Source organism: Paralcaligenes sp. KSB-10 (assembly GCF_021266465.1).
Taxonomy (GTDB): Bacteria; Pseudomonadota; Gammaproteobacteria; order Burkholderiales; family Burkholderiaceae_B.
Genome location: NZ_CP089848.1, coordinates 2,347,213 through 2,459,217, shown reverse-complemented (window position 1 = coordinate 2,459,217; position 112,005 = coordinate 2,347,213). Strand labels below are relative to the sequence as shown.

The following is a 112,005-nucleotide window of genomic DNA, read 5'->3' as shown; positions in this document are numbered from 1 at the left end:
GTCGGTACCAGTTAATTCGCTTACGGACTCGTTTGCGGTGGCTCCCCAGCTATCCCCCGAGGATATGCCGGCAGTGGCGGCAGCGGGTTTTAAGAGTGTCATTATCAATCGGCCCGATTTCGAAGGCGGCCCCGATCAGCCCAAGGCGGCCGATGTCATGAAAGCGGCCCAGGCGGCAGGCTTGCAGGTGGAGTATCAGCCCGTGGTCAGTGGGGCCATGACGGCCGACGATGTTGCGCGTTTTGCCGAGTTGCTCGATGTGCTGCCCGCGCCTGTGTTGGCGTATTGCCGCACCGGCACCCGTTGTACGCACTTGTATCATGCCGCAAATCGGGCCTGATGCACCGCTTGCAAATTCCGGCCGCCGCTAGATCTAGCATAAACCCTGTGCCGGCACGCTTTATTTTTGTGCGGCTTATGGTTTAAGCTAGGGTTAATCCGTCAACCAGGAGCAAACACCATGTTCAAGAAAATACTGATTCCCACCGATGGTTCGGCGCTGTCAGCACAAGCTGCGAACAAAGGCGTGTGCTTTGCCCGTCAGATCGGGGCCGAGGTTGTGGCGCTATATGTTACGCAGCCTTTTGCCGCGACGGTGGGTTTTGATGGCATGGCGGCAGCCTATGCCATTACCGATGAAGACTACGAAAAAACCGCGGCCGATCAGGCCAAGAAGTACTTGAAGTCGGTTCTCGACCGGGCCGACACCGCCGGAGTCAAGGCTTCCGGTAAAGCGGTATCCAATTTCAATGTCGCCGACGGCCTGGTCCAGGCCGCTGAAGAAGAGAAGTGCGACCTTATTTTCATAGGCAGCCATGGCCGCAGCGGCTTGTCGCGGCTGCTGTTGGGCAGTGTGACGGTCAAAGTGCTGGGCCTGGCGAAAACCGCCGTGCTGGTCTATCGCGTCAAAGAGAACGATTAATCGGCGAAGGCAGGGCGGCCCTTGTGGCCGCCCGCGCTGAACACAAAGCCCACCGGATTCCGGTGGGCTTTGTGTTTCCTGCCGGTTGCTGTCCTAGCGTGCCGGCATTATTCAGGCGCATTTCGCCCTATTTAAACAGCGCTGCGGCCTTGAGCAGGGTTTCCCAGACGCCGATTACCAGCGGTATGCCGACGTACAGCCAGAAAATGACCAGCAGAACGGGAGAAGTGGTGTTGTTTTGATTCATGTCGTGTCTCCGGCGTCATTTAGTGGCAAGAGCGGGTTGCATATTCAGTTGCTCGCCGGTCATGTGGTGATGCGGAGCGACCGGGCGCACGAAGAAATTGCAAATGAAACCGATGATCAGCAGGATAGCCATGAGGTGCATGGTATCTGTGTAGGCCTGGGACGGAGGGACGCCGTGATTGACCTGGTATTGGCGAATATAGTTCACCAGAACGGGGCCGAAGATACCCCCCGCGGCCCAGGCTGTCAGCAAGCGGCCGTGAATGCCTCCTACATAGCGGGTGCCGAACAAGTCAGCCAGGTAGGCCGGGACCGTCGAGAAGCCGCCGCCATACATCGAAATGATGATCACGTAAAACAGCACGAACAGGGCAACGTTGCCCGCCGCTCCCATGCCCGGGACCAGGAAGTACAGTACGGCTCCCAATGCCAGGAAAATATAGTAGGTATTTTTGCGGCCCACGTAGTCGGATGCCGACGACCAGAAAAAACGCCCCAGCATGTTGAACAGGGAAAGCAGGCCCACGAAGCCTGCCGCGGCAGCGGGGGTGACTTGCCCCTTGAAGCTTTCCTGGATCATGACCGAGGCCTGGCCGATGACGCCGATCCCCGCCGTGACGTTCAGGCAAAGAGCCCACCAGACCAGCCAGAACTGCGGTGTCTTGAGCGCCTGATCGATGTGGACATGATTCTGGCTGATCATCGCATTCTGTTTGGCCGGAGGCGTCCAGCCGGCCGGTTTCCAGCCAGGGGCCGGGATGCGGATGGCCAGTGCGCCGATGTTCATGGAGATGAAGTACAAAATGCCCAGGACGATAAAGGTTTGGGCGACTCCCACCGATGTGGCGCTGTGGAAGTGGCTCATGAGTCCGACCGAAAGCGGGGACGCGATGAACGCACCGCCGCCGAAGCCCATGATGGCCATGCCGGTGGCCATGCCGCGCTTGTCGGGAAACCATTTGATCAGAGTCGATACCGGCGATACATAGCCGACGCCCAGACCTATGCCGCCCAGGACTCCATAGCCCAGATAGACCATCCATATCTGATGCAGGTAGATGCCCAGGGACGCGACCATGAAGCCGCCGCCAAAGCAGCAGGCCGCGGCGAACATGGCCTTGCGGGGGCCTACATCCTCGAGCCATTTACCGGCAAATGCGGCGGAAAGCCCGAGAAAGGTAATGGCAAGGCTGAAGATCCAGCCCAGGGTGGCCAGGCTCCAGTCATCGGGCGCCGATTTGGTAATGCCGATAAGGCGCGTCATGGGGTTGTTGAAGACCGAAAATGCATAGGCCTGTCCGATGCACAAATGGACGGCCAGGGCGGCGGGGGGAATCATCCAGCGGTTGAAACCAGGCCCTGCGGTAATACGTTCCTTGCTAAAAAAGCCATGATCTGATGGGCTGTCGCTCATGTTGTCTCCTTGTTGGTGGCTTTGTTCTGGTAAGTAAAGCGTAAATCGGTTGGGTAAAAATCGTTGGTTGTATGCATGTTGCGGTTGGTGGGGAGTCTGAGTTTTGCGGTACAGGCGTGTGCCGCATCGAGCCAGACTGAAAACTCGGAAAGCGGCTGTTGAAGCATTATGTTTGGCTCGATGTCTTGGGGGTCAGGCGCTGCCGGTTCTGGACGACCGCCTCGAGTACCATGGCGCTCAGTCCGACATCGCTCGATTGCCCATCTGGATGGGCATCCAGGAAGTCCAGCAAGTCAATGCGCATGCGGGGCTCCCAGAATTTCTGAATATGATTGGCGATGCCTTCGAGGCCCTCTGTGTGATCGGGCATGGCTTCGAAGAAATTGCCGATGCTGTTGGCCATGCGGATCAGATGATTGATGTTCAAAAGAGATCTCCCTCGTGACTAAGGTATTCGGGATGGCTATAGATGGTGAATTGCTGTTCGCGGGCGAAGCCGGCCAGCATGATATTGAGTTCGCTGGCGATACGTATGGCGTAGGAGGTGGGGGCGGACACGGCTATCAGGGCCGACATGCCCGCGGCCGCGGCTTTCTGCACCATTTCGAAGCTGGCCCGGCTGGAGATGACGGCCATGCCGTCGGTGGTGGCGATGCCGTGGCGCAGCAAGTGCCCGATCAGCTTGTCGAGCGCATTGTGCCGTCCCACATCTTCGCGGATGTGCCCGACGACCCCATCGAGGCCGGCCCAGCCGGCGGCATGGGTTGCGCCGGTAGCCAGGTGCAGCGGCTGCAGTGTGCGCAGGTGTCTGGCGGCGCTGGAGATGGCCGTGCGGGTGATCGGAGCTCGGCGTGGCGCGACAGGCGGCAGCTCGCGCCGTACTTCGTCCAGGCTTTCGATGCCGCACAAGCCGCAGCCGGTGCTGCCGGCCAGGCTGCGCCGCCGCAATTTGAGCTGGTTCAGGCACGAGCTGGCAATGGTCATTTGAATGACAAGGCCGTTGCTGCGCTCGACGATTTCGATGTCGCGCATGTCTTGCGCTCCGCGTATGATGCCCTCGGTGAACGAAAAACCGTAGGCCAGGTCTTCGAGATTGCAGGGTGTCGCCAGCAAGGCGGCATGGCTGATCCCGTTGTATTCGAGGGCGACGGCCGTTTCGTCGGCGATCTGGTCCATTTCGCTGCGCATTCCGGTTGGCGCATGGGTGCGCAAGACCAGGTGCGAACGCTGCCCTTCCTGTGGGGGGAGGGCAGGTTCGTGCAGGAGGATATCGACCGGTTTCATTCGGGCTGACCTATATCGGAGCGGTTTCGCCCTGGGCGCGTTCGCGTTCGCTCAGCAACTTCTGCTGTATGTCGTTAAAGCGCGTCCATTTGGCCTGCCATTCGGACGGCTCGGTGACACGCCTGGCCTGTACCGCGGTGACTTTGTACTCGGGACAGCCAGTGGCCCAGTCCGAGCTGTCGGTCGTCACGACATTGGCCCCCGATTCAGGGAAGTGGAATGTGGTGTAGACCACACCGGGCTGCACGCGTTCGGTGACATTGGCGCGCAGGACCGTTTCGCCGGAGCGGCTCTGGACGGCAACCCAGTCGCCTTCCTTTATGCCCCGGTCTTCGGCATCTTGCGGATGTATCTCGAGCAGGTCTTCGCTGTGCCAGGCCACGTTCGGAGTGCGGCGTGTCTGGGCGCCCACGTTGTATTGCGACAAAATACGGCCGGTGGTAAGCAGCAAGGGGAATTTTCGCGTGCTGCGTTCCTCGCTGGGCACGTATTTTGTGATGATGAATTTGCCTTTGCCGCGTACGAACTCGCCGACGTGCATGATCGGCGTGCCCTCGGGGGCCTGTTCATTGCAGGGCCACTGCACGCTGCCGCCCAGTTCGTCGATCTTCTTGAATGAGACGCCGGCGAACGTTGGTGTGAGGCGTGCGATTTCGTCCATGATTTCGCTGGCATGGGTGTAGTTCATGGGGTAGCCCAGGGCGTTGGACAGCAGGCAGGTGATTTCCCAGTCTGCGTAGCCGGCCTTGGGCTCCACGATTTTGCGTACGCGTGACATGCGGCGCTCGGCATTGGTGAATGTGCCGTCTTTTTCCATGAATGACGAGCCTGGCAGGAAAACGTGGGCGTACTTGGCCGTTTCGTTCAGGAACATGTCCTGGATGATGATGCATTCCATCGAGGCCAGCGCCTTGGCCACATGCTGCGTGTCCGGATCGGACTGGACGATGTCTTCGCCCTGGCAGTACAGGCCTTTGAAGGTGCCGTCTATGGCCGCGTCGAACATATTGGGGATGCGCAGGCCCGGTTCGGCCTGCAGGATCACGTTCCAGTCGTGTTCGAAATCGCCGCGCACCGCGTCGTCGGAAATATGCCGATAGCCCGGCAGCTCGTGCGGGAAGGATCCCATGTCGCAGGAACCCTGCACGTTGTTCTGGCCGCGCAGCGGATTGACGCCCACGCCTTCACGCCCCATGTTGCCGGTGGCCATGGCCAGATTGGCGATGGCCATCACGGTAGTCGAACCCTGGCTGTGCTCGGTGACGCCCAGGCCGTAGTAGATGGAGCCATTGCCATGGGTGGCGTAAAGGCGCGCCGCGCCGCGCAGATCGGCGGCGGGAACGCCGGTGACCGCTTCCATGGCTTCGGGCGAATTTTCGGGCAGGGACACGAAATCGCGCCATTCCTGGAAGGCCTTGGTTTCGCAGCGGGCCGCCACAAAGGCTTCATCGATCAGGCCTTCGGTGGCAATGACATGTGCCATCGACGAGAGCAGGGCTGTGTTGGTGCCGGGGCGGACCTGCAGGTGATAGTCGGCCTTGACGTGCGGCGCGCTGACGAACTCGATGGCGCGGGGGTCGATGACGATGAGCTTGGCGCCTTGGCGCAAGCGGCGTTTGAGGCGCGATGCAAATACCGGATGGGCGGCGCTGGGGTTGGCGCCCATGATAATGGCCACGTCGGTGTGCATGACGGAATCGAAGGTTTGGGTGCCTGCCGATTCGCCTATGGTTGATTTCAGGCCATAGCCGGTGGGCGAATGGCACACGCGCGCACAGGTATCGACGTTATTGGTGCCGAAGCCGGCGCGTACCAGTTTTTGCACCAGCCAGGTTTCTTCGTTGGTGCAGCGCGACGACGTAATGCCGCCGATCGAGTCGCGGCCGTATTTGCCCTGTATGCGTTTCAGTTCCGATGCGGCGTAGGCGATGGCTTCTTCCCAGCTCACTTCGCGCCAAGGATCGGCAATATTGCCGCGTATCATGGGGGTGGTGATGCGATCCTTGTGGGTGGTGTAGCCCCAGGCAAAACGGCCCTTGACACAGGAGTGCCCGCGATTGGCCTTGCCATCTTTCCAGGGAACCATGCGCACCACTTCCTGGCCTTTCATTTCGGCCTTGAAGGCGCAGCCCACGCCGCAATACGCGCAAGTGGTAATGACGGAGTGCTCGGCCTGGCCCATCATGATGACGGACTTTTCGGTCAGCGAAGAGGTGGGGCAGGCCTGCACGCAGGCGCCGCAAGAGACGCAGTCGCTGTCCAGGAAGGAGTTTTTCTGCCCGGCAACGATGCGCGATTCGAAGCCGCGGCCGTCCACCGTCAGGGCAAAGGTGCCTTGCGTTTCGTCGCAGGCGCGTACGCAGCGATTGCACACTATGCACTTGGAAGGATCGTAGGCAAAGTAGGGGTTGGATTCGTCGACCTGGTCATCGCGATGGTTGGCGCCTTCGTAGCCGTAGCGCACATTGCGCAGGCCCACCACGCCGGCCATGTCCTGCAGTTCGCAGTCGCCGTTGGCGGGACAGGTCAGGCAATCGAGCGGATGATCGGAGATGTAAAGCTCCATGACGCCGCGGCGCAGGTCGTGCAGCTTGGGGGTTTCGGTATACACGACCATGCCGGGTTCGACCGGTGTGGTGCACGAAGCCGGGTAGCCGCGGCGGCCCTTGATTTCCACCAGGCAGAGGCGGCAGGAACCGAAGGCTTCGAGGCTGTCGGTGGCGCACAGCTTGGGAATATTGATGCCGGTTTCCGCGGCGGCCCGCATGATGGAGGTTCCGGCGGGCACCTCGACATCCTGCCCATCGATGGTCAGACGGACGGTTTCGGCACTGGTTCTGGCGGGTGTGCCGAAATCGCGGTCGCGCTTGACAACAGTTTCTAACATGATGTGCTCCGGGATCAGGCGACTTTCTGAGTCGATGTGGGTGTGGCGGAAAGGCCGAAGTCTTCCGGGAAATGGTCGAGCGCCGACAGAACCGGGTAAGGAGTCATGCCGCCCAGCGCGCATAAAGACCCGCCCAGCATGGTGTCGCATAAATCGCGCAGCAGATGGACTTGCTGTTCACGCTGATCGTTGTTGATGATTTTGTCGATGACCTCGGTGCCGCGCACGGCACCGATACGACAGGGCGTGCATTTGCCGCAGGATTCGATGGCACAGAAATCCATGGCGTAGCGGGCCATTTTCGCCATGTCGACGCTATCGTCGAAGGCGACCAGGCCGCCATGCCCAAGCATCGCGGAAATGCCTATATAGGCTTCGTAATCCAGCGGCACATCCCACTGCGATTCAGGCAGGTAAGCGCCCAGCGGGCCACCCACCTGTACCGCGCGCAAGGAGCGGCCCGAGGCGCTGCCGCCGCCGAAATCGTAGAGCAGCTCGCGCAGGCTGACGCCGAAGGCTTTTTCGACCAGGCCGCCTTGTTTGATATTGCCGGCCAGCTGGAAAGGCAGGGTGCCGCGCGAGCGGCCCATGCCATAGTCGCGGTAAAACGCGGCGCCGCGTGCCAGGATGATGGGCACCGACGCCAGGGAAATGACATTATTGATGGCGGTGGGCTTGCCGAACAGACCGCTGACGGCCGGCAAGGGCGGCTTGGCGCGCACGACGGCACGCTTGCCTTCCAGGCTTTCGAGCAGCGATGTCTCTTCGCCGCAAATATAGGCGCCGGCGGCCTTGCGGACTTCGAGATCGAATGCGCGGCCGCTGCCCTGGATGTTGCTGCCCAGCCAGTTTGCCTGGCGCGCCAGGGCAATCGCCGCATTGAGCGCCACAATGGCATGGGGATATTCGGACCGGACATAGATGTAGCCGTAGGTGGCCTGAACGGCCAGGCCCGCAATGGCCATGCCTTCGATCAGGGCGTAGGGATCGCCTTCCATCAGCATGCGGTCGGAGAACGTTCCGGAATCGCCTTCGTCCGCATTGCAGACTATGTATTTTTGCTCGGCTGCCGTGGCCAGCACGGTTTTCCATTTGATTCCCGTTGGAAAGGCCGCGCCTCCGCGGCCGCGCAGGCCCGAGTTGACGACTTCGTCGACAATGGCGGCCGGTTCAATGGCCAGCGCGCGTTTCAGCCCGGCAAATCCGCCATGGGCCTGATAGTCGTCCAGGCTGAGCGGGTCGGTAATGCCGACGCGGGCAAATGTGAGTCGTTCCTGGTTTTTAAGGTAGGGAATTTCTTCGGTCAGCCCATGAGCGAGGGCATGGTGCTTGCCTTCGAGCCAGCGGGCGTCGAACAGGCCGGCGACATCGCTTGCCTCGACCGGGCCGTAGGCATGTCGCCCTTGCGGTGTTTCGATTTCGACCAGGGTTTCAAGCCACAGCAGGCCGCGCGAACCGTTGCGCACGATTTGAACGGAGATTTGGCGGCGCGCCGCCTCCTGTGCAATGGCCTGGGCCACGGCGTCGGCGCCGACAGCCAGCGCGGTGGTATCCCTGGGAACGAAAATCCTGATGGGCTGGGCCATGTCTTATACCCCCTTGTCGCGCAGCAACTGGTCGAGCTTGGCCGGTGTCATGCGGGCGTAAGGCTGGCCGTCGACCATGACTGAGGGCGATTGCGCGCACAGGCCTAGACAGTAAACCGGTTCGAGAGTGACCTGGCCATCGCTGCTTGTGGCGTGAAAGTCACAACCCAGCTGCTGCCGGGCATGTTCGGCGAGGTGTTCGCCGCCCATGGCCTGGCAGGCCTCGGCGCGGCATATTTCAAGCACCACCTTGCCAGCAGGCTTGTCGCGCAGGTGCGCATAAAAACTGATCACGCCGTGAATCTCGGCGCGCGAGAGCTGCAGGGCCTCGGCGAGCACGGGAACGGCCTTGGCCGGGATGTAGCCCAGCGTGTCCTGGATGGCGTGCAGGATGGGCAGGAGATTGCCCGGCTGCCCCTGGTAATGTTGCAGGGCCTGCTGGGCGACCTGCTGCACGGTTTGATCGGACGGTACCGTTTCGGGACGGCTGGGAGGGGTATGCATGACGCTATCCTCGTTATGGGTTTGTCTCGGGCAAGGCTTGTATTGCTTCTTATTATGCATATAATTGCATATTGAATTGAATTGCTTCCAGGCTAATCTACTAGGCATATTCAGTTTTTTCAATAGGCAAGTAATGACATATAAATTCAAAGCACGCCTGAATTCCGAGTGGGTGCTTGAGAAACCCACAGGTGCAATAGTGGCTTTGGGCGAGGTGTTGCGATTGCTGGCCGCCATCGACGCAGTCGGGCATATCGCCGGTGCATGCAAGGCCTGCGGAGTGTCGTATCGCCATGCCTGGGGGGTCTTGCGCAACGCCGAAAAAGAATTCGGTGCCGAGCTGCTCGATACCAATCGCCGGCAGGGCACCAAGCTGACCCCGTTCGGCCAGCGTTTGTTGTGGGCCAACCGGCGTGTCGACGCGCGTTTGATGCCTACGCTCGAAAGCATGGCCTCGGAATTGCAGGAGGAACTGGAACGCCTGTATCCCGAAAGCCAGCCGCATCTGCGTTTGCACGCGAGCCACGGCTTTGCGGTCGAGGGCTTGATGCAATTGGCCAATGACTTGCATATGTCGCCGCTCGAGTTGCGTTACCGTACCGCCATCGAAGCTCTGGCATCGCTCGACCGGCGCGAGTGCGACCTGGCGGGTTTCCAACTGCCGATAGGCGCGTTCGAACTGCCCATTCTGCAACGCTACAGCGAGTGGCTGAACCCCGAAAGGCATTGCCTGATCCACCTGGCCGTACGCAATACCGGCATGTTCGTGCAGGCTGACAATCCAAAAAAAATCCGCACCATTGCCGACCTGGTGAATCCCGATGTGCGCTTTGTGAATCGCCAGATCGGCTCGAGTACCCGCCACCTGGTCGGGTTGATGCTCAAGCAGTTGGGCATTGAAACCTCGCGCATCCAGGGCTACGACAGCAATGAATTCACGCACATGGCGATTGCCGCGCATATTGCCAGCGGCATGGCCGATGTCGGCATTGGCGTGGAAACGGCGGCCTGGCGCTGCGGCCTGGCATTCATTCCATTGGCCAAGGAACGCTATTTTTTCGCGGTGCACCGCGACAGCCTGGGTACGCCCCAGATGGATCGGCTGCTGGCGTTGATGCTGGGTCAGGAGTACCAGAGCTTTGTGTCCGAGCTGGTGGGCTACGATGCCACTTACATGGGCCAGGTTCAAACCTTGCAGGAAGCATTCGGCCCCTCGTTCGTCGCTCTTCAGAGCAGTTAGCGTAAGTGGTTTATGATTGAATCATGAGCAAAGTCATTTTTCTTACCGGCCATCGTGAAGCCGCTTCCCCGGCCTCGGCGGAAACTGCCGTGCCGCGGGCGGGAGGGCCTTTGCTCGACACGCGGCACAGGCCTCTGCACGATTTGCGCATCTCCGTGACCGACCGTTGCAATTTTCGTTGTACATACTGCATGCCGCGCGAGGTATTCGACGGCAGCTACAAATTCATGCCGCATGCGGCGCTGCTCAGTTTCGAGGAAATCACGCGTATCGCCCGCGTCGGTATTGGCCTGGGAGTGCGAAAAATCCGTCTTACCGGCGGCGAGCCCCTGCTGCGGAAAAATCTCGAAACGCTTATCGAAATGCTGGCGCAGTTGCGTACGCCGGAAGGCCTGCCCGTCGATATCACTCTTACCACCAATGGCACTTTGCTGGCCAAAAAAGCCCAGTCGCTCAAAGACGCCGGCCTGACCCGCGTTACGGTCAGTCTCGATGCGCTCGACGATGTCATGTTCGAACGCATGAGCGACAGCCAGGTCAGCGTCAAGACCATCTTGCGCGGCATCGACGAGGCCGCGCGCGTGGGGCTGGCGCCGGTCAAGGTCAATATGGTGGTGCGCAAGGGCCTGAACGACGATCAGCTGATTCCCATGGCGCGCCACTTCCGCCATTCCGGCCATATCCTGCGTTTCATCGAATTCATGGATGTGGGCACGACCAATGGCTGGAACATGAAAGAGGTGCTCACGGGTGCTGAAATATTGAAAAAAATCGGTTCGGAATTCCCTCTCGAGCCGGTACATGCGGGATATCGCGGCGAAGTCGCGGGGCGCTGGCGGTATCTCGATCAAGCCGGCGAAATCGGCGTCATCACCAGCGTATCGCAACCCTTTTGCAGCGACTGTACTCGGGCTCGCCTGTCGCCCGAAGGCAAGTTGTTCTTGTGCCTGTTCGCGGCCAACGGCCATGATTTGCGGGCCATTGTGCGCAGCGATGCCGACGACGAACAACTGGCGGCATGCATGGCCGGCATATGGGCGAGGCGCGACGATCGCTATTCCGAACTGCGCGGCCGGGCAACCACGCCACAGAAGAAAATTGAAATGAGTTATATCGGCGGATGATTGACCGGCAATCGTTAAGCGGCCTGATTCTTGCCGGAGGACGGGCCAGCCGCATGCAACTGGCCGACCAGGCCGCCGTCGACAAGGGCTTGCTGGAGCTGCGCGGCGAACCGCTGGTTGCGCATATGCGGCGCTATCTTGAGCCCCGAGTGGCACAGGTATGGGTCAATGCCAATCGTCATCTCGATACTTATGCGCGCTACGGAACAACAATAAGCGACGATCCGGCATTGGGCGCGGGGCTGGGGCCTTTGGCGGGAGTGGCCAGCGTCCTGGCGAAAGTGGAAACACCCTGGCTCATGGTGGTGCCGGTCGATGTGCCGCTATTGCCCGACGACCTGGTGGACAGATTGGCGCAGGCCCTGGCCGGGACTGGGAAAATCATGGCCTATGCCAGCGCAGGCGGGCCTCATCCTTTATGCATGCTGTTGCATCGGAGCGCGAACCGAAACTTGCTTGAGTTTCTGCGCGAAGGCGGGCGCAAAGTGCAGCAGTGGCAGCAACTGAATCAGGCTGTCGAGGTAGCATTTACAGGGGACTCAAATGCTTTCTTCAATATCAATACGCGGGAGGATTTATGTCTAGCCGAACAGATCGCGCCCGCAGGGCCAATATAGGCGGAGCCGGCTTGCGGGCCTGCCGGCGAATTGCCGTCAGCATGCTGTGCAGTGCGCTGGGCTCGGGCCTGCTTGTGCCTCGATCCTGGGCTGCCGGCTCGACGCTTGCCGATCCGCAGTCAAGCAGTTTGGCGGCTTCCTGCGTAACCTGTCATGGCGCAGCCAGGCCGGTGAAAAATTCCGGCATTCCGAGTCTGGCGGGCAGGCCCGCCAATGAAATAGAACTGAAAATGCGCGCCTATGCGGCGGGCAACACGCCGGGGGATCTGATGCAGCAGATTGCCAAAGGCTACGACGCGGCCACCATAGGGCGGATCGCCCGCTGGTACGCCCAGCTAAAACCGGAGGTGCAATGAAACGGCGTACTTTCCTGCGCGGCCTGGGCCTGTGCGGCGCTTTGTCCATGCCCGGGCTGAGCCTGGCTGCCGACGGAAGCAACGGTCATGTGCTGGTGGTCGGCGGCGGCTACGGCGGCGCAACGGCCGCCCGTTATATACGCCTGTGGAGCAAAGGGACCATCCGCGTTACCCTGGTCGAGCCCAATGCCAGTTTTGTGTCATGCCCGATCTCGAATCTGGTGCTCGAGGGGGCTTTGACCATAGACGATGTCACCGTTTCCTACGATGAACTGCGGCGCCGCCATGGCGTGCAGGTGGTTCGGGACTATGTCGATCGCATCGATGCCGAAGCGGGGCGGGCGCTGCTGAAAAGCGGCGCAAGCATTTCCTATGATCGTGTCGTCGTATCGCCGGGCATTGATTTCATGTGGGACAAAATCCCCGGCATGGCCAGCGCCGGCGCACATGAAAAAATCCTGCATGCCTGGAAGGCCGGGCCGCAAACCGTGGCCTTGCGCCGTCAACTCGAAGCCATGCCCGACGGCGGCCGTTTCATTATTTCGATTCCCGAAGCGCCTTATCGTTGCCCGCCCGCGCCTTACGAAAGGGCTTGCCTCGTGGCTTCGTACTTTAAAAAACACAAGCCGCGTGCCAAGGTGCACATATTCGATGCCAATGCCGACGTGACTTCCAAAGGCGCCTTGTTCAAGGCCGCGTGGAAGAAGTTTTACCCGGACATGATCGAATACACGCCGGAGTTCAAGGCAGTCGACGTCGATGTGGCCACCAACAAGGTCATCTTTGAATTGGGCGAAGAAGAAAGCGCCGACGTGCTGAACCTGGTGCCTCCCATGCGTGCCGGCGCGGTGGCGGTCCAGTCCGGCCTGGCCACGGCCAACGACCGCTGGTGCGAAGTCGACTTTCTGAGTTTCGAGTCAAAGGTGGCGCCCAGGGTGCATGTGCTGGGAGATTCAATCCAGATTGCGCCGATCATGCCCAAGTCCGGGCACATGGCCAATCAGCACGGCAAGACTTGCGCCGCGGCGATCGTGGCCATGCTGAGCCAGCAGCCGGTTGATCCCGAGCCGATTTATTCCAATACCTGCTATAGCTTCGTCACAGAATCGCAAGCCATGCATGTGGCGTCCGTGCACCGCTATGATGCGGGCCAGAAAACCATGTTGACGGTACCTGGCGCGGGCGGGCTGTCGGTGGCGCCGAGCGAACGGGAAGGGCGCGACGCCATGAGCTGGGCGCATGCCATCTGGTCGGACATGCTGTCGTGAAGTGTCCGCGCAGCCCCCGCATGCTCGCGCCAGCCTGTGATCACACAAAAACCGCTGGCCTGTAAACATCTAAGAAATATAAGAAATATAAGAAATAAGAAAAACGTCGCCTAACAATCGCCCAAAAAACTCCGACGCAAGCGGGGGTGGCGGCCCAGGTGGGGTGAGCGAGCTTGAGTCCGCCGCGGCCGGCGCCTGGATCGGGATTCAAGGGAGCGGCTGTCTGTAGTGGTCAAGTTTTAGTGGACAGTTTCAGGCGAGTTTTTCTGGCTTCTACTTTCTCATAAACATCGGGCGCCAAGTAACCCAATGTGGAATGCATACGAATGGGGTTATAGAACAGATGGATATACCGAGCGATATCTTTAGCGGCCTCACTTTGATTGGCATAGCGTTGCGGCCAGAGCCATCCACGCATGCAGTCGCGTTTTCCCGTTTTCGGGGATTTTACCTATTTAGATTATCTAGTTATTAATATATTATTAAAAGAGATATAGAGTTGGAGAAGGATTTTGAGTACAAGCAACAAGCCGCCTGTACCGATAGGACGGCTGCAAAAAGCGCCCGAGGGATTCCTATCGGACGCTTTGATTCACGACATAGCCATCCACGGACTTGACCAAACACGCCGTGGATTCCTGAAAAAGAGCTTCCTGGCCGCCGGAGCTGCCCTCGCGGCGGGCTCTTCGATGATGGCCGCCGCCAAACAAGCCGATGGATCCGGGGCAATAAGCGCTGCCTCGGCCCCAGGAGCCCAGGGCGACCCCATGATCCTGCAGCCCCGTCCATGGAGCACCATACTGGGCAACCCCGTGGCATTCCATCCGTATGGCACACCTTCCAAATACGAAGCCAACCTGCTGCGCCGCCAGTCGCCCGGCCTTACCCCGACAACGCAAGCCTCGGTGGCATTTGCGCCATTGCAGGGCTTTTTCGGAATTATCACGCCCAATGGCCTGCACTTCGAACGCCATCATCAGGGCTGGGTCGATGTCGATCCCGAGCAGCATCGTTTCATGATCAATGGCATGGTCAAGGAAGCCAAGGTCTACACCATGGACGACCTCATGCGCTTGCCCGCAGTATCGAAAATCCATTTTATCGAATGCGGCGCCAATACCGGCATGGAATGGGGCAATGCCGCAGTCCCCACCGTCCAGTACACGCACGGCATGCTGTCGTGCTGCGAATTCACCGGCGTACCGCTCAAGGTCTTGCTCGACGATTGCGGCGCCGATCTGAAAAATGCCAAATTCATCCTCGCCGAAGGCAACGACGGCTCCAGCATGACGCGTACCATTTCTCTCGAAGCGGCCCTGGACGACGCCATCGTGGCCTGGGGCATGAACGGCGAAATGCTGCGCCCCGAAAATGGCTACCCTCTGCGCCTGGTGGTGCCAGGCGTGCAAGGCGTGTCCTGGGTCAAATGGCTGCGGCGCATCAAGGTGGGCGACAAGCCCTGGAACGCCAAAGACGAAACCTCGCATTACGTCGACCTGATGCCCGACGGCACAATGCGCCAGTACACCTCCATCCAGGAATGCAAATCCGTTATTACGTCGCCTTCGGGCGGCCAGGTACTGCTGGGCCAAGGCTTCTTCAATGTCAGCGGCCTGGCCTGGTCGGGACGAGGCAAGATCAAACAGGTCGACGTGTCCTTCGACGGTGGCAGGAACTGGAAAACGGCTCGCCTTGAAACACCCATCCTCGACAAATGCCTGACCCGTTTCAATATCGATTGGGTCTGGGACGGTTCTCCGGTCATTCTGCAAAGCCGCGCCACCGACAGTACCGGCTTCGTGCAGCCGCGCTACAGCCAGTTGCGGGAAGTGCGCGGCACCCGCTCCACCTACCACAATAATGCGATCCAGTCGTGGAAAGTGGCCGCTACCGGGGAGGTCTTCAATGTACACGTGGACTAAGCGCACGGCCGCCGCCGGCATATTGGCCCTGGGCTTGTCGGGGCTGGCGCAGGCTCAGGACAACTTCGGCCTGGGCCGCCCGGCTACCGCCAGCGAAATCCAGGCTTGGAACATCGATGTGCGGCCCGATTTCAAGGGCCTGCCGCCAGGCAGCGGCACCGTCGAGCGCGGCAATACCCTTTGGGATTCCACCTGCGCCTCCTGTCATGGTTCATTCGCCGAAAGCAACGAGGTCTTTACCGCCATCGTGGGCGGAACCACGGAAGAAGACATCAAGACCGGCCATGTCGCATCCCTGACCAGCCGCACCCAGCCTGTGCGCACCACCTTCATGAAGGTCGACACCATATCGACCCTGTGGGACTACATACATCGCGCCATGCCCTGGAATGCGCCCAAGTCCCTCAAGCCCGACGATGTGTACGCCGTGCTGGCCTACCTGCTGAACCTGGCCGAAATCGTTCCCGACGATTTCACCCTGTCCGACAAAAACATGGCCGAGGTTCAGGCAAAAATGCCCAATCGCAACGGCATGGTCTTCTGGAAGGGGCTCTGGGACGTCGACGGCAAGCCGGATACCCATAATACGGCTTGCATGGCCAATTGCGTCGCGCAACCGCTTGTATCGTCAACCTTGCCGCCATACGCACGCAATTCGAATGGCGATCTGGCTGCGCAAATGCGCATTGTCGGGCCGGTGCGCGGCGCCGACACACTCAAGCCGGCGCTTGTCGTTGCGGCGGGCGAAAATGCCGCCGAAGTCAAAAACTATGCGCGCAGCACCCTGGCTCCGGGCGCCGCACAGGGTTCCGCGGGAAAACCCGCGGGGCCGGCGCAAAGTGGCGACGATGCCATTAAACTGTTAAAAGACCACGCGTGCATGGCTTGCCATGCCGTCGATAAAAAATTGCTCGGCCCTTCTTTTTTGGATATAGCCAAAAAATATAAGGGAGCGAGTTATGCTATGCAGAAATTAGCAGGGAAAATCCGCGACGGAGGGAGCGGAGTTTGGGGAGCAGTGCCTATGCCGCCTCACCCGAATCTTGACGATGCCGATATAAATTCGATGCTTCAATGGATTCTGGCGCAGACTTCGGCCGGGCATTAACAGTATTAAAGATGATTCGCTTAAATAAAAGAGGAGTAAGTATGAATCACCAGCGTAGAGACGTGCTGCGGTTAGGCACGGTATTGGGTTTGGCGGTGGCTGCGGGGGTTTTGCGCCCCGAGCAGGCTCTGGCCGCACAAGAACAATGGAACAAAGAGGCCTTCGGCGGCCATTCGGTCGGCGATGTGGTGAAGGCCTTGGGGGGATCCGAGCCTGTCAATAGCGACAAAATCAAGCTGGTTGCGCCCGATATCGCCGAAAACGGCGCCGTGGTGCCGGTCGGAGTGGTCAGCGATCTGCCCAATACCACTCAAATTTCCGTCCTGGTGCCGAACAACCCGAATGCCTTGTCGGCGCTTTTCGACATTCCGGAAAATACCGTTGCCGATATTGCGACCCGCATCAAAATGGGTAAAACCTCCGATATCTATGCTTTGGTCAAAGCCGACGGCAAATATTATGCCGTTCACAAGGAAGTCAAAGTGACGCTCGGCGGCTGCGGCGGTTAACGCGCATACAGAACTGAATCAAGACATCAAGGAACAGAACTATGGCAACCAGACCAATGCGTATACGCGCCGTCGAAAAAGACGGCGTAACCGAAGTTAAAGTACTCATGAGCCACATCATGGAAACCGGCCAGCGCAAGGGCAGCGACGGCAAGATCGTGCCCGCCCATTTCATCGACGTGGTCGAGGCGAAATGCAACGACAAGACTGTGCTCAGCGCCCAGTGGGGCCCAGCCGTCTCGCGCGACCCGTTTCTGTCGTTCAAGTTCAAGGGCGGAAACAAGGGCGACAAAATCACGATAGCCTGGAAAGACAACGAGGGTGAAAGCCGTACCGATACGACGGAAATTCGCTAATCAGCCCGAGGGGTATCGCAGGGTTTCGCAGAAGTCCATAAAGCGGAATCCGTCTTAGGAGAAGGCATTATGAAAAAACAAATATTGACGGCTCTTGCCGTGCTGCTGGGGGGCGCCTTGCTGCCTCTGGGCCAGGTGCAAGCGGCTGAAAGCACTGCCGACGGCATTGCCCAGTATCGCGAGATGCTGGGCGAAGGCGGCAACCCGGCCGACCTGATCGTCATGACGGGGCAAGAGCTGTGGGCCGAAAAACGCGGCCCTAAAAAGGCATCGCTCGAACACTGCGACCTGGGCATGGGCCCGGGTGTCCTGAAGGGCGCCTACGCTCATATGCCGCGCTACTTCAAAGATGCCGATAAAGTCATGGACCTGGAGTCGCGCCTGCTGTATTGCATGGTCAATCTTCAGGGCCTGAACGCCGATGATGTCATCAAGCACGCCATTTCCAAAGCGGGCGAGTATTCGTCCGATATGGAGTCGCTGGTGGGTTATGTGGTGGCGCAGTCCAAAGGCGTGAAAATCGCCGTTCCGCAAAACAACAAGCACGAACGCGAGGCCTATGCCCGTGGCAAGGAAATCTTCTTTTTCCGCGGCGGCCCCTACGATTTTGCCTGTGCTTCCTGCCACAGCGTCACGGGTCAGCGCATCCGTTTGCAAGATCTGCCCAATCTGACCGCTTCCGGCCCGGCTCGCGAGGCATACTCCAGTTGGCCAGCCTATCGGGTCTCGCAAGGCGCGTTGCGCACCATGCAGTGGCGTTTGAACGATTGTTTCCGCCAGCAACGCATGCCCGTCCTGAAATACGGCTCGCAGGCTTCCATTGATCTGACGGTTTTCCTTGGCGTCAATGCCAACGGTGGCGCCATGGCAGCGCCTGGTCTGAAACGGTAACAGGAGCCAATATGAAAAAATCAAAATTCGCACCCTTTGCCGCGATGGTCGCGTTGTCGGCCGCATCGGTTTCCGTCATGGCCGCGGAACATGCCGTCAAGGTAGACCACAAGGCCCTGGTGGCCGAGCTCAAGGCTTCGTTCTCCGAGAAGGGAACCGCCAAGCTGGATCGCCTCGACCAATCGCCCATGCAACAGGTTTGCTCGCAAGCCGGCTTGTCAGGCAAACCGCTTACCAAAGAGCAGGCCGCCGCGATTACCAAAGAAGCCCTGGCCAGTATCAAGGCGCCGGCCGACGGGCAGTATCTGGGCAACTGGAAAGCCGGGGAAAAAATCGCCCAGAGCGGCAAAGGCCTGCAATACACCGACAAGCCGGGTTCGAGCAGCGGCGGCAATTGCTATGCCTGTCACCAGATGACCAAGGCGGAAATCTCGTACGGCAATATCGGCCCGTCGCTGTTGCACTACGGCACGCAGCGCGGAAATTCCAAACAGGTCGTCGAATACACCTGGAACAAGGTCTACAACTCGCATGCGTATAGCGCCTGCTCGGTGATGCCTCGTTTCGGGGCGGCGGGCATTCTCACCGAGGCGCAGTTGAAAGATGTCATGGCCTTGCTGTTCGATCCCAAGTCGCCGGTGAATGACGATACGGTCAAGCCGTGATTCCTTGGCTCCCGCGGCTTGCGCCGCGGGAGCCCGAGCAGCTTATCGAAGGATGTGCGAAATATGTGGCAAAAAAGATTTGCTGCAACCCTGTTGGGGATAGCGGGACTGCTGTCTGCCGGGCTTGCACGGGCCGAGCCGGTCGTGGGCGATGCCATCGATTTGCCGGCCGTAACCTTGCTCGATGGCCGGCATTTGGCGGAAGGCTATTTTCGTGGCAAGCCGGTCATCGTGGAGTACTGGGCTTCATGGTGTCCATTTTGCGGGCGGCAAAATCCCTATCTGCAAAAGCTGACGCTCGAAGCCCAAAAAAAGGGCCTCGAAATCCTTACCGTAAGCATCGACCGCAAAGAATCGGCTGCCAAGGATTATCTCCAGAAGCATCGCTACACTTTTGCGGCAGCCATGGAAACCCCAGAGCTGCTCAAGGTATTCGGCAAGCGCAAAGTCATCCCCCAGATCTTCGTTATCAAGGCCGACGGCAAGCTGGCCGAGGTCATCCCCGGAGAAATGTTCGAAGAGGATGTCCTCGACCTTATCAAGTATGCCCCCAAGGCGCCTGGTTGATGCTCGGCCTTGCGCGGTTCCGGTGCCGCGCCTGACCAGGGCACCCTGGCTTATTGGCAGACGTTCACACGCAATGCGGCATTCCAGGGAAGTGCGGCCAAACGCCGGGCTTTGCGCCTTCAGGCAGGTGCTCTCCAATTTATTTTTGAATGGTTTTTCATGATCAGTCGTCGCGAATTTCTACAAGTTTTGGCCATCGCCGCCGCGGGCGGCATGAGCTTATCTCATTCAGCGCGGGCTGCCGAGCAGGCCGCCAAGGATTTTTACGATCTGCCGAAATTCGGCAATGTGAATCTGCTGCATTTCACCGATTGTCACGCGCAGCTCCTGCCGATTTATTTTCGCGAGCCCAGCGTCAATTTTGGAATTGCCGATGCGAAGAATCAAGCGCCTCATCTGGTGGGCGATTATTTCCTGAAAAAATACGGCCTGGCGTCGGGATCCGCGCAGGCCTATGCGTTTTCCTGTGTGGATTTTGAAAATGCCGCCAGGCACTACGGCAAGGTAGGCGGTTTTGCGCACTTGGCCACGCTGGTCAAGCAAATGAAGGCCAGTCGCCCGGGTGCCTTGCTGCTGGATGGCGGCGATACCTGGCAAGGCTCGGCAACGGCCTTGTGGACCAAGGCCCAGGATATGGTGGATGCCAGCCTGGCGCTGGGCGTCGATATCATGACGGCGCATTGGGAGTTCACCCTGGGCGCCGAGCGCGTAAAGGAAGTGATCGAACATGACTTCAAGGGCAAGATCGATTTCATTGCCCAAAACATTGAAACGGCCGATTTCGGCGATCCGGTGTTTCCGCCGTATTCCATGCGTGAAATGAACGGCATCAAGTTTGCCGTGATTGGCCAGGCGTTTCCCTATACCCCCATAGCCAATCCCCGCTATATGGTGTCCGAGTGGACCTTTGGCATACAGGAAGCCAATTTGCAGAAGGTCATCGACGAGGTGCGCGGCAAAGGGGCGCAGGCCGTCGTGCTGTTGTCGCACAATGGCATGGATGTCGACCTGAAGCTGGCCTCGCGCGTGCATGGGCTGGATGCGATTCTGGGTGGCCATACCCACGACGGTGTGCCCGAGCCTGTGCTGGTGTCCAATTCAGGCGGCAAGACGCTGGTCACCAATGCCGGCAGCAACGGCAAGTTCCTGGCCGTGCTGGACTTCGACGTCAAGAACGGCAAGGTTGCCGATTTCCGCTACAAGCTGATGCCGGTGTTCGCCAATTACCTGGCGCCCGATGCGGCCATGACGGCGCTTATTGAAAAATCGCGTGCGCCGTTTGCCGCGAAGTTGGCCGAGCCTCTGGCGCAGACCGACGATACCTTGTATCGGCGCGGCAATTTCAACGGCACATTCGATCAACTGATTCTGGACGCCCTGATGGCCGAGAAAGGGGCCGAGATCGGGTTTTCACCCGGCTTCCGCTGGGGTACCAGCCTGTTGCCGGGCGCCACCATTACGATGGAGCACTTGATGGACCAGACGGCCATTACGTATCCGTACACGACCTTGAACGAGATGCCGGGCAGCCAGATCAAGACCGTACTGGAAGACGTGGCCGACAATCTGTTCAATCCCGATCCTTATTATCAGCAAGGCGGCGACATGGTGCGTGTGGGCGGCATGCATTACAGCATCGAGCCGGGCAAGCCCGCCGGTCACCGCATCGGCGACATGAGCCTGAACGGCAAGCCGATTGAAGCCGACAAGGTATATAAAGTGGCCGGTTGGGCGCCCGTGGCCGAAGGCGTGAAGGGCGAGCCTGTCTGGGAGGTTGTGGCCCGTTATCTGCGCGACCGGAAAACCATCAAGTCCCTGACATTGAACGAGCCTATCGTCAAGGGTATGGCAGGCAATCAGGGCAAGGTGTGACGGCCCGTCGAAATCGACAGTACATTTTTTCAGCTATGTTTAACGTATATTTTCCATGCATTCCAATCCGGAGAAAAAACCATGATCAAGAAAATCCTCGCCCTCGTCATTAGCCTGGGCGTACTGGGTTTTGCCAGCGCCGCTTTTGCGGCGGACCCTGTCCCGCGTGTCGTCTACCACATCAATGATTCCGAGCATCAGGCCCTGGGCGGTTTGCGCAATATCCGCAACCAGCTGGACACGGCCCCCAATACCAAGATCGTTGTCGTGGCGCACGCCTTGGGGGTGGATTTCCTGATGAGCAATTACAAGGACGCCGCCAAGGTCGATCCGCTGATCTCGGCCCTGGCTGCGCGCGGAGTCGATTTCGAGGTTTGCGAAATCACGCTCAAGAACCGCAAGCTCAAGAAAGACGATTTCATCATGGAAGCCAACTTCACTCCCTCGGGCGTCGTGCGCATTACCCAGTTGCAGAACCAGGGCTATGCGTATCTGAAGCCTTGAGGGGGCGTCAGGCCAGCCAGTACCGGTAATCGTAATAGGGCACGACGGCGTCGTTGCCCACCGCGGTATTGACGCGGATGCGCGCAAAACCGCTGGCCCATGGCAATGAGCTGATAATGCCCGAGCCTTGTTTGTCGTAAGGAACAAGCCCGGGTATCTCATGCGGCGTCGGTTCGGCGCGCACACGCAGGAATTCTTCGCGTGTTTCCTTGAATTCTCTTGATGTTTTCAGTCGGCCCCAATGAACCGGCGGCAGAATTTCGGCACGGCCCTGCATAGTGCGTATTAGGGGCGTAACCAGCAAGGCGAAAACGCTGAAGGCCGAGACGGGATTGCCTGGGAGGCACACGATGGGTTTGCCGCGAGCGTGCGCCAGGGCCACCGGTTTGCCGGGTTTCATGCAGACGCGCCAAAGGTCGAGCGTGCCGCCGGCCTGTTCGATGGCGGGTTTGACCAGGTCTTTTTCACCGACCGAAACCCCGCCTACGGTCAACACCAGATCGCAGTCCTTGAGCAGTGTATTCAGGGCTTTCTGCAGGGAGGCGCTGGTGTCGAGCGCGTGCAGCACATGTACGACCCGGGCGCCCAGCTTATCGGCCAGCACGGCCAGCATGGGGCCGTTCGAGTTGTAGATATGTTCGTTCTTGCGGGGCTGGCCGGGGAACACCAGCTCGTCTCCGGTCGTCAGGATGCCCACCTTCAAGCGCGGATAAACCGGCAGTTCGATGATTCCCTGCGAAGCCAGCAGCGCGATTTCCGCTGCGCCAAGCAGGGTACCGGCCGATAGGATGGTCTGGCCCGCACGCACGTCTTCGCCCTGCTTGCGGACATGCGAACCCTTTTTGGGTTCCTGGCGGATATCGACGGCATTGTCGATCTCGTGGCAATCTTCCTGCATGATGACGGTATCGGCTTCGGCCGGCATCAGGCTGCCGGTGAACAGGCGTATGGCCTGGCCTTGCTGCAAGGGTTGCGGCTGCTCGCCCGCAAAACAGCGTTGCTGGATGGACAGCCGCCGGCCGGCATGATAGTCGGCGTAGCGTATGGCATAGCCGTCCATGGCGCTGTTGTCGGTGGGAGGCAAATCAAGCGTTGCAATGACGGGGCGGGAAAGTACGCGCCCCGCGGCTTGGTATAGCGGGCAGTTTTCGGTGTCTTTGGGGCGTTTGCCGGCTTCGGCCAGGCGGGTTTGGGCTACGTCGAAATCAAGCATGGTATGGGGGTGGATGGCAAGAGAAATTAGCGGGCCTGGTAGTGAGTACCGAAATTACAAGGACGGTGGGTGCTGTCGAGTTGTTGGCGGATGATACCTTCCCAGGCGGTCTTGCATGCATTGGTCGAGCCGGGCACGCAAAAAATAAGCGTATCGTTGGCTGAGCCCGCGAAAGCATCGGATTGCAGGGAGGAGGTGCCGATTTCCAGGTACGACAAATGCCGGAACAGTTCGCCGAATCCCGCGATGCTCATGTCGAGCAAAGGCGTAATGGCGGCGGCGGTGGATTTCTGGTGCGTGAAGCCGGTGCCGCCGTTGGTGATAATGATCTGGATGTTTTCATCGGCGATCCAGTCGCTGACGATTTGCCGGATCTGGTATAGATTGCCCTGGCTGAGCGCCCGCCTGGCGCAGCGGTGGCCGTCGGCCTGCAGGCTGGCGGCCAGGTAATCGCCCGAGGTGTCGTCGTCGGCGGTACGCGAGTCGGAAATGGTCAGGACGGCGCAGTTCAAAATGACCCGGGGCTTATCGGCGGACGCTTTGCTCACAATACGGTTTCCTTAAGTAGAAGTGGGGGTGCTGTCTTCCCATTGCCCGGTTTTGTCGGCGTCTGCCTGGCGCTGCTGCACCCAGAAGCTTTCGCCGCTGGCCAGTGTTTCGCGTTTCCAGAACGGCGCACGGGTTTTCAGGGCATCGATAATATACTCGCAGGCCCTGAATGCGTCAGTACGATGGGCACTGGCGACCGCGACAAAAACAATCTGTTCTTTATAGTGCAGCTTGCCGAAGCGATGTACCACCAGGCTTTCGTGCGCGTGCCAGCGTGCCTGGGCCGAAGCGCAGATGGCCTCGATTTCGCGTTCGCACATGCCGGGGTAGTGCTCCAGAAACAGGGTATGGGTGGCGGCGTCGTCGGCATAGTCGCGCACGTATCCGGTAAACGTGACGAGCGCGCCGGTTTTGCCGGCGGTGCGCTGGCGCAAACCCGCAGTCAGTTCGGCGGTATCGAAATCGGCTTCTTGCACAATGACCATGATGTCAGCCTCCGGTAACCGGTTCGAATACGGCGACCTCGTCGCCCGGCTGTATCAGGCTTTGATGATCCACATGGTACTGATTGACCGCCAGCTTCAGGCGGCCGGTTGGCGCCAGTTGCGGATAGCGGCCTTCGAGCTCGCGCAGCCAGTCGGTGCCGCTGAGGGCGTGGCTGAGCGGCCAGGATTCCTGGCGGATTCGGGTCAGGTCTGCAACCCGGGCGAAATACAGAACCTTAATTGCCGTGCCATTCACCGCTTTTACCCCCCGATTTGTAGCTTAGCCTGATTGTTTCCAGAACAATGCCCTTGTCGGCCGCTTTACACATATCGTAAATCGTCAGGGCGGCTATGCTGCAGGCGGTCATGGCCTCCATCTCGACGCCGGTTTTGTAATCGGTGCGGCAAGTGGCCTTGATTGCGATGGCATGATCGGCGTCGTTCAAAAAGAATTCGATCCCCGCAAAGCTAAGCGGCAGGCTGTGGCACAGGGGTATAAGCTCGGCGCAGCGCTTGGCTGCCAGAACGCCCGCGACCCGGGCTGTGTTGAGCACTTCGCCCTTGCCGTTTTCGTGTGCCGTCAGGAGCCGATAGGCGGCGGCGCTCATGCGCACACGCCCTTCGGCGACAGCCGTACGCTGGGTGGGTGTCTTGCTGCTGACGTCCACCATGCGGATTTGTCCGGATTCATCGATGTGGCTGAGTGCCAGCTCGGCCGATTGCGTTTCGCTCATGGGTATGGGCCCAAAGAGGCGCCAGGCGCCATGGTTCATAGAGTTTTCAGGGTGCGTCCGTTCTGTGCAAAGCGGCGCGCAGACCCATCATAACCCTATGATATACGCAATATTCAAGCGATTCGAGCCGGTCCGGCCCGGCGATGTTTTTTTCAGGTATCCAGCGCGTTCTTGACGATTTGGTAATCGATGCTTTTGTCGCGATGAAAGCCGGTGAGCAGGCGCTCGCCCTTGGCGCTGGTCAGGTTGCTGCGGTCTGTGACGAGCTTCTTGCCTTCGATCATGCCTTGCTCGAACATGGCATCGAATTGTTCGATCCGGGCGCCATGTTCCGACGCGTAGCGCGTCAGGTGGGCGCGCGCGGTGTTGCGATGCTTGTCGAGATCTTCGTCGCAGACGCCCATCGCATCGGCTGCGCCATTGGTGGCGCCGGACATGAGCACCCATTGATCGATGGAAATATCGGGATCCAGACTCGAAGCGGCATAAGCACTGCCCAATAGGGCCATGGATAAAATGGCCGCGGAAAGCTTAGGTAGTATCAAAATAAACTCCCTATGAAAATATGGCTTCAATATCGAAGCAACATTGTTGTGAGAGTCATTTTGGCCGATAAAGTTTACTGAATCGTGAAGGAAAGGTATGAAAATGTATCGGCTTGTGCGAGGCTTCGATGAAAATTGCCGGGTGCGGCCATAAACCGCCGGCATCGTCGTATGATTACGAAATCCGGCACGGCTGAGTGTCCGACGAACCGTGGGAAGCCCCACAGGAGACTATGATGTCCATTAAAGTAGGCGAGCGCGTACCCGACGCGACATTGAGCGAATTTTTTGAAACAGAAACCGAGGCATGCAGCGTCGGCCCCAATAATTTCCAGGTTGCCGATCTGGTCAAGGGTAAAACCATTGCCCTGTTTGCCGTGCCGGGCGCATTCACGCCCACCTGCTCGAATAAGCACTTGCCGGGCTATCTCGAATTGAGCGACCAGATCAAAGCCAAGGGTGTCGACGAGATCTGGTGCGTGTCGGTCAACGATCCCTTCGTGATGGGCGCCTGGGGCAGGGATCAGCGGGTGGCCGGCCGGGTTCGCATGCTGGGTGACGGCAGCGCCAACTGGACCCGCAAGCTGGGACTGGAAATGGATCTGTCTGCCCGCGGCTTGGGTGTGCGTTCGCAGCGCTACTCGGCAATCCTGAAAGACGGTGTGGTCAAGCAGCTCAATCTCGAGGGCAGCGGCGAATTCAAGGTAAGCGACGCGGCCACCTTGCTGGGTCAGCTTTAATCCGTTTTTCCTTTATGTTCAAGTCGGTTGCCTCGTTTTTTTCCCTGTACCTCGCCATCCTTTTGCTGCAACTGGGCGCTGGCTTATTCAATACGTATATAGGTTTGAGGCTGACGGCGACGTCGGTGTCCGAGGTTTGGGTGGGCGCCCAGATCGCCGCCTACTATCTGGGGCTGGTTTTCGGCGCGCGCATAGGCCACAAGCTTATTATCCAGGTCGGGCACATACGCGCCTATGCCGCTACGGCAGCGATCGTTACGGTAATGGTGCTGGCCCAGTCGTTGATCGACAATCTGTGGATATGGCTGGGGTTTCGTTTTATTGCCGGGATCGCCATGGTTACGCAGTTCATGGTGATCGAAAGCTGGCTTAACGAGCAAACCGAGAATCATCTGCGCGGCCGTGTATTCGCCTTTTACATGGTGTTCTCCGGTCTGGGCACAGTGTCGGGCCAATTGGCCCTGACCCTGTTCCCGCATCTGAATTACGAGCCCCTGGTTTTTGTGGCCATATGTTCGGCCCTGTGCCTGGTACCCATAGCGCTGACGGGCAGGCTGCATCCGGCCATGCAGAAGCCGGCTCCGATCCTGATCAAGTATTATCTTTCCCGTGTGCCGATGTCGCTGCTGGTGTTTTTCATTGCGGGCAATATCAACGGCGCATTCTACGGCCTGGCGCCGGTGTATGCGGCCAAAGAGGGTTTCTCGAGCGCGCAGGTTGCCGTGTTCCTGGCCGCCGCAGTGGCTTCGGGCCTGGTGTCCCAGTGGCCCATGGGTTGGCTGGCCGATCGCCTCAACCGGGCCGGCCTGATACGCATCAATGCCTGTCTGCTGCTCGCGTTGACACTTCCCTTATGGGGCTGGTGGCAGTTTCCGTTGTGGGCCCTGTTGCTGTTTTCCTGCGCTTTTGGTGTGCTGCAATTCACCTTGTATCCCCTGGGGGCCGCATTTGCCAATGACAATGTCGATCCGGAGCGCCGGGTTGGCCTGAGTGCCATTTTGTTGATGGTTTATGGCGTGGGCGCCTGTCTGGGACCCTTGTTCGTCGGCGCACTGATGCGGCAATTCATGCCCAGCATGTTTTACGTTTTCGTGTCGTGTTGCGCGCTGATCCTGATTGTTTTCGTCAGGCCGAAAAAAGTGACCGGCGCCCATCTCAGCGACGATGCCCCCACCAATTTTGTCCCTATGGCCGATAGCCTGCAAAGCTCGCCCGTGGCGGCGGTGCTCGATCCGCGGGTCGACGTCAACAGCGATATCTCCCGGGACCCCTTGTTGTCCCAGTATGAGGAGGCTGCGGCAGCAGGCAAGGAACGGGCTTAGCGCTTATCGCGGGACAAGGATCAGGATGGCAATTATCGCCAGGGCGACACCCGTGGCGTTCAGCCACGAAAGCTTTTCTTTGAAAAAGCCCGCGCCGACCAGCGTGCCCAGTGAGATCACACCGATATTCATGGCTGAGAATACCAGGGTGGGGTTGTTTGGGAAGACCTGGTGCGAGCGAATATAAAAATAGATATTGCCGAAATTGAGCAGGCCCAGGATCAGGCCGGCCACGATGTTGCGCAGGCTCCACGAGCCGCGCCGGACAAGCAGGTATAGAAGCATCAGCACGCCGGCCAGTACAAAGGTGACGAACAGGCTGCTGGAGAACACGGCACCGCTTTTGGCCAGTTGCTTGAACAGGATATCGATGGTGCCGTAGCCCACCCAGACGCACAGGAGCAGGCCTATCGATTTGCCGACTTCACCCGAGCTGTCCCTGCTCCGGGGGCGGATCAGCAGGCAGACCAGCGCGATCAGGGCCAGCGCTATGCCCAGCAGCTTGGCGGTGGAATGCGCTTCGCCAAAAAGCAGGAACGCGGCAATCAGCGGAAGGAACAGCGACAAACGCTGCGCGGCGTCGCTCAACACGATGCCGGCATGCCGGACTGCGCCCGCCATGGCCAGGAAAATACTGGGCAGCAGCACGCCAAGCGCAATCAGGACCCACCAGGGAGTCGTGGGCTTCATAAGTGAAGCGGGATTGGGCTGCAGGATAAACAGACACAGGCAGGCCGCCACCAGGTAATTGACGGCGATGGCCTGGCCGATTTCAATTTTTTGCTGGCGCGCCACTTTCAGCAGCACCGATACAGCAACGCTGCACCCTACACTGACAATCAAGGTATACATATATTTGAGGCGGGGCAGGTTAAGCGTTGGCGGATTGGGTGCGGGCGGTGTGGTGCGTGGCGGCCTGGCCGACGGCATGCAGGCCCATCCGTTCGAATAGGGCCCGGTCTTCCATCAACTGCGGGTTGCCGGTGGTCAGCAGTTTTTCCCCGTAGAAGATCGAATTGGCCCCCGCCAGGAAACATAGGGCCTGGGTGGTGTCGCTCATGGCTTCGCGGCCCGCCGACAGGCGTACAACAGTTTTGGGCATGGTGATGCGGGCGACGGCAATAGTACGGATGAATTCAAATGGGTCGAGTGCCGGTGTGTCGTATAAGGGCGTACCTTCCACCTTGACCAGATTGTTGATGGGAACCGATTCGGGGTAGGGTGCGAGATTGGCCAACTGCGCAATCAGGCCGGCGCGCGCCGGCCGCGATTCGCCCAGCCCCACGATGCCGCCGCAGCATACATTCAGGCCCGCCGAACGGACCCGCTCGAGCGTATCGAGCCGGTCCTGATAGGTGCGCGTGGAAATGATCTCGCCATAAAACTCCGGCGATGTGTCCAGATTGTGGTTGTAGTAATCCAGACCCGCCGTTCTCAATTGCTCGGCCTGGCCGTCTTTCAGCATGCCCAGCGTCACGCAGGTTTCCAGCCCCAGGCTTTTCACGGCGCTTACCATTTCAGCCACCGCATCGATGTGGTGGGCCTTGGGCGAACGCCATGCCGCACCCATGCAAAAGCGCTGCGCGCCGCCGGCCTTGGCCTGGGCGGCGGCTTCAATCACCTGCTCCAGGGGCATGAGGGCATCTTTCTCCACGGCCGTGTCGTAACGCGCCGATTGGGGGCAATAGGCGCAATCTTCCGGGCAACCCCCGGTCTTGATCGACAGCAGGCTTGAGAGCTGGACGGCGTTCAGTTCATGGTGCGCGCGATGCACGGTTTGTGCCTGATGCAGCAAGTCGAGCAGGGGCAATTCGTAGAGATCCAGAATATCCTTGACGGTCCAGTGCTGCGTCGATGAAGCGGCAACGGAGGGGGCGATAGAAGAAAGCGGTGCGGTCATGGGCATGGCTGGAAGCCTTATATGTGATTGTCAGGCATGGTAAGGGGCGGCAATGCGCATGTGCAAGGGAGCGAAGGCGTGAGGGATATCGGCAGTAGAGCGGTATTGATGGTTAATTGGCCGAATTTATGGCCTAAGAAGTGGAACAATGTACCAAGTAAGGCTATTTCCCTCTGGCTTTAAAATCGTATCGAGTTGAAACGGTGCACCGCTTTGTTGCCGCAGGGCCTTGCAAGTGACGCGGGCCTTGCATGCCGGCCTGGTGTCGGGATTTTACGCGCAGAAGATCGTGCCGCAAACAGCTATCATCTTTGTTTTGAAATGGAGAAAGCGGCCCATGATGCAGTTCGAGCGCAACCTGACCATAGAGTGGGGTGATTGTGACGAGGCGGGGATTGTGTTTTACCCGAATTATTTTTACTGGTTCGATTGCACTTATCAGGGCATGCTGCGCAGCAAGGGTTTGAGCCAGCGCGAAATTCGCGCCCGTTATGGGGCGGTGACGCCGCTGGTTGATGTGGGGGCGAGTTTTCGTTCGCCGATACGCTACGACGACGTCATCACCATAGAGGCCGATTTGCAGGAGTGGGCCGAGCGCCGCCTGCGCATAGGCTATACCGTCAAGTGCGGCGATCGCCTGGTAGCCACCGGCCATGAGCTGCGCGCCTGGGCGGTGGTCACTGCCGCAGGCGGGCTCAAAGGGGCGCCGATTCCCGATGATTTCAAAGTGCTGTTTGGCTGATTTCGGCTTGTGCGCGTTTTCGTTCTTAAGACGCGGGGGTGGCGGCTCAGGCAGGGTGGTGCTCGCCTCGTCCGGTCCTGGCTTTGCCAGGACTGCCCGCGCCCCAAACCCGGGTCGGGGCGGACTCAACGCTCGCTCACTCTGCCTGGGCCGCCACTTCCGCTTGCGTTGAGGTTTTTTGGGGGATTTCAGGGCTGACTTTTTGCGTGCTCATTGCCCAGGCCGCCTTGTGGCATAGCGGCTGGCGGCAATGACGATAACGATGAGTACGGCGAAGAGGTAGGTTACCGGGGCAACCTTCTCGCTGAACAGCCAGGCCGAGGCGAGCACCGTCAGGAACGGCTGGATCAGTTGCACCTGGCCGACGCGAGCGATGCCTCCGATGGCCAGCCCTTTGTACCAGGCGAAGAATCCCAGAAACATCGAGCCGAATGCCAGGTAGGCGAAGGCACCCAGCACGGCCGGCGATGGCCAGTGCGAGACGTGTGCCGCCAGATAAAAAGTCGGCAGGCTGATGAACGGCAGGCTTCCGATCAGGCACCAGCATATGGTCCGCCAGCCGCCCAGTGTGCGCGAGACGCGCCCGCCTTCGGCGTATCCCATGCCGCCGAATATGACTGCGGCAATCAGCCAGAGATCGCCGGCTTGCAGGCTGCCATGTCCGGCGTAGAGCGCGAACCCGGTGACCAACGCCGCGCCAACACACGCCCACAGCCAGAACGACCGCGCCAATCGCTCATGGCTGCGCCAGGCTCCGAACAGGGCGGTGGTAAGAGGCAGCAAGCCATTGAACACGGCTCCGTGCGAGGCCGGTACCGAAAGCATGGCAATGGTGGAAAAAATGGGCCAGGCTGCGACCACGCCCACGGCGGCCAGGGCTATGCCGCGCCATTCGGCGCGAGTGGGGCGGCGGCTGCGGCTTAGCCAAAGAATCAGTCCGGCGGGAATGGCCGCTATCCACGCTCTGCCTAGTCCAATCAGCAAGGGGTTTATTTCGGCGACGGCCAGGTGCGACATGGGCAGGGTCAGCGAAAAAATCAGTACTCCGATTATTCCGTAACCATAGCCTCCCGAATAATGAGGCAGGGAAGTGGCTGGTGCGTTTGCAAGGCTTGTCATGGTGGCGGGTGCGATGTGTGTGTGTCGAGGCCTGGAATTTCCAGTGGCGGCGCATACACTTTATATATGTTTCCTGATACAGTACCTATACAGTTAACCATATCACTTTATAACTGGCCTGGTTGTTTAACCATTACAGCGGCCATGGGATCGCAGATTTGAACCGCCCGTGGCAGGTGCGAGATAGCTCTGTACTCTGTATATATCTTTACTGGGCTTTGGCGGTTGCATGCGTCGTTATAACGAGCACTTCAGCCATGACTCGGCCGACAGTTCTGATTCGATGTGGAAATTCGGCATCGAAATAAACCGAGTCGCCGCAATCCAATCGATACTCGCGTTCGCCTACATTTACTTCCACCGCGCCTTTCAGTACGAGCATGAATTCTTCGCCGGGATGGGGAAACACCGATGTTAGATCGGGAAACACCCGGGGCGGATAAATAATGAAAGGCTCCATTGCCTTTATCTTGCGGCGGCCCGCCATGGATTGATAGCGGTAGCTGCTTCCTTCGCCTCGACGTAGAAGAGGCTCGCGTTCCGCCACCCTCACTACGCTGACGATTTCGTCCTGAGCAGCTTCGCCTGTTCCCAGAAGTTGTCCCACGCTAATTTGATAGGCATCGGCCAGACGCAGCACCGTTGAAATGGATGGCTCACTGATTCCTCGTTCGAGTTTGGATAGGTAGCTTTTGGTCAACCCTGTATTCCGGGCCAGTTGCTCCAGGGAGAATGATTGTTGTCGTCGCAAAGTTTTTAGGCGATGGGGTAGGTCGGTCATGGGCATGCAAGGTGTAGGACTCTTGAAACATGCCCCATTCTAATCCCTGATTTGGGCCGAACAAGATTCAACTGAGGGTATCGGGGTGATTGCGCAGGGCTTGGCGAGCGTGATAGAAAAAACCTGCTTGAGAACGCTTGGGCGTTAGTATCCAGTCGTGAGCTTCCTTCCCAAGCGCTTCAGGTATAGGCTGGATTTTACCGGCCGCCATGGCGAGCAACTGCATTTTGGCCGCGCGTTCAAATTGCAGCGATAGCTCGCACGCCTCCTCGATAGTCGTCGCGGCGACAAGCATTCCATGGTGCGATAACAGGATTGCCCGCTTGTCGCCAAGCGCCGCACTGATGATTTCTCCTTCTTCGTTACCAACAGGCACGCCGGGCCAGGTTTTCAGAAACGCCACATCGTCATATAGAGTGCAGTTATCCATATGAGAAACTTCAAGCGGAACTTCAAGCATGGATAGCGACGCCGCGTGCAGAGGATGGGTATGAACAATGCATTGAACGTCCGGTCGATTCTTGTACACCCAGGAATGGAAGCGATTGGCCGGGTTCGCCATGCCGTTGCCTTCCAGCACATTCAAGTCCTGGTCGACGAGTAAAACATTGGATGCTGTTATTTCGTCGAACCCCAGGCCGAGTCGTTGTGTGTAATAAGTGCCTGCTTGTTCGGCACGTGCGGTGATTTGCCCCGCGAGGCCGGAGTCGTGGCCGCCGTCAAAGAGAATTCTGCATGTAAGCGCGAGACGCTCTCGGGCTGTCCAGGAATGTGTTTCGAGTTGACTCTGCATTTCCTTTTTTGCGCGTGTAATCAACTGGTCCTTTGACAGGGTCATGGTTTCAAACATTAGTAATCTCCGATAGAAATGACTGCACAGTGAATGCGGGCAAAACGCTGCATGGGCCTAATTGATTTTAATGTTGGCGCGTTTGACAATGTCTACCCATTTCGCCTTTTCTTGTGTCATAAACTTTTTGTACTCATCGGGCGCGCCGGTATAAGCTTGTGTGCCTTGCTTGGCCATGGTGTCGCGAAGTACGGGGTCGGCCAGAGTCTTTTGCAGTGCTTCATTCAGTTTCTTTACGATGTCGGGAGGTGTTCCTGTCGGGGTGTACAGGGCATTCCACGAACTGATTTGCAAAGCCGGGTCACCCACTTCGGCACTGGTGGGAACGCCTTGCGCCGATGGCAATCTGCTGGGGGATGCGATCGCCAAGGCTCGTAGTTTGCCTGCGGTGACATGCGGCATGATGACGGTAATTGCATCCAGTACGATATCGACTTGCCCTCCGACAGCCGCATTGACCGCTTCGCTGCCGCTTTTGAACGGGATATGCAAAATATCGATGCCGGTAGTCAACTTGAGGAGTTCCAGTCCCAGGTGCGGAGAACTGCCTATTCCAGCCGATCCATAATTTAGTGTTTTTGGATGAGCTTTCGCATAGGCAATGAACTCAGCAAATGTTTTAGGTCCGAGGTCGGCCCGCACCGCTAATACATAGGGCGAGCCGGAGATCATCCCAACGGGCTGAAGCTGTTTATCCGGGTTGTAGTTGATTTTGGACATAATGAGCGGATTGACTATTTGTGTCCCTACTGTGCCCATGAAAAGCGTATAGCCGTCAGGTATCGAATTCGACGCAAGCTGCGCGCCGATGACCCCGCCCGCGCCTGGGCGGTTGTCGATGATTATGGTTTGCTGAAGGGTGTCGCCCATTTTTTTCCCAAGGTGACGCGCAATGATGTCCGTGATGCCGCCTGCACCAAAAGGCACGATGAGGCGTATGGGGTGATCTGGGTAGGCGGCATGTGTTGGGGCTCCGGCAAATGCTGAAATGGCGATTGCGGCAGTGAGCAGGGTCTTGATTGAAAACACGGTGTCTCTTCCTGTGCTGTTATAAAAGTCAAAGTATGTAAAAGACACATTGTGTCCTTTAGGAAACTTAATGTCAACAAGGCTTCAGGCTGTGATGAAAACATAAATATGTGTTTTGTCCGGCGCATCAATAGATGTTGCTGGCGCATTTTTGGTTCGAGTGTTTAGGACACTGGACGCGTTTCAGTCGATTTTTTGAGCGCTGTTTTTAGGTTTGAGCTGCTGGTACGCGCTTGAATGATGAGGTTGGACGGTGCGTTGCTGTGTTTGCTGTGTAGGCGGCGGTTAATTCTATAAAGACGCCGCAGGGTGGGCGGTGCTGTGCAGTCCGGCACGTCCAGCGGTCGTGGTGCTACGCACCCCGACTACCCGGGTCTGCCTCGTCCAGGCGGGCGTCGGGCCAACTCGCAGTGCCTCGCGCGCGAGGCACTGCTCAGACAGGGCCCGCCGAAGGCCCCCGCCTTCCCTTCGTCAGCACCCGGCGCTGGACTACCGCCGGACTGCACAGCACCGCCCACCCTGCGGCTTGCGTTGAGGTAATGCATCGGGGTATACGTTGGGGAAGCCGCGTTGAGCCAATCACAGGCTGCGTTGAGGCGTCGGGCGCATAGTAAATCCAGGGTTTGGCACATCGTGATGTAGTGGCCATGTGATAGAGGCATAAGTGCTGGCACGTTACCTGTTCTATGGGTACAGGCCCATAACGGTAGATGCAAGCAAGTTGATTCCAGGCAAGCCCTAACGTGAGCCGTCTATCGGGGATAGGGTCAGGGCCGGCGTAAGGCGTGCGCCGGATGCTACCGTAGGGAAGGCGGGGGCTTTCGGCGGGCCATGTTTGAGCGCAGCCGCGCCAGCGGCGTAGCGAGTTTGGCCCGACGCCCGCCTGGACGAGGTAGATCCGGATGAAGCACGCCGTGCCGGTCCTGACCCTATCCCCGATAGACGGCGTCTTTAAATACCAAAACCGTAAATACCAAAGCCACCAAAACATCGAATGCCGTAAACACTCGAATCCTGTAAACAACCCGAGCCAAAAACCCGCTAGTGAAAAAAGGTATAGCTAAAATAAGCTCCCACCCAACGAGGCGCCGCAATGACGGGGTTTGGCCTGGTTTATGCAGGGCGGCGACTAGCGATGGCCGGGGTAGGCTTTGTTTAAGGGTGGTTTCTGATACAGTGCTTATATAGTTTCATGCCGCTTCCGAGTTGGCTGATTGCATGGCCATCATGTTGAACAGTTCAACGGGGCTGAGTCTGTTTTGCAGCATCAAGCGGCGCCTTTTGTGGCGGATTTCTTGCAATGTCCTCCTTTTCTGCTTTTTCTACGGCCGTACCGTCTGATCTGCCTGCGCAAGGGGACGATCCAGCCATGGGTTCGATAGCCACCGCCTGGCGCCCGGTAAAAGGAGCCAGCCAGACGCTGGTCGAGCAGATCGCCCAGCATATGGCGCAGCGCATGGACGAGCAAGTCTTGCGTACGGGACTGCGCCTGCCGTCCATCCGGGCGCTGGCCCAATCGCTGGGTGTCAGTCGTTTCACTGTCGTCGAGGCTTACGATCGTCTCATGGCGCTGGGTCTGATCGAGTCGCGCCGCGGTTCGGGGTTTTATGTCGCGGCGAGAAAATCGCACGCCCCGCTTTTATCCAAAGAACAGGCGGCCGCATCCCTGCCGGGCCGCATGGATGTGGATTGGCTGCTGCGTACCTTGTTTCAGCAACCTGAGAACCCGGGTGTTCCGGCCGAATGGCTGGATGCCGATCTGGTGTTGTCGGCGGTCCTGCAAGTGCGGCGCACGGTAGGCCAGGGCTTGCTGGCCTATGGCAAGCCGCAAGGCTACGAACCGCTGCGCCGGCAGATCTCGGCCGATCTGAACCGGGCGGGAATCGGTGCCCATCCCGAGCACCATTTGCTGACCACTTGCGGCGTCACGCACGCGCTGGACCTGATTATTCGTCATATGGTGCGGCCGGGCGACGTAGTGTTGGTCGAAGATCCCGCCTGGTACCTGGTGTTTGCAAGGCTGGCCGCGGCGGGCGTGACGGTGCTGGGCGTGCCGCGCGCGCCCGACGGCCCGGATCTGGCCCGGCTGGAACATCTCGCCGCCAGCCACCAACCCAAGCTGCTGATCGTGAATACGGCGGTACACAATCCTACCGGCTATACCCTGTCCATGGGCAAGGCCTACGAGATCTTGCGTCTGGCCGAAAAATACGATTTCGCCATCATCGAGGATGACACTTATAGCGAATTGAGCGCCTCGCCGCCTGTGCGCCTGGCCGCTCTGGATCAATTGAACCGGGTGCTGCTCGTGGCCGGCTATTCGAAATTGCTGGCCGCCAGCCTGCGGGTAGGATACATCGCCGCGGCGCCGCAACGGATACACGCGCTGGGCAACCTGAAAATGCTGGCCGGCATGACTTCGCCGGAATTCACCGAACGCATTGTGTATCGGGTTCTGGCCGATGGCCATTACCGGCGCCATATCGAACGGGTCCGGGCGCGGGCCGACGCGGCCCGGACCCTGTGCCTGAAAAGCCTGCGCCGCCTGGGCCTGCAGCCTGAGCACCCGCCGGAGGCGGGACTCTTCGTCTGGGTCGATTGCGGCCAGGACACAGAACCGCTGGTGCGCCGCCTGGCGCAAAATGGCCCTTTGCTCGTACCCGGCTCGCTGTTTTCGCCCGCCCAGGCGCTCTCGACATTCCTGCGCATACCCGTTTCGCTAGGCGAAAGCAGGGCATTCTGGAAGTTGTTCGAGGAATGCCTGGGGGTGGCAAGGGAGGTATGATGATTCGATCAAATCGAGCCGTTTGCAAGAAAGGATGAACCGGGAAATGGATACGTTTGAAATCATTGAAGATGCAATAACCTCGCGGAAAAGCGTCAGGGGGTTTTTACCGAAAGCAATCGATATGAGCCTGGTCGAAAGGATCCTCGCCGCGGCGGCCTATGCGCCCAGCGGCAGCAATATCCAGCCATGGAAGGTGCATGTGGTGACCGGGTCAAAGCGCGATGAGCTTTCAAGCGCACTGGTCGAAGCGCATGATCGAAAAATACCCGAAAACCGGGAGTATCAGTACTACCCGGTGGCATGGCGCAGCCCTTATATAGAAAGGCGGCGCGAAACGGGCTGGGGCCTGTATGGCACGCTCGGCATCCAGAAGGGAGACAAGGACGCCATGGCGCGGCAGCACGGAAAAAACTTCCTGTTTTTTGGCGCTCCCGTCGTGCTTATTTTCACTATCGACAACGACCTGGAAAAAGGCAGTTGGCTCGACTATGGCATGTTTCTCCAGAACATCATGGTGCTGGCCCGCGGCGCCGGCCTGCATACTTGCCCGCAGGCCGCCATCGCGAACTACCCGGGTATCGTCAAGGAAGCGCTGGGCATAAGCGACAGTCAGACGCTGGTTTGCGGCATATCGATGGGCTATGAAGACAGCGGCTGCGTGGCAAATCAGTTCCGGACCCGTCGCATGGATCTGGATGAGTTCGTGACTTTTTGCGCGTAGGATGGCTGCGGTGGAAGGCTAAAACCGCAGCAATTTCACCTTGGAAGCGGCCGGCACGGTCGCCGAAAATTCATAGCGATTGGGTATGTCGTATACGTGCGGCTTGAAGCCGCGCGCCTCTTGCGCCACATGGCTTCTGGCCCATCATGGTATGTCACGCTATTAAAGAAAATAATACCAAGCAGTAATTTGGCTCATGCAGTTTGTGAGTCAGGATGGGGCAATCTATAGTAAAAACTCCTTGTTCAAGCCCATTGTCCGCTTTTTTTTCAGGAAAAAAATTTGTGAAAATGCAGCCTCCCAATGCGACGAGGCGGGCAGTAAGTATGCTCGCCGCGCTACTTGTAATGTTTGGCTCGTCCATGGTGCGGGCCCAGACTCCAGGCTGGCCCGCCGATCCGATAAAACTGATCGTTTCGTATCCGCCAGGCAGCGGCACAGATACGACCGCCCGGGTTCTGGCCGAGCGTATGTCTCTTAGCCTGGGGCAACAGGTCATCGTGGAAAACCGGCCAGGCGCAAGCGGCAGGATAGGCACGCTTTCGGTAGTGCGGGCAAAACCCGACGGCTATACCCTTTTATTCGGCACAGGCGCCGAACTGACCGCGGCGCCTATTACCGTTAAGTCGCTGGCTTACGATCCTCTCAAAGATCTGCAGCCTGTCATGTTGATCAGCAAAAGCCTGGGAATGGTGGTGGCATCGCCTAAATTTGCGCCCAACACATTGAGCGAATTGGTCGCCGATGCCAAGGCCCATCCCGGAAAGTTGAATTACGGCTCGGGTGGGCACAATTCGATTCCGCATCTCCTGGGCCAACAATTCAATTTTGCTGCGGGAATCGAGACGACTCATGTTCCCTATAAAGGGGGCGGCCCTATGCTCATCGATCTGACCAGCGGGTTGTTGCAATATGCCTTCAGTTCTCCGGGAGCCTCGCTGGTCTATGTCCAGACTGGAAAGCTCAAGGCGCTGGCCATCGCGGCGCCGCACCGTTTGCCGGCACTGCCTGATGTTGCGACGATGGATGAGCAGGGATTTCCTGGTTTCGATAACGGCACTTGGTTCGGGCTGCTTGCACCTGCCCATACGCCTGCGGCGATCATTACCCGTTTGCATGTTGTGTTGCAATCCGCTTTGGCCGCGCCGGAAGTCCGCAAGACGCTCAAGGATCTATACATCCAGCCAATCGCCAGCACGCCGGAAGAATTCGGCCGTTTCCTGCACTCCGAAACCGATCGGTATCGGCGGCTTGCAGCCCAATTGGGCATCAAGCCCGAGTAGGGCGGCGTACTGCGACGCCGTGTCGCTCGCCATCCGATATCCATTTCAAGGAATATTCGTCATGCAAGGATTTTCAGCCATTCCACAGGCCGGTAGCGAAGCAAAGCGCTTTACGCAGGAAACATTTGTTTTCGATTGCCTATCGCTATTCTATGTCCTGGACGAACCCTGGGCCGAACGTTGCTTACAGGCGGGAGTGAATGCGGCGAATGTCACGTTCGGCACCGACCAGAGCTGGGACGATGCGTTGCGCAGCTTCGATGTCGGCCTGGAAAAGATAGCCAAGAGCCCTTATCTTGCGCTGGCGACAAACCGCGCACAGATCGACTCGGCGCGTAAGCAAGGCCGGCTGGCGGTCATTGTCGGCACGCAAGGGTCGGCCATGGTCGATCTGGATTTTCACCGGCTGCGTACCATGCATCGTCTGGGCATGCGCTATTTCGGCCTGGCCTATACGGGCGCAACCTTATTTGCCGACGGCTGCGGCGAACGGCGCGATGCGGGGCTCACCTTTGCCGGTGAGGAATTGATTGATGCCGCCAATGAGCTCGATCTCATTCTTGATCTGTCGCATGCGGGGCATCGCGCCCGGGCCGAAGGCGCAGCCAGGGCGAAATACCCCGTCTGCACACACTCCAATGCCTATAGCGTCAATGCCAACGACCGCAATACCCACGATGAAACAGCTCAGCTAATCCGCGAAAAAGAAGGAATTATGGGCCTGTGCGGCCTGCCTCGCAGCGTCAGGGCCGCCGACCCGACGCTCAACGACATGCTCGATCATGCAGAACACTGGATACGCATAATGGATATCGATCACGTCGGCATTGGGCTCGACTTCACGGAAGCCTACCAGGAAAGCGGCAGCCTATTGCCCGCATCCCTGCGGTGGCGCACATTGCGTCCGGACATCTTCGGCACTCCGGATGAGTTTCTCTCTCAACGCTACTCGAAAGGGCTCTCCACCATACTCGAATTGGCCAATCTGACCCAGGGTATGTTCGATCGCGGCTATACGCCCGAGCAGACCGCGGCGGTGCTTGGCGGCAACTGGCTGCGTCATTTCACTTCGGTTTATGGCTAGCGCCGCCAGCGGCTGTTTGAGCTCCAATGAAACAGCCTGCTGTTTGTCGCCTGTCAACGGAGATACCTATGTTCTTGCGATACTCCGCCCCTCGTGGCGGTCCAGGCATTGTTTTTGGAGGCTGCTTCGCGTTATGTCGCCGCCTGTTGTTTGCCGGCATCGTGGCGATAGCAATGGCGCCTGGTATTGGCTTGGCGGCGAAGTGGCCCATGAAACCCATCAAGCTCGTTATTCCCTACCCTCCGGGTGGAGGTACCGATTTGGTTGCGCGTCTTCTGGCGGCGGAATTGTCTCAGCGCCTGGGTGAGACCGTAGTGGTCGAAAACCGGGCCGGGGCCGGAGGCCGGATTGGCGCGCAGTTTGTTGCGCAATCGGCCCCTGACGGGTATACGCTGCTTTTCGGCACTGGCGCGGAATTGACGATAGCTCCCTCCACGGTCGCATCGATGCCTTATGATCCGGCCAAGGATTTCGAGCCAATCAGTCAAATCGGCAAAGGGCCGTACATACTCGTTGCCTCCACCATGTTTGCGCCGAATACCTTGGCCGAATTGATTGCGTATGCCAAGGCTCATCCCGGCCAAGTCAATTATTCATCGGGGGGCGTTTTTTCCGCCCCTCATTTGCTGGGCATGCAATTCAATCTGGAAGCCGGAATGGATACAGTACACGTCGCCTATAAGGGTAGCGGCCCGTCGCTGGTGGGCTTGATGGGCGGGCAGGTGCAGTATACGTTCAATACTCCGGCCGTGACGCTGGACCTGATAAAGAATGGGAAGGTCAAGGCAATCGCGGTCGCCACCACGCAGCGCCTGCCCAAGCTGCCGCAGGTTCCGACCATGTCCGAGGCTGGATTGCCTGGATTTGTAGGCGGCTCGTGGTATGGCCTTTTGGCGGCTCGCGGTACGCCAAAAGCCATCATCGACCGGCTCAATGCCGAAACCGTACGGTTCGTGAATTTGCCCACGACGCGTCAAACGTTTCTGGATTTATACATAGAACCCGTTGGCGATACTGAAGGCGAGTTCGGTGGTTATATCCGATCCGAAATCGAACGGTATCGCAAGCTTGTAAAAGTATTGGGTTTGAAGCCGGAGTAGCGCCGCATACCGGTATTCAGTATGCGTGCGTGTCATCGGCGCAGGCGGCAAGATTTCCGATCCTTCAGTCGTCCACTTGGGAGAAAAGAGTGCGAGTATCTTTGGATGTTCCACAGGCCAATAGCGAAGCGAAGCGCTTTACGCAGGAAACATTTGTTTTCGATTGCCTATCGCTATTCTACGTCCTGGACGAACCCTGGGCCGAACGTTGCTTACAGGCGGGAGTGAATGCGGCGAACGTCACGTTCGGCACCGACCAGAGCTGGGACGATGTGCATCGCAACTTCGATATTGGCCTGGAAAAGATAGCCAAGAGCCCTTATCTTGCGCTGGCGACAAACCGCGCACAGATCGACTCGGCGCGTAAGCAAGGCCGGCTGGCGGTCATTGTCGGCACGCAAGGGTCGGCCATGGTCGATCTGGATTTTCACCGGCTGCGTACCATGCATCGTCTGGGCATGCGCTATTTCGGCCTGGCCTATACGGGCGCAACCTTATTTGCCGACGGCTGCGGCGAACGGCGCGATGCGGGGCTCACCTTTGCCGGTGAGGAATTGATTGATGCCGCCAATGAGCTCGATCTCATTCTTGATCTGTCGCATGCGGGGCATCGCGCCCGGGCCGAAGGCGCGGCCAGGGCGAAATACCCCGTCTGCACTCATTCCAATGCCTATAGCGTCAATGCCAACGACCGCAACACCAAGGATGAAACGGCGCGGGTGATCGGGCAAAAGGGCGGTGTCATGGGCGTGTGCGGCCTGCCGCGCAGCGTCAGGGCCGCCGATCCGACGCTCAACGATATGCTGGACCATGGCGACCACTGGATCCGTACCGTCGGCGTCGAGAACGTCGGTCTGGGCCTGGATTTCACCGAAGGCTACAAGGCCACGAAGCTGTTGCGTCCCCATACTGTGCGTTGGCGCACCCTGCGCCCGGATATCTTTGGCAGCGTCGACGACTTCCTGACTCAGGATTATCCGCGCGGCTTGGGCACGATTCTTGAACTGGCCAATTTCACCCAGGGTATGTTCGATCGCGGCTATACGCCCGAGCAGACCGCGGCGGTGCTTGGCGGCAACTGGCTGCGTCATTTTACTTCTGTCAATGGGTAGTCAACGGAGATGTCTATGTCCCTGCAACGCTGGTTAACAGTACTTGGAACCCTATGCATGCTGGCTGCTCCCGCAACAGGCACGGCGCAGGCAACCAAGTGGCCATCCAAACCCATCAGGCTCATCGTCGGTTATGCCCCTGGCGGCGGCACGGATGTTGCGGCGCGAATATTCGCAACGCAGCTGTCCCAGCAACTGGGTAAGGCCGTGGTTGTCGAGAACCGGCCTGGAGCGACCGGCAGAATCGGCACGAATCTGGTCGCCCGGTCGATGCCCGACGGATATACCTTGTTGTTCGGGACCTCCGCCGAGTTGACGATTGCGCCCGTGACGTCCGCCGCAATGACCTATGATCCTCTCAAGGATCTGACGCCGATTTCGCAAGTAGGCTGGCTGCCGAATATGCTGGTGGCGTCGACGTCTTTTCCCCCGAATACGCTGGCCGAGCTGATCACCTACGCGAAGGCGCATCCGGGCAAGGTCAACTACGGATCGGGTGGCCAGTATTCGCAGCCCCATTTGATCGGCCTGCGGTTCAATCTGGCCACGGGCATCAACACGGTGCATGTGCCTTATAAAGGTAGCGGGCCGATGATTTCGGATTTGATCGCCGGTCAGGTCCAGTATTCTTTCAGTTCGCCCCAGCCCATGGTCGACCTGATAAAGTCCGGCAAGCTGAAAGCCATATCGGTGCTCTCGCCAGACCGTTTGGCGACCATGCCGACGGTGCCGACCATGGCGCAGGCAGGCTTGCCGGGCTTCATCGATAGCAATTGGGTGGGTTTGCTGGCACCGCAAGGCACACCGCAGGAGGTCGTCGCGCGTTTGCATGCGGCAACGGTTGCGGCGCTGAAATCGCCGCAGTTGAAGCAAGCCTTCGGTAATCTGTACATTTTGCCCATTGGAGGAAGTCCGGACGAGCTGCTCCGATTCATGAAAGCCGAGATAGGCAAATACCGTGAGCTCGCAGCCGCCATCGGCCTGAAGCCCGAGTAAGACGATCGCGATCAGCCCCCGATGTCGTCTCCAGCCTTCATGACTCCTTTTAGCCATGGCATAAGGGCGAAGAGCGGTGGCAGGCATTCGGCCCGAAGGATCTCGTGCGTTCGTTTTGTAAGCGCGCGCCCCATGGTCTCAAACTCGCCCCGGCGCACCAAAAGCGAGAGATCGCGGCTGATTCCTTCCTCGGGAAGGGGCTGTACGGAAATCCCTTCAAACTGCGGCCTGCCCTGGAGCAAATGCAAGGGGGTGGTAATTGCCCAGCCAACGCCCGCCGCGACCAGGCTGCACAGGACTTCGGCCGTTTCAACTTCGAGGCGGCGTTGATTGATCAGGCCCAATTTCTCCAGGTAACGGTCGGTCAAGAGCCCTGCGGTGGAGCGCGCGCTGTATCGAACCAGAGGCAGATTGCGCGCGATTTGTTTCAGATTTGAATGCTGCGTATATGCCGAATGCTCTTTCGGAAGAACCAGAACAAAAGGCTCGCGAAGAAGTAAAAGGCTGAGCTCTTCGGTTTTGCAACTGAGCAGTTCGGCGGATATGATGATATCCAGCTCGCGCGCGCGGAACCCGCGTAGATGCTCAGGTGAAAACCCTTGATAAACAAAAACATCGCGTGCGTACTCGCTAACGGTTCGGATGAGCGAAGGTCCGACTGTTGCTGCAAAGGAATCAAGCATGCCCATGCGTAGTCCCGGCACCGTGCCGCCGGCCTGGAGCGCGGATGTGAGATGATCTGTGTCGGCCAGTATCCGGTGCGCATGCTGGCGCAGTATCGTGCCCGAAGAGGTGAGTTGCAGTGGGCGGAACTCTCGATCAATCAATATCACGCCCAGGCCTTCTTCCATTTGGCGGATTGCCTGCGAGACAGCGGATTGCGTCATGCCCAGCTTCCTGGCCGCTGTTGTCATACTGCCCATTTCACTGACCGCCAGGAATACCCTCATGGAGCTGAGCTCGATTGTGAAGCGATTGCGCATGCCGGAAATCCTTTTCGGTTTGGCGACTTTGCATAATACGCGATACGGTATTGTGGGTGTAGACTCCGCAGCGGCCTGAAAAGGCTGTTTATTGGGGGGCGATGCCGGCTTGTTTGATTTGTTTACCCCATACGGCATGATCTTTTTTCAGGAATTTTCCGAAATCCGATGCATTGAGTGTGGAAAGTTCAAATCCGATCGAATCGAGCGCGGCGGAAAATTCGGGAGCCGCTGCAATTTCCAGGACAGCCCGGCTGACGGTTTCGATGTGTTGCGTGGAGGTGCCGCTAGGGGCAAGCAAGCCAATCCAGGAATGCATTTCGGGGAGGAAATTCAAGCCCAATTCCTTCATGGTGGGCACATCGGGGAGGTAGTGCGATCGTTTGTCGGTCAAGATGGCCAATGCGCGCAATTGATGGTTCCTAATGGCATTCAGGCTGGTCGCGAATTCGGCGCACATGAAATTGACTTGCCCGCCGAGGAGGTCGGTAATCGCCTGCGGAGTGCCTTTGTAGGGAACTGAGATCAGGTCGAGCCTGGCATTCTTTTTCAAAAGCTCTCCGCACACGGTTTGCATACCGTAGGCTGTTCCGTAGGAGAACGATTTCGTGGCCGTGCGCGCGGCATCCAGGAATTCGGCCATGGTTTTCCATGGCGCTTCCTGGCGTACCACGATGGCTAGTGGAAACCCGCCAATGCGTGCGATGGGTTTGAAGTCTGTAGTTGGGTCATAGGGGATTTTTTTGAAGAACCAGGGATTCTGTGACATCGTCGTGCCCGAGGCGGCCAGCAGCGTATAGCCATCCGGCTTCGATCTTGCGCCGCGATCGGTTCCGATAATGCCGCTCGCGCCAGGGCGATTCTCGACGATGAACGGGACGCCGAATTTTGCCTGCAAACCTTTGGCGAGCAGGCGGACAATACTATCGGTCGCGGTACCCACGGCGAATGGCACGATGATGGAAACCGGTTTTTCGGGATAGGCCGCCGCGGTGGCGGTTCCAGGCCCCGAGAAGAGGGATAAGGCAAACAGGAAAGCCCATATCGCCCGATTGCTAGGCAATCGTGGCAGCAAGCTCATCACAACGGGTAAAGTACGCATTTGGATGTTCCTTTATAAATTGGATGAAACGTTCAAGCATGCGAAGCCGGCCCGGGTGAGCAATGAGCTGAACATGCAGCGCCAAGCGAAAATACGATCCTTCCCTCTCGTAGAGGCCGCGAAAATCTTCTTTCCACATTTCCTCAACAGTCAGGGGTGGCCAGATTTGCCGGCCTGGCATCGCGCCGTACAAGAAGAAAGGGGCGTCGGCCAAGTGCCACTCGACCGGTAGTTCAACCAGGGGGAGCGGTACGCCATTGCGAACATGGCGGTAGGGCCTGGTGCTGTCGTGAAAATTGCTTGAAACCGAAACTCCCTCGTCGATCAGATAATCGATGGTGCGAGAGGTGATTTCCCACGAAGGGGCTTGCCACGTCACAGGACGGCGGCCGGTTATTTTCTCCAGGGTCTCGATGCCGGAGGCCAGCTCTTTCCTTTCCTGGCTGGCATCGAGAAGCGGCGGCGACAGATGGTTGTAGCCATGGCTCGCGACCTCATGGCCGCGCCGGAAAATTTCCGTGACGGCCTCGGGGTGCCGGTGTGCGATCAGCCCGGGAATGAAGAACGTTGACCGCACGCTGTGACGGTCGAGCACATCCAGGAGGAATTTCAGGCCTTCCCGGATTTCGTACGTGCCATGCGAAAGAAGCACCGGTTTGCCGGCGTTTTCGGGAGACTTTCCAAGCCAGCTTGACTCGGCGTCCAGATCAATACCAAATACAACCGGGAAATTTGTCATGAGCGTCTATCTCGTTGCGAATCTTGGTGGGGTCGGTGATTGACCATCATTAAATGGCGTAGCCAGCTGCAGCCAAATATCGTGGCGGTTTCTTCTTGCGTATGACGGCGGCCCAACAAGGCTTGGGTCAGATTGGCCAATTCAGCTGATTTGAAAATGGAATTTTTGTGTGTTGTGGCGCAGTTTCGTCGAAATTCATGATTTCTTGCCGCCTTATTACGGAAGATTGCCTATAAGTATTAGCAATTCTTATTAAGCGCTACGCCTCTACCCGGGTATTAATAAATCTTATTCGCCCCTCGCCTTTCTTTGATGGTGCTTGCCCAAGCCCCTGGCTATCAGGCTTACTGACATCTGTTTTAGCAATAAACCTTTTCCTTCCTGCCAATACTCATGAAGTATTCATTTCTCTCTCTCGCACGTAATGCTTTCAGCCACCATCGGGGCTGGATGCCTGCGTGGGATTCACCCGTACCGAAGAGGCACTACGATGTCATCATCGTTGGGGGAGGAGGGCATGGCCTTGCGACAGCCTATTATCTTGCCAAGCTTCATGGCGTGAAAAATATCGCGGTAGTGGAAAAAGGCTGGATCGGGGGTGGCAATACGGGCCGCAACACGACACTGATTCGTTCCAACTACCTGCTCGATACCAACGCGCGATTCTATGACTGGTCGCTCAAGCTGTGGGAGACGATGAGCCAGGAGCTCAATTACAACGTGATGTTCAGCCAGCGCGGCGTTCTCAATCTCGCGCATACCGATGCGCAGCAAGACGCTTATATTCGCCGCGGCAACGCAATGCGCATTAACGGAATCGATGCGGAATGGCTCGATCACAAGCAAGTCGAAGAAATGGTCCCGCTGCTCGACAGTAGCGAGCGGCCTCGTTACCCCGTTATCGGCGGCCTATTGCAAAAACGCGGCGGCGTTGCTCGTCATGATGCGGTAGCGTGGGGTTACGCGCGTGCGGCCAATGCGCTCGGTGTCGATATCCTGCAAAACTGTGAATGTATTGCGATCAAGCAGGAAAGCGGCAAGGTCAGGGGAATAGAGACGAATCAAGGTTTCATCGGAGCCGGCCAAGTAGGTATCGCCGTAGCCGGTCATACCAGTCAGTTGGCCAGGATGGCCGGCTTCACCCTGCCGATTGAAAGCCATTTGCTGCAAGCGTTCGTAAGCGAGCCGGTCAAACCGATCATCAATACGGTCGTGACCTACGGTGCGGGTCATTTCTACATGAGCCAATCCGACAAAGGCGAGTTGGTCATGGGCGGCGATCTGGATTTTTATAACAGTTATGCCCAAAGGGGGAACATGCCGGTTCTCGAGCATGCGACAGCTTGCGCAATGCAAATGTTTCCATTCATCAGTCGTCTACGAATGATGCGGCATTGGGGGGGCATCATGGATATGACGATGGACGGCAGTCCAATCATCAGCAAAACACCATTGCAGAATTTTTACATCGATGGCGGCTGGTGTTACGGCGGCTTCAAGGCAACCCCGGCTTCCGGATGGGTGTTCGCCCACACGATTGCTCACGACGAGCCGCACGAACTCAATCGAGGCTTCAACATGGACCGATTCGAGCACGGCCGCACTATCGACGAAAAGGGCAGCGGCCCAATCCCCAACGCACAGTAAGGCCTTTGCAATGCTTCTCATCAACTGCCCATTTTGCGGGCCGCGTAACCACACCGAATTCGACTATGGCTCGGATGCTTCCGTATTGCGCCCGGCCGACGACGCGCCCGAGTCCGAGTGGTTTGCCTATGTTTATCTGCGCAGCAATCCCAAGGGCGCGCATACGGAATATTGGCAACATGCCTTGGGCTGCCGCAGTTGGATAAAGGTCAAGCGCGATACGCTTACCCATGATATTGCCGGCGTCTCACTGGCAAATGCTCTTGCTCAACGGGAGCAGCAATGAAACAAGCCTTTCGCCTGAAGCAGGGCGGCCTGGTCGATCGCTCGAAGACCATTTCGTTTTTGTTCGATGGCGTGCGCTACGAAGGCCATCCGGGAGATACGCTGGCAGCCGCATTAATGGCCAATGGGGTAAAACTCGTAGGCCGCAGTTTCAAGTATCATCGTCCGCGCGGTATTGTCGCCGCCGGGGTTGAAGAGCCCAATGCGCTGGTGCGCTTGCGCAGCGGTGCGCGCGCCGAACCCAATACTCGCGCCACGGCCATTGAACTGTACGAAGGGCTCGTGGCGGAAAGCCAAAATCGTTGGCCTTCCTTGAAGTTGGACCTGATGGCCATCAACAACTTGCTGTCGCCCTTGTTTCCGGCCGGGTTTTATTACAAAACATTTATGTGGCCCGCACGGCTATGGCCAAGCTATGAGCGCGTGATTCGCAATGCGGCGGGAATGGGTGTGGCGACAAGGCAAGACGATCCGGACCATTACGAGAAACGCTTTGCCTGCTGCGACGTCCTTGTCGTGGGCGCCGGCGCAGCCGGCCTGGCGGCAGCTGGCGTAGCGATGCGAGCGGGGGCGAAGGTTTTTCTCGTCGATGAAAATGCAAGCCTGGGCGGCTCGCTGTTAAGCCAGGGTACGCATATCGACAATATTCCTGCGCCGCAGTGGGCGCGCGACACGGCTGCCAGCTTATCCGCCAGCAGCCGTGTCACTGTTTTGCCCCGCACCACGGCATTCGGGTATTACGACCACAATATGGTGTCGCTCATCGAGCGCGTGGCCGATCATGTTGCGGTACCCGAGCCGCAGCAGCCACGCCAGCGGCTATGGCAGATCCGCGCCAAACGCGTCGTGCTTGCCACCGGCGCGATTGAACGCCCGCTGGTTTTTGGAAACAACGATTTGCCGGGCGTAATGCTGGCATCCGCCATTCGCACCTATGCCAACCATTATGGCGTGGCGGCAGGCCGGCGCATTGTGCTGTTCGTTAACAATAACAGTGCCTATCCGGCCGCATTCGACCTTGCCAGGCTCGGCATCGACGTTGTAGCCATTGTCGATGTGCGGCGCACGATCCCGGCGGCGATTGCGGAACAAGTCCGATCCTTGGGCATCGCCTTGCACCAGGAATCCATCGTGTTGCGGGCTCTGGGCCGCGGCTGCGTCAAAGGCGCCGAAATCGCTTTGCGGGACGGCAGCCGCAGAACACGCATCGCATGCGATGTCATCGGCACGGCCGGCGGTTGGGCTCCTTCCTTGCACCTGCACTCGCAATCGGGCGGCAAGGCCGTCTACGATGAGCGCATTGCCACCTTCATTCCCGGACCGTGCAAGCAGGCGGCCATTTCCGCTGGCGCCGCACGCGGCGTATTTCAATTGCGCGAAGTGTTGAGGGACGGTGCCGCGGCGGCGACGTCGGCGTGCGCGGATCTGGGACTGAAACAGCAAGCGCCAGACATGATCGTGGGGGGTGACGAGCCTGACCTGGATATCGAGGCTTTTTGGCTTGCGCCGCAACCCATGGGAGTCAAGGCGAAGCAATTCGTCGATCTCCAGGACGACGTAACCGTGAACGACGTTGCGCTGGCCGCTCGTGAAAATTTCCGCTCGGTGGAGCATCTGAAACGTTACACGACGCTGGGCATGGGTACCGATCAGGGGAAGACCAGCAACATCAATGGGCTTGCTCTGATGGCGCTTGCACGGCAAGAGCCGATTCCGGTCGTTGGGACCACCACTTTCCGGCCTCCCTACACGCCGGTGACGCTCGGTGCGTTTGTGGGCCGCCAGATAGGTAAAGGTTTTTCCGCCACACGGATCTCTCCCATGCACCAGTGGCACCTGGACAACGGCGCAGTCATGGCATCGGCGGGACAATGGCTGAGGCCCAAGACCTATGTCGGCCCGGGTGAAACCTATGCGCAAGCATGGCGGCGTGAAACGCTTGCCGTACGCCGCGGAGTGGGAATCGCCGATGTTTCCACACTGGGGAAAATCGACGTCCAGGGGCCGGATGCGGCAATATTCCTTGACCTGGTGTACAGCAACCGGTTTTCTACCCTGAAGCCTGGCCGCGCGCGTTATGGATTGATGCTGCGCGACGATGGCATCGTACTGGATGATGGCACCACATCGCGGTTCGCGGAAGACCGGTTTTTCATGACCACCACCACGGCCCATGCGGGCAAAGTATTGGCTGGCCTGGAGTTCCTGCTTGCCACGGCTTATCAAAAATTACGCGTGCGAGTGACGTCGCTCACGGATCAGTATGCACAAATCGCACTGGCCGGCCCCAAGAGTCGAGCTGTCCTGGAGGCATTGCTTCCCGGTGTCGATGTGTCGGATGCGGTGTTGCCGCACATGGGCGTGCTGGAAACGAGCCTGGCCCATATACCACTGAATGTATTTCGTCTGAGCTACTCGGGCGAAATGGCATATGAACTGAACATTCCGGCGGGATATGGAATGGCGCTTTGGATGCGGCTGTGCGAAGCGGGAAAGCCGTTTGGAATTACGCCCTACGGCACGGAAGCGATGGGGGTCATGCGGATCGAGAAAGGCCACGTGGCGGGGCCGGAGATCGATGGAAGAACGACGGCCGACGACCTGGGTCTGGGTAAATTGGCAAGCAAGGCCGAGCCCTTTATCGGTAAGCCGCTGATGCATCGCGAAGGCCTGATATCGCCGGAACGGCCGAAGCTGGTTGGTGTAATGTCAACGTCGCCAGGCGCAAAAATCGTTGCCGGATCGGCTATCGTCCAGGAGCCTGTGGCCGCATCGGTGTCGCTAGGCTGGGTCTCGTCGTCTACGTATAGCCCAACGCTGGATACGCATATCGGGATTGCGTTCATCAAGAATGGCCGCGCGCTTATAGGCCAGAAGTTGACCGCATGGTCGCCCCTGCACAACTACTCATGTGAAGTGGTGGTGGGTGAGCCGGTGTTCTACGATCCTTCCGGGGAAAAACTTCATGGTTGATCATCCTCTTCAATACCAAAGCGCGCTGGCGGATTCGCCAGTCGTCGGAGAGCTTCCCGTGCGTAAGCATCGCATGGGGCTGTCAGAGCTCCCGGTCGATTGCGTGCTGGTTGCCGCCTATGCCGGGTCGCCCGACATCGCGCCGAGCATCGCGCGCATTGCCGGCGTCGCGGCGCCTGGCGCGCCCGGACTGGCTTCAATAGCCGGGCCTGTTTCAATGCTGCCGATTGCGCCCAATACCTGGCAAATCGCGACAACGCCCAATACCGGCACCGCGATTGCTCTTGCACTGAAAAGCGAACTGGGCAGCCTGGCTGCGGTAACTGATCTTTCCTTTGGCCGAATCGTTGCGATCGCGCTTCGCGGCGACGATTCCCATCTTGTGCTCGAGAAAGGGATAGGCATCGACTTCTCTGACGCGGCTTTTGCGGCAGGACGTGTCGTTGCGACAGGGCTGCATGCGGTGCACGTGCTGATCGTCAAAACCACGCCGGGCAGCTTCCACATATTGGTGCCGCGCAGCTTTGCGCTCAGCATCCTGGAATGGCTTGTCGATGCCATCGAAGAATTCAAGGTCTGATTTTTGGCAGGAGTTTATGGAAGTCGTGTGTAAAAAATTTGTTTTGCTCTTATCGTGCCTGGATCGCCCCGGCATCGTTCATGCTGTCGCTGGATTCCTGGCTGATCGTGGTTGCAATATTCTCGACAGTGCCCAGTTCGGCGATGTAAGCAACAACCGGTTTTTCATTCGGGTATGTTTTTCCAGTACGCATAGCCGTGAACGACTTGCCGGCGAGTTCACGGAACTGGCGGATGCCTTTGCGATGCAGTGGAGCCTGAACGATACGACCATCAGGCCGGGTGTTGTGATCATGGTGTCGAAGTTCGGACATTGCCTGAACGATTTATTGTTTCGGCATGGTTCCGGATTGCTGCACGTTGATATCCGCGCCATTGTCTCGAACCATCCCGATTTTTATTCGCTCGCTACCTCGTACAACATACCTTTCCATTGTTTTCCTCTGGATCCGGGCAAGAAGGCCGAGCAAGAGGATAGGGTGCTCGATGTCATCGAGTCGACGAAGTCGGACTTTGTGGTGCTTGCGCGCTATATGCAGATTCTCTCTGACAATTTCTGCAGCAAGCTTGTAGGGCGTGCGATCAACATTCACCATTCGTTCCTGCCTGGGTTCAAGGGAGCCAGGCCCTACCATCAGGCATACGAGCGCGGGGTAAAAGTGATCGGCGCGACCGCGCACTACGTAACGGCCGAACTCGATGAAGGGCCGATAATCGGACAGGAGGTAATCCGCGTCGACCATGCCTTCGACCCCGAAACACTCGCCAACATCGGACGGGACGCCGAATGCATTGCCCTGGCGCATGCTGTCAAGTGGCATGCCGAGCATAGAATCATTCTGAACGGCCGCAAGACCGTTGTGTTCCGCTAGCCTGGAAATTCCAGGCTGGCTGGTCCATTGTCTGGTGCGTTTTTGGTTCGGGTTGTTTACGGGATTCGATGGGTTGGTATTGGTATTTAAAGACATCGTCTATCGGGGCTTGGGTCAGGGCCGGCACGGCGTGCTTCATCCGGATCTATTCAGGCTTTTGCGCCTTTGCCTGAGACGGAGCGCCGCCTGGTTTTCTTTGGGATGCACTGAGGTTCGCCAAGGAGCTCGACCAGCCGCGACTCGCATGGGGAGAGGTCATACCCCCGTCGTTGCGAGATCATGAACGTGAGCGAACCGATGTGCCAGGCGCGGCGTTCAAGTTCCACGAGCTGTCCGCTCGCCAGATCCTCGCCAACGAGGTGCCGCGGCAAGTGTCCCCAGCCGAGACCGGCCTTGAGAAGATCACGCTTGGCACCGAGATCATTGACCAGCCACTGGCGCTTGCCGGCGACTCCCTGTTGGGTCTTTTCCGCTCCCGGCTGGTTGTCCGTCACTACGATCTGAATATGTCCACCAAACTCGTCCATCGGGATGGGTTTCGGTGTCGAAGCGAGTGGATGGGATGGCGCACATACCGTCACCATCTTCGCCTCACACAGCCAACGGCGTTCCATGGCATCCGGGTTCACCTCCGTCACGTTCTCGATCGTGACGGCAAGGGCACACATCTTTTGGAGCACCAGGTTCTCGCCGCCCTGCATGCTCGTGATTCGCAGGTCGATCGCTGCAGTGTGGAACTCTTCTTGCAGCGTCCGCAAACAGTCGATCAGGTGGGCGCGCGGGAAGTAGGTATCGATCGCAATCGAAACCTGTGGCGCCCCGGTTCTGGCGATCGAGCCGGCGCGGTTCTTCATTTCTTCCGTGCGTGAGATTACCGCCCGCGCGTCCGGCAAGAGGCTGCGCCCCGCCGCGGTGAGCTGCGCCTTTCGTGTATTTCGCTCGAACAACTCGACATCAAACGCGCTTTCCAGCGCCTTGATCGCGTGGCTGATGGCTGACTGTGCGCGTCTGAGCTTCCGCGCCGCACCCGAAAAGCTTCCCTGATCGCATACCGCAACGAACGCGCGCAGTTGGTTGATGGTGACATTGTCGAGCATATATATCTAAAAAGTAGATTGAATTAAGCGATTTTTCGTCAATTGTATTGATGTGTCAATAGGCCCATACTCGCTTTGACACTGAGTAAGCAGTTCCCTGCTTCCGTACAACTCCAAGGATGCACGACATGACCAGGCTGAATGGAAAGACCGCTGTGATCACCGGTGGCGCTACCGGCATCGGCCGCTGCCTTTCTCGCGTCGCAGGACAGCAGCTTCATGACCGCCAGCGAGGTCGCCGTCGATGGCGGCCTGGCACAAATCTGACGCGCTACGCCCGGCCGGCCACTCCAATTCGATATTTGGAGCCCGTAGGGCGTGGTAAACCCAAGGAGAATATATGAGCTATGCAATTATTGGCTTCGGCAAGATCGGCCAGGCTCTCGCCCGCGCCTTTGCCCGCAAGAACATCGAAATCGCCGTCGCCAGCCGGCGACCGCCCGAAGCGTTGATGCCGGAGGCACAGGCGATCGGGTCCACGGTCATCCCCAAGACGCTGCAGGAAGCAATCAAGGCCGAGTTGATTTTTCTGGCGGTCCCCTTCGGGGAACATCGCGAGGTCGCCCAAAATCTGGCGAGCTGGCAGGGCAGGACAATTGTCGACGCGATGAATGGTTTTGGCGTCTCCTCTGCCGTGGCCGCCAAAGCCTTCCCCGGTGCCCGGTTCGTGAAGGGCTTCAACCATCTCCTCGCCGGCACCCTGGCTACCGACCCGCACGTCAATGGCGGTCGGCGGGTCGTGTTCCTGTCGGGCGACGACGAAGGTGCTGCAGCGTCGGTGGCGGCGGTTGCCGAACAACTCGGTTTCGCGCCCGTCAATCTCGGGAAGCTCGAAGAGGGTGGCGCGCTTGTGCAGGCGCGCGAGGACAAGAGCTGGGGGCCTTTGATCTTCCAGGACTTATTCAAGAAGGAGCCGTGAGCGATGTACGGCCGCCGCGGCAAGTTCGTGATCACCCACTCGCGCCGAGCGGCATCCGTGTGAATGTCGTATCGCCCGGCATCATCTCGACGCCGGGTTCCTACGAGTTTAGCAAAACGATTCCGGGATTTTCCCCTGATGATTGGCTCCGGAATATTCCGTTGGGTTGCATCGGCGCCACCGAAGACATCGCTGAGGTCGTCGCACTGCTCGTGGCGATTGTTCACCCGCCTCATGCGCAGCTCGTCGAAGCCACGTCACTCTCTGGTAACGACAACCTTACCGATCATGTCGCCGGCCTCCACCAAACGATGGGCGTCGCGTAGCGTCAATGCATTGAAACCGGTTATACGTTTCGTTAATGTATGTTTGATGTCGCCCGCATCCACTAGTTGAGCTAATCGGTTTAGCAGTGCGTGCTGCCGCTCGATGGTGCGGGTCTTAAAGATTGGACGCGTGTACATCAACTCCCAATGAATGGAAATGGATTTTGCTTTGAATGGTCCGATGTCGAGATTCTCCGCATCATCTATTAACGCAAATTGCCCCTCTGGTCGCATTGCTTCAGCGATCTGTGCGATGTATCTTGCGCTGTAGTTGAGCCCTACAACGTGCGAGACTTCTTTAATACCTAACTCGGCAAGCTGAGGTACCCAAGGCTGATGATGATCGATCACATAGTGAGCACCGTGCTGCAACACCCAGTCACGCGTTTCCGGTCTTGATGCCGTACCGATAACAGTCAACCCTGTTAGACGTCGTGCGAGTTGCGTCAGGATTGAGCCGACACCGCCAGCGGCACCCGTTACGAGCAATACATTGTGCTCGGTTGGGTCTGCTGCATGTGCCTGAAGTCGATCAAACAGCAATTCCCAAGCAGTAATCGCTGTCAGCGGTAACGATGCAGCTTCGGCGAAGTCGAGCGAGACAGGCATTAGTCCAACAATGCGTTCGTCGACAGTCTGCAGTTCGGAGTTGCTGCCCGGCCGGTTAATGTCGCCCGCATACCAGACGCGATCGCCGGGGGCAAATCGAGTCGATTTAGCGCCGACCTTTCGAACGATGCCGGCAGCGTCCCATCCAATAATTCGTGGTCGATCCGGCGGGATTGTGCCTCCCATGCGAATTTTCGTATCGACGGGATTGACGGAAACCGCCTTGACCTCGACTAGCAGATCGAAGTCGCCTAACTCTGGCACCTCAATATCGACATCGACAAGTGAATCAGGGTGGTCCACAGGGTGATTCTTATAAAAACCGATTGCTTTCATGATTTGGCCTTGTTGTAAGCGTTTGTCCGATCAAGCTACTTCGAACCCTAATGAGCGAAGTGCTTTCTCGGCTGCCTGCCGATCCTGTAGTGCGTTACCGCCAGAGATGCCGATGCCGCCGATGACCTTGCCACCTTCTACAATCGCGCAACCGCCTCCTACGGAAACGACGCGCGGTCGATGAGCCAGCTGAGATACTTTGCTGTCTTGCAGAATGTCATTCCACACATGAGTCCCTAAACCGAATGACGAAACCGTCCAAGCTTTATCGATAGCGACATCAATGCTCAAAAATGGGGCGCCGTCGGCGCGTTCAAAGGAGACCAGATGTCCGGCTGCGTCGGTAACCGCAATCGAAACAATTATTCCCAGTTCTGCTGAGGCCGAACGGGCAGCCGTTACAAGCGCGTTGGCGGTTTCTGATCGTACAGTTGGTGTGGAAAAGCTCTTGCTTGAAGTAGTTGTAGTCATGATGTTCCTGTCTTTAAAAGAATGTTCCGAACTCAGGTCGACAGGTTAGCAAATGAAATTTAAAATGATAATAGCGTTGTATTACTATTACTTTCAAATGAAAATTGAAAATCTAAGTGATCTGCTAGTTATCCTTCACACCGCACGCACAGGCTCATTAACTGGCGCGGCAGCAGCGCTAGGAATGACGCCGTCGGCGGCAAGTGCTGCGCTTAAGCGGGTCGAGAGCCAACTCAGTACCCGATTGTTCGAACGTTCTACTCGCGCTATGCGTATTACGGACGAAGGGCGAATATTGCTGGACTATGCCCAGCGTGCGTTCGACTTGCTTAGCGAAGCCGAAACTCAGGTAGGTATCGATCAAGCCGAGCTTGTAGGAGTTGTAAGGCTCGCAGCCCCGTCGGACTTAACGCGTAGTGTACTGATGCCATGGCTAAATGAATTTTTAAATTTGCACCCGGCGGTGGAATTGCAGCTGCACGTGGGCGATAGGCCGATGGATGTGGTGCGCGACGAAGTCGATCTGGCATTGCGCTACGGCGAGCTGCCGGACTCTCAATTGGTTGGCCGCCTGTTGGTGGCCCCTCAGGCCGTGTTATGCGCGTCCCCTGAGTATTTACAACGTCATGGCACACCGTTATCGCCGCATGATTTAAAGCACCATAACTGCCTAACCTATATGCGCGGCGGTCAACCTCATCGCTTGTGGCGTTTTGAGCGAGGCGGGGTTGTCACTGACGTGCGGGTGAGCGGTGACCGTAGTGCTGATGACGCCTCTCTTGCTCGTGCCTGGGCAGTAGCTGGGTACGGAATACTTTTCAAGACAAGGTTAGAGTTAGAAGACGAGTTGTCCGATGGGGAACTCATTCCACTTTTAACAGAATGGAATACTGAGATCTATCCACTGCATGCCTTACTGCCTAGCGCTCGGTTTGTGCCGGCGCGAGTACGCGCACTCGTTGAATTTTTGGTGAACAAGTTTAGATCACGATGAAACCAATGATGACCCATCGCGAAACTGCGTGGGGCAATTGCTTGCTTATCCCAATGCCAGAAGTCTTTGCCTTCTTCCTGGTAGTGCTTGATAGACAACAATGCTGGATCGGGTCATGCATCCCAGGATATTGGCGACCGATGCAATTCCGCATCCGGTGATTTCTTCTTGCACGACTGGCTTGGATACCGACATGCTGGTAGTTGGCAACCAAAGGTACTAGGCTCCGGCGAATTGGAGTTTGCCGACACCTTGCAAATTAACGTGCTGGCGAGCGAGCCACAAGTCGTAAGCGTCCTGCATAGTCAGCCAGCTTTCCGGGCTGCGCCCAAGTGACTTGGAAAGGCGAAGCGCCATTTCGGGCGTCACACGAGAAGTGCCGTTGAGTACTCGGCTGAGGGTAGAGGCGGCTACGCCAAGTGCTTGAGCAAGTTCGCGCCCGCTGATATTGTTGGGCTCAAGGTAGATGCCAGAGATAAATTCACCGGGGTGGGGTGGATTGTGCATGTTCATCAGTGATAGTCCTCATAGTCCAGCACATAGGCGTTTCCGTCTTCAAACTCAAAGGTGATACGCCAGTTTCCGTTGACGGTGATTGACCAGCGGTCTTTCATTGAGCCTTTGAGGGGATGGAGCCTAAATCCTGGGATGTCCATGTCTTCGATAACCTGAGCGGTATCAAGGGCGGACAGTTGTAGACGAAGGCGTTTGGCATGGCTTACTTGAACGCCGGATGCGTTGCCAGTCTCGAACAGCCGACGAAGGCCTTTGTGCCGAAAGCTCTTGATCATAGGATAATTGTAGTGTGTTGCGCATCACGAATCAATAGGGCAAGCCCAGGGCCACCATGGAACGCTAGGTCTGACGGGGCTTTGCGGCCGACTAAAGAAGTCGGAAAAGGCGGACTTCGGAACAAAAACAAACTTTGGAATAAAAGTCGAGGCAAAAAAAACTTACTCAATGTAAGTGCTTTTTTTTACTGAATTCTTTGGCGGAGCGGACGGGACTCGAACCCGCGACCCCCGGCGTGACAGGCCCATTGTCGAAGTCAATGTTTATGCAGGTTTACAGCCGCATCCTATTCCAAAAACGTGTTGGTTTGATGTCGCTTCATGCGGTTTGGCGTAGTTTCATTCCAAAGTTTTTTGAAGTGAAATTCATGCTCAGCCTTGCTCCTGGGATGGGCCTGCAAGTGGTCATGTTATATCCTTCAATAATGATTTCTGGCGAAAGAGAGATGCAGGATGGTGGCTGCTTTCGATCCATTGCAGACACAGACAGTTACTAACGCCTACGTTAACGGGCAGGAAGCTGCGCAGCTGGTTTGGCGTCCTGGTTAAAAACAAGAGGGACCACTGTGAAGATGCTCTACATAAACAATACGATTCGGCTGCACTATAGAGTTCCGACCGTCAAAGCAAGTGTTTGCTGGACCGCTCAGTTCCATTTTGTTATGGGCCAAATAGGCATAGTAGATTGCAGATTTCAGACCGTACTGATCCTCTGGATCTTCAGACCAAAATTTCACAATAGTTGGCACGAGGCCAGCCTCTACTAGCTGCTGAATATTTTCGTTATACAGCTGCTCATAACCGTTGCAAATGTCTTCCACGATCTCTGGTGTTTTTAGATAGTCATGATTTCCGGCCAATTCAGCGAATCCGCCAATAGCCTTAACAAGCATTGAATAAGGCCCCCAATGAAGCGAGTCGGTTGTCTTGAATGTGTATTGAAAGTCAGCAACACCATTTATAGCCATTTCCCTCAAACGACTTGCATGATTGGTTTTACTTAAAATCTTGTAAAGCATTTCCCATATACGAGGCAAGGCTTCATTGAGAGGCAAGATGCCATCTTGAAAAGAAGTGCCCTCTGGGACGCGAGTCAGGTGGAACCAATATGTCCTAGTAATAGGGTTCTTTGGTTGGCCAAAGATATCCTCCAGAAGGCGCTTCATTTCATGAGCGCCATCTCCTTCTGATCTTTTTCTCTCGAAGTGCTGCTCTATGTCGAAATGATCAAAGAAGTCAATGATCTGCTCAGGCTGAACGTCATATATTTCTGCGATGCAAGATATGGTCGATTCAACGGTTTCACAATCTAAATACGCCATGGAAAACCTAACTATATTTAAACGACAATCCATACGCGGTTGTCACTCAGATAAAAAATTTAGCTGCAGCAATGGTGCTAGAAAAGCCGACTATAGTTTTCAAGCAAACCTAGAAAGTCCAACGTTACAGTCTTCGATGAGTCCAGAAAGCAAATGGCTGAATGACTAGTTCTGGCCGACAGCGGATCTGTCTCGTCTCCATGAGTCCAATGTAAGCATGCGTCGGCGCCTTCAGGCAGACTCAAACACACGCATTTCAATGTGCAGCCCAGCTGCGGCGGCCATGTTCACCAGCGCATCAAGACCAAAAACGTTGATTTTTCCACGCATCAGATCAGAGACACGGGGCTGGGTCACGCCCAAAAGCTTGGCGGCTTCGGCCTGGCTCATCTTGACACGAGTTATGTGCTGCTTCAGCGCAGTCATGAGGGCTGAACGAAGCTTCATGTTTTCCGCTTCTTCCTGGGTGTCCTCGATGGCATCCCAGACGTTAGAAAATCGTTGGCTGCTCATTTGTTTAGCTCCTGCAACAGGTCCCGATAACGTTTCGAGGCCAAATCTATATCCGCCTTACTGGTTTTTTCCGTCTTCTTCTGAAAGCAGTGGATCACATAGACAGCATCGGCGAACTTGGCAATGTAGATGACCCTGAAGGTGCCGGCACTATCGCGAACGCGGATTTCCCTGACACCTTGGCCTACTGTGTTCATAGGCTTCCAGTCATCCGGGTCCGAGCCGTTCTGAACTTGATCGATCTGGTGGCCAGCTTCGCGCCTGGCAGAAAGAGGGAAGGCGCGAAGATCATCAAGTGAGCTTCCCAGAAACTCGATAGGCTTAAGGGCGGGCATGGGTAGTTTATACAATATTTTGTATATGACTGCAAGCGTCATATTCACGAACCATCATGGATATCGCTGGCGATCGCTAGTGCCGCTCACAGCCTTCCCCGACTATCTCGCAGGTGTTGCTTCGCGTAATCTGCGGCGGCTTGTGAGGCAGGTGCCGGGTCTGTCCGACAAACGGCTACGCCGGAGAACGCGGATCGGCTTTTTGCCAAACTGCAGCAAGGCAGCGCAGCTGAATTTCCATTTCTGTTTGAGATTTTAGCCTTTACCTCGCAGAGCTAGGCCTGGCGCGGCTTAACCACCGGTAAAGAGGCTGAAAAAGGGGAGTTTTGGAATGAAACCTAGCGGTTTGGAAGAAAAATCAAGGCGAAAAAAAAGCACCTGCATGATGTAGATGCTTGATTTCACTGAATTCTTTGGCGGAGCGGACGGGACTCGAACCCGCGACCCCCGGCGTGACAGGCCGGTATTCTAACCAACTGAACTACCGCTCCGCAGCGGTGTATACATAAACCAAAGCAGATTTTTTGAGAAAAATCTGGCGTCCCCTAGGGGATTCGAACCCCTGTACTCACCGTGAAAGGGTGATGTCCTAGGCCTCTAGACGAAGGGGACAGGACGAAACAGCGTTGCATTCTAACATATTGAATGCAGGTTCTTCGGATAGACTGGTGGAGGTAAGCGGGATCGAACCGCTGACCTCTTGCATGCCATGCAAGCGCTCTCCCAGCTGAGCTATACCCCCAAAATTTGGTGCGTCTAGCGAAGAGGTGAGATTATGCATGAAATTTTGGCGGCGTGCAAGTTGCCCCAAGCCTACCATGATTTGACCGCGCGCCAAGGCGGTAACGGCGGTGGCGGGAGGCATAGGGCTATTCAAATAGCGTATGCGACGCTCGTGCCGCTTGTGTGTAAATTGCAGGTAGCGAGAGCTTGCGTTGGGCCAGGCGCTCGGGGCGCAACGCTATCAGAAAGTCCTGGCTGTCGCTGCCGCGCGGCAGCGCGCTGCCTGGCTTAAGCGCCAGCAAAGTAATAATGCGCTTGCCGATCTGCGCTCCTATGCCTTCGGCAGAAGGAACGACCGCGAGTGCGCCGCCGCCCTCCACAAAAGGTACGCGTACGCCGATGACCAGCGGTTTGGATTCATGTTCGGTCCAGGTCGAGAGTAGTTTGTTGTCGACGGGATGAGCATCCGTGGCCGAGAGCGGCAAGCCGTTGAAGCTTAGCGCGATGAGTACGTCGGCATCTTGATTTGCGGCGTGTACCGCGGCTTTCCACGCGTCGAAATTGGGCACTAGTTGCACGTCGACCAGGCGGTTGGGCGCCCAGATGAAGTCTTTCACTTGCTCGCGCTCGGCCCTGCCCGTTTCGTCGTCCATGCCCAATACACGAATGCGCACCGACTGCCGGCGCAGGTAGCGCAACACATCGTTAATCTCCGCCAGCGGCAATACTTCTCTGATGCCGGTGGCGTTTGCGGCGTCAGGGTATCCGAAGTGGGAGGGGTGTTCACTCGTTGCGTATATGATACGCATGCCGGCGTGGTTCACATAGTTGCGGCCTACGTATTTCTGGGCCTCTTCGCCTATTGGTACCAGGATATTGGGCCGGTAGGTGTTGATGACGTGCTCGGCTTGTTTTGCGGCATCGCTCCAGTCTATTTTGTCGGTCTGGTCGGTAAACGCCATATATTGCCAGCGAATCGAAATGGGCGTCCGGTTTTGGGCCAGTTCGCGGTTTATACCCTCGTTGACCGCTTGTTCCCATTGACCCGTTTCGGTGTAGCTGTGCAATATCAATATGCGTGGCTTGTCGTGGTTGAATAGGCTCATTGCGGCAAAGAGCAAAATAACAAGCAGCCCGGCAAATAGCAGTGTCAGTCGTGATTTCATCGGAGAGATATCAAGAATGTTTCAGTGGGATATCGATGGCGCTTCAATTCAGTCCCAGCCAGTTCCAATAAGGAATTGAAGCGTACGCCAGCAGCACACGCAGAGGGTTTAGCCACCATATATGGCGCATGAATATCGATTCGCTGCAGCGCGCTTGCAGGCCGTTGTTTTTTGCCTGGGTATACGTGGACATCTGGTGCGGGAAAAACCAGATATCACTGAATAGCGACACCAGGAACATGACTATCCAGGGGTGGATGCCTTGCTCGATGCCCATTGGCAAGAGCATGGCCAATGCCAATAGCATGCCCGCGGTCAGTGGCAGAACAAGCCGTATGACGACGGTTATCGCCAACGCCAACAGAATGAACCAGCCCAGGTGGCCATGAATCCAGTCAAGCTTGTTGCCTATGGCGTTGATCAGCAAAGGACTCAGGCCCAGATAGTTGATGGCGCGGGTCAAGCCATCAAGACTCAAAATGAAAAAGAGCATGGGCCAATCGATATTTTGCAGGAAGGCCCTGCGGTCGAACAGGCCCAGCGCCAACAGGCTGACCAGAATAAAACCCGCCAGCCATGCCGTAAGCGACAGATATAGTTGCGGGAACGCAGCGCCCAGCAGAAACGCCACGAAGGCGCACAAGGCCAGCCATTCGCGGCTGTCCAGCGGACCCAGCAGTCGCAATTGCACTACAAGGCGTTCGCGAGGCAAGGGTCGGGCTTCCTCATTTGAGGAATATAAAAAACGCATGGCGAGCAGGTGACAGGCCAGCAGGCCAATGGCCACGATGGCCGCGGCGACCAGCCAGTGGGAACCCTGAAACTGCAGTTGCACCTGGGTGGGCAGCATGGTGAAGGCGGCCAGATGAGCCGATTTGCTGGTGAGCAGCAAGGGGGCAAACAGTGTGGCGCCCATAAAGGTGGCGATCATGAGTGCGGTGGCTTCGCGACTCTGTTGCGGTGCTTCGATGTTGTTGTCCATTTCGCGATAGAGCGGCAACAGCAGCGCCAGGCGGGCGCTGTCGGAAGGAACCATGATCGACAGCAGCATGCCGAAAAAGGTTAGGGCGGTACGATGCCAGAACGGTCGGTCGGGTGCCTTGAGCAACAGCCAGAGCATGAATCGGTAGACCAGGCCCGAACTCAGCAGCACGGCCGAGATGGCGTAGACGCCCAGCAATAACAGAAATGCGGGCGAGTAAAACCCGGCCAGGGCGATTTGCGCCGGCACCAGGTTGATGAACAGCATTGCCACGAGGGCAATCAGGGGGGGGACGAACTCATCGACCACGGCGAACAGCCACATGGTGGCTGTCATGGTGAGCAGGGCAAGGTAGATGGCGCTGTGTTGCGGCAGCGCATTCTGCATGGCTGCCAGATAGGCCAGGGGCGGCAGCGCCAGCGTTGCAAGCCAGCCGATGCGTTGTTTCATCGGCATAGAGGAGCGCTCGATTTTGATGGTCGGGCGTTCTTCCATTACCACTTTGCCCATCTGCGCCGCCAGACCGATCAAGGCGGCCGATTGCATCTCGGGCCGATGCGCGGACAGGGCCCGCAGCGCCGTTCGTGTGATGCGCAGCGCAACGAGCGGCGTGGTGGCCCGCGCGGTGCGCAGGTAGCAGGCATCGTCCGCAAAGGCTTCATCGCCAAACGCTTCATCGGCGCATCTATGCCAGGTGTCGTGTTCGGCCTTGAGCGCGACTTCGCCCGATAGTATCCAGTAATAATAAGACGCCTGGACGCCCGCCTGAAAAATCTCCGTGCCGGCCGGAAACTCGCATTGAATCGTACCTGCCAGCAAGCGGGCCAGTTCAATTTGCGTGCAGTCGGTAAATAGTGCGTTCTTGCGTAGGGCAATGGCGAGAGAGGCCTGCATACATACCTGCATCCAGAGTTACGTCCTGAAACAACGCGAAACAGCGACTATGGTAAACAAATAACGGCGGTTCAGATACTCCTAATTTTTTGGCACAGTGAATTAGCGGAGAGATGGCATCCGCAAGTGGTGCTCCTGCAACAAGACGGTGCCGCTACGGGCGCGGTTCGTCGGGGATGCGTTTGCGCAAGGCCCATCCCAGCAGCAGGAGCAGACAGGTCCAGACAATGATCGGCCAGTCGCCCCATCGTACATAGGGAGTAAGGCCGCTGGTACCCTGTACTTCGACGTCCAGCACGCCTTTGTGCATGGGGTCGAGTACCGCGCGTACGGTGCCTTGGGGATCGATCGCGGCGGTCATGCCGGTATTGGTGGCGGTGATCATGGGGCGGGCGGTTTCGAGCGCCCGCATGCGTGAAATCTGCAGGTGCTGGCGCAGCGCCCAGGAGTCGCCAAACCAGGCCAGGTTGCTGATATTTACCAGGATATTGGCGCCGGGGCCGGCAAGCTCGCTGTCCCGTACAGACTGGATGATTTGTTCGCCGAATACATCTTCGTAGCAGATATCGGGGGCGATGGTCTGGCCTTGGATATTGAACAGGCGCTGACGTACCGGGCCCCGGTCGAAGTCGCCCAATGGAATTTGCAGCATGTCCACGAACCAGCGGAAGCCGTAGGGTATGAATTCACCGAAAGGCACCAGGTGGTGCTTGTCGTAGCTCATATCCAGGGTACCCATTCCCAGGCTGGACAGGGATGTATTTGCCGTAAAGGCGATCGCGCTGTTGGTGTAGCGGTCCCGGCCGTTCACGGTTCGGTGCAAGGGGATGCCCATGAATATGGTGGCGCTGCGTTCTTTGGCGATATGCAGCCATTGTTCCCATACCTGGGGGGCAACCCGGTCCTGGAAGACCGGCATGACGGTTTCGGGCAGTACGATCAGGTCGGGGGCGCCATCGGGTTCTTTGGGCGGAAGCGCCGCCAGGCGCATATAGGTTTCGATGCCCTCGTGCATCAACTGCGGATCGAATTTTTCCGACTGGGGAATATTGCCTTGCACCAGGCGCATGATCATGGGCTTGCCGTGAGGCTGCGACCAACTGATGTGGCTGAGCAGAATGCCGATCAGACCTGTGACGATGGCGGCTCCCACCGCCACGGCCGCTGATGCGTCATTCTGATTGTCCTTGGCGCAGGCCAGCAGGGCGATGGCGCCCGCGGCAAAGGCCGCAAGCCAGCTCAGCCCGTAAACACCGGTGACGGGCGCCCAACTGGCAAGTACGCCTTCGACGTGCGCATAGCCAATATTGAGCCAGGGAAACCCGGTAAACAGTGTGCCGCGCAGCCACTCCGTCGTCGTCCAGCATGAGGCCCAGACGGCTGCGATCAGCAACTGCCAGCGGTAGTTGGAGACTTTGCCGAGATGCCCGGCCGATAGATAGCGCGCCAGTGCGCCTGCCAGCACGAAGAACAGCGCCAGGAAGGCGGCCAGAATGAGAATGCCTGCCGCGGCGAGCGGAGCGGCCAGCCCGCCGTAAAAATGCAGGCTGATATACAGCCAGTACAGGCCCAGCGCGAAATTCCCCAAGCCGAACCAGAAACCGGCCATTGCGGCTTGCCCAACGCCGCTGCTGCGAAACGTAACGCAGGCCAGTGCGGCCAGGCTGAAAATCTCGACGAAAGGCAATGTCCATGAAGGCAGGGGCCCTGGCGCAAACGACAAGGCATGGACGGCTCCCAGGATAAGCAGGCCGATACCGCGTAGCCAGGGATTTCGTGCTTGATTCAAGGTCTTACGCCGCCTGGCCGGGGGTGGAAAGCTGAGTTGTGTCGTCGTGCTGGACATGCAGCCACAGCGCGCGTTTTGCGTCGGCGCCGACCACGGTGATGGTCAGCCCCTGCGAGGCAATGCTGTCGCCGCGGCGAGGTATGCGCCCCAGTTCGGCCGCCAGCCAGCCGCCGAGCGTGTCGTAATCGTCGTGGGGCAGGTCGGTGTTGAAAGTACGGTTGAAGAACTCGATCTCGGTGATGCCCATGACACGCCAGTTGTTCGTGCCTGTCTGGAAAATGGTTTTTTCGGCATCTTCGTCGAATTCATCTTCGATTTCGCCTACGATTTGTTCCAGCACGTCTTCCATGGTGACCAGGCCCGATGTACCGCCATGCTCGTCTATGACGATCGCCAGGTGGTTGCGGCTGCTGCGGAATTCGTGCAGCAGCACGTTAAGGCGCTTGGTCTCGGGAATGAATACCGCCGGGCGCACCAGCGGCCGCAAATCGATGGACGGCTTGGTCAGCGACAGCAGCAGGTCCTTGGCCAGCAGAATACCCACGATATTGTCGCGATCGGTTTCGTAGATAGGAAAACGCGAGTGGCCGGTGTCGATGATTTCGGGCAATAGCTCGGACAGGGGCTTGCCGATATCGAGCATGTCCATTTTGGATCGCGGCACCATGATGTCGGCGACAGTCTGGTTTGCCACTTCGAGCGCTCCGGAAATCATGGCGTACGACTCACCGTCGAGGACTTGCCGGTCGTGAGCCGCCTCGAGTACCGCTTTTATATCTTCTCGATCTTCCGGCTCGGGGCGTATCAGTGCAGCGAGTTTGGCGAATAAAGACTTGGATGAGGTTCGCGCCGGGCGGGGCTCGGCATCGGGGGGGCTAGGATCTGGCATTGTCCACAGGACGAGTTTCAAGGAGTTTCAGCATAACCGAAATTGGGTTTTCGTTTATGAATTTTGTGGTTCGTAAGGGTTGGATATGCCCATTTTCCGGAGAATCCGGGCCTCCAGGGCTTCCATTTCCAGGGCTTCGTCCGGATCGATATGGTCATGGCCCAGGGCGTGCAGGACGCCGTGTATGGTCAGGTGCGCGGCGTGGTGCAGCAAGTTTTTCTTTTGCTCGCGGGCTTCGCGTCGCAGCACCGGAATGCACAGAACGATGTCGCCGCTGAGAGTGCCGTCGGGGCCCAGGCCGTATTCAAAGGTGAGCACATTGGTGGCGTAGTCGCGTTCGCGAAACTCGCGGTTAAGCCGTCGCCCCTCGCGCGCATCGACCAGGCGCAGGGTCAGGGCCATGCATTGCATGGCGGGATCCAGGCCGGGTGCGACCGCCTCGATAGCGTGCTGGATCCAGCGGCGCAGGCGCCAGCGCGGCAGCTCGGCCATGGCAACGCCGTATTGCACGGCCAGGGCAAGCCTAACTGACATGATCGCCGGCCCGTTCGTAGGCATCCACAATGCGGGCGACCAGAGGATGGCGCACTACGTCGCGGCTGGTGAACCGGGTGGTGGCTATGCCTTGTACCGAGCTCAGCACGTCGACCGCGTGGATCAGGCCGCTGGCCTGGCCGCGGGGCAGATCGACCTGCGAGGGATCGCCATTGATGACGGCCTTGCTGCCGAAACCGACGCGTGTAAGAAACATCTTCATTTGTTCGGGGGTGGTATTTTGCGCTTCGTCCAGAATCACGAAGGCGTGATTCAGCGTGCGGCCGCGCATATAGGCCAATGGCGCGATCTCGATGGTTTGCTTTTCGAACAGGCGCTGCACGCGCTCGATCCCCATCAGATCGTACAGGGCGTCGTAAAGCGGACGCAGATAGGGGTCGACTTTTTGCACCAGGTCGCCCGGCAGGAATCCCAGCCGCTCGCCGGCTTCGACGGCGGGCCGGGTCAATACCAGGCGCTGCACGGTTTCCCGCTCGAGCGCATCGATGGCGCAGGCAACGGCCAGCCAGGTTTTTCCGGTGCCGGCTGGCCCGATTCCGAAGGTAATGTCGTGGTGCAGTATTTGGTTCAGATAATCGCGTTGGCGCGGAGTGCGCGGTCGCAGATCGCTTTTGCGGGTTCGCAGGATGATGCGGCCATCGTCTTCGGGCGGCAGTTCGGGCGCGGCGGCAGGCGTTGCTGTGGCCGTCGCTGGAGTGGCTTCTGCGACCGGGCCTGCGCCAAGCTCGACCAGGCCCAGTTGTATGTCGTCGATCGACAATGCCTGGTGTACCGCGCGGCGATGAAACCATTCAAGAGCCTGGCCGGCCGCCTGGGCCTGCTCGCCTTCGATGGTAACGTGATTGCCCCGCCGTCCTAGTTTGACGTTCCAGCCGTCGGCAATCTGGCGCAAGTTTTCGTCCAGCGGCCCGCAAAGATTGGCCAAGTGGGTATTGTCGCCGTCGAGAGTAACGGCAACAGCTGTCTTGTGGCGGTGGTGGGCACGGCTCATGCACGGCCTTGCGCGGGCGATTCTGCGATGAGTATTTCACCCTTCAGGGTATTGGTAAGAGCCTGGGTGACGCGGACGTCGGCCATATGCCCGATCAGGCGCGTCTGGCCCGCGAAATTGATGATGCGGTTGTTTTCGGTGCGGCCCATCATCTCGTTCGGATCGCGGCGCGACGGCCCTTCGACCAGTACGCGCTGGGTGCCGCCTATCATGGCGTGGCTGATGGCCGCGGCCTGTTCGTTGACCAGGGCCTGGAGCCGGTGCAGGCGCGCCAGCTTTTGCTCTTTGCTGGTGTCATCCTGCAGATCGGCGGCGGGTGTGCCGGGGCGGCGTGAATAAACGAAAGAGAATGATTGGTCGAAACCGACGTCGCGGATCAGCGCCATGGTTTTTTCGAAGTCGTCCTCGGTTTCTCCGGGAAAGCCGACGATGAAGTCCGACGACAGGGTCAGGCCGGGGCGGGCGGCGCGCAGGCGGCGCACTATCGACTTGAACTCCAGCGAGGTGTAGCCCCGCTTCATGGCGGACAGCACCCGGTCGCTGCCGGCCTGCACGGGCAGGTGCAGGAAAGGCACCAGCTTGGGCAGCTTGCCGTGCGCCTCGATGAGCCGCGTCGTCATTTCTTTGGGGTGCGATGTGGTGTAGCGTATGCGTTCGATGCCTGGAATTTCGTGCACATACTCGAGCAGCATGGCAAAGTCGGCGATTTCGGCGGAATCGCCCATGGGGCCGCGGTAGGCGTTGACGTTTTGTCCCAGCAGCGTGACTTCGCGCACGCCCTGGTCCGCCAGGTCGGCGATTTCGACCAATACGTCATCGAAGGGGCGCGAGATTTCGGCGCCCCGGGTATAGGGCACGACACAGAAGCTGCAGTATTTGCTGCAGCCTTCCATGATCGACACAAAGGCGGTGGGGCCGTCGACGCGGGCAGGTGGCAGTGCGTCGAATTTTTCTATTTCGGGAAAACTGATATCGACTTGCGAACGTCCCGATTCCCTGCGCTTGGCGATCAGTTCGGGCAGGCGATGCAAGGTTTGTGGGCCGAAGACGACGTCGACGTAGGGCGCGCGCTTGACGATTTCCGCGCCTTCCTGGCTGGCCACGCAGCCACCCACGCCTATTAGTAGATGCGGCTTGGTTTGTTTCAGGTGCTGCACGCGGCCCAGATCGGAGAAGACTTTTTCCTGGGCCTTCTCGCGCACCGAACAGGTATTGAACAGAATGACGTCGGCTTCTTCCGGGTCCTGGGTAATCTCCAGACCCTGGTCTTCACGCAGCACGTCCGCCATTTTTTCAGAGTCGTATTCGTTCATCTGGCAGCCGAAGGTACGGATGAACAGTTTGCGTGTCGGCGTGGAGAGGGCGGAGGCGCCGGCAGGGTGCACGGCGGAAGGCAGTGTGGAGGTCGCGGTTGCGCCGCTGCGCTTGATGGGGGTTTCTTGCATAGTTGTGGCCGTAACGGGTGTATATCCCGGGGGCAGTAGGTAAAACATAGCATTTTACCCGATAGCAGGGGCGGCGTCGGATGCGATGTGTGTTGCGCTTCAATAAACGCAAGGGGCGCGGGGCTTGGCGCTATTAGTGCGTTTTTGGTTCGAGTGGGTTACGGCGTTTGAGTGTTTACGGGATTCGATGTTTTGGTGGCTTTGGTATATAAAGACGCCGTCTATCGGGGCTTGGGGTCAGGGCCGGCACGGCGTGCTTGATCCGGATCTACCTCGTCCAGGCGGGCGTCGGGCCAAACTCGCTACGCCGCTGGCGCGGCTACGCTCAAACATGGCCCGCCGAAAGCCCCCGCCTTCCCTACGGTAGCATCCGGCGCACGCCTTACGCCGGTCCTGACCCCAAGCCCCGATAGACGGCTCGCGTTGTGGCATGCCTGGAATGAACTTGCCGACTCAGCGTATACCTCGATGCATGACCTCAACGCAAGCCGCAGGGTGGGCGGTGCTGTGTAGTCCGGCGGTAGTCCAGCGCCGGGTGCTGACGAAGGGAAGGCGGGGGCTTTCGGCGGGCCCTGTCTGAGCAGTGCCTCGCGTGCGAGGCACTGCGAGTTGGCCCGACGCCCGCCTGGACGAGGCAGACCCGGGCAGTCGGGGTGCGTAGCACCACGACCGCTGGACGTGCCGGACTACACAGCACCGCCCACCCTGCGGCGTCTTTATAGAAATACTTCCGCAGCAACACAGCCCAAAGCCACAGACCAAGCCTAAAAACAGCTCGACACGAAAGTCACTGAAACACGCTCAGCGCTGTAAACCACCTGAACCGAAAATGCCTTAGCCGAGCTCGGCCTTGGGGTCGTCTTTCTTGACGGCCTTGACCAAGTCTTCGCGCTTCACGCCCATCCACATCGCAAGCGCCGCGGCCACGAACACCGACGAATAGATACCGAACCAGATACCGATGGTCAGCGCCAGCGAGAAATAATGCAGTGTCGGCCCGCCAAAAAAGAACATGGAAAGCACCATCATTTGCGTCGAACCGTGAGTAATGACGGTACGTGAAATCGTCTGGGTAATCGCGCCGTCGATAATCTCGCGCACGGGCGCCTTGCGCTGCTTGCGGAAGTTTTCGCGGATCCGGTCCATGATAACCACGGATTCATTCACCGAATAGCCCAGCACCGCCAGCACCCCGGCCAGCACCGACAGCGAGAATTCCCATTGGAAAAACGCAAAGAATCCCAGAATAATCACCACATCGTGCAGATTGGCTATGACCCCGGAGACCGCGAACTTCCACTCGAATCGCATCCCCAGGTAAATCATGATGCCGACCACCACGCACAGCAGCGCCATCAGGCCGTTATGCACCAGTTCCTGGCCCACCTGCGGGCCAACGAACTCCACGCGGCGCAGTTCCACATCGGGGTGCAGGGCCTGCAGGGATTTCAAGACGGTTTCGCTTTGCACGGCCGAGGTTTGTCCGGCACGCAAAGGCAAGCGGATCATGACATCGTGCGATGTACCGAAATTCTGCACCTGGAAATCGGAATATTTCAGCTTGTCGACCGCGCTGCGGATATCATCGACCGGGGCTGTCTGCGCGTAATGCACCTCCATGACCGTACCGCCGGTAAACTCGATCGAAAGATGAAAGCCGCGCGTCACAATGAAAAATACGGCAAGGATGAAAGTGACCAGGCTGATCAGGTTAAGCACCAGCGCATTGCGCATGAACGGGATGGTGCGGTGGATTCGGAAAAATTCCATGTTTCTTCTTGCCTAATTCGTAGATAGTGCGGCGCGGCATTGCGCGCCGCCACAGAGCTTAGTTCTTTTTGGGCTTCCAGATCTGGCCGATCGAAATGCTTTGGAGTTTGCGCTTGCGCCCATACCAGAGATTGGCCAGCGACCGGACTCCGACCACGGACGAGAACATCGAAGTCAGGATACCTATGCAGTGCACCACCGCGAAGCCGCGGATCGGGCCTGTGCCGAAAGCCAGCAGGGAGAGGCCGACAATCAGTGTGGTGAGGTTCGAATCGAAAATGGTATCCCAAGCCCGTTCGAAGCCCAGGTTGATCGCCTGCTGCGGCGAGGCGCCATTGCGCAGTTCTTCGCGTATCCGTTCGTTGATCAGCACGTTGGAGTCGATGGCCATGCCCAGCGTCAGCGCAATGGCCGCGATGCCGGGCAAGGTCAGGGTGGCTTGCAGCATGGAGAGTACGGCCAGCAGCAGCAGTACGTTGAAAGCCAGGCCCAGGGTCGAGAATACGCCGAACAAGTGGTAATACAGAATAATGAAGATGGCGATGGCAAGAAAACCGTACAGGGTCGAATCGAAGCCCTTGGTAATGTTTTCGGCGCCCAGGCTTGGGCCTATGGTGCGCTCTTCAATGATATTCATGGGGGCGGCCAGTGCGCCGGCGCGCAACAGCAGCGAGGTGTCGGCGGCTTCCTGGGGCGACATGCTGCCGGTAATTTGAACGTGCCCGCCAGGAATTTCGCTGCGGATCACGGGGGCAGTCACCACTTCGCCCTTGCCGTTTTCAAACAGGATGATGGCCATGCGCTTGCCGATATTGTCGCGCGTGACGTCGCGGAAGATGCGTGCCCCCTTGGCGTCCAGGGTCAGGTTGACCGAGGCCTGCTGGGTTTGCTGATCGCGTCCGGGCTGGGCGTCTTGAAGGTTTTCGCCGGTCAGGATGACCTGGCGCCGCACGAGGATGGGATGTTTGTCGCGATCGTTGTAGCGCTCGAGCCCGAAGGGTACGGTACCCGCGCTGAGGGCGGCCATGGCGGTGGGAGAGTCGTCCACCATGCGGATCTGCAAGGTCGCAGTGCGCCCAAGAATCTCTTTGGCCTTGGCCACGTCCTGGACACCCGGCAACTGCACCACGATGCGGTCGGCTCCTTGCTGCTGAATGATGGGCTCGGCCACGCCCAGTTCGTTGATGCGGTTATGCAGAGTGGTGATGTTCTGCTTGATTGCGTTGGACTGGACCAATGTCGTGGCCGCATCGGTGAGTTTGGCTATCAGGGGAAACTTGCCGTCGTTGGACGGGGCATCGGTAAATACCATGTCGGGCATGCGCCGGCGCAGGTCCGAGGTGGCGGCATCGCGAGCCTCGGCACTGTCGAACTTGGTCACGATGGACAGATCGACACGATCGACGCTGGCGTTCTTGATATTGTTGTCGCGCAGGTTGGTACGGACGTCGCTGGCGAGCGAGTCGTAGCGGCCCGTCAGGGCGCCATGCATATCGACTTGCAGCAAAAAGTGGACACCCCCGCGCAGATCCAGGCCCAGGTACATGGGATTGGCGCCCAGCGACGAAAGCCAGTTGGGCGAGGCGGACACCAGGTTCAGCGCTACTGTGTAGCCGGGATCGGAAGGATCCGGGTTGAGGGCTTTCTCAATGGCGTCTTTGGCCTTGAGCTGTATATCGGTGGTTGCAAAACGCACCCGAATCGTGCCGCTGGGGCCATTTTGTTCAAAATAGGCGCCTGTTGACTCGATATGCTCGCCTTGAAGTATGGCCTCGACTTTCTTGAGGACGTCGTTGTCGACTTTGACCGTCGATTTGGCGCCGGCAATCTGCACTGCCGGCGATTCACCGAAAAAATTGGGCAGCGTATAGAGCAACCCTATGATTACGGCGGCAAGGACAGTAAGGTATTTCCAGAGAGGATAACGGTTCATTGTCGATCAACAGACTAAAGCGTGAAAACAAGCCCGGATCGGGATCCGGGGTACGAGTGCCGCGCTTACAGCGCCTTGATGGTGCCTTTGGGCAATATCGTGGTTATGGCTGTTCTTTGCAGGACAGTTTCAACGGGCTTGTCGGCCAGGTTGGCGATTTCAAGGGTGATGTAGCTGTCGCTGACCTTGGTGACTTTGCCCAGCATGCCGCCCGAGGTAATGACTTCGTCGCCTTTGGACAGCGCCGCCACCATGTTGCGGTGTTCTTTCTGACGTTTCATCTGCGGACGAATCATCAGGAAGTAAAGAATGACGAACATCAAAATGATGGGCAGCATGCCCATCAAGGCATTTTCCCCACCAGCGGCACTGCCTGTGGCTTGAGCGGTAACAAGTTTAAGGGTGTCAACTGCGAGCATTCGTAACTCCTGAAATTTTTTAATTAACTCTCTATTGTAGCGATATCTGGCTTAATCGATACCCCGTGCCCGATTTCGGACAAATTCGCTGCGCCAGTGTTCGAAGCTGCCGGCGGCGATCGCATCGCGCATTTCCTGCATCAGATTCAGGTAATAGTGCAGGTTATGCACTGTATTGAGGCGGGCGCCGGTAATTTCGTTGGCGCGCTGCAGGTGATGCAGGTAAGCGCGCGAAAAATGCGTGCAAGTATGGCATGAACATGTGGAGTCGAGGGGGCGGGTGTCGTCGCGATAGCGGGCGTTGCGTATTTTAATATCGCCGAACCGGGTGAATAGCCAGCCGTTGCGGGCATTGCGCGTGGGCATCACGCAATCGAACATGTCGACGCCGCGGCTGACTCCCTCGACCAGATCCTCGGGAGTGCCTACCCCCATCAGGTAGCGGGGCGCCTGCGCGGGAAGCCGTGGGGCTACATGCGCCAGTACGCGCATCATTTCTTCTTTGGGCTCCCCGACCGACAATCCGCCGATGGCGTAGCCGTGAAAGCCGATATCGGTCAGGCCTGCCAGCGACTCATCGCGCAGGTTTTCGAACATGCCGCCCTGGACGATGCCGAACAGCGCATTGGGGTTCTGCAGGGCGTCGAAAGCGACGCGCGAGCGTTGGGCCCAGCGCAGCGACATGCGCATCGATTGGGCCGCTTCGTCGGACGTGGCCGGGCGCCCGTCTATGGTGTAGGGGGTGCATTCGTCGAACACCATGGCTATATCGGAATTCAGCGCCCGCTGGATGCGCATGGACTCTTCGGGCGTTAAAAACAGCCTGGAGCCATCGATGGGCGAGGCGAATTTCACCCCTTCTTCGGTGATTTTTCGCAAACCGTTCAGGCTGAAGACCTGGAATCCGCCGGAATCGGTCAGGATGGGTCTGGGCCATTGCATGAAGCCATGCAGGCCCTGGTGCTTTTCCAGGACCTCGGTGCCGGGTCTCAGCCACAGATGGAAGGTGTTGCCCAGCACGATCTGCGCTCCGACCTCGTCGAGTTCGTGAGGCAGCATGGCCTTGACGCTGCCATAGGTGCCCACCGGCATGAAGATGGGGGTTTCCACCACGCCGTGGTTGAGCGTCATGCGGCCGCGGCGCGCGGCGCCATCGGTGGCTAAAAGTTCGAATTGCAGGCCGGTCATGACTTGGGAGTTTCTATAAACATGGCATCGCCGTAGCTGAAAAAGCGGTATCTGGATTGAATGGCGTGCGCGTAGGCGCGCCGGATGGGCTCCATGCCGGCCAATGCCGAAACGAGCATCAGCAGCGTGGATTGCGGCAGGTGAAAATTGGTAATCAGGGCGTCGACGTTGCTGAAACGGTAGCCGGGAGTAATGAACAGGCTGGTATCGCCCTCGGCGGGCCCGGCGCCGGGGGCATGCCGTGCCGCCGATTCCAGCGCGCGCACGCTGGTTGTCCCCACCGCGATGACACGCCCTCCGGCGGCGCGGGTGGCGTGAACCTGCTCCAGGGTTTGCTCAGACACTGAGTAGCGTTCGGTATGCATAATGTGCTCGCTCAGGTTTTCAACGCGCACCGGCTGGAATGTTCCCGCGCCGACATGCAGGGTAACGAAGGCTTGCTGCACTCCGAGAGCGGCCAATCGGGCCAGCATGGCTGTGTCGAAATGCAGGCCGGCCGTCGGCGCCGCGACGGCGCCGGGCTCACGGGCATACACAGTCTGGTAGCGTTCGTCGTCATCCCGCCCGGCCGCGTGCTCTATGTATGGCGGCAAGGGGGTGGCGCCGTGGCGGTCGAGCAGGTCGAGCACGCGCTCGGGGAATTCGAGTTCGAACAATTCACCCTGGCGACCCAGCACTTTGACGCTGAACGCCTCGGCTATCATCAGCACACTGCCGGCCCTGGGCGATTTGCTGGCCTTCAGATGAGCCAGGGCGATATTGGGCTCGGTGATGCGTTCGACCAGTATTTCTATTTTTCCGCCGCTTTCCTTGTGTCCGCGCAATCGTGCCTTGATGACGCGAGTGTCGTTGAAGACCAGCAGGTCGCGAGGTTTGAGTAGTCCGGGCAAGTCGATGAAACGCCGATCATGCAGGGCACCCGTTGTATCAATATGCAACAATCTGCTGCCGGCGCGTTCGGCGGCCGGCGACTGGGCAATCAGTTCGGGAGGCAGTTCGTAGTCGAACTGCGAGAGTTGAAGCTTGGGATTCACACGAAAAGTCTTGGCGTTGGGGCGCGATTCTGGACGCGCCGGGATTGAGGCTGGTCCGTATTTTAAGCTGCGGCGGCGAGTTTCTGCTTGGACACAGCCCAACTGGAGACCTTCTTTGGTTATGCTGATGGTTTTCTGGGCAGGAAATAGAGTGTCGCCATGTTTGCATATGCATTAGAAAAAGGGTTGCAAGGCCTGCGCCGCCGCGGCTTGCAATGGGCCGCCTGCGGCGCGTTGCTGTGGCCGGCGGCTGCCGCTGTCGGCCAGGGCCTGCCTGCCGAGCTGAGCAAGGCGTGGCAGGCTACCCATTTGCCTGAAAGCTCCCTGTCGCTCGTCGTGCAAGAGGTCGATGGGCCGCGCCTGGCTGATGTCAACGGCACCGTGCCGCGCAATCCGGCGTCGGTCATGAAAATGGTGACAACCTGGAGCGCCTTGTCCGGCCTGGGGCCGGACTATGCCTGGCGCACGACTTTCCTGGCCAAAGACGGCGGTCGGCCGGATGCGGAGGGCACTTTGCGCGGGCCTTTGTATTTGAAGGCGGGCGGCGATCCCCTGCTTAAAATCGAAGACTTATGGTCTTTGCTGCGCGAATTGCGCCTGCGCGGCATCAAGAACCTGTCTGAAGTGGTGGTCGATCGCTCCATGTTCGGCCAGGTTGCAACCGACCCCGGGGAGTTCGATGGGGCGGCCGACCGGCCATATAACGCCAGCCCCGATGCCCTGATGGTGGGCCTGGGAGCCGTGCGCCTGGTGTTTCAGCCCGATGCGCGGGCGCATAAGTGGATTCCCATTGTCGACCCACCGGTACCCGGCGTGCGTATCAGCGGCGATATCAAATGGAGCGGCGCGACGTGCCCCGGTTCACCCGCCATTTCCACCGACGTCAGCAATGGCGGCAAAGAGGTGATTATCCATGTCGGCGGCACCGCGGCGGGCTCGTGCGGCGAATTCAGCGTGTATCGTCTGGTCATGTCGCAGCCCGAGTATTTTTCGGCTGTCTTTCAGATGCTGTGGAAAGAACTGGGGGGCACCTTGGGCAGCGGTATTCACCCCGGTCGCGTCCCGCCCGGAGCCACCCCGGTGGTCTGGCACGACTCTGCCAGCCTGGCCGACACCATACGTCTGATCAACAAGCAAAGCAATAATGTCATGGCGCGCACGGTTCTGCTGACACTCGGGGCTGAAAAGCTGGGGCCGGGCGCCACCATGGACTCGGGCGGCAAGGCGGCCTTGGCCGTGCTCCAAGGCCAGAAGGTGGATACCCGTGGGTGGGTGATCGATAATGGTGCGGGCCTGGCGCGAAATGCCCGGCTTACCGCTGCCGGCCTGAGCCAGATGCTCGGCGTCGTGTGGCATTCGCCCATGATGTCCGAATTCATGTCGTCTCTGGCCATAGCCGGCGTCGATGGCACCGTCAAGCGTCGATTGCGCAGCGATGAGGTCAAAGGCATGGCCCATTTGAAGACTGGAACCTTGCGTGACTCGCGCGCTCTGGCCGGGTACGTTCTGGGGGCCAGCGGGAAACGCTATATTGTGGTCAGCCTGGTCAACGACGAACGGTCGGGGGCTGTCCGGAGCTTTGACGATGCGCTTGTTACCTGGCTGGCGGATCGCTGACCGGAGTTTGACCCATCATTTTATGGAAACACCATGCCCGTACACGAAATTCGCCATCCTCTGATACGTCACAAACTCGGTTTGCTGCGCCGCGCCGATCTCAGCACCAAGAATTTTCGCGAGATGTCCCAGGAAATCGCGGCGCTGCTGACGTACGAGGCCTCGAAAGACCTGCCTTTGGAGCCGCATACGATCACGGGATGGAGCGGCGAGGTGGCGGTGGAGAAGCTGGCCGGGAAAAAGGTAACGGTGGTGCCTATTTTGCGTGCCGGCATAGGCATGCTCGACGGGGTGCTTAGCCTGATCCCGGGAGCCAAGGTCAGTGTCGTGGGTATTGCCCGCAACGAAGAAACTTTGCAGGCGCAGACCTATCTCGAGCGTCTGGTGGGCGAGCTCCACCAGCGCCTTGCCTTGATCGTCGACCCGATGCTGGCGACCGGAGGATCCATGATGGCGACCATCGATATGCTCAAGAAGGCAGGCTGCCGCAATGTGCGGGCCCTGGTGCTGGTTGCCGCGCCCCGGGGTATCGAAGCGGTGCTGGCCCGGCATCCCGATGTGCACATTTATACCGCGTCCATCGATAGCCATCTGAACGAAAGCGGCTACATTATTCCAGGCCTGGGCGATGCCGGCGATCGCATTTTCGGTACGCGTCAAAAAGACGCCTGAGGCTTGCGCTATCTGGTGCCGGAGATCAGGCTTTCTGTGGATTTGCTAATGATTGCTAACGTTTCCTTATTTTTTGTCCAGAGCTTGGGCTGCAGAAGGAGTAGCATCAAGTTTCAATGTCTATGACGGGCGGTTTCATGCGTTTGGTTTCCCTGGCAGGTGCGGCGGTTCTGATGTGGTGGCTTGGCCTGGCGCCCGCCATGGCGGGCCTGTGCGAAGTTCCGTTCATGCACGACGGCGGTGCGGTGCAACTGACCGGGTCGGGCGGCGTGCAGTTGGGCGCCGACCTCGGTTTCTCGAACGTCAAAAAACGGGCGGCCGATGATTGCGAAGCCCATGTGCAAGGCACGGCTACATTTGGCCTGGGCGGTTTGCCGCCGGGCAAATCCAGAATCGATTACTGGATGACGGTGCGAAACGGCAAGGCCAGCTTCGAGCGTAGCGATGCCACCGGGAAACGCGTGCCGGTTCATGGCAAGTTCGATTTGCGCATGCTCGGCTTGTTTGCGTACGACCGGCCGCTGACCCGGTCGGGGCAGACCTTCCCCGCGCAGACATTTCAGATCAATGTCGATCACCAGGCCCTGCAGACTCAGCCTGTCGTGGTGCACACGGGGGAAAAAACCGTGGGTGAGCGGCAATCCATCCAGACCGCCGCGGGCAGTCAGTCGTGCTGGCCGGTTCGCTATACGCGCGTCATCGACCCCACGCAGGCTTCCTTCAACGGGCTGGTGTTGCCGATTCCAGGTATGACCTCGTCGGTCACCGACTGGTTCTGCCCCGGCGTGAACATGGTGATGAAACAGGAAAGCCAGCAGCAGGGCCTGTCCTCGGTGGTCGAGGTGTCCAGCCTGCACTAGAGGCAAGGTGTGGGGGATTTGTTTTTCCATAGCCGTTCCTGCGCTGAGCCGGGAACGAGGCGGTGCGGTTCCGCCGGTAGATGATTTCAGTAGTTCTTCCGTTTCAACCCTGTAAAGGAGCTAGTCATGGCTGCAAAAGATACCGCGAAAGATACGCAAGCAAGTGAAGATCAATTCATTGAAAGCGTTAAAGATAGCCTGGACGATGCCGAGAAGCTGTTGCGCGAGGCGGCCGACGCCACCGGCGACAAGGCGGCGGAGTTGCGGGAACGGGCAATGCGATCCCTGCGCCGCACCCGCGAAACGCTGTACGAAACCCAGGATGCTTTGCTGACCAGGGGACGACACGCGGCGCGTGCCACCGACGATTATGTGCACGACAATCCCTGGCAGGCCATTGGCATAGCCGGCTTGACGGGGCTGTTGGTGGGCATGCTGATCAGCCGTCGTTAAACCTGCCGCATTCCTGCCCGTACGCAGTGCAGGCAGGAATGCGGTTTTTAGAAAAATAAATTATGGCGCTCAGACATTCTGTAGGGGAAATGGCCGGCACGCTGCTGTCCATCGTGCGTACACGCCTCGAGCTTTTTGCATTGGAAGCCTCTGGCCAAAAGGTGCGTTTGTTCAAGCTGTTGGGCATGGCGTTTGCGGCATTGCTGTTTTCAAGTTTGGCGATTCTGGTTTTTTCCATTGCGGTCGCGTTGTACTTCTGGCCCACCGAAGAACGCTATCTGGCGCTTGGCGGACTGGCGCTGGTGTATGGTCTGCTGGGCCTGGGGTTTTTCTGGGCGGTGCGGCAGGCATTGCTGTACGGGCCCACGCCGTTTGCGGCAACGCTCGATGAGTTGAGGCGCGACGTGGCCCTGGTGGGTCGCCTGAGCGATCCGGCCCCGGGGGCCGACGATCCGCACAAAACGGAGGCATCATGAAAGTCTTTCTTGCGGCCCGCAAGCTCCTGCGCGTCGCCGCGTGCGCGGGTCATGATGGAGGCATCTCATGAACGCCCGCGCCCAGCGCAGCCAGCAGGAATTGCGCATTGAAATGCTGCGTGCAAGGGCCGCCCTGGAACGGCAGGCGCTGCGTCGCCATGCCCGGGAGGTCGGCGAAAGCCTGAAGCCTGCTTCCCTGCTGCACGGGATCCTGCCCGCGGTATCAAACAAGAGCGTCAACTGGTTGCTCCAGGGGCTCACCCTGACGCGGCGCTATCCTTTGTTGTTGACGGGCGTGTCGGCTTTGCTGTCGGGCAGAAGGCGGGGCCGCAACTGGTTGCGCCTGGGCGCCGGCGTGCTGCTGGGCTGGCAGGTGGTCCGCTCCATGATGCCGGCCGATTCGAAACGGGCGAAAAAGAGCTGAATCGCAAGCATTGGCAGGAGGCTTGTACCCATCCTGGTCGATTCAATAGCCATCGTGTGTCGGGCGGCCACAAGGGGCTGCCCCTACGTTTTACGATAATCCCAGATCTTGCCACATGGCGTCGACCCGGGCTTTTACCGCGTCATCCATGACTATGGGGGTACCCCATTCACGCAGGGTCTCGCCTGGCCATTTGTTGGTGGCATCCAGCCCCATCTTTCCACCCAGGCCCGACACCGGCGAAGCGAAATCCAGGTAATCGATAGGCGTGTTTTCAACCAGCACGGTATCGCGCACCGGATCCATGCGAGTCGTCATCGCCCAGATGACCTCTTGCCAGTTGCGCGGGTCGATGTCGTGATCGACGACCACAATGAATTTGGTGTACATGAACTGGCGCAGCACGCTCCACAGGCCGAACATGACGCGCTTGGCGTGTCCGGGATACTGCTTGCGGATCGACACCACGGCCAGGCGGTAGCTGCAGCCCTCGGGGGGCAGATAAAAATCCACGATTTCAGGCAGTTGGCGCTTGAGCAGGGGGACGAACACTTCGTTCAGCGCCACGCCCAGCACAGCGGGTTCGTCGGGAGGCTTGCCGGTATAGGTGCTGTGGTAAATGGGTTTGCGGCGCATGGTGATGCGCTCGACGGTGAAGACCGGAAACCAGTCCTGTTCGTTGTAATAACCGGTGTGGTCGCCGTAAGGCCCTTCCAGCGCCATTTCATAGTTTTTGTCGGCGGGGCCCTTGGCGCCGTCTGGAACGACCAGCGGAGCTGCGCGCGGATCGCCGGCCGGCAGCAGATGGCCTTCAAGCACTATCTCCGCAAAGGCCGGAACGGAAAGGTCGCTGCCCAGGGCTTTGCTTACTTCGGTGCGGGATCCTCGCAGCAAGCCCGCAAACTGGTATTCGGACAGGCTGTCGGGAACGGGGGTAACCGCGCCCAGGATGGTGGCGGGGTCGGCGCCGAGCGCTACGGCGACAGGAAAGGGCGTGCCGGGATGAGTGAGCGTGTGGTCCCGAAAATCCAGAGCCCCGCCGCGGTGCGAGAGCCAGCGCATGATGAGCTTGTTGCGACCGATCAGCTGTTGCCGGTAAATGCCGAGGTTCTGGCGGCGGGCCTTGGGGCCGCGTGTAATGACCAGGCCCCAGGTCAACAGTGGAGCGACGTCGCCCGGCCAACAGCGTTGCAGCGGAATCTGATTCAGATCCACCTCGTCGCCTTCCAGCACGATTTCCTGGCAGGCCGGATTCTTGACGGTTTTGGGACTCATGTCCCACAGGGCCGCCTTGAGCATGGATACTTTGGCGAGCGCGTCGCGGAACCCCCGGGGGGGCTCGGGTTCTCGCAGCGAGGCCAGCAGTTCCCCGGTATCACGCAGAGCGCTTACATCATTCGCGCCCATCCCCCACGCGACCCGTTTCGGCGTTCCGAACAAATTGGTCAGTACCGGCATGGCCGCGGGGCGCCCGCCATGTGCCGCCTGTTCGAACAGCAAGGCGGGACCGTTGGCTCGCAGCACGCGATCGCTGATCTCGGTCATTTCCAGGTCGGTCGATACAGGATGCCGGATGCGCTTGAGTTCGCCCGCACTTTCAAGCTGCGCTATAAAGTCTCTGAGGTCACGATATTTCACAGAATCCTGCCAATTTGGTTACATTTGAATCGCAGGACTAAGGTTAACATCGACTTTACTTATTTTATTGGGCTGGGCCAGGATGGCCGACATTAGTTCGGAAAATCTACTCACTCGATCCGCCCGCGGGTTCGTAAACCAACTCGGGGAATTCGTTCACGTTTCGGCGATCTACCTCGGCATTGCAGTGTTGGTGACACTGGTGCTGAGCCTGACCGTGCCCTCGCTGCGCCTGCAGTCCCAACAAATGCACGCGGCCTTGCTGGCTACCCTGCGTCCCGACGCGATGCAGGGAGGCATGACAGGCTCGTTCGCCCAGGCCAACGACGACATGCTGGCCGCCTCGCTGCAGCCGGAAATCGAGGAACCCGCGCCCGCGGCAGGCACCGCCCCCCAGGGATCGGCCCTTCCGCCTTCCACTCCGGCCCCGGTGGCCAAAAAGCCGGTTCCGGTGCCCAAGGCCGACATTGCTTCGGCCGCAGACTTCACTCATGCCCTGCGGGCTTCGGCCGATAGCCTGTCGATTCCCAATGTGAGCAAGGCACAGTTGCAGGCTTTGCGCAGTTATATCGCCCGTAAGTACCAGATTGCCTATAACGCCGCCGGCGTGCTGATCAAGACCGCATTCACCGTGGGCAGGGAACAGCATCTCGATCCGCAATTATTGCTTGCCGTGATTGCCATCGAATCGCGCTATAACCCGCTTGCCGAGAGCCATGTAGGGGCCCAGGGCCTGATGCAGGTCATGGCCAATGTTCATAAAGACAAGTTTGCGCGGTTTGGCGGCGGGTCGGCCGCGGCCTTGAATCCGATTGCCAATATACGCGTCGGTTCGCAGATTTTGCAGGACTGCATCAAGCGGCGCGGCTCGGTCGAAGGCGGGCTGGCATGCTATGTAGGCTCTACCGGCCCCGGCGATGGCGGCTACGGCGCCAAGGTGCTGGCCGAGCGACGCCGCATTGCGCTGGCCTCGGGGATTCCCATCGGGCACAAGTAGCCTGCCGGCTTTCAAGCCAGAAAGCGTTCAATCCTGCTGATGGCTTCCTGCAAACGATCCAGCCCCGTCGCGTACGAAAAGCGCATGCTGTGGCGTGCATGGGCCGGCCCGAAATCGCGCCCCGGCACGGCGGCTACGCTGGCTTCATGCAGCAGGCGATGGGAAAAATCATCGCTGTCCTGGCTGTGCGCGCGGATATCGGCATAAATATAGAACGCGCCGTCCGGTATCGCCGGCACATGCAGGTTCAAACGCTCGAACTCGGGCAGCAGGTAATCGCGCCGTTGCTTGAACGACAGGCGCCGATTTTCATAAATGCGCATGACTTCGGGTTCGAAGCACGTCAGTGCGGCGTGTTGCGCCAGCGAGGGGGCGCAGATCGCCAGGCTTGCGGCCAGCTTTTCGATGGCCGGCACCATGGATTCAGGGGCGATCAGCCAGCCCAGCCGCCAGCCCGTCATGTGGAAATATTTGGAGAAGCTGTTGATGACAATGACGTTGTCATCAAGGGTGAGGGCGCTTTGCGGCGTGTCGCCGTAGTACAGCCCCAGGTATATTTCGTCCATGATGATAAAGCCGTCGCGCTGCCTGACCTCGGCAATCAGGGCCCGCATATCTTCCCGGGCAATGCTTGTGCCGGTCGGATTGCTGGGCGAGGCGATCAGGACGCCGCGTGTCGCAGGACCCCAGTTGGCCCTAATGTCGGCGGCGCTCAGTTGGAAACGTTGCTCCGCCGAGCAAGGGACGAGGCGCGGGGTGCCGCCCGCTCCCATGATGAAATTCTGGTTGGCCGGGTAGGATGGGTCGGGCATGAGGATTTCGTCGCCCGGGTTGATAAGCGCCATGCTGACCAGCAGCAGGGCGCCCGATGCGCCGGATGTCACGATGACCCGCTTCGGATCTATGGCCGCGGAAAAGTGCGTTGAATAATAATGGGCGATGGCCTCGCGCAGTGGTGCAATGCCGGCCGGTGGGGTGTAGCCGCTCAGTCCGGCGTGGGCGGCGCGATTCAGTGTTTCGAGAACCTGGGGCGGCGCCGTGAAATCGGGTTCGCCAATGCCCAGGCTGATGACATCCCTGCCTTGCGCATTGAGCGCATTGGCCTGTTTGAAGAGTTCCACAGCGTAGAATGGCATGACTTGTTCGGTACGCTTGGCAAGACGGGGCATAAGACTGGCTTCTCGGGCAAAAAGAATGATTGTAGAGCGACTCGCCGCTCGGCGTGAATATTTGGAATATCTGTTCGTAAGGAATCGTGGTATGCAGCCTTCTTCTCGTCGTTCTTTTCTGATGGGACGCCGCCCTTCCCAAAACCCCTGGGATAATTTCTGCCAGCGTATCCGCCGCAGCGTCGCGGGCAGTTTCTTCGACTACGGCACCGATCAGGGCGTGGGCAGCGGGCGCCTGGTTCCCCTGGAGGCAAGCGATGCGCACCATGCGCGTGCCCTGTGTGCCGAGTATGGCGTAATCATGGCTCTGGGGGGAGTGCCCCAGGTGGCTACCCCCCTGGGCCAGCCGGTACTGTGGGTGGAGCCCGGGTACGAGATGGCCGGCTTCCGGCGCCTGACGGAAGGCGGCAGTCAATGGTTCGTACAGCCCGGATGCATGCTGGGCGAACTGGAAGCGGCGGGTCTGCATCAATTCGCCGACGCGCCAGGCTACCTCACCGTGGCCGCCTGGCTGGCCGACCGCACCTTGTGCGACTGGAATTCGGGCGAAACCTTCAAGTCGGGCCTGGCCCATGCTTCGGTCCTGCTGGCCGATGGAACCAGCGCGAAACTGGGTCCGTTTGGCGAAAAAAACCGGCAGCCCCTCGAGACCCTGACGTTGCAGCGGCTGGTGCCGGACCTGTTTCAATTGGCCGGCAAGACCGAAGCGCAGGCCTGCAGGCGGCTTGCCCCCTGGCCCGCCCGCTATCGTCTCGACGCGTTGTTGCCGTGCGAGGGACAAACGGTCAATCTGGCCCACTTGCTGCTTGGGCATGGGGGCGCCTTGGGCTGGGTGGAGTGGGTGGTACTGAACGAACTGACGGCGGCTGAGTCCGCTCCTGTCGAACGTCCGGCCTTTACCACGCACCACGACAGTTCCGAAGACGAAGCCTGGTTTTTTGCCGCCGATCTGGACTCCCAGGTCAAGGCGCTGTTCGATCCTTCCGGCATTTATCCATATATGGGCCAGGATATATAGGATTTTGGCATTGTGGCCATTTATGGCCACGGCCCTGCCATTAATTTGTGGCTGGGGCTAGAATGAGCGTCTCTCACTTTAAAACAGCCTATAAAGAAACATCATGGAAGATAATATTCGCAAGGCGGCTCTTGAATATCACGAGCATGGGCGCCCTGGAAAAATCTCGGTTACTCCAACCAAACAGCTTTTCAGCCAGCGCGATCTGGCGCTGGCGTATACGCCCGGGGTGGCCGCGGCTTGCGAAGAAATCGTGGCGGATCCCGTCAATGCCTACCGCTACACCGCGCGCGGCAATCTGGTGGGGGTCATCACCAACGGCACCGCCGTGCTGGGCCTGGGCAATATCGGCCCCCTGGCGTCCAAGCCCGTCATGGAGGGCAAGGCCGTACTGTTCAAGAAGTTTGCCGATATCGATGTGTTCGATATCGAAATCAACGAAACCGATCCCGACAAGCTGGTTGAAATCATCGCCGGCCTCGAGCCGACCTTCGGCGGCATCAACCTTGAAGACATCAAGGCTCCTGAATGTTTTACGGTCGAACGCAAATTGCGCGAGCGCATGCGCATACCGGTATTTCACGACGACCAGCACGGTACGGCCATTTGCGTGTCGGCGGCATTCATCGGTGGGCTGGAGGTCGTCAAAAAGGCCATCGATCAGGTCAAGGTAGTGGTGTCGGGCGCCGGCGCGGCCGCGCTGGCCTGCCTCGACCTGATGGTCGATCTGGGTTTGCCTGTCGGGAACATCTGGATTTCCGACATCGAGGGCGTGGTCTACAAGGGCCGCAAGGTACTGATGGATCCCGACAAGGAACGCTTTGCGCAGGATACCAAGGCGCGTACCCTGGCCGATATCATTGATGGCGCCGATGTGTTTCTGGGCCTGTCCGCAGGAAACGTCCTCAAGCCGGAAATGGTGGCCAAAATGGGGCCGTCGCCGCTTATTCTTGCCCTGGCCAATCCCAGCCCCGAAATCCTGCCCGAAGTGGCTCATGCCGTGCGCGACGACATCGTCATGGCGACCGGGCGGTCCGACTACCCCAACCAGGTCAACAATGTCCTGTGCTTTCCGTATATCTTCCGGGGGGCGCTCGACGTCGGCGCCACAACCATTACCCGCGGTATGGAAAAGGCCGCCGTCCACGCCATATGCAAGCTGGCGCAGGAAGAACAGAACGAAGTCGTGGCCGCGGCCTATGGCACTTACGGAGTGTCGTTCGGTCGCGATTACCTGATTCCCAAGCCTTTCGACCCACGCCTGATCGTGCGCATCGCGGTCGCGGTTGCCAAGGCCGCCATGGAAGACGGCGTGGCCACGCGGCCCCTTGCCGACCTTGACGGCTACACCGAGCAATTGCAGCAGTTCGTGTATCGCTCGGGCTCTTTCATGAAGCCGCTGTTTTCCATTGCCAAGGGCCTGGTGCGCGATGGTGGAAAGTCGCGCATTGTCTTTGCCGAAGGCGAGGAAGAAAGGGTATTGCGGGCCGTGCAGGTGGTTGTCGACGAAAAGCTCGCCAAGCCCATACTGATCGGCCGCCCCGCTGTGCTGCAGGCCCGCATTGAAAAATTTGGGCTGCGCCTGCGGCTCGGCGTCGACGTCGAAGTAACCAATACTGAATACGACGAACGCTTCCATCAGTACTGGACCACATACTGGGAGCTCATGTGCCGCCACGGTATCAGCAAGGAAATGGCCCGGGTCGAAATGCGCCGCCGCCTGACGCTGATCGGCGCCATGATGGTGCACCTGGGCGACGCCGACGGCATGGTGTGCGGCACGGTGGGTACCTACGCCAATCACCTGCAGTTCATCGACGAAGTCATCGGCAAATCGGCCGGGGCCAGAACCTATGCAGCCATGAATATCCTTCTGCTGGCCGAGCGTACGGTGGCTTTGGTCGATACCCATGTCAACGACGATCCCAATGCTGAACAAATCGCCGAAATCACGCTTGCCGCCGCCGCCGAAATGCGCCGCCTCAACGTCGAGCCCAAGGTCGCCTTGCTGTCGCGCTCGAATTTCGGTTCCGGCAGCTCCGCTTCCGGCAAGAAGATGCGCGAAGCGCTGGAACTGATACGCGAACGCGCTCCCGAGCTTGAAATCGATGGGGAAATGCATGGCGACTGCGCGCTCGACGAAGCCTTGCGGCAACGCATACTGCCGTCCACCACGCTCAAGGGCGAAGCCAACCTGCTTGTATGTCCCAACGTCGATTCGGGCAATATTGCCTATAACCTGCTTAAAACAGCTGCGGGCGGCAATGTGGCCGTTGGCCCGTTCCTGCTGGGGGTCAATGCGCCGGTGCATATCCTGACGTCGAGTTCAACAGTGCGTCGGATCGTGAACATGACGGCGCTGACAGTGGTCGATGCCAACACTCCGCGCTAACGAAAAACCGGTATCCGTTCTCGACTCATCCTTGCCCACTGGTTTGGTTCTGACCGGGGGCGGGGCGCGGGCGGCTTACCAGGTGGGGGTGCTGCAGGGGGTGCTCGATATTCTCGACCCTGCGCATTCGGCCCAGTTTTCGAACCCCTTCAAAGTGATTTGCGGTTCGTCGGCGGGGGCTATCAATGCGGTGGCTCTCGGGTGCCACGCCAACGCGCCGCATGTGGCGCTCGATCACATTCGGCGCCTCTGGGAAAACCTGCATACCGGGATGGTCTACAAGGCCGACAGCGCCGGTCTTGTTTTCACGGGCCTGCGCTGGCTGGGCATGTTGTCGCTAGGGTGGCTGGTTCCCCATATGCGCAACCGGAATCCGCGTTCCCTGCTCGATAATCGGCCGCTTGTCGAGCTGCTTTCGGCAACCCTGGATTTCGACCGGCTGCATCAGAACCTGAGCCTGGGGCATCTGGAAGCCCTGGCGATTACGGCTTCCGGCTATACCAGCGGCGAACACCTGACGTTTTACCAGTCGCATCGCACGATACAGCCCTGGCGTCGTTCCTTGCGCCGCGCCGTGCCCTGCAATATTGACGTAACGCACCTGATGGCTTCCAGTTCCATTCCATTCATATTTCCGGCCGAGGCCATGTCCCTGGGCAGCCAGGTCGAATGGTGCGGTGACGGTTCGATGCGTCAGTTGGCGCCCCTGAGCCCGGCCATACATCTGGGTGCGAAAAAAATATTCGTAATCGGCACCGGACATCAGGACGATACCCATCCCGAATTGCGCCAGGAAGACCCCAAATATCCCACTTTGGCTCAAATCGGAGGGCAAGCTTTATCGAATATTTTCCTGGATAGCCTGTCCATGGACCTTGAACGCATGGACCGTATCAACGAACTGCTTGCGCAATTGCCCCCGAATGCATTACAAAGCCAAACGCTGCGCCCGGTGAGCACCTTGGCAATTACCCCTAGCCGTTCGCTGGATGGAATAGCCATGGAGCATCTGGATCAAATGCCGCGCGCTGCCCGTACCCTTTTTCGCGTTCTCGGTGTATCGTCGGGTTCAGGCTCGTCAACCGGTGGTGCACTTATTTCGTATTTGTTGTTCGAGGCCAGCTATACGCAAGCGCTCATTCGTTTGGGTCGTGCCGATAGCATGAGCCATGTTGAAGAAGTCCAGGCGTTTTTCAAGGAGACGTAACAATGGCCCCAGCACAGTCATTGCAAAAAAAACTGCAGAAAAGTGGTTTGCTCGACGTTTCCTCGATTTCGCAGGAAGAGGTGGTCAATGCGGCAAACACCTTGGGCATGACGGTTTTCGTCGTCGATTGCGATCGGGCCCGCAGCTGTTCGGCTGTATTGAGGGCCATTGCGAAAGCGGTCGATTTCCCTGAGTACTTCGGCAGTAATCTTGACGCCTTGTCGGACTGCCTGTGCGATACCGTGCTCGACCAAAAGATCGGGGCAGTATTGTGGCTGCACAATCTGCATTCGGGCGATCCGGTGCTGGCCGCCGACGCGGCCGCCATTGAAAGCGTGTGCGCCGATACCGTAGAGTTCGCCGTCAACAATGATCGTTATTTTGCCTATGTGGTCGAGCATGCGGGCAAGCATCCCGACCCGGAGCCTGGCGTGGCGCCAACCCCTTATGCGGGGCATCGCTCGCACGAATAAGCCTGCGTCTCAGACCCAGCTCTGCAGGGCGCTGGCCGCGGCGACCAGTGCCAGGCCCGCGGTTTCCGTGCGCAGAACGCGTGCGCCGAATTGGATGGCTTCTATGCCGTGGCGCCTGGCCAGGGCCTGTTCGTCGTCCGACCATCCGCCCTCGGGGCCGATCAAAAACATCAGGCGCCTGGTTTGAGCCCGCAGGGCTTGCGACAGCGTCTGTTGCGCTTCCGGATGGCAAAACAGGGCTTGCCGCGCGGTGGAATCAGCTTGTTCCAGGCAGGCCCGCAGCGGCATGGGCGCATCGATTGCCATGAGGCGGTTGCGACCGCATTGCTCGCTGGCCGATTGTGCAATGCTTCGCCAGTGGCGCTGGCGCTTTTCGAGACGCTCGCCGCTGAGCTGCAATACGCTGCGCTGCGCGGTAATGGGAATCAGCCGCTGCACTCCCAGCTCGACCGCTTTCTCGATGATCCAGTCCATTTTGTCCCCGGCCGGTATGCCCTGGGCCAAGGTAATTTCGCCGGACAGTTCCACTTCGACCAGGCGTTGCGCGCCCAGTTCGGCATAGCCTTTTTTTCCTTCTGTCTGCAGGATGGCAGGATACTCGCCGCCGCGACCGTCGAACAGGACGATTTCTGCCCCGGCCTTGAGGCGCAAGACCCGTAATGCGTGGTGCGCAAGCTCCGCGGGCAGTTCCAGGGATTGATGTGCGGTAAGGGGCAGGGGGCAATAAAAGCGCGATGTGGCCATGGCTGTGCTGGGAGTGCTTCGGGGCTGGCCCCGGGAAAATGGAATAGGTACCAGGCTGCTAAGGTAGCATGCGGGCATGCCGGAGAAAAGCGCGATCGCCGAGTAAAACGCCGGCGGGCAGGCTGCTTGTGCGGCCAGTGGTAAAATCCAGGGCTTTGCAAACCATATTGTTGCACCCAGGCTCTGCGGGGCTGAGTCATCTCTTGTGAGTTTTTAATGAGTCTATCGTCCGCCCAAGATTCATCCTTGGCCAATGCCATACGCGCGCTTGCCATGGATGCCGTTCAACAAGCCAATTCGGGCCATCCCGGGGCTCCGATGGGGATGGCCGATATCGCTGAAGTGTTGTGGACGCGGCATTTGCGCCATAACCCTGCCGATCCGGCATGGGCCGGCCGGGATCGTTTCGTGCTGTCGAACGGGCACGGGTCCATGTTGCTTTATTCTCTGCTGCACCTGAGCGGCTACGATCTGCCCGTAGAAGAGCTTAAAAACTTCAGGCAATTGCATTCCCGCACGCCCGGCCACCCCGAAGTGGGGGTGACTGCCGGGGTCGAAACAACCACCGGACCCCTCGGACAGGGTTTGGGCAATGCGGTCGGGATGGCCCTGGCGGAGGCTTTGCTGGCGCGGGAATTCAACCGGCCTGGCCACGCTGTGGTCGATCACTACACTTACGCCTTTGTCGGCGACGGCTGCCTCATGGAGGGGATTTCGCACGAAGTCAGCTCTCTGGCCGGCACACTGAAATTGTCCAAACTGATCGTCTTCTACGACGACAATGGCATTTCCATAGACGGTGAAGTCAAGAACTGGTTTGCCGACGATACTCCGAAGCGATTCGAAGGCTATGGCTGGAACGTGCTGCGCCATATCGATGGCCATGATGCGGCGGCCATCGACGCCGCCATTGTCCAGGCCAAACAACTGGCCTCCAAGGGGCAGGGCCCCACCCTGATCTGCTGCCGCACCGTCATAGGCAAGGGTGCCCCGAATGCGGCTGGTACCGAGAAGGTACATGGCGCGCCGCTGGGCAAAGACGAAATCGCCGCCGCGCGAGTGGCCCTGGACTGGCCGTATGCGCCATTCGAGATTCCCGCTGATATCTACCAACGCTGGGATGGCAAGCCTCGCGGAACAACGCTGCAGGCAGCGTGGCAAGATTGTTTCGATACCTACGCCCGCGCTTTTCCCGCCGAGGCGTCCGAATTGCGCCGGCGCCTGGCCGGCGAACTGCCTGCCGACTTTGCCGAGCAGGCCCGCGCGTTTGTGGCGGCCACTGCCGCCAAGGCCGAAACCGTGGCCAGCCGTAAGGCATCTCAGCTTGCAATCACCGCTTTTGCGCCGATTCTGCCCGAGTTCCTGGGTGGGTCGGCCGATCTTACCGGATCGAATTTCACCGACTGGAAAGGTGTCGTGCCGGTTCGTGCGACCACGCACGGCCTGCAGTTCGGGCGCCACATTAATTATGGGGTGCGCGAATTCGGCATGGCGGCCATCATGAACGGCATTGCCCTGCATGGCGGTTACCTGCCTTTTGGCGGTACGTTCCTGACGTTTTCCGATTATTCGCGCAATGCCCTGCGCATGGCGGCACTGATGAAGCAGCGCGTCGTGCATGTGTTCACTCACGACTCCATCGGCCTGGGCGAGGACGGCCCCACTCATCAATCGGTTGAGCATGCGGCCAGCCTGCGCCTGATCCCCAATCTGCACGTTTGGCGCCCCTGCGACACGACCGAAACGGCCGTGGCCTGGGTACAGGCCATTGAGCGGCCGGCCAGCCTGGGCATGCAGGTAAAAGACGGAGGCCCCAGTGCCTTGCTTTTATCGCGCCAGAATCTGCCTTTTGTCGAGCGCGACTCCCAAACCATGACGGCAATTTCACGTGGCGGCTATGTGCTGCGCGATGCGGCCCAGGCCCGAGCCATCATTATTGCCACCGGTTCCGAAGTGGCCCTGGCCCTGGGAGCGCAAGAGCAGCTTGCCGCCAAGGGCATAGCGGTTCGGGTGGTGTCGATGCCCTGCACTCAGGTGTTCGACGCCCAGGACGCCGCCTGGCGCGCCGCCGTGTTGCCCAAAGGCCTGCCGCGGGTTGCGGTCGAGGCCGGCGTCACCGCAGGCTGGCACAAATATGTGGGGCTGGATGGCGCCGTGGTGGGCTTGGACACCTATGGCGAATCGGCCCCGGCGGGAGTTTTATTCAAGCATTTTGGCGTGACTGCCGAGCATGTGGCGGCGGCAGTCGAACAGGTTTTATAAAACAGGAGAGCAGCAATGACAATTCGCGTGGCGATTAACGGGTATGGACGTATAGGCCGCAATATTCTGCGTGCGCACTACGAAGACGGCAAAAAGCACGATATTGAAATCGTGGCCATCAACGATTTGGGTGCGCCCAAGACCAATGCCCACCTGACGCAATACGATACGGCCCACGGCAAATTTCCCGGCACGGTAACGGTCGACGGCGATTTCATGGTGGTCAACGGCGACAAGATCCGTGTGCTGGCCCAACGCAATCCCGCCGAACTGCCCTGGGGCGATTTGGGTGTGGATGTCGTGCTTGAATGCACCGGCTTTTTCACCAGCAAGGAAAAGGCCAGCGCGCATATCAAGGGCGGCGCCAAGAAAGTCATTATTTCGGCTCCCGGCGGCAAGGATGTCGACGCCACCATCGTCTACGGCGTCAACCACGGCGTTTTGAAGGCCAGCGACACGGTCATTTCCAACGCGTCGTGCACCACCAACTGCCTGGCTCCCCTGGTTCAGCCCTTGCACCAGAAGCTTGGCCTTGTGACTGGCCTGATGACCACCATTCACTCCTATACCAACGATCAGGTTCTGACCGATGTGTACCACGAGGACCTGCGGCGCGCCCGTTCCGCCACCATGAGCATGATTCCAACCAAAACCGGCGCCGCCGCGGCGGTTGGCCTGGTTCTGCCCGAACTCAATGGCAAGCTCGACGGTTATGCGATTCGTGTTCCGACCATCAATGTGTCTCTCGTCGATTTGTCTTTTGTGGCATCGCGTGAAACTTCAGTGGACGAAGTCAACGGTATTCTCAAGGCCGCATCCGAGCAAGGGCCGCTCAAGGGCATACTCGAGTACAGCACCGAGCCGCTGGTGTCGGTGGATTTCAACCATAATCCGGCGTCCAGTTCCGTCGACGCGGGCCTGACCAAAGTATCCGGCTCGCTGGTCAAGGTCTCGTCCTGGTATGACAACGAATGGGGTTTCTCCAATCGCATGCTGGATACCACGGTGGCCTTGATGTCGGCCAAATAGGCAGTCTGCCATCAATGCAAGGGCGGGGCGACCCGCCCTTGCCATATCCGTTACCTTGGTTTGGTGCTTCTTTATGTCTACAGTTAAAACTCTTGCTTCTTTGGCTCAATCCGGCGCGCTGGCGGGCAAGCGGGTCTTCATCCGCTCCGATCTGAACGTGCCCTTCAACGAGGCGGGCGAAATCACCGAAGACACGCGCATACGCGCATCGGTTCCGGCTATACGCATGGCGCTGGATGCCGGCGCCGCGGTGATGGTCACCTCGCATCTGGGGCGGCCCCAGGAAGGGACGGTCGCCGCCGCGGATACACTGGCGCCGGTTGCCGTGCGTCTTTCCAAGCTGCTGGAAACACCGGTTACTCTGGTGCAGAACTGGGTTGACGGCGTGCGGGTCCAGGCCGGGCAGCTTGTGTTGCTCGAAAACTGCCGCTGCAATGTCGGCGAGAAAAAGAACGATGAGGCCCTGGCCAGAAAAATGGCGGCCTTGTGCGATGTGTATGTCAACGATGCCTTCGGCACGGCGCATCGGGCCGAGGCCACGACTCATGGCATCGCGCGTTTTGCGCCCATCGCCTGCGCGGGCCCGTTGCTGGAGGCGGAACTTGTCGCCCTGGCGCGCGCCCTGCATGAACCCAAGCGCCCCCTGGTGGCGATTGTCGGCGGCTCGAAAGTATCGACCAAGCTGTCGATTCTGCAATCGCTGGCCGAGAAGGTGGATCAATTGGTGGTGGGCGGAGGGATCGCCAACACGTTCATGCTGGCCGCGGGGTTGAATATCGGCAAATCGCTGGCCGAGCCCGATCAGCTTGGGCAGGCTCGGGCCGTAATCGACCTGATGAAAAAACGCGGCGCCGCCGTGCCGATTCCGGTCGATGTGGTGTGCGCGAAGTCGTTTGGCGCCGATGCCCACGCCAGCGTCAAGCCGGCCGATCGAGTGGCCGACGACGATCTGATTCTTGACATAGGGCCTGCAACAACCGGGCAGCTGGCCGAAATTATCAGGAATGCGGGAACCATAGTCTGGAACGGCCCAGTCGGTGTTTTCGAACTCGAGGCTTTTGCCAAGGGTACGCAGGGCGTGGCCAGAGCGGTAGCCGAATCGGCCGGATTTTCGATCGCGGGCGGCGGCGATACGCTGGCGGCCATAGCCAAGTTCCATATCGCGGATAAAGTGGGCTATATCTCGACGGGCGGTGGCGCGTTCCTTGAGTTCCTGGAAGGCAAGCCTTTGCCGGCGGTACAAATCCTGGAAGAAAGAGCGGCCGGATAAGGCTGTATAAGTCCGCGCCTCGCGGGCGGCAGGGCGGGGCCCACCCGTTTCTCACTGTGCGAATCCGTCCGTTCTACATGGGCGCGCGCCGGCTGATCAGGGCGCGGTAGCCTTCGATGGCATCGGGCCAGGCGGGTTCGAAGCCGCTGGCCCGCAGACGTGCGTTGCTCAGGCGTTTGCTGCCTACTTCCTCTGACATGGGAGCGTCGGGCGGCAGCCCGGCATCGAGCATGCGGGCCAGGGCATCGTACAGTTCGTCGATTTTGTGCGGGCGGTTGTCGGCGCCTATATAACAGGACTCGGGCCGATCCAGTTCAAGCAGATGCACCGAGGCGCGCGCCGCGTCGTCGATATGAAAGCGGTTGGCCCAGTGCGCGGCCTGTCGCGGCACCGTGACCTTGCCCAGCCTCAGGCGTTCGAGCAGTGCCACGCGGCCCGGGCCGTACAGGCCGGCAAGGCGAAAACGGATGGCGCAGGGTACTTCGGCAGCCAGCCAGCGTTCGGCTTCCATCAGTACCTCGCCATTAAAACCGCGGGGATCGGGCGGCGTGGCCTCATCGACCCAGGCCTGCTCATCGGGGCCGTAGACGGCGCTGGACGAAATGAACAGGAATCGTTGCAGTGTCTGGTGGTTCAGGGCGGCGAGCAGATGCTGCAAGCCTTGCATGAAAACGGCCCTGTAGGCGGCTTCGTTGCGGCGATCGGGCGTAGGGGCGTAAATGACGTGGCTGAGGTCGGCGGGCAGGCAGTCCAGGTCTTCTGTCAGGTCGCCGGCCAGCCACTGTATGCCGGAAAGCGAATCTTTGGGAGGGTGGCGTCGCAGGCCCCAGACCGCATCTCCTTGTTTCAGCAGCAATTGCGCGGCGCGCAGGCACAGGTCGCCGGCACCGGCCAGTAAAACGCGTTTACCTGCCATTTTTTTCCTTGAGAATGTATCCGTGCACTGTTCCAGAGTGGGCCGCGACGATATTGCCCGCCGTGCAGGGTGAGACGAGGCGATACTGATAAACTATATTTTAGTTCGGTTTTCAGATGGACCCGTAGCGCGGACAATACCGCGCACACGGCAAGCAAAGCCGGCACAGAATGCCGCGCTTTGTGAATACTTATTCAAGAGACAAGACTCATGACGTACCAAAATTTCATTGCCAATCGCTGGGTAAGTGCGCAGAGCGGCGAAACCCTGCCCGTTATCGATCCTTCCGATGGCCAGGCTTTTTCCACGATTGCCCGTTCGCGCGAGGCCGATATCGATGCCGCTGTGCTGGCTGCGCGGGCAGCCAGCGAAGGCGTCTGGGGGAAAATGCCTCCGGCCGAACGCAGCCGCCTGCTGTTGCGCTTCAGTGTGGCGCTGCAGGATCGCCAGGAGCAATTGGCGCAAATCGAATCCAGAGACACTGGCAAGCCGCTTAAACAGGCCCGGGCCGACGCGGCCGCCGTGGCGCGCTATTTCGAGTTTTACGGCGGGGCGGTGGACAAGCTGCACGGCTCGACGATTCCGTATCCCCAGGATTACACCGTCTTGACCCTACGCGAGCCGCATGGCGTAACCGGGCATATCATCCCATGGAATTACCCCCTGCAGATTTTCGGCCGCAGCGTGGGGGCCGCTTTGGCCGCCGGCAATGCCTGCGTGGTCAAACCGGCCGAAGACGCTTGCGTGTCCTTGCTGGAGCTGGCGCAAATCGCGCTGGATGTCGGCCTGCCCGCCGGGGCGCTGAATATCTGTACCGGTTTGGGCGCCGAGGCGGGAGCCGCCCTGTCGGCTCATCCGGGTATCGATCATATTTCGTTTACAGGCTCGCCCCAAACCGGCAAGCAAGTGGCCCAGGCTGCCGCCGGGCATTTTGCCCCGGTTACGCTGGAACTGGGCGGCAAGTCGCCGCAGATCGTTTTTGCCGATGCCGATATCGATGCGGCCTTGCCCGTCCTTCTCAATGCCATAGTGCAAAACGCCGGCCAGACGTGTTCGGCCGGCAGCCGTTTGCTGATCCAGCGTCCCTTGTACTCGACGCTGATCGAGCGCCTGTCCGAACTCTTTGCGTGTACTCGCACCGGGCCGGCCGGTGAAAATCTGGATTGCGGGCCGCTGATCAGCGCCAAACAACTGGCGCGCGTGCGAGGCTTTCTGGATGAGGCCGACGCGGCGGCGATCACGGTTGCGGCGCGCGGCACGCTTGAAGCCTCGGCCCCTGCCAGTGGGTTTTATCAGCCGCCGGTGCTGTTGAGCAATGTGCCGCCTGATCATCGCTTGGCTCAGGAAGAGATTTTCGGCCCGGTGCTGGCGGCCATTTCGTTCGAGCATGAAGCCGACGCGCTGCGCCTGGCCAACAATACGCCGTTTGGCCTGGTGGCCGGCGTCTGGACGCAAGATGGCGCGCGCCAGATGCGGATGGCGCGCCAGGTACGGGCCGGGCAGGTTTTTGTCAATAATTACGGTGCGGGCGGCGGGGTGGAACTGCCCTTCGGCGGTACCGGACAATCGGGTTTCGGTCGTGAAAAGGGCTTCGAGGCCCTCTATGGATTTACCACGGTCAAGACCATAGCGATCAAACACTAATACATATCGAGGGAAGCAGGCATGCGTTTGGAAGGAAAAGTGGCAATAGTGACAGGGGCGGGCTCGGGTTTTGGCGCCGGTATCGCTCATACCTTCGCGCGCGAGGGCGCGCGTGTGGTGGTAGCGGATATTCACGAAGAGCATGGCCGGGCCGTGCTCGAACAGATACGCCAGGCTGGCGGCGATGCCGTATTCGCGGCGGCCGATGTGGCCGACGGGGCCAGTGTGGCAAACTTGCTGGAAGAAACGCTCAAGGCTTTCGGCGCATTGCATTGCGTGGTCAATAACGCCGGTACTACACACAAGAACAAGCCTTTGCTCGATATCACCGAGCAGGAGTTCGACCGGGTGTTCAACGTCAATGTCAAAAGCATTTTCTGGACTGCCAAGCATATGGTGCCTTATTTCCGTGGGCACGGCGGCGGCTCTTTCGTCAATATTGCCTCGACGGCCGCGATCCGCCCGCGCCCCGGGCTGGTCTGGTACAACAGCACCAAAGGCGCGGTCGTAACGGCCAGCAAGGCGATGGCGGCCGAACTCGGCAAAGACAATATCCGTGTCAATTGCGTCAATCCCGTTATCGGCGCCACCGGCCTGGTTGAAGATTTCATGGGCATGCCCGATACGCCCGCCAATCGCGAGCGGTTTCTGGCGGGTATTCCGATGGGGCGATTTTCCACGCCCCAGGACATTGCCAATGCGGCCCTGTATTTTGCGTCCGACGAGGCGGCTTTTGTCACCGGTGCGTGCCTGGAGGTCGACGGCGGCCGCTGTGTGTAAATCGGGTGCCGCAAGTGCCATTCCCTGCACTGAATCTTATTGATACCCAAAGACGGTATCTACGGAGCGAGGGGCCGACGCCGTTGGTTTTTACAGGGGCGGCCCTATGGAGGGGAAGGCCGGCGTCATGGGTGTTTGCAGGGGCGGCTCTTGTGGTCGCCCGTTTTTCTCAGGAACAATATGTCTGAACAACAGCGTCTTGTGCGTGGCCATCCCGATGAATTGCTGGTCGGGCTGGTATCCATATCCGACCGGGCTTCCAGCGGCGTCTACCAGGACCAGGGCCTGCCGGCATTGCAGGCCTGGCTTGAATCGGCCGTATTGGGCAGGTGCCAGTTCGCCACGCGCCTGGTTCCCGATGAAACCGAACAGATCTCCGCGGCGCTGATTCATCTGGTCGACGAACTGGGCTGCGATCTGGTGCTGACCACGGGCGGCACGGGCCCGGCGCGGCGCGATGTCACGCCCGAGGCCACCCTGGCGGTGGCGACCAAGGAAATGCCGGGTTTCGGCGAGCAAATGCGCCAGGTCAGCCTTGCATTCGTGCCCACGGCCATTTTGTCGCGCCAGGTGGCCGTAATTCGCGAAACGCCGGAACACGCGGCGCTGATCATCAATCTTCCCGGCCAACCCAAGGCTATCAAGGAAACGCTCGAAGGATTGAAAGACGCCGAGGGCAAAACGCGGGTGGCCGGCATTTTTGCGGCCGTGCCGTATTGCATCGACCTGATCGGCGGGCCGTATATCGAAACCCGCGAACAGATCGTCAAGGCGTTCCGGCCCAAGTCGGCGCTACGCCCTCGTACTGGGCCGCAGCGGTGAGGCGCGGCTTTAAGCAATTAATCCTATTCCCTCGTAAAATGACGCCTGTCCCTAATTTATTCTGCATTCAGGAGGTCTAGTCATGGCCCTAGTTTCCATGCGTCAGTTGCTCGATCATGCTGCTGAAAACGGTTATGGTATTCCCGCTTTTAACGTCAATAACCTGGAACAGGTTCAGGCAATCATGGAAGCGGCCGATGAGACCGACAGCCCGGTCATCATGCAGGCCTCGGCGGGCGCCCGCAAATACGCCGGCGAAGGCTTTCTGAAGTACCTGATCCAGGCGGCCGTCGAGTCGTTTCCGCATATCCCGGTCGTCATGCACCAGGATCACGGCCAGTCCCCCGCGATTTGCCAGGGGGCTATCGAGCTGGGTTTTTCCAGCGTCATGATGGACGGTTCCCTGAAAGAAGACGGCAAATCCATTGCCGACTACGATTACAACCGCGATGTCACGCGCCGCGTGGTCGAAATGGCTCATAAGCTGGGCGTTACCGTTGAAGGAGAACTTGGCTGCCTGGGCTCCCTGGAAACCATGCAGGGCGACAAGGAAGACGGCCATGGCGCGGATGGCAAGCTGACCATGGATCAATTGCTGACCGATCCCGAGCAGGCGGCCGATTTCGTGCGCCACACTCAGCTCGATGCGCTGGCGATTGCGATTGGCACCAGCCACGGCGCCTACAAGTTCACGCGCAAGCCCACCGGCGACATTTTGTCGATTTCCCGCATCAAGGAAATCCATCACCGCCTGCCCAATACGCACCTGGTCATGCATGGCAGTTCCAGCGTGCCGCAAGACCTGCTCGCCGAGATTCGCGAGTTCGGCGGCGACATGAAAGAAACCTATGGCGTGCCTGTTGAAGAAATCCAGGAAGCCATCAAGTTCGGCGTGCGCAAAGTCAATATCGATACCGATATACGCTTGGCAATGACCGGCGCAATTCGGCGTTTCATGGCCGAAAACCCGGCCAAGTTCGATCCGCGCGAATATCTGAAGCCGGCACGCCAGGCTGCGAAGCTGATTTGCAAACAGCGCTATGCCGAGTTCGGCACAGCCGGCAATGCCAGCAAGATCAAGCCGGTTGCCCTGTCTCAAATTGCCCAGCAATATGCCTCGGGCAAGCTGGCCCAAGTGGTTCAGTAAGCGTCTGGCCGGCCAGGAAAGCATGGTGCCCGAACGTTCCTCAGGCGCCGTGTTTTCCTGAATGCATGAATGGCGCCCGACAGGCTCGTCGGGCGTTGTGTTTTCGATCTAAGGACAAATCGTGGTGCAAGCACTACATCAATCATCTATCGACTCCCTCCCTTTGCTGGGGCGCGGCAAAGTGCGCGATATGTATGCCGTTGGCGAAGACAAGCTGCTGATCGTCGCGACCGACCGCATTTCGGCCTTCGACGTCATTCTTGACGATCCCATCCCGGGCAAGGGCCAGGTGCTGACCGAGCTGACCGAGTTCTGGCTGAAAAAGCTGGCGCACGTGTTGCCCAATCATTCAACGGGCATTGCTCCCGAAGATGTCGTCGCTCCCTCCGAGCGCGAGCAGGTGCGTGGCCGGGCGGTGGTGGTAAAGCGCCTCAAGCCCATCCTGGTCGAGGCGGTCGCCCGCGGCTATCTGATCGGTTCGGGCTGGAAGGACTACCAGGCCGGCGGATCGATCTGCGGCATTGCCCTGCCGGCGGGCATGCGGCAGGCCGGCAAGCTGCCTCGGCCCATCTTCACCCCGGCGGCCAAGGCCGAGTTCGGTTCGCACGACGAGAACGTCGATTTCGATCATGTGGTGCGTGAAGTCGGTGCGGCGCTGGCTGAAAGAATCCGCGACGTAACGCTCAGGCTGTATTCCGAAGCGGCTGATTTTGCAGCGGGCAAAGGCATTATCATTGCTGACACAAAATTCGAGTTCGGGCTCGATGGGCAAGGCCAGCTGCATCTGATGGATGAGGTCCTGACGCCGGATTCGTCGCGCTTTTGGCCGGCATCCGAGTACGCTGTCGGCATCAGCCCTCCCTCGTTCGACAAGCAGTTTGTACGCGATTGGCTCGAGACCCAGGTGTGGGATAAAACCCCGCCGGCGCCCCGCCTGCCCGCCGATGTGCTTGAAAAAACAGCGGCCAAGTATCGCGAAGCCATGACGCGCCTGACGGCATAGGCGGGCTTCCATGTCTGAGCTGTAACGGGGGGATGCAGCTCGTAACCGCTGCTTCCTTCGCCGCACGGTAAAATTTGCCGCTCTCTCTGGAGTATTGTTATGGCCGACTTCACTATGAAATCTTTGACCGAATCCAATGCCAGTCCCCTGGTGGGCATCATCATGGGATCATCCAGCGATTGGGACGTAATGAAACAGGCTGCCGCCGTGCTTGAAGAGTTTGGCGTGCCGCACGAGCTGCACGTTGTGTCGGCTCATCGCATGCCGCATCAAATGGTCGAATACGGCGCTTCGGCGACCGAGCGCGGCCTGCGTGCGATTATCGCGGGCGCGGGCGGCGCGGCGCATTTGCCCGGCATGATGGCGGCGTTGACGCCGGTACCGGTATTCGGCGTGCCGGTTCCGTCCAAGTATTTGCAGGGCCAGGATTCTCTGCTTTCCATCGTGCAGATGCCCAGGGGCATACCGGTAGCCACATTCGCCATCGGCGAAGCGGGCGCCGCGAATGCCGCCCTGCATGTGGTTGCCTGCCTGGCTACGACCGATTCCGATTTGCGCAAGAAGCTGCAAGAATTCCGCACCCGGCAAACCGAGGCCGCACAGGCCATGACGGTGCCCCCGCATGTAACCCTATAGGACCGGGCGGCTGCGCTATCAAGGTGGCGCCATGTCTTGCATGCGGCGCATGGCTTGAGCAGCGGCCGGAACATGCGCGCATGCCGGTTTTTTTATTTTTAATTTTTTAATTTTCCCGATTATGGCCAAGACTGCTGTTTCCCTTTCCGATCCGATTGCGCCAGGAGGCTGGCTGGGCATGATTGGGGGAGGGCAGTTGGGGCGGATGTTCTGTCAAGCCGCCCAGAGCATGGGATACAAGGTGGCGGTGCTGGATCCTGTTGCGCAGTGTCCGGCGGGTGCCGTGGCCGACCTGCATATTCAGGCCGCGTACGACGATGAAGCCGGTCTGGCCCGTCTGTCGGAGCGCTGCCCGGCGATTTCCACCGAGTTCGAGAACGTTCCGGCGCTTAGCCTGGAAAGACTGGCTACGCGCTCCAGGGTCAGTCCGTCGGCTCAGGCCGTGGCTATTGTGCAGGACCGCATCCAGGAAAAAGCCTTTATCGGAAAAATAGGCGTGCCGCTCGCCCCTTATGCTGCGATACATGGCGCCAAGGATATTTTGTCCGCGCCGGCGGCCCTGTTTCCCGGAATACTTAAAGTGGCTCGGCTGGGTTATGACGGCAAGGGCCAGGCACGCGTCGGCAGCCCCGAGCAGGCTCTGGAGGCCTTTGCCTCGTTTGGGGGAACGGCTTGTGTGCTGGAAGCCCTGATGCCGCTGAAGTCGGAGTTTTCCGTGGTGCTGGCGCGCGGTTTCGACGGCCGGGCGGTAGCGTATCCGCCGGCCAGCAATGAGCATCGCGAAGGTATTCTGGCCGTCTCGACGGTGGCGGCCGGATTCGCCGCGGCCGAGTCCGCATTGCACGAGCGGGCCGCTGAAGCCGCCCTGGCGATCGCGCATGGCCTGGATTATTACGGTGTGCTGTGCGTGGAGTTCTTTGTCTTGCAGGATGGAAGCCTGGTGGCCAACGAGATCGCCCCGCGTCCACATAATAGCGGCCATTACACGATGGATGCCTGTGTGACGAGCCAGTTCGAACAGCAGGTTCGCGTCATGGCCGGTTTGCCGCTGGGCAGTACCGACAGCTTATGCCCGGCCATTATGCTGAACATCCTGGGCGATGTCTGGTTCGATCCCGCCAGCGGCCGGAAGCGAGAGCCCGATTGGGCCGCTGTACTGGGCACGCCGAACGCCAAATTGCACTTGTACGGCAAGGCAGAGGCCCGGCGCGGGCGCAAGATGGGTCACATCAATCTGGTGGCGCCCACGTTCGATGCCGTGCGCGAGGCCGCCGCGGCTGTCGCGGCCGTACTTCATATTTCTTTCAAGTAATGACGATGTCCAATCCTGCCGATATGGCGCGAGCATTGCGCCTGGCCGCGGAGCGCCTGGCCGCGGGCGGTCTGGTCGCGTTTCCGACGGAAACGGTTTATGGCCTGGGGGGCGATGCCGAGAACCCCGACGCTATTGCGCGGATCTACGCTGCCAAGGGACGGCCATCCAGTCACCCGGTCATTGTCCATGTGTCGCCGGAGGCGGATCTGGATTATTGGGCCCGGGCTATTCCAGCCGAGGCTCGCGCCTTGATACAGGCGTTCTGGCCCGGGCCTTTGACGCTGATATTGCCGCGGGCCGATCATGTGCCGGCCGCGGTCAGCGGAGGCCAGGACAGTGTGGGCTTGCGCTGCCCATCGCATCCCGTGGCGCAAGCCTTGCTGCGTGAGTTTGCCGCGTTGAAGCCCAGCGGGCAGGGCGGAGTGGCGGGGCCTTCGGCCAATAAGTTCGGCCAGGTTTCGCCGACTCTAGCGGCGCATGTGCGCAGCGAGTTTGCGGAGCTTGGCGATGCCGAGATGCTGGTGCTTGAAGGCGGGCCGTCCGAGGTGGGGATCGAGTCGACGATTGTGGATGTGTCGCGGCTCGATCAAGGCATGGGCCCGGTTCTGTTGCGGCCGGGGCATATTTCTTCGGCCCAGATTGCGGCCGTGCTGGGGGCTGAGCCTGCTCGGCCAGATGCCGGTGCACCGCGGGTGTCGGGTTCCTTGAAGGCGCATTACGCGCCTCGTACGCCTTTGCACTTGTTGTCCCTGGAGGCTCTGGTTGGGTATCTGGAGCGTCATGCGGGCGATGCGGAGCGTGTCGCGGTGGTGGCTTTCCAACGTCCTGGGCAGGCGGCGTATCCACGCGTGGACTGGTACTTGGCGCCTGCCGATCCGCAGGCCTATGCGCGCGATTTGTATGCGCTGCTGCGACGCCTCGACGCAGCTGCGTATAACCGCATCCTGGTGGAGCGGCCGCCCCGCAATGCGCTGTGGCAGGCGGTGAATGATCGCATCGGGCGCGCGGCGGCGGCCTTCGAATAAGAGGGTGTATGCGGCGCGAGACGGCCGTAGCCGTCTGTTGTAGACTGGTACAGCCCCAGGCGGTTTCCACGGGGCAAGCGTTTGTCATTGCAATTTCCGGTTTTTGTGCTTGTTTATGGCCATTCCGCTAGTTTCGCGCGTTCAGTTGCTATGGCAGGGCCTGCTCCGCCCGCTGCAGGATCCTGCTCGCCGTTACCGTCACGCGACTCTGATTCATGCTGTCAGGGTCGCGCTTGGACTCCTGACATCCATGGTGTTGACTACAGGCATAAACCTGCCTCATGGGGAGTGGGCGTCCATTACATTGCTGGTTGTCATCGGCGGCCTGCAGCATCATGGCAATATTCGGCGCAAGGCCGCGGAGCGCGCCCTTGGGACGGTAATCGGGGCAGGGGTGGGCCTGGCGGTGATTCTGCAGCAGGCCTATTTTCAGATTCCCTGGCTTAGCTCCCTGCTGATCGTGATTGCTTGCGGCTTTTGCGCGTATCACGCGATCGGCAAAGGAGGCTATATTGCCTTGCTTTCCGCAATCACCATCCTGATCGTTGCCGGTCATGGCGACAGCGCGATGGCCGATGGGCTATGGCGCGCGGTGGATGTGCTGATAGGAATTGCGATTGCATTGCTGTTCTCCTTTGCCTTGCCGCTGCATGCCACGTATTCGTGGCGTTACACGCTGGCGGATATCCTGCGCGGCTGTGCAAAGACGTACACCGTGATCGCCACCCAGGCGTCCCTCGACATGGCGGAGCTGCAGCGGGCCATGATTTTGCAAGGAACTCTGCTGGTACAGCTACGCTCGCTGATGCCATCCGTCGCTCGAGAGACCGGGGTCTCGACGGCGCAGCTTGAGGAGATCCAGCACAGCTTGCGAATCTGCCTCAGCCTTCTGGAGGTGCTTGCCGCCACGCGCCCCCGCGTCGAGGATGAAAGCGCGCAGGCATTCATCCAGCATCATTTTGGAGGCGAGAACCATCGCTTGCGGGACATGCTGCTCGGCATGTCCCGCGCGCTGAAGTTCGGCACGATTGCCCGCTTGAGGCCGAGCGACACCGCGGCGCCTGAGATGGCAATGGATTCAATGCCGCCACAGCTAGCTGGCTATGTGTCACTGACGTGGCGCTTGTCGGAGGAATTCGACGCATTGCGGCAGCGTTTGGCTGCCATCGCGGATCGCTGGAATATTTGACATTGCGCCTTGTCGGTGTTTTTTGCATCATTGGCCGGGGTCGATGCCTGGCCGGCGAGGCGTCCCAGTTATCATGTATTCCTCAATAAGGCAGGCAAGGGGGGTTCGCATGGCGGACAAGGTTCGACTCGACAAATGGCTGTGGGCGGCTCGCTTTTACAAAACCCGCAGCTTGGCGGCGGAGGAAATTGGCAAAGGCAGGGCGCTCGTGAATGGGCAGCCCGCCAAGCCCGCGCGTGAAGTTGCGGTGGGCGATCTTGTAAGCGTTCGCAAAGAAGACCCTCCGCTTCAGGTGCGCGTGTGCGCGGTGAGCAGTGTACGGGGTCCGGCTCCGGTGGCACGTCTGCTTTATGAGGAAACGCCGGAAAGCGTAAGCGCCCGCGAGCGTGCTGCCGAGATGAGGCGTCTTGCCCCCGAGCCTGCCCATGAAATCGTCGCTGGACGCCCGACGAAACGCGATCGGCGCCTGCTCGATCACGTGCGTGGCAAATAAGCGGAAGAAGTGTTTTTGTCGTGAGAGGCACTCCAGGATTGGTTGAGAGTTCGGTTTCCCGAGGCCGGCCCAGCCGTTTCAGGCCGCGCAGCAAATCTCCGATTGAGGTATTCTGTTCGACTCATTTAGAAGGAGTAATACTCATGGCCCAAGCCACTGCCCGTCATATCCTGGTTTCCACCGAAGCGAAGTGCAATGAACTCAAAACCGCTATTGAAGGCGGTGCCGATTTCGCACAGGTCGCTAAAGAGAACTCCAGTTGCCCCTCCAGCCGCGACGGCGGCAACCTGGGTTCGTTCGGCCCTGGCCAAATGGTCAAGGAATTCGATACCGTTGTATTCAGCGCACCGCTCAACGTGGTGCAAGGTCCTGTGAAAACCCAGTTTGGTTATCATCTGCTCGAAGTCACCAGCCGCCAGGACTGACGCCGATCGCGCCGGTGCCCGGCTTTCCCGCGCAACCGGCGCCGGGCATTTACAATTCATATCCTTACTTTGCCCGAAGATCCTACTATGAGCACTATCGGAACCCCATTGTCCCCTGGCGCCACGAGAGTGATGCTGCTTGGCTCCGGCGAGCTGGGCAAGGAAGTCATCATTGCCTTGCAGCGCCTGGGTGTGGAAACCATTGCGGTTGACCGCTATGCCGACTCTCCCGGCCAGCAGGTCGCCCACCACGCCCGCACCATCACCATGAGCGACCCGGCACAGTTGAAGGCGCTGATCGAAGCCGAGAAGCCCGATCTGGTCGTTCCTGAAATCGAGGCCATTGCCACCCAGGCGCTCGAGGAACTGGAAGCCGCCGGCCTTGCCCGTGTTATTCCTACCGCACGCGCGGCGCGTTTGACGATGGATCGCGAAGGCATACGGCGCCTGTCCGCCGAGACCCTGGGCCTGCCTACCAGTCCTTATAAATTCTGCGATTCGCTGGAAGAGCTGCAGGCCGCCATCGACGGCGGCATCGGCTATCCCTGCGTCGTCAAACCGGTAATGAGCAGTTCCGGCAAGGGCCAGAGCAAAATCGACAGCCCCGATCAGGTGCGGCCGGCCTGGGAATACGCCATGGCCGGAGGCCGTGTCAGCCATGGCCGCATTATTGTGGAAGGTTTCATCGATTTCGACTACGAAATCACCCTGCTGACGGTGCGCGCCCTCGGCGCCGATGGGCAGGTGGAAACCCATTTCTGCGAACCCATAGGTCATTTGCAGGCCGCAGGCGACTATATCGAAAGCTGGCAGCCTCATCCCATGAGTCCGGCCGCTTTGGAGAAGGCCCGGCATGTCGCCAAGGCCGTTACCGACAATCTGGGTGGGCAAGGCGTATTCGGCGTCGAGCTGTTCATCAAGAACGAGGATGTCTGGTTCAGCGAGGTCAGCCCGCGCCCGCACGATACCGGGCTGGTAACCATGATCTCGCAGTGGCAAAGCGAATTTGAGCTGCACGCGCGCGCCATTCTTGGCCTGCCCGTCGATACGGCATTGAGAAGTCCCGGCGCCAGTGCCGTCATCTATGGTGGCGTCGATGCGCATGGCGTGGCTTTCGATGGCGTGCAAGAGGCGCTGCGTGTACCGCAAACCGATCTGCGCCTGTTCGGCAAGCCCGAGAGTTTCTTGCGCAGGCGCATGGGTGTAGCCCTGGCCTACGACACGAATATCGACGGAGCCCGCAAACGCGCGAAACAGGCGGCGGCGTGCGTAAAGGTTCTGCGTCCGTAAAGCCGCGGTCCTAGCCGGCCTCGAAGCCTCGGGTCTTTTGAAGGGCATGGTCCGCAAGGAAGCGCCGCAGATCGGCCCAGGGTATGGTCACTTCCAGAATGCCGGAGGCCATCGCTCCCGCCTCGCCTGGGTTGAACGAGACAAGAAGGCCGGGCCTGGTGAAGGACCACGATACTGGGTCGCGTACGGCCTTGCTGATACCTTCATTGAAGACAATGGCATCATCGGCGCCCAGCACTTGAGTGGCGCGCGTGCTCAAAAAGGACTCCCATCCGCTATCCGGTTTGAACAGATCCGCCGCCTCGAGGCGATGCAGGCCAGGCTTGAGCAGGTAGGAGATATTGCGCATATCCTCGGAACCTGCGGCCCGGTCGCATTGCTCATGGTGCAGCATCTTGACATTGATGAAATCGGGTGTGGCCGATTCAATCTTGAAGCGGACAAACTGGTCGCTGGGCAGGCTTGGGTCTGCAAAACACCAGTTCGCTCGAGCCTCTGCCGCAAACCGCACTATCGCGGCATTCCATTGTTCGGCTTGCGGCGAAAGCGGATGGTCGATTCGTGGCAGGCCCGTATGCTGCTCCAGGGGCTTGCCGCCAGGCTCCTGTCTTGCGATCGACGCGTAATGATCATCCCGGCTGAAGACGAAAGGGCCGATGGCCACGGCCGCAGTGCGCAAATCGTCAAGCCGGTCGGCGTACTGCTGCCGCAGGCAGGTGACGGGACTTTCCTTTCTTTTGTTGTCGAGGCACAAGGCCTGCACCATTTTGAGCCACTCTTTCTGGCCGGTGCGCAGGATCGCCTGCCCCGGGGCGGAAAGTAGGGGCAGGGCGGCGTTGTAGCGCCGCGCCATGGCTGTGTCCTGGGCCGACAGCTGCGGATCCGCGCAGACTGCTTTTTCGAAAGAGGTTCTGGCCTTGCCGCAGTCGAAGCTTGCCGCGCTTGCAATGGGCGGCGCCGACCCGGCAAGCAATATGCCGACGATCAGTAAGCCGTATCTATGAGCCATGGGGCGCTTGTCCGCATCGGTATGTTTAGGGGAAGGTTGAAGTGTATACCGATGAGTCGCCGAATCGTCGCCTATTGCATGGCCGCCAAAGACGCTGATGTTATTATTTGCCCGGACCTGCCGCGGCACAGACTCTTCTAATCACAAATCAACTCAGGATGCTTAGAATGAACGAACCAGTATTGATCGTAGGGGCGGGTCCTGTAGGGCTGGCGATGGCGATGGCACTCAAGCACCGGGGTGTCGAGGTGCGTATCGTCGATAAGGCGGCGGCGCGCACCGACAAGTCGAAGGCGCTGGTACTGTGGCCGCGAACACTCGAAATGCTGGACATACAGGGTTGCGTACAACCATTTTTGGACGCCGGCATGAAAGCCGTTGGCGCGCGCATCTTCGCCCAACAAAACATGTTGGTGCATGTACGCCTGGACACCGCTCGCAGCGCGTATGCCTATGCCTTGATGCTTCCGCAGAGCGACACCGAACGCTTGCTGGAAGAGCAGCTGGCTTTGACCGGTGTCCGTGTGGAGCGGTGCGTCGAACTCATCTCCTTTAACGATACCGGGGACGGCGTCGGCGCGGTTCTGCGCCATGCCGACGGGCACGACGAAACGGTGAATTCCTCCTATCTTGCTGCCTGCGACGGCGCGCACAGCACTGTCCGGCATGGGCTGGAAGCCCAGTTCGAGGGCGATACCTTGCCGTCGGGCTGGATGCTGGCGGATGTCGAGCTCGACGGCAAGATTTCGCAGGATGAGTTGACGATTTGCTGGACGCCTTCCGGTGTCCTCCTGTTCGTTCCGATCAAGGGGGCGCGGTTCCGCATCATTGCCGATGTGGGCCTGGCGCCTGCGGCCGACGCATCGCCGCTAACGCTGGAAGAAGTCCAGCAACTGCTTGACCGCCGGGGGCCGCCCGGGCTGCGGGCGCATGACGCAGTGTGGATGAGCCGCTTTCGTATCAACGAACGCAAGGTCAAGGACTACCGATGCGGCCGGGTATTTCTTTGCGGCGACGCGGCGCATGTCCATAGCCCGGCGGGCGGCCAGGGTATGAACACCGGAATGCAGGACGCTTTCAACCTGGCCTGGAAGCTTGCCATGGTCTGGCATCGGCAGGCCAGGCCTGTATTGCTTGACAGCTATTCTCCGGAGCGCAGCGCTGTCGGGGATCAGGTCCTGCGCAACGCCGGCAGATTGACGAAGCTTGCCATCTTGAGCAACCCTGTCCTGCAGAAGGCTCGCAATCTTGCCGTGAGCGCCCTGGGCCGCGTTCCGATGCTGCGCCAGCGGATGGTGGACCAGCTGACCGAGATGGATCTGCACTATCACGATAGCCCCCTGACTCTGACGCCGCAGAGCGCGGCAAGACACCCGGCGCCAGGCGAACGCGCGCCCGATCTTCCTCTGACGGTTCCTGGAGGCGGGGCCTCGCGGCTGCATGACATACTCGCCACCGGGAAGTTCGCGGTGCTCTCCGTTGCCGCGACCGGCGTAAACCTGCCCGGCGTGCTGCAATCCGTCGCCACCGCTGCCGGCGCGGGAGTTGCTTCCGGCTACGAGGCTGGCCACGTCTACCTGATTCGTCCGGATGCGTATGTGGCGTTGAGTACGAAGGATGGCGACACGGCCGCCATCATCGCCGCGCTGCATCGGCTGGTTGGCGCATAGCGGATAGGGTATTTATGCACCTCGCGGTCGGCAAAGTGGTGTCAAGCCCTATTTGAAGGTAAACTACAAAGGTTTCCTTCATATTAAGATGAAATCCCTGAGATGAGCGAGCAGCACAGCGACCCCGACGTCGCGCGCGCCTTGGCTGTGGCCGAAGAACTACGCGTGCTGGTCAGCACGCTCAAGCGGCGGCTGCGTGAAGAGGCGCATCTGGGAGATTTCACGTGGTCCCAGATACAAGTAGTGCGCAGGCTGGAGCGCGAAGGTTGCGCGACGGTGACAAGCCTGGCGCGGGCAGAGGGTGTGCGCCCGCAATCGATGGGTGAAACTCTTTCTGTACTGAAGGCGGCCGGGCTGGTAAGCGGCGCACCGGACCCGACCGATGGGCGGCAAACCGTCTTGTCTCTTACTGCCGCTTGTCGGGAAAGAATCAAGGCCGGCCGGGTAGCGCGCGAGGACTGGCTGTTTCGCACCATCCGGACAAAGTTTGCGTTGGAAGAGCAGAAAGAACTGGCACGCGCCATCGAACTGCTCAAACGCTTCGCCGATTCCTGATCGAACTGTTTCGCTTGAACAAATGAACAGCACCTTCCGTTCGCTAGCCATCTTCAACTACCGGGTATGGGCCGGCGGGGCGATCATATCCAATGTGGGAACATGGATGCAGCGCACCGCCCAGGATTGGCTTGTGCTCACCCAGTTGTCGCATAACAATGCGACGGCCGTGGGCGTGGTCATGGCGCTCCAGTTCGGGCCTCATCTTCTCTTGCTGCCCCTGACCGGTTTTGCGGCCGATCATTTCGATCGGCGCAAACTCCTGATCGGTACGCAGGCAGCCATGGGGACGCTTGCTTTTGGGCTGGGTATTCTTACCATCGCCGGGCTCATTCAGTTATGGCATGTTTATGTGTTTGCATTTTTGCTTGGCTGCGTCACGGCATTCGATTCTCCGGCGCGCCAGACATTTGTCTCGGATCTTGTCGGCGAGGCCGACCTGTCGAATGCCGTGGCGCTGAACTCCACATCGTTCAACGCTGCGCGGATGATCGGTCCGGCTGTCGCCGGTGTCCTCATCGCCGTCGTGGGATCCGGATGGGTATTCCTTATCAATGCAGCCTCGTTTGTCGCTGTGCTCTGCTCGCTGGGTTTCCTGCGCATTGATGAACTTCATCAGAGCACCCGGGCTGTCCGGACGCGGGGAAGCTTCGCCGAAGGCTTCCGTTATGTATGGAAGCGTCCCGATCTGAAAGTCGTCCTTCTCATGCTCTTCCTCATCGGCACGTTTGGAATGAACTTCCCAATCTTCATTTCAACCATGTCGGTCACCGTCTTCCACGGAGGAGCGAGCCAGTATGGGCTGCTGACATCGACCATGGCGATCGGAACGGTTGCCGGCGCGCTGCTTGCCGCCAGGCGGGCGAAACCGCATATCGTGCATTTGTTCTCCGGCGCGGCAGTCTTCGGCCTTGGCCTGGCTCTGGCCGCGGTCATGCCCAACTACTGGCTCTTCGGCCTCGCTCTCATTATCATCGGGATGTCTGCACTGACCTTCAACACGTCAACGAACAGCCTGGTGCAGCTTTCGACCGACCCCGCCATGCGCGGGCGCGTCATGGCGATTCGCCTAGCCATAGCCCTGGGCTGCACCCCCATCGGTGCGCCCATTGTCGGTTGGGTGGCTGATGCCTTCGGCCCTCGCTGGGCGCTGGGCATAGGCGCCGTCGCGGGCTTTGCCGCGGCAATCGTCGCGATACATTACCTTGTCAAATACCGCAATCTTCGTGTGCGCATCGATGCCGGCCGCCTTCGCTTCAGCATGGACGACCTCGATCCCATGGCGGCGTGGTATCAGTTCGACCACGCCGCCGTCGAACAGGTGAACAAGTAAGTCGCATGCGAAGGCGCCGGCGTATTTGACGCGAACGTGATCTTCTGTACAGCCAGAAGCTGGCAGCCAAACCGGCAGGGGTATGGTAATTTAGGATTTTCCTGACGAGGCATGTCATGAAACCACGAGTTACAGTCATAACCATTGGCGTTGATGATCTGGATCGATCGCTTCGGTTCTATCGCGACGGCCTGGGCCTGGCGACCAAGGGAATTATTGGCGAAGAGTTCGAGCATGGCGCCGTGGCCTTCTTTGAGCTGCAGGCAGGGGTGATGCTTGCCATCTGGCCTCGCGCGAGCCTTTCCCACGACTCAGGAATTCCGCTGGGTAGCCCAAGCGCTACCGAGTTCGCTCTTGGGCATAACGTCTCGTCCAAAGAGGAAGTCGATCTTGTCATGGAGCAGGCCCGGAATGCCGGAGCGATTATCGTAAAGCCGGCTCGGGAC

The 112,005-nt window shown here is 59.0% G+C and carries 113 protein-coding genes, 3 tRNA genes and 1 pseudogene (2 of these 117 cut by a window edge); 66 read left to right on the top strand and 51 right to left on the bottom strand.

Going from position 1 to position 112,005, the window contains the following annotated elements; genetic code table 11:
- A protein-coding gene (locus tag LSG25_RS11190; protein WP_232741012.1) for a TIGR01244 family sulfur transferase crosses the window boundary here: on the top strand, window positions 1-340 show its 3' portion. 2 nt of this gene lie to the left of the window's left edge; only the last 340 of its 342 coding nucleotides appear in the window; only part of the start codon is in view: it crosses the left edge, with 1 base visible at window position 1; its stop codon occupies window positions 338-340.
- Between the two features lie 120 nt (window positions 341-460).
- Window positions 461-922 carry a universal stress protein gene (locus tag LSG25_RS11185; protein ID WP_232741011.1) on the top strand — a complete coding sequence of 154 codons (462 nt, stop codon included), beginning with the start codon at window positions 461-463 and terminating at the stop codon, window positions 920-922.
- 127 nt (window positions 923-1,049) lie between these two features.
- On the opposite strand, the gene LSG25_RS11180 is transcribed toward LSG25_RS11185, so the two are convergent.
- The 7 genes from LSG25_RS11180 to LSG25_RS11150 all read right to left on the bottom strand — a co-directional run bounded on the left by LSG25_RS11180 (window position 1,050) and on the right by LSG25_RS11150 (window position 8,843).
- A complete protein-coding gene (locus tag LSG25_RS11180) occupies window positions 1,050-1,169 on the bottom strand; it encodes an oxalate:formate antiporter (RefSeq protein ID WP_232741010.1) in 120 nt (39 codons plus the stop codon).
- A 15-nt stretch (window positions 1,170-1,184) separates the two neighbouring features.
- Entirely contained in the window at window positions 1,185-2,582 is a 1,398-nt protein-coding gene (locus LSG25_RS11175; protein ID WP_232741009.1) for an OFA family MFS transporter, read from the bottom strand.
- 166 nt (window positions 2,583-2,748) lie between these two features.
- Window positions 2,749-3,009: a formate dehydrogenase subunit delta gene (locus LSG25_RS11170; RefSeq protein ID WP_232741008.1), complete on the bottom strand. Its 261-nt coding sequence runs from the start codon at window positions 3,007-3,009 to the stop codon at window positions 2,749-2,751.
- The gene (gene fdhD / locus LSG25_RS11165; RefSeq protein ID WP_232741007.1) at window positions 3,006-3,866 is read right to left on the bottom strand and encodes a formate dehydrogenase accessory sulfurtransferase FdhD; all 861 of its coding nucleotides are present in this window, start codon (window positions 3,864-3,866) and stop codon (window positions 3,006-3,008) included. The genes LSG25_RS11170 and fdhD overlap by 4 nt, the downstream gene beginning before the upstream one ends.
- 10 nt (window positions 3,867-3,876) lie before the next feature.
- Window positions 3,877-6,753 (bottom strand): formate dehydrogenase subunit alpha, encoded by a 2,877-nt coding sequence (gene fdhF, locus LSG25_RS11160; RefSeq protein ID WP_232741006.1) that lies wholly within the window; start codon window positions 6,751-6,753, stop codon window positions 3,877-3,879.
- Between the two features lie 14 nt (window positions 6,754-6,767).
- Window positions 6,768-8,339 carry an NADH-quinone oxidoreductase subunit NuoF gene (locus LSG25_RS11155; protein ID WP_232741005.1) on the bottom strand — a complete coding sequence of 524 codons (1,572 nt, stop codon included), beginning with the start codon at window positions 8,337-8,339 and terminating at the stop codon, window positions 6,768-6,770.
- 3 nt (window positions 8,340-8,342) lie between these two features.
- Complete coding sequence (locus LSG25_RS11150) at window positions 8,343-8,843, bottom strand: formate dehydrogenase subunit gamma (RefSeq protein ID WP_232741004.1); 501 nt, start codon at window positions 8,841-8,843, stop codon at window positions 8,343-8,345.
- Between the two features lie 133 nt (window positions 8,844-8,976).
- Here LSG25_RS11150 and LSG25_RS11145 point away from each other — a divergent pair, with 133 nt between their 5' ends.
- From LSG25_RS11145 to LSG25_RS11125, 5 genes are read left to right on the top strand one after another with little or no spacing between them, the layout of a single operon-like run.
- Window positions 8,977-10,083 carry a substrate-binding domain-containing protein gene (locus tag LSG25_RS11145; protein WP_232741003.1) on the top strand — a complete coding sequence of 369 codons (1,107 nt, stop codon included), beginning with the start codon at window positions 8,977-8,979 and terminating at the stop codon, window positions 10,081-10,083.
- Between the two features lie 23 nt (window positions 10,084-10,106).
- Window positions 10,107-11,207, top strand: a complete 1,101-nt coding sequence (gene moaA, locus LSG25_RS11140; protein ID WP_232741002.1) for a GTP 3',8-cyclase MoaA — start codon at window positions 10,107-10,109, stop codon at window positions 11,205-11,207.
- A complete protein-coding gene (gene mobA / locus LSG25_RS11135) occupies window positions 11,204-11,824 on the top strand; it encodes a molybdenum cofactor guanylyltransferase MobA (RefSeq protein WP_232741001.1) in 621 nt (206 codons plus the stop codon). Before moaA ends, mobA begins: the two co-directional genes overlap by 4 nt.
- A complete protein-coding gene (locus LSG25_RS11130; RefSeq protein WP_232741000.1) occupies window positions 11,785-12,180 on the top strand; it encodes a cytochrome C in 396 nt (131 codons plus the stop codon). The genes mobA and LSG25_RS11130 overlap by 40 nt, the downstream gene beginning before the upstream one ends.
- A complete protein-coding gene (locus LSG25_RS11125) occupies window positions 12,177-13,448 on the top strand; it encodes an FCSD flavin-binding domain-containing protein (protein WP_370635855.1) in 1,272 nt (423 codons plus the stop codon). Before LSG25_RS11130 ends, LSG25_RS11125 begins: the two co-directional genes overlap by 4 nt.
- A gap of 232 nt (window positions 13,449-13,680) precedes the next feature.
- Here the strand turns inward: LSG25_RS11125 and LSG25_RS20505 are convergent, their stop codons facing one another.
- The gene (locus LSG25_RS20505; protein WP_370635854.1) at window positions 13,681-13,866 is read right to left on the bottom strand and encodes an IS3 family transposase; all 186 of its coding nucleotides are present in this window, start codon (window positions 13,864-13,866) and stop codon (window positions 13,681-13,683) included.
- A gap of 94 nt (window positions 13,867-13,960) precedes the next feature.
- On the opposite strand from LSG25_RS20505, the gene soxC reads away from it, so the two are divergent.
- The 9 genes from soxC (at window position 13,961) to LSG25_RS11080 (ending at window position 21,842) form a co-directional block, all read left to right on the top strand.
- Window positions 13,961-15,370, top strand: coding sequence for a sulfite dehydrogenase (soxC, locus tag LSG25_RS11120; RefSeq protein WP_232740999.1), 1,410 nt, complete (start codon window positions 13,961-13,963; stop codon window positions 15,368-15,370).
- The gene (locus LSG25_RS11115) at window positions 15,354-16,478 is read left to right on the top strand and encodes a c-type cytochrome (protein WP_232740998.1); all 1,125 of its coding nucleotides are present in this window, start codon (window positions 15,354-15,356) and stop codon (window positions 16,476-16,478) included. Before soxC ends, LSG25_RS11115 begins: the two co-directional genes overlap by 17 nt.
- Window positions 16,479-16,519: 41 nt before the next feature.
- A complete protein-coding gene (soxY, locus tag LSG25_RS11110; RefSeq protein ID WP_232740997.1) occupies window positions 16,520-16,987 on the top strand; it encodes a thiosulfate oxidation carrier protein SoxY in 468 nt (155 codons plus the stop codon).
- Window positions 16,988-17,028: 41 nt separating this feature from the next.
- Complete coding sequence (soxZ, locus tag LSG25_RS11105; protein ID WP_232740996.1) at window positions 17,029-17,343, top strand: thiosulfate oxidation carrier complex protein SoxZ; 315 nt, start codon at window positions 17,029-17,031, stop codon at window positions 17,341-17,343.
- A 69-nt stretch (window positions 17,344-17,412) separates the two neighbouring features.
- A complete protein-coding gene (gene soxA / locus LSG25_RS11100; protein ID WP_232740995.1) occupies window positions 17,413-18,234 on the top strand; it encodes a sulfur oxidation c-type cytochrome SoxA in 822 nt (273 codons plus the stop codon).
- An 11-nt stretch (window positions 18,235-18,245) separates the two neighbouring features.
- Entirely contained in the window at window positions 18,246-18,899 is a 654-nt protein-coding gene (gene soxX, locus LSG25_RS11095; RefSeq protein WP_232740994.1) for a sulfur oxidation c-type cytochrome SoxX, read from the top strand.
- A 63-nt stretch (window positions 18,900-18,962) separates the two neighbouring features.
- Window positions 18,963-19,466, top strand: coding sequence for a TlpA disulfide reductase family protein (locus tag LSG25_RS11090; RefSeq protein ID WP_232740993.1), 504 nt, complete (start codon window positions 18,963-18,965; stop codon window positions 19,464-19,466).
- Between the two features lie 162 nt (window positions 19,467-19,628).
- Window positions 19,629-21,338, top strand: a complete 1,710-nt coding sequence (gene soxB / locus LSG25_RS11085) for a thiosulfohydrolase SoxB (protein ID WP_232744658.1) — start codon at window positions 19,629-19,631, stop codon at window positions 21,336-21,338.
- Between the two features lie 81 nt (window positions 21,339-21,419).
- Window positions 21,420-21,842 carry a DsrE family protein gene (locus LSG25_RS11080; RefSeq protein ID WP_232740992.1) on the top strand — a complete coding sequence of 141 codons (423 nt, stop codon included), beginning with the start codon at window positions 21,420-21,422 and terminating at the stop codon, window positions 21,840-21,842.
- A 7-nt stretch (window positions 21,843-21,849) separates the two neighbouring features.
- On the opposite strand, the gene glp is transcribed toward LSG25_RS11080, so the two are convergent.
- The 6 genes from glp to LSG25_RS11050 all read right to left on the bottom strand — a co-directional run bounded on the left by glp (window position 21,850) and on the right by LSG25_RS11050 (window position 25,368).
- Window positions 21,850-23,055: a gephyrin-like molybdotransferase Glp gene (gene glp / locus LSG25_RS11075; protein ID WP_232740991.1), complete on the bottom strand. Its 1,206-nt coding sequence runs from the start codon at window positions 23,053-23,055 to the stop codon at window positions 21,850-21,852.
- Between the two features lie 26 nt (window positions 23,056-23,081).
- Window positions 23,082-23,603 carry a molybdenum cofactor biosynthesis protein B gene (gene moaB, locus LSG25_RS11070; protein WP_232740990.1) on the bottom strand — a complete coding sequence of 174 codons (522 nt, stop codon included), beginning with the start codon at window positions 23,601-23,603 and terminating at the stop codon, window positions 23,082-23,084.
- 12 nt (window positions 23,604-23,615) lie between these two features.
- Window positions 23,616-24,089, bottom strand: coding sequence for a molybdenum cofactor biosynthesis protein MoaE (locus LSG25_RS11065; protein WP_232740989.1), 474 nt, complete (start codon window positions 24,087-24,089; stop codon window positions 23,616-23,618).
- A gap of 4 nt (window positions 24,090-24,093) precedes the next feature.
- Window positions 24,094-24,345 (bottom strand): MoaD/ThiS family protein, encoded by a 252-nt coding sequence (locus LSG25_RS11060; protein WP_232740988.1) that lies wholly within the window; start codon window positions 24,343-24,345, stop codon window positions 24,094-24,096.
- A complete protein-coding gene (gene moaC / locus LSG25_RS11055) occupies window positions 24,326-24,823 on the bottom strand; it encodes a cyclic pyranopterin monophosphate synthase MoaC (RefSeq protein ID WP_232740987.1) in 498 nt (165 codons plus the stop codon). The genes LSG25_RS11060 and moaC overlap by 20 nt, the downstream gene beginning before the upstream one ends.
- Window positions 24,824-24,975: 152 nt before the next feature.
- Window positions 24,976-25,368: a hypothetical protein gene (locus tag LSG25_RS11050; RefSeq protein WP_232740986.1), complete on the bottom strand. Its 393-nt coding sequence runs from the start codon at window positions 25,366-25,368 to the stop codon at window positions 24,976-24,978.
- Between the two features lie 236 nt (window positions 25,369-25,604).
- Here LSG25_RS11050 and LSG25_RS11045 point away from each other — a divergent pair, with 236 nt between their 5' ends.
- Both LSG25_RS11045 and LSG25_RS11040 read left to right on the top strand, forming a co-directional pair.
- Complete coding sequence (locus LSG25_RS11045; RefSeq protein ID WP_232744657.1) at window positions 25,605-26,108, top strand: peroxiredoxin; 504 nt, start codon at window positions 25,605-25,607, stop codon at window positions 26,106-26,108.
- Between the two features lie 14 nt (window positions 26,109-26,122).
- Window positions 26,123-27,430 (top strand): MFS transporter, encoded by a 1,308-nt coding sequence (locus LSG25_RS11040; protein ID WP_232740985.1) that lies wholly within the window; start codon window positions 26,123-26,125, stop codon window positions 27,428-27,430.
- A 3-nt stretch (window positions 27,431-27,433) separates the two neighbouring features.
- Here the strand turns inward: LSG25_RS11040 and LSG25_RS11035 are convergent, their stop codons facing one another.
- Together LSG25_RS11035 and bioB are read right to left on the bottom strand one after the other, a co-directional pair.
- The gene (locus tag LSG25_RS11035) at window positions 27,434-28,282 is read right to left on the bottom strand and encodes a DMT family transporter (protein ID WP_232740984.1); all 849 of its coding nucleotides are present in this window, start codon (window positions 28,280-28,282) and stop codon (window positions 27,434-27,436) included.
- Between the two features lie 19 nt (window positions 28,283-28,301).
- Entirely contained in the window at window positions 28,302-29,330 is a 1,029-nt protein-coding gene (bioB, locus tag LSG25_RS11030) for a biotin synthase BioB (RefSeq protein ID WP_232740983.1), read from the bottom strand.
- A 337-nt stretch (window positions 29,331-29,667) separates the two neighbouring features.
- Between bioB and LSG25_RS11025 the strand changes: the two genes are divergently transcribed.
- Entirely contained in the window at window positions 29,668-30,072 is a 405-nt protein-coding gene (locus tag LSG25_RS11025) for a thioesterase family protein (RefSeq protein WP_232740982.1), read from the top strand.
- 210 nt (window positions 30,073-30,282) lie between these two features.
- On the opposite strand, the gene LSG25_RS11020 is transcribed toward LSG25_RS11025, so the two are convergent.
- The 4 genes from LSG25_RS11020 to LSG25_RS11005 all read right to left on the bottom strand — a co-directional run bounded on the left by LSG25_RS11020 (window position 30,283) and on the right by LSG25_RS11005 (window position 33,851).
- Window positions 30,283-31,191, bottom strand: a complete 909-nt coding sequence (locus tag LSG25_RS11020; RefSeq protein ID WP_232740981.1) for a DMT family transporter — start codon at window positions 31,189-31,191, stop codon at window positions 30,283-30,285.
- A 208-nt stretch (window positions 31,192-31,399) separates the two neighbouring features.
- Entirely contained in the window at window positions 31,400-31,972 is a 573-nt protein-coding gene (locus LSG25_RS11015; RefSeq protein ID WP_232740980.1) for a helix-turn-helix domain-containing protein, read from the bottom strand.
- 67 nt (window positions 31,973-32,039) lie between these two features.
- A complete protein-coding gene (locus tag LSG25_RS11010; RefSeq protein WP_232740979.1) occupies window positions 32,040-32,822 on the bottom strand; it encodes an aldolase in 783 nt (260 codons plus the stop codon).
- 57 nt (window positions 32,823-32,879) lie between these two features.
- Entirely contained in the window at window positions 32,880-33,851 is a 972-nt protein-coding gene (locus LSG25_RS11005) for a Bug family tripartite tricarboxylate transporter substrate binding protein (RefSeq protein ID WP_370635853.1), read from the bottom strand.
- Between the two features lie 1,369 nt (window positions 33,852-35,220).
- Here LSG25_RS11005 and LSG25_RS11000 point away from each other — a divergent pair.
- From LSG25_RS11000 to LSG25_RS10970, 7 genes are all read left to right on the top strand, one after another.
- Window positions 35,221-36,636, top strand: a complete 1,416-nt coding sequence (locus LSG25_RS11000) for a PLP-dependent aminotransferase family protein (protein ID WP_232744655.1) — start codon at window positions 35,221-35,223, stop codon at window positions 36,634-36,636.
- A 46-nt stretch (window positions 36,637-36,682) separates the two neighbouring features.
- Window positions 36,683-37,360: a nitroreductase family protein gene (locus LSG25_RS10995; RefSeq protein WP_232740978.1), complete on the top strand. Its 678-nt coding sequence runs from the start codon at window positions 36,683-36,685 to the stop codon at window positions 37,358-37,360.
- A gap of 326 nt (window positions 37,361-37,686) precedes the next feature.
- Window positions 37,687-38,643, top strand: coding sequence for a tripartite tricarboxylate transporter substrate binding protein (locus LSG25_RS10990; protein ID WP_232740977.1), 957 nt, complete (start codon window positions 37,687-37,689; stop codon window positions 38,641-38,643).
- Between the two features lie 61 nt (window positions 38,644-38,704).
- Complete coding sequence (locus LSG25_RS10985) at window positions 38,705-39,727, top strand: membrane dipeptidase (protein WP_232740976.1); 1,023 nt, start codon at window positions 38,705-38,707, stop codon at window positions 39,725-39,727.
- A 68-nt stretch (window positions 39,728-39,795) separates the two neighbouring features.
- Window positions 39,796-40,827, top strand: a complete 1,032-nt coding sequence (locus tag LSG25_RS10980) for a tripartite tricarboxylate transporter substrate binding protein (protein ID WP_232740975.1) — start codon at window positions 39,796-39,798, stop codon at window positions 40,825-40,827.
- 89 nt (window positions 40,828-40,916) lie between these two features.
- Window positions 40,917-41,939, top strand: coding sequence for a membrane dipeptidase (locus LSG25_RS10975; RefSeq protein WP_232740974.1), 1,023 nt, complete (start codon window positions 40,917-40,919; stop codon window positions 41,937-41,939).
- 15 nt (window positions 41,940-41,954) lie between these two features.
- A complete protein-coding gene (locus tag LSG25_RS10970) occupies window positions 41,955-42,935 on the top strand; it encodes a tripartite tricarboxylate transporter substrate binding protein (protein ID WP_232740973.1) in 981 nt (326 codons plus the stop codon).
- Between the two features lie 11 nt (window positions 42,936-42,946).
- Here the strand turns inward: LSG25_RS10970 and LSG25_RS10965 are convergent, their stop codons facing one another.
- The gene (locus LSG25_RS10965) at window positions 42,947-43,849 is read right to left on the bottom strand and encodes a LysR family transcriptional regulator (protein ID WP_232744654.1); all 903 of its coding nucleotides are present in this window, start codon (window positions 43,847-43,849) and stop codon (window positions 42,947-42,949) included.
- Here LSG25_RS10965 and LSG25_RS10960 point away from each other — a divergent pair.
- Window positions 43,821-43,997, top strand: a complete 177-nt coding sequence (locus LSG25_RS10960) for a hypothetical protein (RefSeq protein WP_232744780.1) — start codon at window positions 43,821-43,823, stop codon at window positions 43,995-43,997. The genes LSG25_RS10965 and LSG25_RS10960 overlap by 29 nt on opposite strands.
- A gap of 9 nt (window positions 43,998-44,006) precedes the next feature.
- Here the strand turns inward: LSG25_RS10960 and LSG25_RS10955 are convergent, their stop codons facing one another.
- Complete coding sequence (locus tag LSG25_RS10955; protein WP_232740972.1) at window positions 44,007-45,020, bottom strand: tripartite tricarboxylate transporter substrate binding protein; 1,014 nt, start codon at window positions 45,018-45,020, stop codon at window positions 44,007-44,009.
- A complete protein-coding gene (locus LSG25_RS10950) occupies window positions 44,974-45,759 on the bottom strand; it encodes a polysaccharide deacetylase (RefSeq protein ID WP_232740971.1) in 786 nt (261 codons plus the stop codon). Before LSG25_RS10950 ends, LSG25_RS10955 begins: the two co-directional genes overlap by 47 nt.
- A gap of 393 nt (window positions 45,760-46,152) precedes the next feature.
- On the opposite strand from LSG25_RS10950, the gene LSG25_RS10945 reads away from it, so the two are divergent.
- From LSG25_RS10945 to purU, 5 genes are read left to right on the top strand one after another with little or no spacing between them, the layout of a single operon-like run.
- Window positions 46,153-47,406, top strand: coding sequence for a sarcosine oxidase subunit beta family protein (locus LSG25_RS10945; RefSeq protein ID WP_232740970.1), 1,254 nt, complete (start codon window positions 46,153-46,155; stop codon window positions 47,404-47,406).
- 10 nt (window positions 47,407-47,416) lie between these two features.
- Window positions 47,417-47,692: a sarcosine oxidase subunit delta gene (locus LSG25_RS10940; RefSeq protein WP_232740969.1), complete on the top strand. Its 276-nt coding sequence runs from the start codon at window positions 47,417-47,419 to the stop codon at window positions 47,690-47,692.
- Window positions 47,689-50,664 (top strand): sarcosine oxidase subunit alpha family protein, encoded by a 2,976-nt coding sequence (locus tag LSG25_RS10935; protein ID WP_232740968.1) that lies wholly within the window; start codon window positions 47,689-47,691, stop codon window positions 50,662-50,664. Before LSG25_RS10940 ends, LSG25_RS10935 begins: the two co-directional genes overlap by 4 nt.
- Window positions 50,657-51,244, top strand: coding sequence for a sarcosine oxidase subunit gamma (locus LSG25_RS10930; RefSeq protein ID WP_232740967.1), 588 nt, complete (start codon window positions 50,657-50,659; stop codon window positions 51,242-51,244). The genes LSG25_RS10935 and LSG25_RS10930 overlap by 8 nt, the downstream gene beginning before the upstream one ends.
- Before the next feature lie 25 nt (window positions 51,245-51,269).
- Window positions 51,270-52,115 carry a formyltetrahydrofolate deformylase gene (purU, locus tag LSG25_RS10925; RefSeq protein WP_370635851.1) on the top strand — a complete coding sequence of 282 codons (846 nt, stop codon included), beginning with the start codon at window positions 51,270-51,272 and terminating at the stop codon, window positions 52,113-52,115.
- Between the two features lie 149 nt (window positions 52,116-52,264).
- Here the strand turns inward: purU and LSG25_RS10920 are convergent, their stop codons facing one another.
- Window positions 52,265-53,212 carry a LysR family transcriptional regulator gene (locus LSG25_RS10920; RefSeq protein ID WP_232740965.1) on the bottom strand — a complete coding sequence of 316 codons (948 nt, stop codon included), beginning with the start codon at window positions 53,210-53,212 and terminating at the stop codon, window positions 52,265-52,267.
- Window positions 53,213-53,392: 180 nt separating this feature from the next.
- Here LSG25_RS10920 and LSG25_RS10915 point away from each other — a divergent pair.
- The 3 genes and pseudogenes from LSG25_RS10915 to LSG25_RS20500 all read left to right on the top strand — a co-directional run.
- Window positions 53,393-53,479, top strand: a pseudogene (locus tag LSG25_RS10915) (oxidoreductase); the annotation flags it as partial.
- A 73-nt stretch (window positions 53,480-53,552) separates the two neighbouring features.
- Window positions 53,553-54,131 (top strand): NADPH-dependent F420 reductase, encoded by a 579-nt coding sequence (locus LSG25_RS10910; RefSeq protein WP_232740964.1) that lies wholly within the window; start codon window positions 53,553-53,555, stop codon window positions 54,129-54,131.
- Window positions 54,128-54,457 (top strand): SDR family oxidoreductase, encoded by a 330-nt coding sequence (locus tag LSG25_RS20500; protein ID WP_370635850.1) that lies wholly within the window; start codon window positions 54,128-54,130, stop codon window positions 54,455-54,457. Before LSG25_RS10910 ends, LSG25_RS20500 begins: the two co-directional genes overlap by 4 nt.
- On the opposite strand, the gene LSG25_RS10905 is transcribed toward LSG25_RS20500, so the two are convergent.
- Complete coding sequence (locus tag LSG25_RS10905) at window positions 54,389-55,402, bottom strand: zinc-binding alcohol dehydrogenase family protein (protein WP_232740963.1); 1,014 nt, start codon at window positions 55,400-55,402, stop codon at window positions 54,389-54,391. The two genes, LSG25_RS20500 and LSG25_RS10905, sit on opposite strands and share 69 nt — an antisense overlap.
- 30 nt (window positions 55,403-55,432) lie before the next feature.
- On the bottom strand, window positions 55,433-55,873 hold the full coding sequence (locus tag LSG25_RS10900) for a heme-binding protein (RefSeq protein WP_232740962.1): 441 nt from the start codon (window positions 55,871-55,873) through the stop codon (window positions 55,433-55,435).
- Window positions 55,874-55,925: 52 nt separating this feature from the next.
- Here LSG25_RS10900 and LSG25_RS10895 point away from each other — a divergent pair, with 52 nt between their 5' ends.
- The gene (locus tag LSG25_RS10895; RefSeq protein WP_370635849.1) at window positions 55,926-56,867 is read left to right on the top strand and encodes a LysR family transcriptional regulator; all 942 of its coding nucleotides are present in this window, start codon (window positions 55,926-55,928) and stop codon (window positions 56,865-56,867) included.
- Window positions 56,868-57,086: 219 nt separating this feature from the next.
- Here LSG25_RS10895 and LSG25_RS10890 read toward each other — a convergent pair whose 3' ends face one another.
- From LSG25_RS10890 to queA, 20 genes are all read right to left on the bottom strand, one after another.
- Window positions 57,087-57,380 carry a HigA family addiction module antitoxin gene (locus tag LSG25_RS10890; protein WP_232740961.1) on the bottom strand — a complete coding sequence of 98 codons (294 nt, stop codon included), beginning with the start codon at window positions 57,378-57,380 and terminating at the stop codon, window positions 57,087-57,089.
- A complete protein-coding gene (locus LSG25_RS10885; protein WP_232740960.1) occupies window positions 57,380-57,658 on the bottom strand; it encodes a type II toxin-antitoxin system RelE/ParE family toxin in 279 nt (92 codons plus the stop codon). Before LSG25_RS10885 ends, LSG25_RS10890 begins: the two co-directional genes overlap by 1 nt.
- Window positions 57,659-58,203: 545 nt before the next feature.
- Window positions 58,204-58,980: a hypothetical protein gene (locus tag LSG25_RS10880; RefSeq protein WP_232740959.1), complete on the bottom strand. Its 777-nt coding sequence runs from the start codon at window positions 58,978-58,980 to the stop codon at window positions 58,204-58,206.
- 231 nt (window positions 58,981-59,211) lie between these two features.
- Window positions 59,212-59,493 carry a helix-turn-helix domain-containing protein gene (locus LSG25_RS10875; RefSeq protein ID WP_232740958.1) on the bottom strand — a complete coding sequence of 94 codons (282 nt, stop codon included), beginning with the start codon at window positions 59,491-59,493 and terminating at the stop codon, window positions 59,212-59,214.
- Window positions 59,490-59,870 carry a type II toxin-antitoxin system RelE/ParE family toxin gene (locus LSG25_RS10870; protein WP_370636007.1) on the bottom strand — a complete coding sequence of 127 codons (381 nt, stop codon included), beginning with the start codon at window positions 59,868-59,870 and terminating at the stop codon, window positions 59,490-59,492. Before LSG25_RS10870 ends, LSG25_RS10875 begins: the two co-directional genes overlap by 4 nt.
- 372 nt (window positions 59,871-60,242) lie before the next feature.
- Window positions 60,243-60,319, bottom strand: a tRNA-Asp gene (locus LSG25_RS10865).
- 45 nt (window positions 60,320-60,364) lie between these two features.
- Window positions 60,365-60,440 (bottom strand) — tRNA-Glu (locus LSG25_RS10860).
- Window positions 60,441-60,494: 54 nt separating this feature from the next.
- A tRNA-Ala gene (locus LSG25_RS10855) sits at window positions 60,495-60,570 on the bottom strand.
- A 127-nt stretch (window positions 60,571-60,697) separates the two neighbouring features.
- Window positions 60,698-61,717, bottom strand: a complete 1,020-nt coding sequence (locus LSG25_RS10850; RefSeq protein WP_232740957.1) for a hypothetical protein — start codon at window positions 61,715-61,717, stop codon at window positions 60,698-60,700.
- A gap of 43 nt (window positions 61,718-61,760) precedes the next feature.
- Window positions 61,761-63,593, bottom strand: coding sequence for an SLC13 family permease (locus tag LSG25_RS10845; protein ID WP_232740956.1), 1,833 nt, complete (start codon window positions 63,591-63,593; stop codon window positions 61,761-61,763).
- A gap of 154 nt (window positions 63,594-63,747) precedes the next feature.
- Window positions 63,748-65,382 (bottom strand): apolipoprotein N-acyltransferase, encoded by a 1,635-nt coding sequence (gene lnt, locus LSG25_RS10840; RefSeq protein ID WP_232740955.1) that lies wholly within the window; start codon window positions 65,380-65,382, stop codon window positions 63,748-63,750.
- A gap of 4 nt (window positions 65,383-65,386) precedes the next feature.
- A complete protein-coding gene (locus LSG25_RS10835; RefSeq protein ID WP_232740954.1) occupies window positions 65,387-66,271 on the bottom strand; it encodes an HlyC/CorC family transporter in 885 nt (294 codons plus the stop codon).
- 54 nt (window positions 66,272-66,325) lie between these two features.
- Window positions 66,326-66,805, bottom strand: coding sequence for an rRNA maturation RNase YbeY (ybeY, locus tag LSG25_RS10830; RefSeq protein WP_232740953.1), 480 nt, complete (start codon window positions 66,803-66,805; stop codon window positions 66,326-66,328).
- Entirely contained in the window at window positions 66,795-67,817 is a 1,023-nt protein-coding gene (locus tag LSG25_RS10825; protein WP_232740952.1) for a PhoH family protein, read from the bottom strand. Before LSG25_RS10825 ends, ybeY begins: the two co-directional genes overlap by 11 nt.
- A complete protein-coding gene (gene miaB / locus LSG25_RS10820) occupies window positions 67,814-69,262 on the bottom strand; it encodes a tRNA (N6-isopentenyl adenosine(37)-C2)-methylthiotransferase MiaB (protein WP_232740951.1) in 1,449 nt (482 codons plus the stop codon). Before miaB ends, LSG25_RS10825 begins: the two co-directional genes overlap by 4 nt.
- An 834-nt stretch (window positions 69,263-70,096) precedes the next feature.
- On the bottom strand, window positions 70,097-71,032 hold the full coding sequence (gene secF, locus LSG25_RS10815; protein ID WP_232740950.1) for a protein translocase subunit SecF: 936 nt from the start codon (window positions 71,030-71,032) through the stop codon (window positions 70,097-70,099).
- Between the two features lie 58 nt (window positions 71,033-71,090).
- The gene (gene secD, locus LSG25_RS10810) at window positions 71,091-72,965 is read right to left on the bottom strand and encodes a protein translocase subunit SecD (protein WP_232740949.1); all 1,875 of its coding nucleotides are present in this window, start codon (window positions 72,963-72,965) and stop codon (window positions 71,091-71,093) included.
- Between the two features lie 65 nt (window positions 72,966-73,030).
- A complete protein-coding gene (yajC, locus tag LSG25_RS10805; RefSeq protein ID WP_232740948.1) occupies window positions 73,031-73,384 on the bottom strand; it encodes a preprotein translocase subunit YajC in 354 nt (117 codons plus the stop codon).
- 51 nt (window positions 73,385-73,435) lie between these two features.
- Complete coding sequence (gene tgt / locus LSG25_RS10800) at window positions 73,436-74,572, bottom strand: tRNA guanosine(34) transglycosylase Tgt (protein WP_232740947.1); 1,137 nt, start codon at window positions 74,570-74,572, stop codon at window positions 73,436-73,438.
- Window positions 74,569-75,606, bottom strand: a complete 1,038-nt coding sequence (gene queA, locus LSG25_RS10795) for a tRNA preQ1(34) S-adenosylmethionine ribosyltransferase-isomerase QueA (protein ID WP_232740946.1) — start codon at window positions 75,604-75,606, stop codon at window positions 74,569-74,571. The genes tgt and queA overlap by 4 nt, the downstream gene beginning before the upstream one ends.
- 159 nt (window positions 75,607-75,765) lie before the next feature.
- Here queA and dacB point away from each other — a divergent pair, with 159 nt between their 5' ends.
- From dacB to LSG25_RS10765, 6 genes are all read left to right on the top strand, one after another.
- The gene (gene dacB, locus LSG25_RS10790) at window positions 75,766-77,223 is read left to right on the top strand and encodes a D-alanyl-D-alanine carboxypeptidase/D-alanyl-D-alanine-endopeptidase (RefSeq protein WP_232740945.1); all 1,458 of its coding nucleotides are present in this window, start codon (window positions 75,766-75,768) and stop codon (window positions 77,221-77,223) included.
- A 33-nt stretch (window positions 77,224-77,256) separates the two neighbouring features.
- On the top strand, window positions 77,257-77,895 hold the full coding sequence (gene upp / locus LSG25_RS10785; RefSeq protein WP_232740944.1) for a uracil phosphoribosyltransferase: 639 nt from the start codon (window positions 77,257-77,259) through the stop codon (window positions 77,893-77,895).
- Between the two features lie 116 nt (window positions 77,896-78,011).
- On the top strand, window positions 78,012-78,755 hold the full coding sequence (locus tag LSG25_RS10780; protein WP_370635848.1) for a hypothetical protein: 744 nt from the start codon (window positions 78,012-78,014) through the stop codon (window positions 78,753-78,755).
- A 126-nt stretch (window positions 78,756-78,881) separates the two neighbouring features.
- On the top strand, window positions 78,882-79,208 hold the full coding sequence (locus LSG25_RS10775) for a YqjD family protein (protein ID WP_232740943.1): 327 nt from the start codon (window positions 78,882-78,884) through the stop codon (window positions 79,206-79,208).
- A 62-nt stretch (window positions 79,209-79,270) separates the two neighbouring features.
- Entirely contained in the window at window positions 79,271-79,684 is a 414-nt protein-coding gene (locus LSG25_RS10770; RefSeq protein WP_232740942.1) for a phage holin family protein, read from the top strand.
- A 67-nt stretch (window positions 79,685-79,751) separates the two neighbouring features.
- Window positions 79,752-80,108, top strand: a complete 357-nt coding sequence (locus tag LSG25_RS10765; RefSeq protein WP_232740941.1) for a hypothetical protein — start codon at window positions 79,752-79,754, stop codon at window positions 80,106-80,108.
- 90 nt (window positions 80,109-80,198) lie between these two features.
- On the opposite strand, the gene ubiD is transcribed toward LSG25_RS10765, so the two are convergent.
- The gene (gene ubiD / locus LSG25_RS10760; RefSeq protein ID WP_232740940.1) at window positions 80,199-81,746 is read right to left on the bottom strand and encodes a 4-hydroxy-3-polyprenylbenzoate decarboxylase; all 1,548 of its coding nucleotides are present in this window, start codon (window positions 81,744-81,746) and stop codon (window positions 80,199-80,201) included.
- A gap of 82 nt (window positions 81,747-81,828) precedes the next feature.
- Here ubiD and LSG25_RS10755 point away from each other — a divergent pair, with 82 nt between their 5' ends.
- Window positions 81,829-82,743 (top strand): transglycosylase SLT domain-containing protein, encoded by a 915-nt coding sequence (locus LSG25_RS10755; protein WP_232740939.1) that lies wholly within the window; start codon window positions 81,829-81,831, stop codon window positions 82,741-82,743.
- A gap of 11 nt (window positions 82,744-82,754) precedes the next feature.
- Here LSG25_RS10755 and LSG25_RS10750 read toward each other — a convergent pair whose 3' ends face one another.
- Window positions 82,755-83,912: a pyridoxal phosphate-dependent aminotransferase gene (locus LSG25_RS10750; protein WP_232740938.1), complete on the bottom strand. Its 1,158-nt coding sequence runs from the start codon at window positions 83,910-83,912 to the stop codon at window positions 82,755-82,757.
- 91 nt (window positions 83,913-84,003) lie between these two features.
- On the opposite strand from LSG25_RS10750, the gene LSG25_RS10745 reads away from it, so the two are divergent.
- The 4 genes from LSG25_RS10745 to LSG25_RS10730 all read left to right on the top strand — a co-directional run bounded on the left by LSG25_RS10745 (window position 84,004) and on the right by LSG25_RS10730 (window position 89,002).
- Window positions 84,004-84,930: a hypothetical protein gene (locus LSG25_RS10745; protein ID WP_232740937.1), complete on the top strand. Its 927-nt coding sequence runs from the start codon at window positions 84,004-84,006 to the stop codon at window positions 84,928-84,930.
- Between the two features lie 103 nt (window positions 84,931-85,033).
- Window positions 85,034-87,322 (top strand): NADP-dependent malic enzyme, encoded by a 2,289-nt coding sequence (locus LSG25_RS10740; RefSeq protein WP_232740936.1) that lies wholly within the window; start codon window positions 85,034-85,036, stop codon window positions 87,320-87,322.
- Complete coding sequence (locus LSG25_RS10735) at window positions 87,303-88,529, top strand: patatin-like phospholipase family protein (RefSeq protein ID WP_232740935.1); 1,227 nt, start codon at window positions 87,303-87,305, stop codon at window positions 88,527-88,529. Before LSG25_RS10740 ends, LSG25_RS10735 begins: the two co-directional genes overlap by 20 nt.
- A gap of 2 nt (window positions 88,530-88,531) precedes the next feature.
- Window positions 88,532-89,002: a barstar family protein gene (locus tag LSG25_RS10730; protein WP_232740934.1), complete on the top strand. Its 471-nt coding sequence runs from the start codon at window positions 88,532-88,534 to the stop codon at window positions 89,000-89,002.
- Between the two features lie 9 nt (window positions 89,003-89,011).
- Here LSG25_RS10730 and LSG25_RS10725 read toward each other — a convergent pair whose 3' ends face one another.
- Entirely contained in the window at window positions 89,012-89,746 is a 735-nt protein-coding gene (locus LSG25_RS10725) for a 16S rRNA (uracil(1498)-N(3))-methyltransferase (RefSeq protein WP_232740933.1), read from the bottom strand.
- 216 nt (window positions 89,747-89,962) lie between these two features.
- Here LSG25_RS10725 and tkt point away from each other — a divergent pair, with 216 nt between their 5' ends.
- From tkt to LSG25_RS10710, 3 genes are all read left to right on the top strand, one after another.
- Entirely contained in the window at window positions 89,963-92,008 is a 2,046-nt protein-coding gene (gene tkt / locus LSG25_RS10720) for a transketolase (protein WP_232740932.1), read from the top strand.
- A 15-nt stretch (window positions 92,009-92,023) separates the two neighbouring features.
- Window positions 92,024-93,037, top strand: coding sequence for a type I glyceraldehyde-3-phosphate dehydrogenase (gene gap / locus LSG25_RS10715; protein ID WP_232740931.1), 1,014 nt, complete (start codon window positions 92,024-92,026; stop codon window positions 93,035-93,037).
- Window positions 93,038-93,110: 73 nt separating this feature from the next.
- Complete coding sequence (locus LSG25_RS10710; protein WP_232740930.1) at window positions 93,111-94,307, top strand: phosphoglycerate kinase; 1,197 nt, start codon at window positions 93,111-93,113, stop codon at window positions 94,305-94,307.
- Window positions 94,308-94,380: 73 nt separating this feature from the next.
- Here LSG25_RS10710 and LSG25_RS10705 read toward each other — a convergent pair whose 3' ends face one another.
- A complete protein-coding gene (locus tag LSG25_RS10705) occupies window positions 94,381-95,223 on the bottom strand; it encodes an NAD-dependent epimerase/dehydratase family protein (protein WP_232740929.1) in 843 nt (280 codons plus the stop codon).
- Between the two features lie 210 nt (window positions 95,224-95,433).
- On the opposite strand from LSG25_RS10705, the gene LSG25_RS10700 reads away from it, so the two are divergent.
- The 12 genes from LSG25_RS10700 to purT all read left to right on the top strand — a co-directional run bounded on the left by LSG25_RS10700 (window position 95,434) and on the right by purT (window position 106,992).
- Window positions 95,434-96,867 (top strand): aldehyde dehydrogenase family protein, encoded by a 1,434-nt coding sequence (locus tag LSG25_RS10700; RefSeq protein WP_232740928.1) that lies wholly within the window; start codon window positions 95,434-95,436, stop codon window positions 96,865-96,867.
- 21 nt (window positions 96,868-96,888) lie between these two features.
- Window positions 96,889-97,647 (top strand): SDR family oxidoreductase, encoded by a 759-nt coding sequence (locus tag LSG25_RS10695; protein ID WP_232740927.1) that lies wholly within the window; start codon window positions 96,889-96,891, stop codon window positions 97,645-97,647.
- 180 nt (window positions 97,648-97,827) lie between these two features.
- Entirely contained in the window at window positions 97,828-98,469 is a 642-nt protein-coding gene (gene mog / locus LSG25_RS10690) for a molybdopterin adenylyltransferase (RefSeq protein ID WP_232740926.1), read from the top strand.
- An 82-nt stretch (window positions 98,470-98,551) separates the two neighbouring features.
- Window positions 98,552-99,616 carry a class II fructose-bisphosphate aldolase gene (fba, locus tag LSG25_RS10685; protein WP_232740925.1) on the top strand — a complete coding sequence of 355 codons (1,065 nt, stop codon included), beginning with the start codon at window positions 98,552-98,554 and terminating at the stop codon, window positions 99,614-99,616.
- 121 nt (window positions 99,617-99,737) lie between these two features.
- A complete protein-coding gene (locus LSG25_RS10680) occupies window positions 99,738-100,619 on the top strand; it encodes a phosphoribosylaminoimidazolesuccinocarboxamide synthase (RefSeq protein ID WP_232740924.1) in 882 nt (293 codons plus the stop codon).
- 99 nt (window positions 100,620-100,718) lie between these two features.
- Window positions 100,719-101,255 carry a 5-(carboxyamino)imidazole ribonucleotide mutase gene (gene purE, locus LSG25_RS10675; protein ID WP_370635846.1) on the top strand — a complete coding sequence of 179 codons (537 nt, stop codon included), beginning with the start codon at window positions 100,719-100,721 and terminating at the stop codon, window positions 101,253-101,255.
- 121 nt (window positions 101,256-101,376) lie between these two features.
- A complete protein-coding gene (locus LSG25_RS10670; protein WP_232740923.1) occupies window positions 101,377-102,567 on the top strand; it encodes a 5-(carboxyamino)imidazole ribonucleotide synthase in 1,191 nt (396 codons plus the stop codon).
- The gene (locus LSG25_RS10665; RefSeq protein ID WP_370635845.1) at window positions 102,567-103,595 is read left to right on the top strand and encodes an L-threonylcarbamoyladenylate synthase; all 1,029 of its coding nucleotides are present in this window, start codon (window positions 102,567-102,569) and stop codon (window positions 103,593-103,595) included. The genes LSG25_RS10670 and LSG25_RS10665 overlap by 1 nt, the downstream gene beginning before the upstream one ends.
- A gap of 115 nt (window positions 103,596-103,710) precedes the next feature.
- Window positions 103,711-104,784: an FUSC family protein gene (locus tag LSG25_RS10660; RefSeq protein ID WP_232740921.1), complete on the top strand. Its 1,074-nt coding sequence runs from the start codon at window positions 103,711-103,713 to the stop codon at window positions 104,782-104,784.
- Window positions 104,785-104,893: 109 nt separating this feature from the next.
- Window positions 104,894-105,277, top strand: a complete 384-nt coding sequence (locus LSG25_RS10655; protein WP_232740920.1) for an RNA-binding S4 domain-containing protein — start codon at window positions 104,894-104,896, stop codon at window positions 105,275-105,277.
- A 143-nt stretch (window positions 105,278-105,420) separates the two neighbouring features.
- The gene (locus LSG25_RS10650; protein WP_232740919.1) at window positions 105,421-105,702 is read left to right on the top strand and encodes a peptidylprolyl isomerase; all 282 of its coding nucleotides are present in this window, start codon (window positions 105,421-105,423) and stop codon (window positions 105,700-105,702) included.
- An 87-nt stretch (window positions 105,703-105,789) separates the two neighbouring features.
- Window positions 105,790-106,992 (top strand): formate-dependent phosphoribosylglycinamide formyltransferase, encoded by a 1,203-nt coding sequence (gene purT, locus LSG25_RS10645; RefSeq protein WP_232740918.1) that lies wholly within the window; start codon window positions 105,790-105,792, stop codon window positions 106,990-106,992.
- Window positions 106,993-107,002: 10 nt separating this feature from the next.
- Here purT and LSG25_RS10640 read toward each other — a convergent pair whose 3' ends face one another.
- On the bottom strand, window positions 107,003-108,001 hold the full coding sequence (locus LSG25_RS10640; RefSeq protein ID WP_232740917.1) for a DUF3298 domain-containing protein: 999 nt from the start codon (window positions 107,999-108,001) through the stop codon (window positions 107,003-107,005).
- 167 nt (window positions 108,002-108,168) lie between these two features.
- Between LSG25_RS10640 and LSG25_RS10635 the strand changes: the two genes are divergently transcribed.
- From LSG25_RS10635 to LSG25_RS10620, 4 genes are all read left to right on the top strand, one after another.
- Entirely contained in the window at window positions 108,169-109,671 is a 1,503-nt protein-coding gene (locus LSG25_RS10635; protein ID WP_232740916.1) for an FAD-dependent monooxygenase, read from the top strand.
- Between the two features lie 102 nt (window positions 109,672-109,773).
- Window positions 109,774-110,226, top strand: a complete 453-nt coding sequence (locus tag LSG25_RS10630) for a MarR family winged helix-turn-helix transcriptional regulator (RefSeq protein ID WP_232740915.1) — start codon at window positions 109,774-109,776, stop codon at window positions 110,224-110,226.
- Window positions 110,227-110,248: 22 nt separating this feature from the next.
- Window positions 110,249-111,559 carry an MFS transporter gene (locus LSG25_RS10625; RefSeq protein WP_232740914.1) on the top strand — a complete coding sequence of 437 codons (1,311 nt, stop codon included), beginning with the start codon at window positions 110,249-110,251 and terminating at the stop codon, window positions 111,557-111,559.
- A gap of 116 nt (window positions 111,560-111,675) precedes the next feature.
- Window positions 111,676-112,005 carry the 5' portion of a VOC family protein gene (locus tag LSG25_RS10620; RefSeq protein WP_232740913.1) on the top strand. 93 nt of this gene lie beyond the right edge of the window, so the window shows 330 of its 423 coding nt (coding positions 1-330); it begins with the start codon at window positions 111,676-111,678; the stop codon falls past the right edge of the window.

Coding starts and splice junctions, on each gene's coding strand:
- LSG25_RS10770 (WP_232740942.1), top strand. CDS start 79,271: ATGGCGCTCAGACATTCTGTAGGGGAAATGGCCGGCACGCTGCTGTCC.
- secF (WP_232740950.1), bottom strand. CDS start 71,032: ATGGAATTTTTCCGAATCCACCGCACCATCCCGTTCATGCGCAATGCG.
- LSG25_RS10845 (WP_232740956.1), bottom strand. CDS start 63,593: ATGCAGGCCTCTCTCGCCATTGCCCTACGCAAGAACGCACTATTTACC.
- yajC (WP_232740948.1), bottom strand. CDS start 73,384: ATGCTCGCAGTTGACACCCTTAAACTTGTTACCGCTCAAGCCACAGGC.
- LSG25_RS10740 (WP_232740936.1), top strand. CDS start 85,034: ATGGAAGATAATATTCGCAAGGCGGCTCTTGAATATCACGAGCATGGG.
- LSG25_RS10695 (WP_232740927.1), top strand. CDS start 96,889: ATGCGTTTGGAAGGAAAAGTGGCAATAGTGACAGGGGCGGGCTCGGGT.
- upp (WP_232740944.1), top strand. CDS start 77,257: ATGCCCGTACACGAAATTCGCCATCCTCTGATACGTCACAAACTCGGT.
- LSG25_RS11045 (WP_232744657.1), top strand. CDS start 25,605: ATGTCCATTAAAGTAGGCGAGCGCGTACCCGACGCGACATTGAGCGAA.
- LSG25_RS10780 (WP_370635848.1), top strand. CDS start 78,012: ATGTCTATGACGGGCGGTTTCATGCGTTTGGTTTCCCTGGCAGGTGCG.
- LSG25_RS11035 (WP_232740984.1), bottom strand. CDS start 28,282: ATGTATACCTTGATTGTCAGTGTAGGGTGCAGCGTTGCTGTATCGGTG.
- LSG25_RS11090 (WP_232740993.1), top strand. CDS start 18,963: ATGTGGCAAAAAAGATTTGCTGCAACCCTGTTGGGGATAGCGGGACTG.
- LSG25_RS11115 (WP_232740998.1), top strand. CDS start 15,354: ATGTACACGTGGACTAAGCGCACGGCCGCCGCCGGCATATTGGCCCTG.
- LSG25_RS11010 (WP_232740979.1), bottom strand. CDS start 32,822: ATGTTTGAAACCATGACCCTGTCAAAGGACCAGTTGATTACACGCGCA.
- LSG25_RS10745 (WP_232740937.1), top strand. CDS start 84,004: ATGCAGCCTTCTTCTCGTCGTTCTTTTCTGATGGGACGCCGCCCTTCC.
- LSG25_RS11185 (WP_232741011.1), top strand. CDS start 461: ATGTTCAAGAAAATACTGATTCCCACCGATGGTTCGGCGCTGTCAGCA.
- LSG25_RS10980 (WP_232740975.1), top strand. CDS start 39,796: ATGTTCTTGCGATACTCCGCCCCTCGTGGCGGTCCAGGCATTGTTTTT.
- LSG25_RS10875 (WP_232740958.1), bottom strand. CDS start 59,493: ATGAGCAGCCAACGATTTTCTAACGTCTGGGATGCCATCGAGGACACC.
- LSG25_RS11025 (WP_232740982.1), top strand. CDS start 29,668: ATGATGCAGTTCGAGCGCAACCTGACCATAGAGTGGGGTGATTGTGAC.
- LSG25_RS10655 (WP_232740920.1), top strand. CDS start 104,894: ATGGCGGACAAGGTTCGACTCGACAAATGGCTGTGGGCGGCTCGCTTT.
- secD (WP_232740949.1), bottom strand. CDS start 72,965: ATGAACCGTTATCCTCTCTGGAAATACCTTACTGTCCTTGCCGCCGTA.
- LSG25_RS11000 (WP_232744655.1), top strand. CDS start 35,221: ATGGGTTCGATAGCCACCGCCTGGCGCCCGGTAAAAGGAGCCAGCCAG.
- LSG25_RS10960 (WP_232744780.1), top strand. CDS start 43,821: ATGCCCAGCTTCCTGGCCGCTGTTGTCATACTGCCCATTTCACTGACC.
- fdhF (WP_232741006.1), bottom strand. CDS start 6,753: ATGTTAGAAACTGTTGTCAAGCGCGACCGCGATTTCGGCACACCCGCC.
- LSG25_RS10635 (WP_232740916.1), top strand. CDS start 108,169: ATGAACGAACCAGTATTGATCGTAGGGGCGGGTCCTGTAGGGCTGGCG.
- LSG25_RS10920 (WP_232740965.1), bottom strand. CDS start 53,212: ATGCTCGACAATGTCACCATCAACCAACTGCGCGCGTTCGTTGCGGTA.
- LSG25_RS10900 (WP_232740962.1), bottom strand. CDS start 55,873: ATGACTACAACTACTTCAAGCAAGAGCTTTTCCACACCAACTGTACGA.
- LSG25_RS10890 (WP_232740961.1), bottom strand. CDS start 57,380: ATGAACATGCACAATCCACCCCACCCCGGTGAATTTATCTCTGGCATC.
- LSG25_RS10945 (WP_232740970.1), top strand. CDS start 46,153: ATGAAGTATTCATTTCTCTCTCTCGCACGTAATGCTTTCAGCCACCAT.
- mobA (WP_232741001.1), top strand. CDS start 11,204: ATGATTGACCGGCAATCGTTAAGCGGCCTGATTCTTGCCGGAGGACGG.
- LSG25_RS10880 (WP_232740959.1), bottom strand. CDS start 58,980: ATGGCGTATTTAGATTGTGAAACCGTTGAATCGACCATATCTTGCATC.
- LSG25_RS11125 (WP_370635855.1), top strand. CDS start 12,177: ATGAAACGGCGTACTTTCCTGCGCGGCCTGGGCCTGTGCGGCGCTTTG.
- LSG25_RS10725 (WP_232740933.1), bottom strand. CDS start 89,746: ATGGCCACATCGCGCTTTTATTGCCCCCTGCCCCTTACCGCACATCAA.
- LSG25_RS10735 (WP_232740935.1), top strand. CDS start 87,303: ATGCCAACACTCCGCGCTAACGAAAAACCGGTATCCGTTCTCGACTCA.
- gap (WP_232740931.1), top strand. CDS start 92,024: ATGACAATTCGCGTGGCGATTAACGGGTATGGACGTATAGGCCGCAAT.
- fdhD (WP_232741007.1), bottom strand. CDS start 3,866: ATGAAACCGGTCGATATCCTCCTGCACGAACCTGCCCTCCCCCCACAG.
- LSG25_RS10835 (WP_232740954.1), bottom strand. CDS start 66,271: ATGCCAGATCCTAGCCCCCCCGATGCCGAGCCCCGCCCGGCGCGAACC.
- LSG25_RS10670 (WP_232740923.1), top strand. CDS start 101,377: ATGGCCAAGACTGCTGTTTCCCTTTCCGATCCGATTGCGCCAGGAGGC.
- dacB (WP_232740945.1), top strand. CDS start 75,766: ATGTTTGCATATGCATTAGAAAAAGGGTTGCAAGGCCTGCGCCGCCGC.
- LSG25_RS11080 (WP_232740992.1), top strand. CDS start 21,420: ATGATCAAGAAAATCCTCGCCCTCGTCATTAGCCTGGGCGTACTGGGT.
- LSG25_RS10910 (WP_232740964.1), top strand. CDS start 53,553: ATGAGCTATGCAATTATTGGCTTCGGCAAGATCGGCCAGGCTCTCGCC.
- fba (WP_232740925.1), top strand. CDS start 98,552: ATGGCCCTAGTTTCCATGCGTCAGTTGCTCGATCATGCTGCTGAAAAC.
- LSG25_RS10730 (WP_232740934.1), top strand. CDS start 88,532: ATGGCCCCAGCACAGTCATTGCAAAAAAAACTGCAGAAAAGTGGTTTG.
- bioB (WP_232740983.1), bottom strand. CDS start 29,330: ATGACCGCACCGCTTTCTTCTATCGCCCCCTCCGTTGCCGCTTCATCG.
- LSG25_RS10995 (WP_232740978.1), top strand. CDS start 36,683: ATGGATACGTTTGAAATCATTGAAGATGCAATAACCTCGCGGAAAAGC.
- LSG25_RS10825 (WP_232740952.1), bottom strand. CDS start 67,817: ATGAGCCGTGCCCACCACCGCCACAAGACAGCTGTTGCCGTTACTCTC.
- tgt (WP_232740947.1), bottom strand. CDS start 74,572: ATGACCGGCCTGCAATTCGAACTTTTAGCCACCGATGGCGCCGCGCGC.
- purT (WP_232740918.1), top strand. CDS start 105,790: ATGAGCACTATCGGAACCCCATTGTCCCCTGGCGCCACGAGAGTGATG.
- LSG25_RS10705 (WP_232740929.1), bottom strand. CDS start 95,223: ATGGCAGGTAAACGCGTTTTACTGGCCGGTGCCGGCGACCTGTGCCTG.
- LSG25_RS11020 (WP_232740981.1), bottom strand. CDS start 31,191: ATGACAAGCCTTGCAAACGCACCAGCCACTTCCCTGCCTCATTATTCG.
- LSG25_RS10955 (WP_232740972.1), bottom strand. CDS start 45,020: ATGCGTACTTTACCCGTTGTGATGAGCTTGCTGCCACGATTGCCTAGC.
- ybeY (WP_232740953.1), bottom strand. CDS start 66,805: ATGTCAGTTAGGCTTGCCCTGGCCGTGCAATACGGCGTTGCCATGGCC.
- LSG25_RS10885 (WP_232740960.1), bottom strand. CDS start 57,658: ATGATCAAGAGCTTTCGGCACAAAGGCCTTCGTCGGCTGTTCGAGACT.
- soxX (WP_232740994.1), top strand. CDS start 18,246: ATGAAAAAATCAAAATTCGCACCCTTTGCCGCGATGGTCGCGTTGTCG.
- tkt (WP_232740932.1), top strand. CDS start 89,963: ATGAGTCTATCGTCCGCCCAAGATTCATCCTTGGCCAATGCCATACGC.
- LSG25_RS10660 (WP_232740921.1), top strand. CDS start 103,711: ATGGCCATTCCGCTAGTTTCGCGCGTTCAGTTGCTATGGCAGGGCCTG.
- LSG25_RS10965 (WP_232744654.1), bottom strand. CDS start 43,849: ATGACAACAGCGGCCAGGAAGCTGGGCATGACGCAATCCGCTGTCTCG.
- LSG25_RS10640 (WP_232740917.1), bottom strand. CDS start 108,001: ATGGCTCATAGATACGGCTTACTGATCGTCGGCATATTGCTTGCCGGG.
- LSG25_RS10970 (WP_232740973.1), top strand. CDS start 41,955: ATGTCCCTGCAACGCTGGTTAACAGTACTTGGAACCCTATGCATGCTG.
- LSG25_RS10765 (WP_232740941.1), top strand. CDS start 79,752: ATGAACGCCCGCGCCCAGCGCAGCCAGCAGGAATTGCGCATTGAAATG.
- moaC (WP_232740987.1), bottom strand. CDS start 24,823: ATGAGCGAAACGCAATCGGCCGAGCTGGCACTCAGCCACATCGATGAA.
- LSG25_RS11150 (WP_232741004.1), bottom strand. CDS start 8,843: ATGCATACCCCTCCCAGCCGTCCCGAAACGGTACCGTCCGATCAAACC.
- LSG25_RS10775 (WP_232740943.1), top strand. CDS start 78,882: ATGGCTGCAAAAGATACCGCGAAAGATACGCAAGCAAGTGAAGATCAA.
- LSG25_RS10650 (WP_232740919.1), top strand. CDS start 105,421: ATGGCCCAAGCCACTGCCCGTCATATCCTGGTTTCCACCGAAGCGAAG.
- LSG25_RS10850 (WP_232740957.1), bottom strand. CDS start 61,717: ATGAAATCACGACTGACACTGCTATTTGCCGGGCTGCTTGTTATTTTG.
- LSG25_RS10630 (WP_232740915.1), top strand. CDS start 109,774: ATGAGCGAGCAGCACAGCGACCCCGACGTCGCGCGCGCCTTGGCTGTG.
- purE (WP_370635846.1), top strand. CDS start 100,719: ATGGCCGACTTCACTATGAAATCTTTGACCGAATCCAATGCCAGTCCC.
- LSG25_RS10625 (WP_232740914.1), top strand. CDS start 110,249: ATGAACAGCACCTTCCGTTCGCTAGCCATCTTCAACTACCGGGTATGG.
- soxA (WP_232740995.1), top strand. CDS start 17,413: ATGAAAAAACAAATATTGACGGCTCTTGCCGTGCTGCTGGGGGGCGCC.
- LSG25_RS10985 (WP_232740976.1), top strand. CDS start 38,705: ATGCAAGGATTTTCAGCCATTCCACAGGCCGGTAGCGAAGCAAAGCGC.
- LSG25_RS10990 (WP_232740977.1), top strand. CDS start 37,687: ATGCTCGCCGCGCTACTTGTAATGTTTGGCTCGTCCATGGTGCGGGCC.
- LSG25_RS10935 (WP_232740968.1), top strand. CDS start 47,689: ATGAAACAAGCCTTTCGCCTGAAGCAGGGCGGCCTGGTCGATCGCTCG.
- LSG25_RS10950 (WP_232740971.1), bottom strand. CDS start 45,759: ATGACAAATTTCCCGGTTGTATTTGGTATTGATCTGGACGCCGAGTCA.
- LSG25_RS10930 (WP_232740967.1), top strand. CDS start 50,657: ATGGTTGATCATCCTCTTCAATACCAAAGCGCGCTGGCGGATTCGCCA.
- LSG25_RS10905 (WP_232740963.1), bottom strand. CDS start 55,402: ATGAAAGCAATCGGTTTTTATAAGAATCACCCTGTGGACCACCCTGAT.
- mog (WP_232740926.1), top strand. CDS start 97,828: ATGTCTGAACAACAGCGTCTTGTGCGTGGCCATCCCGATGAATTGCTG.
- LSG25_RS11180 (WP_232741010.1), bottom strand. CDS start 1,169: ATGAATCAAAACAACACCACTTCTCCCGTTCTGCTGGTCATTTTCTGG.
- glp (WP_232740991.1), bottom strand. CDS start 23,055: ATGCTTGATTTCGACGTAGCCCAAACCCGCCTGGCCGAAGCCGGCAAA.
- miaB (WP_232740951.1), bottom strand. CDS start 69,262: ATGCAAGAAACCCCCATCAAGCGCAGCGGCGCAACCGCGACCTCCACA.
- LSG25_RS11155 (WP_232741005.1), bottom strand. CDS start 8,339: ATGGCCCAGCCCATCAGGATTTTCGTTCCCAGGGATACCACCGCGCTG.
- soxY (WP_232740997.1), top strand. CDS start 16,520: ATGAATCACCAGCGTAGAGACGTGCTGCGGTTAGGCACGGTATTGGGT.
- LSG25_RS10940 (WP_232740969.1), top strand. CDS start 47,417: ATGCTTCTCATCAACTGCCCATTTTGCGGGCCGCGTAACCACACCGAA.
- LSG25_RS20505 (WP_370635854.1), bottom strand. CDS start 13,866: ATGCGTGGATGGCTCTGGCCGCAACGCTATGCCAATCAAAGTGAGGCC.
- LSG25_RS11175 (WP_232741009.1), bottom strand. CDS start 2,582: ATGAGCGACAGCCCATCAGATCATGGCTTTTTTAGCAAGGAACGTATT.
- LSG25_RS11015 (WP_232740980.1), bottom strand. CDS start 31,972: ATGACCGACCTACCCCATCGCCTAAAAACTTTGCGACGACAACAATCA.
- LSG25_RS11040 (WP_232740985.1), top strand. CDS start 26,123: ATGTTCAAGTCGGTTGCCTCGTTTTTTTCCCTGTACCTCGCCATCCTT.
- LSG25_RS11065 (WP_232740989.1), bottom strand. CDS start 24,089: ATGGTCATTGTGCAAGAAGCCGATTTCGATACCGCCGAACTGACTGCG.
- LSG25_RS10665 (WP_370635845.1), top strand. CDS start 102,567: ATGACGATGTCCAATCCTGCCGATATGGCGCGAGCATTGCGCCTGGCC.
- LSG25_RS11145 (WP_232741003.1), top strand. CDS start 8,977: ATGACATATAAATTCAAAGCACGCCTGAATTCCGAGTGGGTGCTTGAG.
- LSG25_RS10710 (WP_232740930.1), top strand. CDS start 93,111: ATGTCTACAGTTAAAACTCTTGCTTCTTTGGCTCAATCCGGCGCGCTG.
- LSG25_RS10700 (WP_232740928.1), top strand. CDS start 95,434: ATGACGTACCAAAATTTCATTGCCAATCGCTGGGTAAGTGCGCAGAGC.
- LSG25_RS10755 (WP_232740939.1), top strand. CDS start 81,829: ATGGCCGACATTAGTTCGGAAAATCTACTCACTCGATCCGCCCGCGGG.
- LSG25_RS10870 (WP_370636007.1), bottom strand. CDS start 59,870: ATGACGCTTGCAGTCATATACAAAATATTGTATAAACTACCCATGCCC.
- LSG25_RS11130 (WP_232741000.1), top strand. CDS start 11,785: ATGTCTAGCCGAACAGATCGCGCCCGCAGGGCCAATATAGGCGGAGCC.
- LSG25_RS10895 (WP_370635849.1), top strand. CDS start 55,926: ATGAAATTTAAAATGATAATAGCGTTGTATTACTATTACTTTCAAATG.
- LSG25_RS10750 (WP_232740938.1), bottom strand. CDS start 83,912: ATGCCCCGTCTTGCCAAGCGTACCGAACAAGTCATGCCATTCTACGCT.
- soxZ (WP_232740996.1), top strand. CDS start 17,029: ATGGCAACCAGACCAATGCGTATACGCGCCGTCGAAAAAGACGGCGTA.
- moaA (WP_232741002.1), top strand. CDS start 10,107: ATGAGCAAAGTCATTTTTCTTACCGGCCATCGTGAAGCCGCTTCCCCG.